Consider the following 112,953-nt stretch of genomic DNA (forward strand, 5'->3'; position numbering starts at 1 on the left):
GCACTGTTCTCGACGTCCGCTATGATGCTCAGCGCGGCCGCCGCTTCGGGCTGGCGGTGCATCGGGCGGCTCTGTTCGGCGTGCTCTTTCGTGCTGTGCAGCGCGAAGCGATCGCCATCGAGACAGGTGTCGAGATCGAGACTCTGGAGACCGGCGAACGGGCAACGCTGGTTTGTGGCAACGGCCGCAGGGAAGGGCCGTTCGACTTCGTCGTCGACGCCAGCGGCTCACGCTCGAAGCTGCGGCAGTGCGCAGGCAGTGCAGGCGCGCCACGCCCACTCACCTACGGTGCGTTCTGGGCCTCGCTGCGCTGGCGCGACGAAGGTTTCGACGAGCACGCGCTGCTGCAGCGCTACGACAAGGCCAGCGTGATGATCGGGGTGCTCCCGATCGGCCGGCCGGGGCCGGGCGCCGAAAGCATGGCGGCCTTCTTCTGGAGCCTGAAGCCGGCGGACGCCGATGAGGTGCGCACCAGGGGCCTCGACGCCTGGAAGGAGACGGTGGTTCGGCTGTGGCCCGAGAGCGAGGCATACACCAGCCAGATCGAGGATTTCGACCAGCTCTCGCTAGCGCGCTACGGCCACCACACGATGAGGTGGCCGGCCGGCCGGGGGCTGGCCGTCATCGGCGACGCGGCGCATTCGACCAGTCCGCAACTGGGGCAAGGGGCGAACATGGCGCTGCTCGACGCGGCGGCGCTCAGCCATGCGCTGGCGCGGACGCCAAACGTCGAGGCGGCACTTGAAGCCTATGCGAAGGCACGGCGGTGGCACGTGCGTGTCTTCCAGGCGCTGTCGCTGGCGTTCACGCCCTTCTACCAGTCGGACTCCATGGCGCTGCCCTTCATCCGCGACAGGCTGGTGGCGACGGTGGCAAGAATCCCGCCGGCGCCACAGTTCCTTGCCTCGATGGTGGCCGGCACGGTGGTCGATCCGTTCAGGCGTATCGGGCTCAAGGAAGCGCGATGGCCAGATCGTTCCGCTGAATAATCGTCGAGAGTTGCGACTTCTTCGCCTGCAGAAAGGCATACAGGCGCTGCGGGTAGTCCGGCGCGACGGCGTGCCTGATCGACGGGCGCTCACTCAACGCCTGGCGCCAGGCCCGGACGAACGGCTTGCCGTCCAGAATGCCGAAATCGCCGATCCGGTCGAAGACGTCGAGATATCTGAAAACAGGGCCGTGGACGGCGTCGACAAGCGAGAAGTGCTCGCCGGCGAACCATGGTCCGTTCCGTTCGGTGTCCGCCAGCTCGGCTTCGAGACGATCGAACATCGCCGACAGCGCGCTGGTTTCGGCGAGGAAGCCGGCCTCCGTCGAGGCCGAATAGAACCGGCCGATGGCGTTGAGGATTGCCGAGCCGAACTCGATCCAGGCACGATGCCGGGCGCGGGCATAGGGGTCGGCGGGGTGGAGGGGATTGGCTTGTGTCTCTTCGAGGAATTCGAGAATGACAGCGGATTCGAAGATCACCGTTTCCTCGCCATTTCGCTGCACGCGCAGCAGCGGCACCTTGCCGAGCGGCGAGTTCGCTCTGAACCAGGCCGGCTTGTTGGCGAGGTCGATATCGACGCGCTCGAACGGCACGCCCTTTTCGGCCAGTGAAATCGCCGCTCGCTGCACATAGGGGCAGAGAGGATGGCTGACGAGAATGAGCTTGTCGGTCATCTCACTCTCCCCAGACATAGTTCAACGCGCCGTCCTCGACGCGCGTCGACAGGAACATCAGGCGGGAATCCTTTGTCGCCGGACCATCGACGCGGTCACCACTGGCCATATCGAACGAGGCGCCGTGCCATTGGCAGACCAGTCTGCCGTCCTTGCAGTCGAGCGGGCCACCAAAGTGCAGACAGACATTGGCGGCGGCGCGGATACGCTCGCCGCTGCGGTAGACATGGACCTCGCGGCCGAAGAACGGGGCGATCAGGCTGCCCGTCTGCGGAATGTCGGCGACCTTGCAGATTTCGTGTTTCATGACGCGTCCTCCACATTGATGCAATTGCATCTATATAGATGCATCTGCATTGACTGTCAAGCTTGATGCAGTTGCATCTATCGCCTATGGTGGGCCATGACTGAGAAAGCCATGCCTTCGCCCGAAGCCATCACGGCCTGGGCCCGCCTGATGCGCGTTTCGCGCCAGCTCGTGGAAAGTGCTGAAGACGCTTTGAAGGCGGGCGGCCTGCCACCGCTTGCCTGGTACGACGTGCTGCACGAACTCGCCGAGGCGGGTGAGGGCGGCTTGCGGCCGTTTCAGCTGATCGAGCGCACTTTGTTTGCGCAATACAACGTCTCGCGGCTGCTGGCGCGGCTCGAGATAGACGGGGTGGTCGAGAAACTGCCGGTGGCCGATGACGGCCGCGGCCAGACCATCCGTATCACGGCCAGGGGCCGCGAGATGCGTCGCCAGATGTGGGCTGTCTATGGGCGGTCAATCACCGAACTGGTCGGTGCCAAACTCTCCGCTGATGAGCTGAACATAGTGTCGGCACTCCTCGGGCGATTGCGCCATCCGACCGTTATCGACTGATGATTTAGCGTCGGTCAGGCCGAATGACTGCCCCAGAGAAACGCCAGAGTCGCCAGCACGCCAAGGGCTACGCGAACCCGGTGCAGATCGCCCCATTTGACGATCAGGGACCTGGTCTGCGGATTGCCGGCGCCTGCGTCCATCGCCTCCAGCACCCTGTTGGTCGGCATCATGGCGATCAGCGTCCACGGCCAGGGCAGGATGATCAGCACCGCGCCGACCAGAAAGGCGAAACCGCCAGCCTGCCACCAGGCAATAAGACCGAGAACACAGGCGACGATGGCAATCGACGCCTGCATTGCGGCGCCCCGCTTGTAGGAAGGCTGCCATTCCTGCAGCAGCGCCTTGTCGTCGAGACGAAGCCGCGCCGGTTGCTCGGCGACACCGACGTAGATCGCGGCGCCAGAGAATACGGCGGCAACCATCAAGGCCAACAATCCGATCAGCATCTTCGTTCCCCGCGCAGGCGTCCGGCACGACGCCATGTGGATAGAAATAGGACTTGCATGGATCGGGACAATACGCCATAGAAGTGCCGAACCGTAACGTACGGTACGGCTTGCCGGAAATAACCGGCCGGCCTTGCCTGCCGAGACCGGCCTTTGCCTGCCGAGAGAAGAGCGTGTTGGACATCGTGCCCGAGATCGACACCAGCGAAGCGCTGACGGAGCGGCAAAAAGCCGTGCTCGACGCAGCGCTGCGGCTGCTCGTCGAGGAGGGCGATCAGCTGACCATGACCGCCGTGGCGCGTCGGGCAAGCTGCTCCAAGGAAACGCTCTACAAATGGTTCGGCGACCGTGACGGGCTGCTGACGGCGACGGTGCAGTGGCAGGCGTCCAAGGTGCGGGTGGCGCAAGTCGATGGCAAAGGGCTCGATCTTGTGTCGCTGATAGCAAGCCTCGAACGCTTCGCTTCCGACTGGCTGAAGGTTATTTCGAGCGACACCTCGATCGCGCTCAACCGCGTAGCGGTCAGTCATGCTGGTTCCGGCAAGGATAACCTTGGCGCCGTGGTGCTGGAGAATGGCCGCTTCGCTTTGGCCAAGCGGCTGAAGCCGCTGCTTGAGGCCGGACGACAGGCTGGACTGCTCGACTTTGCGGATGCCGAGACGGCGTTCCGCACCTTTTTCGGGCTGGTCGCCCGCGACGTGCAGATCCGTCTGCTGCTCGGCGACCGGCTGGAATTGACTGATGCGGCGATCGGCGGCGATGCCGCGCGGGCGACGCAGCAGTTTCTCGCTCTTTTCAAGAGCAACAACCGGCCGCAAGGCCTCTGATTCATAAACCGGGAAGGGAGACAAAATGCGTGTCTATTACGATCGCGATGCCGATCTCAATCTGATCAAGGGCAAGAAGGTCGCTATCATCGGCTATGGCAGCCAAGGCAGGGCGCACGCGCTCAACCTCAAGGATTCGGGCGCCAAGGACATCGCCATCGGCCTCAAGGCCGGCTCGGCGACCGCCAAGAAGGTCGAGGCCGACGGTCTCAAGGTGATGAGCGTGGCGGACGCCGCCAAATGGGCCGACCTGATGATGATGGCGACGCCTGACGAACTGCAGGCCGACATCTATCGCAACGAGATCGCGCCGAACATTCGTGACGGCGCTGCAATTGCCTTCGCGCACGGCCTCAATGTGCATTTCGGCCTGATCGAGCCGAAGGCCTCGGTCGACGTCGTCATGATCGCGCCGAAGGGCCCTGGCCACACGGTGCGCGGCGAATACCAGAAGGGCGGCGGCGTGCCGTGCCTGGTCGCGGTCAACCAGGACGCCTCGGGCAATGCGCTTGACCTGGCGCTGTCCTATGCTTGCGGCGTCGGCGGCGGCCGTTCGGGCATCATCGAGACCAATTTCCGCGAGGAGTGCGAGACCGACTTGTTCGGCGAGCAGGTCGTGCTGTGCGGCGGCCTGGTCGAGTTGATCCGCGCCGGCTTCGAGACGCTGGTGGAAGCCGGTTATGCGCCGGAAATGGCCTATTTCGAGTGCCTGCACGAGGTCAAGTTGATCGTCGACCTTATCTATGAAGGCGGCATTGCCAACATGAACTATTCGATCTCGAACACCGCCGAATGGGGCGAATATGTCTCCGGCCCGCGCATCATCACCGCCGAGACCAAGGCCGAGATGAAGCGCGTGCTGAAGGACATCCAGACCGGCAAGTTCACCTCGGAATGGATGCAGGAATATCGCGCCGGCATGTCGCGCTTCAAGGGCATCCGCCGCAACAATGACAGCCACCAAATCGAGGAAGTCGGCGCCAAGCTGCGCGCGATGATGCCGTGGATTTCCAAGAACAAGCTGGTCGACAAGGCCAAGAACTAAGTTAAATCCACGTTCTTGCCTTTGCGCGTCCTCGGGGTTCGCCCTGCGGGCGCGCTGGGGATTTCCAAGAACAAGCTGGTCGACAAGGCCAAGAACTGAACCTTACGCTCGAAGTCCTTGGGTTCGACGAGCTGAAATGAAAAACGGCGCCACATGGCGCCGTCAGACTGCTGACAAACCCCGTCTATTTTAGGCGGGGTTTTGTTTTATGCGACTGAACGGGTTAGCGATTTCGTTGTCAGGACAATTTGACAGGAGGTTGCAGGACGGGGACCCGTGGTTCGCTGGCCTCAGGCGATGCCTGGTTTTGGCTTTGGCCACAGGCAAAGGGCGATTTTCTTGATGTTCTGGGCGGCGGCTGCAATCAGGCACTGGCAGGCGACGCGAACGTGACTTCGGAAGCGGGCGTAGCGGTGGCCATGCAGTTGCTTGGCGTCCGCGAAGGAGCGCTCGACGGTCTCCTTGCGGCGGCGGTAGATAAGCTTGCCCCAGCCGGTGAGGCGATTGGCGTCGATGCGCTCTCGCGCATCTTGCCAGACATGGCGGGTGATGGTGCGTGTCGCGGCGGCGTTGGTCGTGCAGGAGGCCAGCAGCGGGCAGGTTTGGCAAATGGCCGGGTCGCTCTTGTATTGGCGGTAGCCGTTGCGATCGGTGGTGGCGTAGCTGAGAAGCTGGCCCTGTGGGCAGCGATAGCCATCCAGATCCGGCTCATAAGCGAAGGCGGTTTTCCTCATCATGCCGGGCTTGGGTGGTGTTGGATTGCGATAGCCGGTGACGCCGAGGATGTCGCGGTCCTCCAATCCCTTGGCGATGCCAGCGGTTGCGTATCCCGCATCGAGCCCAACCGCCCCCACTTGGAAGCCGAAGCGTTGGCGCTGTCGGTCGAGGCGTGAGAGATAGACGATCGAGTCATGCACGTTGGCCGGCGTGGCATGGGTGTCGGTGATGATGGCATGGGCGGCGTCCACCGTGCGGTGGTCGAGATAGAAGAAGCCCTTCGGCTTGCCGTCGCGCACCATGTAGCCGCTGTCGGGGTCGGTACGCGACACCTTGGTCTGCTTCTCGGCGGGCTGGCGTTCCTTCTCCTTCAACGGCTTCTTGCCATGTTGGACCCGGTCCTCCTCGATCGCGGCGTCCAGCGCTTCCCAGTAGTCGGCGCGCGACTTGGCCACCACCGCAAGGTCGAAGCGGTTCTTGTTGGCGCTGGCCTTCAGATGCGTACTGTCGGTGTAGAGCACTGTGCCGTCGACAAGCCCATGCCGGATCGCCTGCTCGACGATCCTGTCGAAGATACCCTGCGCGATGGTCTCATCCTGATAGCGCCGGCGTCGGTTCTGCGACAGCGTCGAGGCGTCGAACACCTTGTCCGTCAGCTTCAGCCGCAGGAACCAGCGATAGGCGACGTTGACCTCGATCTCGCGCACCAACTGGCGTTCCGAGCGAACCCCAAACAGGTAGCCGATGAACAGCGCCTTGAACATCAAGGTCGGGTCGAGCGGCGGCCGGCCATTGTCGGCGCAGTACAGCGGCGCGGTCAGATCGTGGATGAACGAAAAGTCGATCGCGCGCTCGATCTTGCGCAACAGATGATCAGCCGGAACAAGCTGATCCAACGTTACCATCTCAAGCGCGGTCTGTTCGGGGGCGGGTCGCTTCAACATGACCCAGTGAATCAAAAACCCCCAGCAAAAGCCAGGGGTTTGTCAGCAGTCTGACGGCGCCACATGGCGCCGTCTTTCATTTCTGGGCTCCGCTACAGACTAGCTCGTCAATAGGGCGAATAGCACTGCTGGCGCGGACCGCCGTAGGGCTGGAACGTGTTGTCCCAGGCGCGATACGACCGGTAGCGGTTATAGCACCATTGGACGTGGGCGCTCGAAACCCGCGCCCGGTAGGTGCGGTAGTAGCGGCGCGGCGGCGCGTCGTAATAGTTGTAGTTGTTGTACATGCTGCCAATGCCGAGCCCAAGGCCGAGGCCCAGAAGGGCAGCCGCGCCGTCATCGTAGTAGCCGCCGCCGTGATAATAATGGTGACCATGGCGCCAACGCCAGTTGTCTCCATTGTTCCAGTTTCCGCCGCCGCCGTTCCAGTGCCCGTGGCCACCGTTCCAGTGTCCGTTGCCGCCATTCCAGTTGCCATTCCAATTGCCGGATCGGCGCCAATTCCAATTGCCGCCATTGTTGCCGCCCGCCCAGCCTTCGCGAACCACCATCGGCGCCGCAGTGCTGGCGGGGATCGACACGTCGGGCTGCACCATCGGCCCTGCAGCGGACGGCGCCGTGACGCCGGACAGGATACCGAGGGCTATCAGCCCGGATTTGACCGAGGAAGAAAAGAGCGAGTTCATTGCACTCTCCAAGAGAAACAGGCCCCACGCCTACCCTAGGGGGCCTATTGTGGATGTTTGCATCTGAACGGCGGATGAACGGAAAGGTTCCGTCAACCATGGCGCGAGAGGCATCAGGATCGGTCGATCTCCGCTGGTGGTCCTGCGACCTTGTTTTCCGCCGCGCTTGCGGGCAAAGGTCATGACATGTCGCTGCGCCTCGCCACCTTCAATGTCGAGAACCTGATGAACAGGTTCGATTTTTCCGGCTATCGCAACCAGCTAAACGAGGATCGAACGCTGGCGCTGTTCGATATCCAGAGCGAAGCGGAATACAAGATGCTGGAGCAGGCGCGCGCCATAGCCCAGTCCGACGATACGCGCCAGCTGACGGCGCTGGCGATCGCGGCCACCCGCGCCGACATCATCTGCATGCAGGAGGTCGACAACATCGAGGCGCTGAAGGCCTTCGAATATGGCTATCTGTTCAAGATGGTGGGGCAGGGCTACCGGCAGAAGTACACCACATCGGGCAATGATTCTCGTGGCATCGACGTTGCCGTGATGATGCGCAACGAGACCGCGCAGGGCCAGTTGATCGAATTCGTGCGCATGACCAGCCATGCCTACGTCACCTACGAACAGTTCGGGCTGCACACGCCGGAGCTCGAGGCACTCGGCAACCAGGCCAATGAGCGCATCTTCCGGCGCGACTGCCTGGAAGTCGACGTGACCGTGGGCGGCGTGCCGCTGACGCTTTATCTGGTGCACTTCAAGTCGATGGGCTCGCCGCGCAACGGGCTCGACGGACGCGAAGCGACGATGCCGGTGCGCATCGCCGAGGCTCAAGCCGTGCGCCGGATCATCGAGGAGCGCTTCGGCAAGGACCACGCCGCCGACAAGCGATGGGCGGTCTGCGGTGACATGAATGATTACCGGCAACGCGTGAAGATCGCCGGCGACGCGATCGACGGCCACCGCTTCGAGGTGGTCAACGAGAACCAGTCCTGCATCAACGTGCTGACAGAAGGCGGCTTCTGCGAAAACGTCGTCGAGCGGCGGCCGGAGATGAACCGCTGGAGTTTCTACCACACGCGCGGACCGGAAGAACGGCATCTGTGCCAGCTCGACTACATCCTGTTGTCGAAAGGGCTCGCCGCCAGCAATGCGACGGCTGTTCCAGACATCATCCGCAACGGCCAGCCCTGGCGCACGATTTTCCCGCCCGGCCAGGAGGTCGACCGGTTTCCGCGCGCCGGCTGGGACCGGCCGAAGGCATCCGATCACTGTCCCGTGGCGATCACCTTGGACATGACTTGAGACGCCGATGAGTTTCGACCTGCCGCGCAATGTGATCCTGCCGGTCGATGCCGTCGACGTGCGGCTCGATCCCAGCCCGCACCCGTTCGCACTGGATAATGCGGAGGCAATCGTCGAGAACTGGCAGCGCGAGCTGGCAGCCAAGCCGGCGCTGTTCGACGGCACGGTGGTGCTGCTGTCGCAACTCACCTATCGCGACAACCGTCTTGTCGGCCGCTGCCATGCGGTCAACTACTCCACCTTCATGCTTTGGCGTAAGCGGCGCGAGAATTCGGGCGCCGAACATGCCTATGCCCATGCCGTGCTGGTGGCCGGCGACAATGCGCTGGTGGCGATCCGCATGGGCTCGCACACGGTCAATGCCGGGCGCGTCTATTTCGCCGCCGGCTCGTTCGAGCCCATCGACTTTCGCGACGGCCAGGTCGACGTCGATTTCAACATGATCCGCGAGGTGCGCGAGGAGACCGGTCTGGATCTGTCGGACGCGCCACGTGGCAAGCGCTACCACGTCCTGTCGACGGCCAGCGGTACGGTGATCTTCCGCCGCTATCGCGAGACTGCTCCGGCTGACGAACTTGCCCGGCGAATCTCAGCCTTCGTCGCCACCGAGACCGAGCCGGAAATCGAGGGGCCGGTCATCATCCGCCACGCCGCCGACCTGCCGGACGGGTTGGCGGCGCATATGAAGCCGCTGGTCGAGTGGCATTTTGCGGGTGTGGACTAGCGACGCGTCTTGTCCTGCGCCGCCTTGCGATCGTTGCGGGCGGCGACGAAGAACAAGATAAAGCCGAGACCCAGCAAGCCGCCCATCGCCATGCCCATGGTCTGTCCGATGACTGCCTGGAAATCGGCGGTGACGCGATCGGGATTGGCCATGCCGAAGCGAGCGAGATACCACCAGATGCCTGCAAGGACTGCTTCGATGATGACCATCGCCAGGATCAGTCGTGCCTTCTTGCTCATGTGCTGTTCGCCCCCGACCAGAGATATCTTGCCTTAGGGCCTGGAGATCGCCGAGTCGATCGAAACTGCATCGAAATGAGGTCGATTTGGAAGCGATGGCGGCGGGGCACGCTGCACGCGCCGGGTCTCCTGTTGCATGCCGCCAATCTGTCTGCTAAATACTGAACCACATGGTTCAGTATTTTCGCCCCCCTCTCGATGCCTCGTTCGCCGCGCTCTCGGACACCACCCGACGCGGCGTCCTGGAGCAGCTCAGTCGTTCCGATGCTTCGATCACGGAGCTCGCCGAGAAGTTCCACATGACCCTCACGGGCATGAAGAAGCATGTCGGCGTCTTGGAGCAGGCGGGGCTCGTCACCACGGAGAAGGTCGGGCGCGTGCGGACCTGCAAGCTCGGCCTGCGCCGACTGGAGGAAGAGGCGGCATGGATCGAGAGATACCGCCAGCTCTGGGACGCACGCTTCAACGAGTTGGACCAGATTGTCGAGGAATTGAAACGGAAGGAGAAAGCCGATGGACAAAAGAAGCGAGAGTGAGCCCATGAACAACCGCACGACGGTCGAACGGAAGTCCGACCGAGAGCTGGTCGTTACGCGAACCGTCAACGGCCCGGCGCGCATCGTGTTCGAGGCGTGGACCAAGCCCGAACTGTTCAAGCAGTGGTGGGCGCCGAAGTCGATGGGCATGTTCCTGCGTTCCTGCGAGATGGATGTTCGTACCGGTGGCACCTACCGTCTGGTGTTCGGCCACGATGCCTCAAACCCTGACGAGTTCTTCGGCAGGTATATCGAAGTGATACCGCACTCGCGCATCGTCTGGACCAATGACGAAGGTGGTGACGTTGGACCCGTCACCACGGTGACCTTCGAGGAAAAGGATGGCAAGACGCTGCTGGTTCTGCACGAACTCTATCCCTCGAAGGAAGCTCTCGACGCTGCCGGGACCGGGGCGGCGGATGCGATGGGCGAGCAGTTCGAGCAACTGGACGAGCTTCTCGTCACGCTGGGCGCGAACTTGAGAGGGTCATGAAGCCGTTGATCTCGCGGTCGGTCGCATGGGAATTCACGACACGGAAGAGCCCCCCGGCGAGATCGCCGTGGGGAGCTGGCCTGGGCTTACTCGTGCCTCAGCGCGTCGATCGGGTCGAGCCTGGCGCCACGCAGGGCCGGGAAGAAGCCGAACACCATACCGATCAGTGCCGAGAAACCGACGGCGAGGAGGATGACCGCCGGGCTTGGCGCGAAGGGTATCGTCAGCGTCACCGCGGCAAGGCCGGCCAGCGCCAGGCCAATCAGGATGCCGATGATGCCGCCGAGCAGCGACAGCACCGTCGCCTCGACCAGGAACTGGATGAGGATGTGCTTTTCATGCGCGCCGATGGCGAGCCGGATGCCGATCTCGCGCGTCCGCTCGGTGACCGAGACCAGCATGATGTTCATGATGCCGATGCCGCCGACCAGCAGGCTGACGCCGGCGACAGCACCCAGCATGCCGGTCATGGTGGTGGTGGCGCTGGCCATGGCGTCGGCGATCTGGGTCATGTCGCGGATGGCGAAATCGCTCTCGCGGTCGGGGGTGACGCGCCTGATATCGCGCAAGATATCCTCGACGCGCGGCTGCAGTTCGCTGGTCGGCGTCCTATCATCGGCAGCGATGTAGATGTTGTCGATGTCGCGGTTGCCGGCGATGCGGCGCTGATAGGCATGCAGCGGCATCAGCACCACATTGTCCTGGTCCTGGCCGAAGCCGGTATAGCCCTTGGGCTCGAGCAGCCCGATGATCTTGCAGGAGGTGCGGTTGACGCGGATGAACTCACCTTCCGGGTCACCGGCGCCGAAGAATTGCTGGCGCACCGTCTCGCCGATCAGGCAGACGCCGGTGCCGGAGCGGGTTTCGGAATCACTGAACGGACGGCCGGAAACCAGCTTCCAGTCGCGCGCATCGAGATATGCGCTGTCGGTGCCGGTGACCCCCGAGGTCAGGCTTTCGGTGCCGAAGATGACGCGGACCTGCTTTTGCGAGGCCGGCGAAATGGCGCGCGCGCCGGTCAGATGCGCGACGAGTGCCGCGAGGTCCTTTTCGGCCAGCGGACGGACCACCTGGTCGAGCCCGCCCGGACCGCCTGGCCCGGCCGGGCGGCCGGAGCGGACGACCAGCAGGTTGCTGCCGAGCTTGGAGATGTCGGCCTTGACCTTTTCGGTGGTGCCGGAGCCGATGGTGAGCATGGCAATGACGGCGGCAACGCCAATGACGATGCCGAGCAATGTCAGGAACGAACGCAGCACGTTGCGCCGGATCGAGCGCAAGGAGAGGCGGACAGTTTCCCAGATCATGGTTACGCCGTCTCCAGCTTCATGGAATCGGAAGCGACGTGGCCGTCGAGGAAGCGAATGGTGCGCTCGGCATAACCGGCGACGTCCGCCTCGTGCGTGACCATGGCGATGGTCAGGCCAAGTTCGGTGTTGAGCTGCGTCAACAATTCCATGATCTCGTGCGTGCGTGCAGTGTCGAGATTGCCGGTCGGCTCGTCGGCGACGAGCAGCGTGGGCCTTGTGACGATGGCGCGCGCGATCGCCACGCGCTGCTGCTGGCCGCCGGACAGTTCGGCCGGCGTGTGGTGCTCGCGGCCGACAAGGCCGACCTGGGACAGCGCCTGCATGGCAAGATCGCGGCGGTCGCGAGCGGCAACGCCGCGATAGATCAGCGGCAGTTCGACATTTTCCGCTGCCGTGGTGCGGGCCAACAGATTGTAGCCCTGGAAGACGAAGCCGACATAGAGGTTGCGCAGCATGGCGCGGCGGTTGCGGTCGAGCCGGCCGGCGTCGATGCCCATGAAGGAATAGGTGCCGGCCGTCGGGGTGTCGAGGCAGCCGATGATGTTCATCGCCGTCGACTTGCCGGAGCCGGATGGGCCCATGATGGCGACGAATTCGCCGCGCCGGATGGCAAGATCGACGCCGGCCAGCGCATGGACCTTGGCTTCGCCCTGGCCATAGCTCTTCCAGACCTTGTCGAAGGTGATGAGGGCAGCACCGGCAGCCACGGCCTCAGCTCCGCTGTTGCGATGCGGTGATGACCTCAGCGCCTTCCTTGAGGCCCGAGGTGATCTCGGTCAGTTCGCCATCGGTTGAGCCGATCCTGACGTTGACCGGATGCGGCCGCCCATTCTCCAGCACATAGAGCGTGCGCGAGCCGTCGGTGGGCGTCGTCGCGGCTTGGCGCTGGCGGTTGCCGCCGGGGCGACCCATGCGGCCAGTGAACAGGTCGCTGAGGCTCCAGCCACGGGCCGCCTGCTGGGCCGGGCGATAACGGAAGGCGGTGGCGGGTACGGTGAGCACGTCCTTGGCCTGCCGTGTGACGACCGAAACGGTTGCGGTCATGCCGGGCCGCAGCAACAGCTCGTTGTTGTCGACCTCAAGCCGTGCATTGTAGGTGACGACGCCGTCGGTGGTGACCGAGGCATAGGAAATGTCGCGGATCTCGGCATCGAACGGCCGGTCCGGGAAGGCATCGACGGTGAAACGGGCATGCTGGCCGGTCTTGACCGCGCCGATGTCGGCCTCGTCGACCGCCGCCACCAGCTCCATGTTTCTGAGATCGGCGGCGATGATGAACAGCACCGGCGCCTGCAGCGAGGAGGCGACCGTCTGGCCGGGGTCGACCGAGCGCGTCAGCACGATGCCGTCGATCGGCGCATAGATGGTGCTGTTGGCGAGGTCGGTCTGCTGTGATTTCAGATCGGCATTGGCGATGGCGAGATTGGCCTCAGCGCTGTCGAGTGCCGCCTTGGAGCGGTCGCGCGTCGCGGTCGCCGCCTCGAGCGACTGATCGGTCGCCATGCCACGATTGGTCAGCGAGGCCGCGCGGACAAGCGCCTTCTCATTCTCGGCGAGCGTCACCGAGGCGTCCTCGACATTGGCGGCCGCTCCCTTGGCGGATGCCTCAGCCCGCTCGATCTGGACCTGCAGCTTGGCGGTGTCGAGGGCGGCCAGCACATCGCCCTTCTTGACCTGCTGGTTTTCCTCGACGGACACCGAGCGGATGATGCCGGACAACTGGCTGGAAATGTCGACCTGGGTGAGCGGCTGCAGCGTGCCGGTCGCCGATACGGCGACGGTGAGATCGGCCTTGGCGGCCGGCACGGTGGTGTAGTCGATCTTGGCCGGCGAGCCGGCATACCACTGATAAAGGCCAAGCCCGGCGGCAAGCACGATCAGTGTCAGCAGCGCATAGAGCCAGCCACGCCGGCGCGTCTTGCGCAGACCTCGCGTGTCGAGCCCGAGCGCCGTCTCGATGGCGGAATCCGATTCCGTCTTTGGCAGATTGACAATCTGGTCCACGTCGGACCCCTATGATGCGCAATGTCCCTATCTGTGCACAGATCAGGCTGACTGGTTCAAATATCAAATTAAATTTCGCCCATGTTGGGATTGAGGCAGGCATGCAAACCCGGAATTACTTACTTTACGACGTGTTTACGACCGAGCGACTGGCCGGCAACCCGCTGGCCGTGGTGTTGGATTGCAAAGGTCTGGACACGGCCGCGATGCAGGCCATCGCGCGCGAGTTCAACCTGTCCGAAACGGTCTTCGTGCTGCCGCCGGACAATCCCAAGCACAAAAACCGCATCCGGATCTTCACCCCCGACTATGAAATGCCGTTCGCCGGCCATCCGACAGTGGGTTCGGCGATCGCGCTGGCCGAACTGGCGGGAGATGGCGGCGCTGGCATCTTCGTGCTGGAAGAGAACATCGGTCCGGTGCGTTGCGCCGTCAGCAAGCATGATGGCGACACCTTCGCCGAATTCGACCTGGCGAAGCTGCCGGAGCCGCTGGGGCTCGAAGCCGATCCGGAGGCGATCGGTGCGGCCCTTGGGCTGGCGCCGCACGAGATCGGCTTCGAGAATCACCGCGTCTCGTTCTGGTCGGCGGGTGTGCCCTATGTCACCATCCCGGTCGCCAATCTCGAGGCAGCGGGCCGAATCCGGCTGGACAACCAGGCGTGGTCGGAACTGGCACCGCGTAAGAGCGAGTGGGCCTTCGCCAGCCCCTATGTGTATTGCCGCGAGACGGTGAACCACGACGGCGCGTTCCATGTCCGCATGATCGTGCCGGGCACGCCGTCCTATGAGGATCCGGCGACCGGCTCGGCGGCGGCCGCCTTCGCCGGCGCCATCATGCATTTCGACGCGCCGACCGACGGTGTTTCGCAACTGTGGATCGAGCAGGGGCTGGAGATGCATCGGCCGTCGCGCATCCGCCTCGAACTGACCGTGCAAGGCGGAAAACTGGCCTCGGCACGCATCGGCGGCAACGCGGTCAAGGTCGCCGAAGGCAGACTGTTCGTCTAACCGCAGACGGGCACTTCGAGCCTGTTCCATCCCGATAAAATCGGGATGGGGCTCGGTCTTTTTGTATGAGCATGATCTCTTCTGAAAACCGGATTCCACTTTTCGGGATCATGCTCCAGGCGATTTGTCGGGAAATGATTCCGGCAGGGCTGGACAGGACCGATGGTGGCGGCTATATGCCCGCCAACGCCGGTTTTTGCCGGCCGAGTGGGTGCGTAGCTCAGTTGGTAGAGCAGCTGACTCTTAATCAGCGGGTCCACAGTTCAATCCTGTGCGCACCCACCAAATTCTTCAAAGACTTGGTGGAAAGACCCTAAAAGCGGGATGTTTCGTCGCCGTCCGGCGGCAGCATTCAGTCGGCGCTATTGGATAGTTGGCCGCAGATAGCTGAGGATCGCCCTCGTTATGGCGAGGACGCCGTCGACGTCTTCGAAATTCGTCTTGCTTTTGCCGACGATCCACTCAAGTTCGGCTTCTTCGGGTAAACGAAGGTCCTTACATACAAACTTGCCCGAAAGCGTAAAGAGGTCCAGTGACCTCGGTTCGCCATCCGAATAATAAGGAAATTGAATAAACAGCCTTATTGGGCCGCCATATCCAAGCTTGAAGGTCATTGAGAATCTAACATCGTGACCAAATCTGTCTTCGAAAATTCCGCTAAAACTAAGGTCCTTGGCATCGTAGCTATGCCATTGCTTCGCCAATCCCAAATAACTCCAAGCCTTTAGAGTATGGGCTTTCAGTTCTTTGCGATTGGGGAATCTTGCCTTTTCAGGATCAAAATGAAATGGCTGATCGACGTAAGCTGTTTCGGTTCTCCACTCCTCGGCAGCATTGCGAAGATCTTCGAAAATCTGAATGATTTTTGGATTTTTCTGCGCACCGGAATAGATTGAAATCCGCCACTGAGAAATCATCTCGCGCAGTTCTTCGACCGTATGGCCCGATCGCTCTGCCCAGTCCTCCGTCGCCAGTATCCACGGCGAATTGTATTTCAGCCCTGCAAAAGCTCCGCTCTTGCTGTCGAAATCTCCGATAATCCGAGCAAGAATATCGCGAAGCCCCTGTTTGGGGTCTCCGAAAATCTGTGAGGGCTCGTTCATCAAACGCAGTCCGGGCGTTGGGGCCTACTTCTCCGATACTCCAGCCTCGGCAAAACTTGCCATGCGGGTGTGGCACTCCAGCGCCGAGCGGACGATGTTGACGGCGAGGCAAGCGCCGGAGCCTTCGCCGAGCCGCATGCCGAGATCGAGCAACGGCGGTAGGCCGAGCGCTTCGAGCAAGCCGCGATGGCCCGATTCGGCCGAGACGTGTGCTGCGATCGTATGGGCGAGCCCTGCCGGGTGCAGCCTTGCCAGCGGGGCGGCGGCGGCTGTGCAGACGAAGCCGTCGAGCAGCACGGGTATGCCCAAATGGCGGGCGGCGAGCGTGGCGCCGAAGATGGCGGCGAGTTCGCGCCCGCCGAGTGCAGCGGCAACCCCCAGCGGATCGGAAAGGGCGGCGGCATGGCGCTTCAGGCCGGCCTCGATGGCGACCACCTTGCGCTTGAGGCCAGCGTCGTCGACGCCGGTGCCGCGGCCTGTCCATTTTTCCGCACCGCCGCCGAACAGCGCTGCCGAAATAGCAGCGGCCGGCGTGGTGTTGCCGATGCCCATTTCGCCGAAGCAGACCAGATCGAGGTCTTTCGTCACCGCGTCATAGCCAGCTGACACGGCTGCGAGAAACGCCTTGTCGTCCATCGCCGGCCCTTGCGTAAAATCGCCCGTGGGATGGTCGAGATCGAGCGGAATGACGTCGAGTTCGGCGCCGGCGATGCGGGCGAGCTGGTTGATGGCGGCACCACCGCCGGCGAAATTCGCCACCATCTGCACCGTGACTTCGGAAGGATAGGCCGACACGCCTTGCGCGGTGACACCGTGGTTGCCGGCGAAGACAAAGACCTTCACCCGGTCGAGTTTTGGCATATCGCGGCCCTGCCAGCGTGCCAGCCATGCTGCGATTGTTTCCAACCTGCCGAGGCTGCCTTGCGGCTTGGTCAGTGTGTCCTGGCGGCGGGCGACAGCATTTGCGGCGGCATCGCTGCCGGCGGGTAGATCGACGCAAGCGGTGCGCAGTTCATCGAGCGATTTGAAGGGCATGGGGGCAAAGTCTCCGAAGGGAATCAGGCCAAGGGGGAATCAGGAGAGAGCTACGGAAGCGACGAGCAGCACGGCGATCTCGCTCAGCTGCTGCAAAGCGCCGATCGTGTCGCCGGTCTGGCCATCGATCTGGTTGAGGCAAAGGGCGCGGAAGGCGGCAAACAGCAGGCCAAGCAGGACAAGCGCGACAATGGCGCCGCCGAGCCCAAGCAACAGCAGCGGTATCGCGCCGAGCACGGCACCGGCGATGGCGGTTTCGAACGAGACGGTACCGGCATCCGCCGAGAGACCATCGGACCGGGCCGGGGGCAAAAGATGCATGAAGGCGCCCAGCACGCCGCGCGAGGCGGCATGTGCGGCCACGAGAGCGAAGAGGGCCTGCGTGGGTTCGACGAATTCCTGCAGCGCGCTCCAGCGGATCAGCAGCGACAGAACGAGTGCTGCGGCACCGTAGGCGCCAATGCGGCTGTCGCGCATGATGTCGAGTTTGCGGCCGCGCGATTTGCCGCCACCAAAGCCATCGGCGACGTCGGACAGCCCATCCTCATGCAGGCAGCCGGTGGTGAGCACGGTTGCCACAAGGGCAAGGGCCGCCGCCGGGCCCATGGCGAGGCCAAACCGTTCCGCCGTGGCAAAGACGATGGCGCCGATCAGGCCGACGACAAGGCCGGCGACCGGGGCGGCCCAGATCGCGGCTGCAAGGCTGCGGCCGCGAAAGTCGAAGACGGGCAGCGGCAGCCGGGTGAAGAAGACCAGGCAAAGCGCGATATCGCTAGGGATTTGCCGGGGCGAACGGCTGAAGTTCTGGAATTTGAGCCGGATTTCTTCCCAAAACCGGCTGCCATTTTTCGGGATCATGCTCTAGCCCCTCGCAATGGCGTGGAAGAAGGTGCCGCTGACATGGCCGCGCCGGTAACCCGAGGCGCCAATGGGGTTGCCCTGGCCGTCGGCGAGGTCGGCCAGCGGCTCGTCATAGCCCGTCGCGATCATCTGCGCATAATGGAATTCGTGCCCGCGGATCAGTGCACCTTGCGCGCCCAACGGACAATCGGTGCGAAGCCGTGCCTCGCGGTAACCGAGATTCATCTTGCGTTTGGCAAAGCTGGTGGAGTGACCGAGCAAGCCGAGCATTCCGTGCGTTTCGCCCGACGCGTCCTCCAGGGCTTCGCCAAGCACCATGAAGCCACCGCACTCGCCATGGATGGGCTTCGTCGCGGCGAATCTCGTCATTCCGGCGCGGAAATTTGTCGCTGCGGCGAGCTTACCGGCATGGAGTTCGGGATAGCCGCCGGGCAGCCAGCAGACATCGCAGCCTTCGTCGGGTCCGTCGTCGGCGAGCGGCGAGAACGGGACGATCTCGGCGCCGGCCTTGCGCCAGGAGGCCGCCACATGCGGATAGAGGAAGGTGAAAGCGGCATCTTCAGCCAGTGCAATGCGCTGGCCGGGCGGCGATAGCGCGTCGTCAAAGCCGCCCGGCGCCGGGGTGAGGGGGGTCGCCAAGGCCATGATGACATCGAGATCGAGCGACTTTTCCGCCATGTCGGCCAGCCGGTCGAGATGCGCCATCAGGTCGTCGTATTCGCCGGCCTGGACGAGGCCGAGATGGCGCTCGGGCAGGTTCAGCGTCGGATCGCGCAGGATGGCGCCGACGACGGGCAGGCCGAGCGCCTCGATGGCATCGCCGGAGAGCCGGCGGTGGCGCTCGCTGCCCAGCCGGTTGAGCACTACGCCAGCCATGCGCACATGAGGATCGTAGGTGGCAAACCCCTTGGCGACAGCGGCCGCAGTGGTCGACTGGCCGGAAACGTCGAGGACCAGCAGCACCGGCAGGCCATAGAGGCGGGCGAGGTCGGCTGCGGAGCCGGTGCGGCCGGGAGCCGCCGGAATGCCGTCGAACAGCCCCATGGCGCTTTCGAGGATGACGAAGTCGGTGTCGTCAGCCGCTTGCGCGGCCAGTGCGTTGAGCAGCGATGGCGGCATCGCCCAGCTGTCGAGATTGACGCCGGACAGCCCCGTGGCGGCGGTGTGGAAGCCGGGATCGATATAGTCGGGGCCTGACTTGGCGCCGCGTACTTTCAAGCCCCGCCGGGTCAGCGCGCGCAGGATGCCGATGGTGACGCTGGTCTTGCCCGAGCCGGAACGCGGCGCGCCGATGATGATGGCGCGGGCGCTCACGGGTTGCCCGCCAGTGCCGCGCGCATGGCAACGATGCCGCCAACGACGATCAGCGCCGGCGAGGTCAGCCCGGCGGCGGCGGCTTCCTCGGCAATGGTGGCCAGCGTGGCGACGACGGTCTGTTCCTGCGGCGTCGTCGCGGCAACGATGACTGCCGCCGGCGTCGACGGCGCCAGCCCACCGTCGAGCAGTGCGGCGGCGATGAGGGGCAGATTGGCCATGCCCATATAGACCACGACCGGCTGGCCGGTGCGGGCGATTGCGCCCCAGTCGATATCGTCATCGGAACCGGCGGCGTGGCCGGTGGCCAGGATCACCGCCTTGTTGATGCCGCGCATGGTGGCGGGGATGCCGGTCGCGGCCAGCGCGCTCAGCCCCGATGTCAGGCCGGGCAGTACGCGGAACGGGATCTGTTCCCGCGCCAGTGCCAAGGCTTCTTCACCGCCACGGCCGAAAATATAGGGATCGCCGCCCTTCAGCCTGACGACGCGGCGACCTTCGCGCGCCAGCCGGACCAGCAGGGCGGTGATGTCGTCCTGCTTCATCGAGGGTTTTCCGCCGCGCTTGCCGGCGAAGAAAAGCTCGGCGTTTGCGGCAACAGCGACGACATCGGAAGAGACCAGCGCGTCGTAGACCAGCGCATCCGCCTCGGCCAAAGCCGCCAGCACTTCCAGGGTCAGGCAGCCGGGGTCGCCCGGGCCGGCGCCGGCCAGCCAGACATGGCCGGGCTCAAGGCGGCGCGGCTTGAAATTCAGCCGGGACAACGCCTGCTCGAGCGTGGCGTTCTCGCCCTTGTTCCTGGTGCTGCCGCTCACAATCCGTCCCGTCCGCGAAAGCGCCGCTGGTAATGGGCGTCGTATAATGAACTCTCGCCAAAGCCTTCCGCCGCCAGCGAACGGCCGACGAAGATGATCGCCGTGCGCTCCATCGGATCGGCGGCGAGTTGTGCCTCGATTGTTTCCAGCGTGCCAGTCAGCACGCGCTCGTCCGGCCAGGAGGCGCGGAAGACGATCGCCACCGGGCAATCCCCGCCATAGTACGGCGTCAGCTCGGCGACGACGCGGTCGATGGCGTGGATGGCAAGGTGAATGGCGAGCGTGGCGCCGGTGCGGCCGAAACCGGCCAGCGTTTCTCCAGGCGGCATCTTTGAGGCGCGGCCGGAGATGCGGGTCAGCACCAGGCTTTGCGCGACTTCGGGAATGGTCAGCTCGCGGCGAAGTGCTGCGGCCGCGGCGGCGAAGGAGGGGACGCCCGGCGTCAGCGTGTAGGGAATGCCGTGCTTTTCCAGCCGCCGGATCTGCTCGGCGACCGCGCTCCACACCGACAGGTCGCCGGAATGCAGACGGGCGACATCATGGCCGGCCTTGTGGGCCTCCAGATACGCGGCCTCGATCTCGTCGAGCGACATCGGCGCGGTGTCGATCAGTTCTGTCCCAGGCGCACAGTGCTTCAGCAATTCGGGCGCGACGATCGAACCGGCATGCAGGCAGACCGGGCAGCTTGCCAGCAACCTGGCGCCACGCAGCGTGATGAGATCGGCGGCACCTGGACCCGCACCGATGAAATGCACGGTCATGGCGCATCTCCGCTGATGGCGATGGCGCAGGTGACCGGGCCAAGCACTGTACGGGCTCCAAGCAGCCTCGCGCCCCTGCCGGCGACGGCAAGCGCGGATGCTTCGGAAACCGATGGCGTGCCGGCGAGATCCTGCGAGAGAACGGAATGGCTGAGCGTGGCCGATGAGACTGCGTCGATCGCGGCCTCGTCGGCGACGATGACCGGAAGATTGAGCTGATGTCCGGCGGTGAAAATAGCCTTTTCGTCCTGCTTCAGGGGAGCGGTCGCCAAGGCGGACAACGCTGTCATGGTCAGCCCGTGCGTTTCCAGCGCGGTTTCTATCGCCGCGAGTACGTCTTCGACTGTCACGCCTTTTCGGCTGCCGATGCCTGCGACCATCATGGCTTCACCCAATTCCATTGGGTAACCGGCATGGCAGGCCGCCAGGCCTGCATCGAGCCCACCGGTGATGCGCGGGATATGTTTATGCGGGTAAGGTCGCCGCCAAGCGAGACGTGACGGGCGAGAAGCAGGGTTTCCATCTCCAGCGTCACCGCGTTGGCGACGAGACGGCCGCTGGCGGGCAGGGCTTTGATGGCGGCGTTCAAGACGCCGGCATCACTGCCGCCACCACCAATGAAAACCGCGTCCGGTGTGTCCAGCCTGGCAAGCGCCTTGGGCGCCCTGCCTTGCACCACGATCAGGCCTGGAACGCCACAGGCGGCAGCGTTGCGGCCAATGCGGGCGGCGCGGATCGGGTCCGCCTCGATGGCGATGGCACGCATTGAAGGATGGGCGAGCATCCATTCGATGCCGATGGAGCCGGAGCCGGCGCCGATGTCCCACAGCAACTCGCCGCGGCGTGGCGCCAGCGCCGACAGGGTGATAGCGCGGATTTCGCGCTTGGTGATCTGGCCGTCATGGTCGAACAGATGATCGGCAAGGCCAACCGTGAGCGGCAGGACGCGCGCTTCAGGACCCGATTCAACGTCGATCGCCAAAACATTGAGCGGATTGATGTTTTCGAGGTCGAAGGCATCGGCGCGGGCCGAGCGTAGGTTTTCGTTCAGACCGCCCAGGGCCTCAAGAACCGTCAGCCGCGATGCGCCAAAGTCGAGTTCGGTCAGCAGGCGCGCGATTGCAGCAGGCGCGGCGGCGTCCGACGTCAGCGCCAAAATGCGCGCGTTCGGCTGCAGCAACGGCCGGATCAGGTCGAGCGGCCGGCCATGCAGCGACACGGTCTCGATGTCCGGCAACGGCCAGCCAAGGCGGGCCGCTGCCAGCGAAACGGCCGATGGTGCCGGGATGACATGCATCTCCTGGGCCTTCACCTTGCGGGCGAGGGTGGCGCCAACCCCATGGAAGAACGGATCGCCGGAGGCGAGCACGCACACGTTTCTGCCGGCAAGCGCCAGCACATCAGCCATCTCGGCATCGAAAGGAACCGGCCATGGTCGCGCCTCGCCCTTGGCGAAGGAGGCGACAAGGGCGAGGTGCCGCTTCCCACCGAAGATGATCTCCGCCTTGGCGATCAGCCGCTTGGCCTCGTCGCCGAGACCCGCTAAACCGTCCTCGCCGATGCCAACGACTGTAAGCCATCTTGAGTTGAGCTTGGCGCCGCGCGGACCCTCAGCAGGCATGATGACCCACCGCATTCTGATCCTCGGCGGAACCACGGAAGCCCGGCAGCTGGCCGGAAAACTGGCGGCGCGTGCCTCGGTCACGCTGTCGCTGGCCGGCCGTACCGAAAGCCCGGTTGCGCAAGGCGTGCCTGTGCGAACCGGAGGGTTCGGCGGCGCCGAGGGGCTGGCTGCCTATCTGCAGGAGACGGGCATCGACCTTCTGATCGACGCCACGCATCCTTATGCGGCGCGAATCTCGGCCAATGCAGCGCAAGCCGCGCGCGTGGCCGGCGTGCCGATCGTCGCCTTGCGGCGACCGGGCTGGGAGCCTGTAGAAGGCGACCGCTGGACGCAGGTCGATATCGTCAGCGACGCCGTGCAAGCGCTGGGTCCGGCGCCTCGTCGCGCCTTTCTGGCGCTGGGCCGGCAAGAGGTTGCCGCTTTCGAAGCAGCGCCCCAGCATCACTATCTCATCCGCAGCGTCGATGCGGTCGAGCCGAAGCTGGCCGTTCCCGATGCTCACTATCTTTTGGCCCGGGGGCCGTTTCGCGAGGCGGAAGAACGCGCGCTGCTCGAAGAGCATCGCATCGACATCGTGGTGTCCAAGAACAGCGGTGGTGACGCAACCTATGGCAAGATCGCTGCGGCGCGAGCACTTGGCATCGAGGTGGTCATGGTCCGCAGGCCGGCCTTGCCGGATGTTCCTTCGGCTGAAACCGTCGAAGCGCTGGCCGCCATTGTCAACCAGTTCGGGGCCGATCATCTTCTCTGACCCGTGGACGAGCGCGGCGTGTAGACCAGCGCGGGTCTGTCGTCGCGCTTGATGATCCTGGTTTCTGGCGAGCCGATGATGATGCAGGTCGCCATGTCGGCTTTTTGTGCGTCGACATCGGCCAGTAGGAACACGTCGATGCGCTCGTCCGGACGGCCGGCGGCACGGCCGAAAATGACCGGCGTGGTGCCGGGCAGGATCGCGGTCAGGCATTCGAAGGCGCGGCCGAGCTGCCAGGGGCGCGCCTTGCTGATCGGATTGTAGAGCGCGATGACGAAGCCGGCGCCGGCCGCCGCCAGCAGGCGCAGCTCGATCAATTCCCAGGGCTTCAGATTGTCGGACAGCGAAATGGCGCAGAAATCATGGCCGAGCGGGGCACCGATGCGGGCGGCAACCGCGAGCATAGCGGTGATGCCGGGCACCACATTGACATCGACTGCACGCCATTCAGCCGGGCCGGCCTCGATCGCCTCGCAGACTGCAGCCGCCATGGCGAAGACGCCGGGGTCGCCACCGGAAACGACGGCGACGTCATGGCCTTCCGCGGCTTTGGTCAAGGCGTCCTTGGAGCGGGCGAGTTCCTCGCGGTTGTCGGAGGCAACGCGAGTCTGGTCCGGGCGCAATTCGAGCCGGTCGAGATAGGGCTTATAGCCATAGAAGAACGCTGCCTGCGCCACCGCGTGGCTGGCCTCAGGCGTCACCTGATCGGCATTGCCGGGCCCGAGCCCGATGACGGTGATACGGCCGCTCATGCCTGCGCTCCCAAGGCGCCGGGCCGGCCGGACCAGCCGGCGACCAGCACGATGGCAAAATAAGGCGCCTTGTCGTCCTGCTTGTCGGCAAGTCGCATCGAGACGCTGCCGGCCATGGTGCCGCGCTCGACATAGACGGCGCGCGCCAGCTTGCCGGTTGCCTCCAGCGCCCGCCTGATCTTGGGCAGGTTGCGGCCGACCTTCATGATGACGGCGGCGTCGGTGTCGGCCAGCCGCCGGGTGAGTTCGAACTCGCTCATCGTGCCGGGCAACACCGTCAGCACATCGTCGCCCTGGACGATCGGCAGGCCGGTCGCCGACCAGCAGCCGGACATGGCGGTGACGCCTGGAATGACCTCGGTCGGAAAGCGATGGGCGAGCCGCACATGCAGGTGCATGTAGGAGCCGTAGAACAGCGGATCGCCCTCGGACAGCACGGCAACCATCCTGCCTGCTTCAAGGTGTTCGGCGACCTTCTCGGCTGACTCCTCGTAGAAACCGGCGATCTGCGAACGGTAGTCGTCGTGATCCTTGTCGATTTCGGTGGTGACGGGATAGAGCAGCGGCAGTTCCGTCATGCCCGGGCGGAATTGGGCTTCGACGATGGCGCGCGCGTTGCTGTTGTTGCCGCGCTTGGCGAAATACGCCACGACATCGGCCTCGGCCAAGGCTCGAGCGGCCTTCAGCGTCAACAGTTCGGGGTCGCCGGGACCGGTGCCGACGCCGACGAGACGGCCTTTGGGGAGCGCGTTCACAGGCCAGGCCTCGCCAAGGCGTTGAGTGCGGCGGCAGTCATGGCGCTGCCGCCAAGCCGGCCGCGCACGATGGCATAGGGCACGCCATAGGAATTCTCGGCCAACGCATCCTTGGATTCGGTCGCGCCGACGAAGCCGACCGGCATGCCGATGATCGCCGCCGGCTTCGGCGCACCGTCGCGCAGTTTTTCCAGCAAATAGAAGAGCGCGGTCGGCGCATTGCCGATGGCGACCACCGAACCGGCCATGCGCTCTCCCCACAGGTCGATGGCGGCCGCGGAGCGGGTGTTGCCGATCTCGCTCGCAATTTCGTGTGTGCCCGGGTCGCGCAAGGTGCAGATCACCTCGTTGCCGGCCGGCAGCCTGGCGCGGGTGACGCCATGCGAAACCATCTCGGCGTCGCAGAAGATCGGCGCACCAGCCGAAAGTGCCGTGCGCGCGGCGGCAACGAAATCCGTCGCAAAGACAAAATGGCTGGCAGCTTCGACCTGACCGCAGGCATGGATCATGCGGATGGCGACATCGGCCTCTGCTTCGGAGAAGCGCGACAGGTCGGCCTCGGCGCGAATGATGGCGAAGGAGCGCTCGTAGATCGCCGTGCCGTCGTGGATGTAGTCGTAGGCGGCCATGCTCATTCCTGTCGGTAAGCCTCGGCGATGCCGGCCGCGCCAAGCCTTGTCAGGCAAGCGGCGGCGGATTCGCCGGGAAGTCGTGCGCTGCGGATCGCTGCCGCGACGCGGCTGATGCCACGCGCGGCGTCATAGCCCGGCCTGTAGCCGGCAGGAAGGCCCTTTGCCGTCGCGTTCACGACAAGTCCGGCTCCGTTTTCGCCGCCGACCAAGGTGAGCGCTGCTTTGCCCGGATGGGCGCAGCCCTTGGCGCAGCCGGAAATGTGCAGGGTGAAGTCGAGGATGTCGGCACTTTCAGCGGCAATCGCCTCGGCAATGTCGCGCGTGGCGATCCGGCCGGAGGCGCAGGCCGGCGTCCCGGGGCAAGCGGCGATGCGTGTGCGCGGATCGGCGGCGTCGGTGACGAATCCGAGGGTGGTTGCTGTGTCCTGAAGGGGCCGGTTGGCGGCTGTCGGCTGGCCGAGGAAGAGCAGGGTACGGCCGGGGGCCAGGCGGATTTCTGACGTGCCGAGGGCGAGGGCGCTTTGGGCAAGGTCGATGATCTTATCCGCTGGCATGCTGCCATAGGGCAGGGCAATGGCGACGGCGGTATTGGGGGCGGCCAGGTTGAAAATGCCAATGGGTAAGGGAGTCGGTGGCGCAGGAAGGCGATCCTGCCCACCCCCCTCTGTCCTGCCGGACATCTCCCCCGCAAGGGGGGAGATCGGCAGTTCTGCCGCCGGCTCTCCTTTTGGACGCTGAGTGATTGCTGCAACGCCTGCGACTAGCGAAAGCGGAGATGAGAGCGCAACCTCCCCCCTGTCGGAGGAGATGTCCGGCAGGACAGAGGGGGGTGGGACGGAGTGCCAACTTGCAAGAGAAGCTAGCTGCCTCTCCGTCAAATCCCTTGCATGGGCTTCGCGGCCCTTCTCAGCAGTCATCCTGAGCACGGCAATGGCAATGTCGCATGCAGCATCGTCTTCCACCGTGGCCAGCGGCTTCGCATTCCGCCCATCACCCGCGACAGACACCTGCCACCGAACTCCCGCATCGCTGCGCGTTGCGGCAAGCCGCACATCGGCCGTCACCGCATCCAGTCGAAGCTGTCCGCCGCCGTCGACAACGATCGAAACCTTCGGGCCGAGCCGTTGCGCGAGCCCGGCTTCCTCGACCGCTGCCCTGATCCGTTCAGCCAGCGGCCGGGAATTGGCAATCTCCTGCGGATCGATGCCCGCCAGCGGCCCGGTCTCGACCGGCACGCCGGTCCGCACCGCGATATCAAGCGCATCGACCTCCGTCGCCAGCAGCGGGGCGCTTTCCGATGTCAGGCCGCGTATCTGCAGACTGCCGCGCGCGGTGACTTCCATGATGCCGTTGCCGTGCCGCAGGGCCGATTCGGCGAGTGCGATCAAAAGCTTTGGCGACAATCCTCCAGAAGATGGACCCCCAGCAACGGGGTTGAGCCGCACCAGCAGGCCATCGCCGGTCTGCATGGGGGCTGCCAGAGCCGGGCAGGCGCCGCGACGCAAGAAGGCGTTCATGCCGCAACCCCAAGCGCTTCAGCCTCGGCAATCAGGGCGGCGAGATCGTCGTCGATGGAATTGCGCAAGGGATGCCAGAGCCCGCGCCGCCGCGCCGACTGGAAGCGCTCGGCGATGACTTTGGCGGCGGCAGGGTTCTCGCGCAGGATGAAGGCGCGCACCAGGGGATCGCCGAGATAGGCATCATGCACCGCCTCGATCAGCGTGCCTGATATTGCGAGGGTGGTTTCGGCAAAGCCGACCAGCCGGTCAACGGTTTCGGCGAATTCGGAGGCGCCGCGCGGGCCGTGGCGCATCTGCCCTGATATGAAGCGGGCATTGACGGCGCGGGCCCGTACGACGCGAGCCACCGCCTCGCCCACCGAACGCGGCTTCGGCTTTTGCGGATCGGTGGTGTCGAGCACGATGACATCGGCATTCCTGCCAAGCGCCGCAAGCGCTGCCGAAAAGCCGCCGATGAAGGCGACGTCAGCGGAACCCTCTAGGATATCGCGGCCGGGATCATCGCCGGTGTGGACGAGAAGATCGGCTTCGGCGATGCGGCCCTCGAAGGCGCCGGTTGCCAAGACGCCTTCGCCCCCTGCGCCGCCATAGGCATGCGAGGTGGCGTCGAGATAGGCGCGGCCGATTTCTTCGCGCGCCGCCCAGTCGCCGCTCGACAGCAAGTCCTCGACGCCGGCGCCGTAGGTGCCGGGCGAAGTGCCGAAGATGCGCGGGCTGATCTTGCCATCCGCGCGGGTCTTGGCCGCCAGCGGGTTTTCCGAATCCTCCTCGTCGCGGGCGGCAACGGCGTTGGCCGCGGTATCGATCAGCGCGATCTGGGTTGGGAACATGTCTCGGAACAGGCCCGAAATGCGCCAGGTGACGTCGACGCGTGGTCGGCCGACGGTTGCCGGCGGTAGCACCTCGATGCCGGTGATGCGGCCGGTCGCGGCATCCCATTGCGGCCGGCAGCCCATCAGCGCCAGGCCCTGTGCGATCTCCTCGCCGCCGGTGCGCAGCGAGGCTGAGCCCCAGAGGTCGATGACCAGCGAACGCGGCCAGTCGCCATGCGACTGCATATAGCCACGCACCACTTCTTCCGCCGCCGCCTTGCCGAGGTCATAGGCGGTCGGCGTCGGCATGGTGCGCGGGTCCGACGTGAACAGGTTGCGGCCGGTGGGCAATACATCGGCGCGGCCGCGCGCCGGCGCTCCTGCCGGGCCGGCCTTGACGTGGCGGCCATCGAGTGCCGCCAGGAATGCCATCGTCTCGGCAGCCGCGCTTTGACGTCGCATAGTGTCAGGCTCGACCTCGGAGGCGCGGCCGTAGATATGCAGCCCGTCCTTGATGGCGAAATCCTTGAGGTCGCAGAGCCAGGCGTCGATGCGGCGCAGCGCCTCGTCGGGCGCGTCGGTTTTGGCGACGCCGGCTTCTGAGGCGAGGCCGGTCTTTTGCGCGGTGTCGACGATCAGCTTTGCCAGACGGTCGCGGCGGCGGCGGTCGAGCCCATCGGCCTGGGCATATTCGTCGACCAGGCGTTCGAGCTTGTGCTGGTCCTCATCGAGGCCGGCGCCGGTCAACGGCGGCGGCAGATGGCCAAGGGTGACGGCGGCGATGCGCCGCTTGGCCTGCGCGGCTTCGCCGGGGTTGGAGACGATGAAGGGATAGATCACGGGCAAGGGACCGGTGACGATCTCGGGAAAGCAGTCTTGGCTGAGCGCAACCGTCTTGCCGGGCAGCCATTCCAGCGTGCCGTGGGCGCCGACATGGACAAGCGCATGAGCGCCGACCGACTTGCGCAGCCACAGGCCGAAGGCGATCAGCGCATGCCGCGGCGGCAGTGTCGGGTCGTGATAATCGGCGCGCCGATCCATTGACCGGCCGCGGTCGGGAGCAAGCGCCACGGTGACGTTGCCGAAGGTGGCGGCGCGGAAGGGGAATTTTGCGGAGGTTAGCGCCTCGCGCAAACCTGTTTCATCTTTCGCCTTACCCCAGGCGCCTTCTACGGCAGCTATCGCCGCCCTCGGCAGTTCGGTTGAGAAGCACAGATAGTCGTCAAGCTTCAGCCCGTGGTTTGAACTTTCCAGCAACTCCAGCAGCGCACGCGGCGTTTGCGGAATCCCGTCAACGGCATAGCCCTCTCCCTTGAGGTCCTGCAGCATCGCCAGCACGCTGGCCGGCACGTCGAGGCCGACGGCATAGCCGGTGCGGCCCGGGGCACTCGGGTAATCCGGGATCAGGATGGCAAGCTTGCGCTCGGCGCGGGGCGTTTCTTGCAGCTTGATGAAGGCCGCGACGCGGTCCGCGACTTGCGCCACACGATCCGGCTCCGGCCGGTTGGCGAAGGCGCGGTGACCAAGTGCTGGATCGACCTCGCTTTCGCCCTTGAAGGAAATCGCGCCGGCCAGGATGCGGCCGTCGAGTTCGGGCAGCACGACATGCATTGCGAGGTCGGCGGGCGCCAGCCCACGCTGGTTGTTTTCCCAGATGTCGCGGCGGGTGGTGGCGACGATGACCTGGAAGACTGGCACGCCGGCACGATCGAACAGGGTTTCGACGCCGGGTTCGGCGCCGGACGCGAAGGCGGTCGCGGTGACGATGGCGGCAGGTTTCAACGAGGCCAGCGCGGTTTCGACGAACGCCAGCGATACCGGGTCCTTGAGGCTCGAGACGAAGATGGGGACCGGCGTCATACCGCGCTGCCGCAGCGCCCCAAAAAGGGCGTCGATCGGTGCGACATCGGCGGCGAGCAGCATCGAGCGGTAGAACAGGATGGGGATGACAGGCTCGGTGTTTCCTTGCCCCTCGAAAGGAAGGGGGACGACCCCGCGACCCGGCTCATAGTAGCCGGCCTTCGGTACCGCGACAGGCGCCGAAATTGTTGCTTCAGACCCTGCCAGCCGCGCCAGCTTCTGCACCAGCGCGCTCATATTGGCCGGACCGCCCTCGCGAAAATAGTCGAGCAGGCCGTCCAGTTCCTCGCGCGGCAGTGTCGAGGCTTCGATCAAGCGCAGATCCTCGTCGCGGCATTCGCCGGGCAGCAGCGCCAGTTTTATACCGCGCGCGCGGGCGGTCGAGGCAAGCTGGTCGCAGCCGTAGCGCCAACAGTCGTAGCCGCCGAGAATGCGCACGAGGATGACTTTGGCATGGCGGGCGACACTGTCGACCCAGAGGTCGACGGACATCGGATGGCGCAGGTCACGCAAAGCCGCCAGCCGCATCGAGGGCAGGCGCTCGGCATCGACCTTCCATGCCGCCGCCAGTCCGGCGAGATCGCTGTCGGTGAAGGACAGGGCCACGATATCCGCCGGCGTCTGCCGCAGATCGACCGGCTCGGCGAGATCGTCGAGCGAGGCGGAGGTCGTGGTGAGGATGTGCATCGCGGCCCGTGGTTTGCGTCAGCCGGCGAGTATACGCTCGATCGCCGGGCGGTTCAGCCCCTTCAGGCCGATGACGACGAGACGCGAGCGGCGGTCATCCCCGGCCGTCCAGGCGCGGTCGTAGTAGTGATTGACGCGCGGTCCTACGGCCTGCAGCAACAGCCGCATCGGCTTGCCGCCGACCTCGACGAAGCCTTTCACGCGCAGCACGTTTTCTTCCTCGGCGGCGGTGGCGACGCGCTTTGCCAGCTCGTCCGGATTGGCGATCGAGGCAATGTCGATGACGAAAGAGTCGAAGTCGTCGTGCTCGTGGTCGAGTTCGTCGTCGTGATGGGTCTTGCGGTTTTCGATGTCGTCCTCGACGGCAAGACCAAGACCGAGCAGCACCGAGGGATCGACCTTGCCCTGCGATGTCGGCACGATCTTCACGGCGCGAGCGATGTGCTCGTTGATGATGGCGTTGGCGCGGGCGGAGCCGGCGGTGTCCATCAGGTCGCTCTTCGACAGGATGATCAAGTCGGCGCAGGCGATCTGGTCCTCGAACACCTCCTCGACCGGATCGTCGTGATCGAGCGTCTCATCCTGGGCGCGCTGTGCCTGAAGTGCGTCCATGTCATTGGCGACGCGGCCTTCGGCGAGTGCGGGACCGTCGACGACTGCGATGACACCATCGACCGTCACGCGGCTCTTCACCGTCGGCCACTGAAAGGCCTGGACCAGTGGCTTGGGCAGAGCCAGGCCCGAGGTCTCGATCAGGATGTGGTCGACCTTCGGCGACAGCGACAGGATCTGGTCGAGCGCCGGCACGAAATCGTCGGCAACGGTGCAGCAGATGCAGCCATTGGCCAGTTCGACGATGTTTTCCTCCGGGCACGTGTCGATGCCGCAGCCCTTCAGGATATCGCCGTCGATGCCGATGTCGCCGAACTCATTGACGATGATGGCGATCCGCTTGCCGCCGGCATTTTCCAGGAGATGGCGGATCAGCGTCGTCTTGCCGGCGCCGAGGAAGCCGGTGACGACGGTGCAGGGGACGCGGGAGACGGAGGCAGTCATGATCAGTCCTTCAGCAGGTCGAGGGGAGGGATGCGGGCCACGAGGCCGCGCTTGAGGCTATCGGGACGGCCGCGCCACGGGATCAGGCCGTCGGTCGAGGTGGCGAAGAGTTTGGCGCCGGTGACGAGATCGGCACCGCTGGCTGTGGTCAGGTCGCCGAAGACGTAGCTCCAGCAGCCATCGCGCAGGATGGCGGCACTGAGCCGGCGCTTGCAATTGCCGAGGCATTCGACGCTGCGGACGCGGATGTCTTCGCCAGATGCAGCGCGGCGTGTATCATCCGCAAGCAGTTCGCCGGCGCGGGGATGGGCGTCAGAACCGGTTTCATCACGACAGGAGGCACAGACGATGACGGTCACGCCGGCAAGGGCATCGCTCTCGCCGGACGAATTGTCCGCTGTGCCAGCCGAAAAACTGCTGTCGTGGTCCAAAAATCGGGCTCCTTGCCCGGAAACCCGCCGGGCGATCGGATTCTATAGTCGCAGACGGCAGGTCTCCTGGCTCGCGGGTCATCGCCTTGGGTAGCCGCCTTCCCGGGAATCCCCAGTGGCTTTCGGCCTTGGCTCTTCGCTTACAGTTGCGGGGACAGCCGCGGATTTGAAATCGGAATTTCGCACCGCATTCCCTCTTGGCTCCTCTCGTTGAAGAGAAGAGACCGTCTGCGGCGGATTTAGGCTTTTGCGGGCAGTGGTGTCAACGTGGGCTTACGACACGGTCAGGTCGGCCAGCGCCGGACCCAAATCACCGGCTGATGTCACCTCTATACGTTTAAGTCCGAGCCAGCCCTGCATCTGCTTCAATTCTTCGAAGAGTTCTGCAGCGGTTTCAGGCGGCGCGCCGGGCTCTGCGTAAGCAGCATGGACCCGCAGGACACCGGCTGGCCGGTCGGCCTTGAGGTCGACGCGGCCGACGATCCGGTCGCCGAGCAGGAACGGCAGGACGTAGTAGCCATACTGGCGTTTATCGGCCGGGGTGTAGATCTCGATGCGGTAGTGGAAATCGAACAGCCGCTCGGTGCGCGACCGTTCGAAGACGACCGGATCGAACGGCGCCAGCAAAGCGCGGGCCTTGATTTTTCGTGGCAAACGCGCGTCTTTATGAAGATAGGCCGGCTTGTCCCAGCCTTCGACACGCACAGGCAGCAGTTCGCCTGTTTCAACCAGTTCCTCCAGTCGGCCCTTCATGTCGGCGGGCGACAGGCGGAAATAGTCGCGCAGGTCGCCTGATGTCGCGATGCCGTGGGCTCGGGCGGAAATGCGCAGCAATTCGCGGTGCGCGTCCTCGGCGGCGGGCACCGGCAGGTCGAGGATCGCCTGCGGCAGCACGCGTTCCGGCAGATCGTAGAACCGCTCGAAACCGCGACGGTGCGCCGTTGTGATGCGCCCGGCCCAGAACAGCCATTCGAAGGCGTGCTTGGCATGGCTCCAGCCCCACCAGCCGCCCGAGCCTTTCTGGCCTTCGAGCGCGGAAGCGGCGATCGGCCCGCGCTCGGCGACCTCGCGATAGATCTGTTCGATGTAGCCAGCGTGTTCGCGGCCCCATTTGGCGAGGCCGAGATACATTTCGTCGCCGCGCTCGGCCCGCTGCATGCGCCAGCGCATCAGCGGGTAGGTCTCGACCGGCAGGAAGGAGGCTTCGTGTGCCCAGTATTCGAACACCGTGCGTTTGCGCGTCACGGCGGCGTTGTCGAGCAGAGCGAGCGGGTAGGGGCCAAGGCGCGAATAGAGCGGCATATAGTGGGCGCGCACCACCGCACTGACGGAATCGATCTGCAGCAGGCCGGTGCGGGAGAGAACGCGGGCGAAATGGCGGCGGTCGGGCGTACCGGCGGGGCGGGGATCGAGAAACCCCTGGGCTGCGAGCGCGATGCGCCGGGCCATGGCAAGCGAGAACTTTTCCTTCATGCAGGCATCACTCTGAGGGTGGTTGGCCGAAGTTCTGATGGGTGATTCCGGCCCATGCTAGCAGGATTTTGGCGGCAACCATGTCAGGAGACAAAAGTGGAGTAAAAAGCGAAGGAAATCAAACAGGAGCGGATCGGACCAGTTTCCTCGGATATGCCGTCCAGCACCGCGTTTTGAACAAGGTTTGACTTGCTTCGCTGGAAGTGCTGCGCTAACCCTCGCCGCGTTGCAGCATAGGCCCTTAAAACGGTTCAGCGGTTAAACTGTCACGCTTCCGCATTAGGGTCCGGTGCTGTAATCAACGTGGATTGGCGCCAACGGAAAGCCGAGCATGAACGCACTTCTAGGTTCATACCTGCCCATCGTCCTGTTCATCGGCGTGGCCCTGGTCGTCGGGCTGGCGCTGCTGGCCGCCCCCTTCCTGGTCGCCTACCGCAATCCCGATCCCGAAAAGCTTTCCGCCTACGAGTGCGGTTTCAACTCGTTCGACGACGCCCGCATGAAATTCGACATCCGTTTCTACCTGGTGTCGATCCTGTTCATCATCTTCGACCTGGAAGTGGCTTTCCTGTTTCCGTGGGCGGTGTCGTTCTCGAAGATCGGCATGCTCGGCTTCTGGTCGATGATGGTCTTCCTGGCGGTGTTGACCATCGGCTTTGCCTATGAATGGAAAAAAGGAGCGCTGGAATGGGATTGAACGACAGTTCCGGCACGCTCGTCGCGCCGAAGCCGAAGGGCCTGATCGATCCCAACACCGGCAGGCCGGTGGGGTCCGACGATCCTTTCTTCCTCGAGATCAACAACGAACTGGCCGACAAGGGCTTTCTCGTCACCTCGACTGAGGCGCTGATCACCTGGGCGCGCAGCGGTTCGCTGATGTTCATGACGTTCGGCCTCGCCTGCTGCGCGGTCGAGATGATCCATACTTCGATGCCGCGCTACGATTCGGAGCGGTTCGGCGTTGCGCCGCGCGCGTCTCCGCGCCAGTCCGACATCATGATCGTCGCCGGCACGTTGACCAACAAGATGGCGCCGGCGCTGCGCAAGGTCTATGACCAGATGCCGGAGCCGCGCTACGTCATCTCGATGGGCTCCTGCGCCAATGGCGGCGGCTACTATCACTATTCCTATTCGGTGGTGCGCGGCTGCGATCGCGTCGTGCCGGTCGACATCTATGTGCCCGGCTGCCCGCCGAGCGCCGAAGCGCTGCTTTACGGCATTCTTCTGTTGCAGAAGAAGATCCGCCGCACCGGCACGATCGAACGGTAAATCCATGACCGCATCCCTGAGCGAACTGTCGACCTATCTCGGCGAGAAGCTGATCGGCCGCGTGAATGACGCGGTGATCGCCTACGGCGAACTCACCGTCCATGTCGAGCCGCGCAACCTGGTCGAGGTGATGACTTTCCTGCGCGACGATGCACGCTGCCAGTTCATCTCGATCATCGATGTCTGCGGCGCCGACTATCCGTCGCGGGCCAAGCGCTTCGACGTCGTCTATCACCTGTTGTCGCCGAAGCAGAACGTGCGCATCCGCGTCAAGGTGCAGGCCGACGAGGAGACGATGGTGCCGTCGATCACCGGCGTCTATCCCGGCGCCGACTGGTTCGAGCGCGAGACCTACGATCTTTATGGCGTGCTGTTCTCCGGCCACCCCGATCTGCGGCGCCTGTTGACCGACTATGGGTTCGAAGGCCATCCGCTGCGCAAGGATTTCCCGCTGACCGGCTTCGTCGAGGTGCGCTACGACGACGAGGCCAAGCGCGTCATCTATGAGCCGGTCGAGCTCAAGCAGGAATTTCGCAATTTCGATTTTCTCTCCCCTTGGGAAGGCACGGACTACGTGCTGCCTGGGGATGAAAAAGCCAAGACGAATTGAGGCGCCAGAATGGCTGAAACCTCCGTCCGCAACTTCAACATCAATTTCGGCCCGCAACACCCTGCGGCGCACGGCGTTTTGCGCCTCGTTCTGGAGCTGGACGGCGAAGTCGTCGATCGCGTCGATCCGCATATCGGGCTGCTGCATCGCGGCACCGAAAAGCTGATCGAGGCCAAAACCTACCTGCAGGCGGTGCCTTATCTCGACCGGCTCGACTATTGCGCGCCGATGAACCAGGAGCATGCTTTCGCGCTGGCCGCCGAGCGCCTGCTCGGCATCGAAGTGCCGAAGCGTGGCCAGCTGATCCGCGTGCTCTACTGCGAGATCGGCCGCATCATGTCGCACATCCTCAATGTGACGACGCAAGCGATGGACGTCGGCGCGCTGACGCCGCCGCTGTGGGGCTTCGTCGAGCGCGAAAAGCTGATGGTGTTCTATGAGCGTGCCTCCGGCTCGCGCATGCATGCGGCCTATTTCCGCCCCGGCGGCGTCCATCAGGACCTGCCCCAGAAGCTGGTCGAGGACATCGGCAAGTGGATCGACCCGTTCCTGAAGTCGATCGACGACCTCGATCAGTTGCTCACCGGCAACCGCATCTTCAAGCAGCGCAATGTCGACATCGGCGTCGTCTCGCTGGCCGATGCCTGGGCCTGGGGCTTCTCGGGCGTGATGATACGTGGTTCGGGCGCGCCCTGGGACCTGCGCAAGTCGCAGCCCTATGAATGCTATTCGGAAATGGATTTCGACATTCCGATCGGCAAGAACGGCGACTGTTTCGACCGCTACCTCGTGCGCATGGAAGAAATGCGCCAGTCGGCGAAGATCATGCGCCAGTGCGTTGACCTTTTGCTCGGCAAGGAGAGCACCGGCCCGGTGTCGAACCTCGACGGCAAGGTGGTGCCGCCGAAGCGCCAGGCGATGAAGCGCTCGATGGAAGCGCTGATCCATCACTTCAAGCTCTACACCGAGGGCTACCGCGTGCCGGCCGGCGAGGTCTATGCGGCGGTTGAAGCGCCGAAAGGCGAATTCGGCGTGTATCTCGTCTCGGACGGCTCCAACAAGCCGTACCGCTGCAAGCTGCGCGCCCCCGGTTTCGCGCATCTGCAGGCCATGGATTTCCTCTGCCGCGGCCACATGCTGGCCGACGTCACCGCCGTTCTCGGCTCCCTCGACATCGTGTTTGGTGAGGTCGATCGCTAAATGTCAGTCCGCCGTCTCGCAGAAGCCAGCGTCCAGCCAGCATCCTTCGCCTTCAATCGGGCGAATGCGGCAGCGGCGAAGCAATGGCTCAAGAAATATCCCAAGGGCCGTGAGCAGTCGGCGATCATTCCGCTTTTGATGCTGGCGCAGGAGCAGGAAGGCTGGGTGACGAAGGCTGCCATCGAGACGATTTCGGACATGCTCGGCATGCCTCGTATCCGAGGGCTGGAAGTCGCCACCTTCTACACGCAGTACCAGTTGAGCCCGGTCGGCACCCGCGCCCACATCCAGGTTTGCGGCACCACGCCCTGCATGCTGCGCGGCTCGGAAGCGCTGATGGATGTGTGCCGCTCAAAAATCCATCACGACCAGTTTCACACCAACGACAAGGGCACCTTGTCGTGGGAAGAGGTCGAGTGCCTTGGCGCCTGCGTCAACGCGCCGATGGTGATGATCTTCAAGGATACGTTCGAGGATTTGACGCCTGAGCGGCTGGCCGAAATCATCGATCTCTACGGCGCCGGCAAGGGCGCCTCGGTGACGCCAGGGCCGCAGGACGGCCGCACCGGCTCCGAGCCGGCCTCCGGCCTCACGACCCTGAAGAGCGAAAAGGCGATCCTCAAATCGACCCGCGACAGGGAAGCCAGGGAGGCGGCCAAGGCTGCGAAGGCGGCGCCCGACGCGATAATCGCCACGGTCGCGCCCGCTGCCGCTCCTGTCGCACCATCCAATGCCGGCAAGCCGAAGACCGATGCGCCTGAAACCAGCCCGGCCTTGAAGACGCCTTCAAAGACCAAGGTCGCGCCGGCAGCTGAAAAGGCGGCGAGCGTTTCGGCCCCGCCGCATTCGGCCGCCAATGCCAACAAGGCGGCCCCCGAAGTCGAGCAGGTTTCAAAGCAGCGCAACGGTCCGAAGACCAAGGCCGAGCCAGCAGCCGCCTTCAAGGCGCCAGAGATCAAGGTGCCAGCCGCGAAGGCTGACAAGCCGGCCAAGCCGTCGCTCGAGGACAAGAACCGCCCGGCCGGCATCGACAGGCCAGCGCTGGTCGACGACCTCAAGTTGATCTCCGGTGTCGGCCCGAAGATCGAGGGCGTCCTGCATTCCCTGGGCATTTTCACCTTCGCGCAGGTTGCGTCCTGGAAGAAGGCCGAGCGCGAGTGGGTGGACGGTTATCTCGCTTTCCACGGCCGCATCGATCGCGACGACTGGGTCAAGCAGGCCAAGGCGCTCGCCAAGGGTGGCGTCGCCGAATACATCCGCGTCTTCGGCAAGAAACCGGTCTGAGGGACGAAAAATGCTTCAGGACAAAGACCGCATCTTCAACAACATCTACGGCCTCTTCGACAAGTCGCTGGCCGGCGCGATGGCGCGTGGCGCCTGGGACAACACGCCCGGTATCGTCGCCAAGGGGCGCGAGTGGATCGTCAACGAGATGAAGGCATCAGGCTTGCGCGGACGCGGCGGCGCCGGCTTCCCGACGGGTCTGAAATGGTCGTTCATGCCCAAGCAGAGCGACGGCCGGCCGAGCTACCTCGTCATCAATGCCGACGAATCCGAGCCCGGCACCTGCAAGGATCGCGACATCCTGCGCAATGACCCGCACACGCTGGTCGAAGGCGCGCTGCTCGCCGGCTTCGCCATGGGTGCGATTGCCGCCTACATCTATGTTCGCGGCGAGTTCATCCGCGAGCGCGAGGCGCTGCAGCGGGCGATCGACGAGGCCTACGAAGCCAAGCTGATCGGCAAGAACAACACGTCCGGCTACGACTTCGACATCTACATGCACCATGGTGCCGGCGCCTATATCTGCGGCGAGGAGACGGCGCTGCTCGAAAGCCTCGAAGGCAAGAAGGGCCAGCCGCGGCTGAAGCCGCCATTTCCGGCCAATGTCGGCTTGTATGGTTGCCCGACAACCGTGAACAATGTCGAATCCATCGCCGTTGCGCCGACTATCCTGCGCCGCGGTGCGGCCTGGTTCTCGTCCTTCGGCCGGCCCAACAATGTCGGTACCAAGCTTTTTTGCGTGTCCGGCCACGTCAACAACCCGTGCACGGTCGAAGAGGCGATGTCGATCCCGTTCCGCGAACTGATCGAGACGCATTGCGGCGGCATTCGTGGCGGCTGGGACAATCTCCTGGCGGTCATTCCGGGCGGCGCCTCGGTGCCGCTGGTGCCGGCCGAGCAGATCATTGACACGCCGATGGATTTCGACGCGTTGCGCGACCTCAAATCCGGCCTCGGCACGGCGGCTGTCATCGTCATGGACAAGTCGACCGATATCGTGAAGGCGATCGCGCGGCTTTCCTACTTCTACAAGCACGAGAGCTGCGGCCAGTGCACGCCGTGCCGTGAAGGCACCGGCTGGATGTGGCGGGTGATGGAACGGCTGGTGCGCGGCGAAGCGCAGAAGCGCGAGATCGACATGCTGCTCGACGTCACCAAGCAGGTCGAGGGCCACACGATCTGCGCGCTGGGCGACGCGGCGGCATGGCCGATCCAGGGTCTGATGCGGCATTTCCGCGGCGAGGTGGAACGGCGCATCGACGAGTTTTCGCGCAATGCGCACCGGGCCGAGCCGGTGATGGTGGCGGCGGAATAGAGACTTTGTGAATTCGGGCGAAAGCCCGGAGCGGAATGCGGGCAAGTGCCCGATATGAGACAACCGGGGCGGGCGAACGAAGAAACGACCAGGAGATATCTATGGCGCCGTATTCGACACCCTACCCATTGATGCCCAATTTGGACCAGTTCGAGAAGATGAACCAGGATCTGACCAGGATGATGCCGAAGGAGATGGCGAGCGCCGTCAACCTTCTCGCGCATCCTGTGGCGGGTGCCGCGGCGATGTCGGCGCTCGGCATCGGGCTGGCGAACCACGCCTTCGGCGTCTGGCTGGGCGCACTCTCGGGGGCTGCCGAAGCCTCGCAACGGCTGCTGCAGCCGATCGTCGATGATTTCGAGGCGCGCACCGAGCGCTTCCCGGAGACGGAAAAGAGCGCCTCCAAGGCCGCCCGCGCGGCGACCAAGACCTTGATTGCCGAAGCGCAATCCTTCGCGCAGGACGTGACTGACATGGTTGCCAGGGAGGCAGCCGACGCAGTGCCGGTCGCCGATGGCGGCCCAGCAGCAGGCCCGGCTCCGGCCGGGTTGATGCCGGAGGATTTCAGGCAGCCGAAGGCTATGGACAAGCCGGCGGAGCCGTCGGACCTCAAGGCGATATCGGGCATCGGTCCGAAGCTGGAGAAGGTTCTCAATGGCCTGGGTATCTGGACATATGCCCAGATCGCCGCATGGGTGCCGGAAGAGGTTGCCTGGGTCGAGGATTATTTGTCGCTCACCGGCCGTATCGTCCGTGACGATTGGACTGCCCAGGCGTCGGCACTCGCCGTCGGGAAATGAATGAAATGCCGGGTGCGGTTTCGATCGTGCCCGGGACAAGAGATTGCGGGAAATCCGCAGGGGTTTGAGGCGAATGGCAAAGCTCAAGGTCGACGGGAAAGAGATCACTGTACCCGACCACTACACGCTGCTGCAGGCGGCGGAAGACGCTGGCGCGGAAGTGCCGCGTTTCTGCTTCCATGAGCGGCTGTCGATCGCCGGCAATTGCCGCATGTGCCTGATCGAGGTGAAGGGCGGACCGCCCAAGCCGCAGGCCTCCTGCGCCATGGGCGTGCGCGACCTGCGCCCCGGCCCGAATGGCGAGGCGCCGGAGATCTTCACCAACACGCCGATGGTCAAGAAGGCCCGCGAGGGCGTGATGGAATTCCTGCTGATCAACCATCCGCTGGATTGCCCGATCTGCGACCAGGGCGGCGAATGCGACCTGCAGGACCAGGCGATGGCCTTTGGCGTCGATTCGTCGCGCTATCACGAGAACAAGCGCGCGGTCGAAGACAAGTATATCGGCCCGCTGGTCAAGACGGTGATGAACCGCTGCATCCATTGCACGCGCTGCGTCCGCTTCACCACCGAAGTCGCCGGCATTTCCGAACTCGGCCTGATCGGCCGTGGCGAGGACGCCGAGATCACCACCTATCTCGAACAGGCGATGACCTCGGAGCTGCAGGGCAATGTCATCGACCTTTGCCCGGTCGGCGCGCTGACCTCGAAGCCGTTTGCCTTCCAGGCGCGGCCGTGGGAACTGACCAAGACCGAATCCATCGACGTGATGGACGCCGTCGGCTCGGCGATCCGCGTCGACAGCCGCGGCCGCGAAGTGATGCGCATCCTGCCGCGCGTCAACGAGCAGGTGAACGAGGAGTGGATCTCCGACAAGACTCGCTTCATCTGGGACGGTCTGCGCACGCAGCGGCTCGACCGCCCCTATGTGCGCAAGGATGGCAGACTGGCACCGGCAAGCTGGGCCGAGGCCTTCGCCGCGATCAAGGATGCGGTGTCGAAGACGACACCAGAAAAGATCGGCGCCATTGCAGGCGATCTGGCCGCGGTCGAGGAAATCTACGCGCTGAAGCTGCTGATGGCTTCGCTCGGTTCGAAGAACACCGACTGCCGTCAGGACGGCGCGGCACTCGATCCGGCGCTCGGCCGGGCCAGCTATATCTTCAACCCGACCATCGAGGGCATCGAGCAGGCCGACGCGGTGCTGATCATCGGCGCCAATCCGCGCTATGAAGCCTCGGTGCTCAACGCGCGCATCCGCAAGCGTTGGCGGATCGGCAATCTGCCGGTCGGCGTCATCGGCGATGTCGGCGACACGCGCTACGACTATGAACAACTGGGCGCCGGACCGGATTCGCTGAAGGATCTGGCCGACGGCAATGGCAAGTTCTTCCAGACGCTGAAGAAGGCGACGCATCCGCTGATCATCGTCGGCCAGGGCGCGCTGGCGCGCGCCGATGGGGCGGCCGTGCTCGGCCAAGCGGCAAAGCTCGCCGCCGCCGTCAACGCCGCAAGGGCGGACTGGAACGGCTTTGCAGTGCTGCACAATGCGGCCGGTCGCGTCGGCGGCCTCGATCTCGGCTTCGTGCCGGGCGAGAGCGGCAAGAACGTCGCCGGGATGCTGGGCGAGATGGAACTGCTGTTCCTGCTCGGCGCCGACGAAATCGACATTGCCAAGACCGGCGGCGCTTTCGTCGTCTATATCGGCACGCATGGCGACCAGGGCGCGCACCGTGCCAATGTCATCCTGCCGGCGGCAGCCTACACCGAAAAGTCGGCCACCTATGTCAACACCGAAGGCCGCGTGCAGCAGACCAACCGCGCCGGCTTCGCGCCGGGCGATGCGCGCGAGGACTGGGCGATCCTGCGGGCGCTGTCGGACGTGCTGGGCAAGAAGCTGCCGTTCGATTCGCTGCCGCAGCTGCGTGCGAAGCTCTATGGCGAATTTCCGCATCTGGCCCGCATCGATCAGGTCGCGGCCGGCAATGCCGAGGACATCGCCAAGGTGGCGAAGCTCGGCGGGCGGCTGAACAAGGGCACCTTCACCTCGCCGGTCACGGACTTCTACCTGACCAACCCGATCGCGCGGGCATCGGCCGTGATGGCGGAATGCTCGGCACTGGCCAAGAGCGGCTTCAAGCAGGCGGCGGAATAAGCATGGACACTTTCTTCTCCTTCTACGTGCTGCCGGCGCTGCTGATCCTTCTCAAGTCGGTCGTGCTGATCGTCGTGCTTTTGATCTTCGTCGCCTACATCCTCTACGCCGACCGCAAGATCTGGGCGGCGGTGCAGTTGCGCCGCGGCCCGAACGTCGTCGGCCCGTGGGGCACGCTGCAGGCCTTCGCCGATCTTTTGAAGTTCGTCTTCAAGGAACCTGTCATCCCGTCAGGCGCCAACAAGGGCGTGTTCCTTTTGGCGCCGCTGGTGTCGGCGGTGCTGGCGATCTCGGCCTGGGCGGTCATTCCGGTCAACCAGGGCTGGGCGATCGCCAACGTCAATGTCGGCATCCTCTATGTCTTCGCCATCTCTTCGCTCGAGGTCTATGGCGTGATCATGGGCGGCTGGGCGTCCAACTCGAAATATCCGTTCCTCGGTGCGCTTCGCTCGGCCGCACAGATGGTGTCCTATGAAGTCTCGATCGGCTTCGTCATCGTCACCGTGCTTTTGTGCGCCGGTTCGCTCAACCTGTCCGATATCGTCCTGTCGCAGCAGGATGGGCTGGGCACCAAGCTCGGCCTGCCCAATACCTTCCTCGACTGGCACTGGTTGTCGCTGTTCCCGATGTTCGTCATCTTCTTCATCTCGGCGCTGGCCGAGACGAACCGGCCGCCTTTCGACCTGGTGGAAGCCGAATCGGAACTGGTCGCCGGCCACATGGTCGAATACTCGTCGACGCCGTTCCTGCTGTTCTTCCTCGGTGAGTATGTCGCCATCGTGCTGATGTGCGCGCTGGCCACCATCCTGTTCCTCGGCGGCTGGCTGCCGCCCTTCGACTTCGCGCCGTTCACCTGGGTGCCGGGCGTCATCTGGTTCGTGCTGAAGGTCTGCTTCGTGTTCTTCGGCATCTCCATGGTGAAGGCCTTCGTGCCGCGCTACCGCTACGACCAGCTGATGCGGCTCGGCTGGAAGGTGTTCCTGCCTATCTCGCTGTTCATGGTGGTCGCCACCGCCGCCTTCCTCAAGATCACGGGGTTTGCGTGATGTCCGCTCTGTCCCAAGCCGCAAAATCGCTGCTGCTGCAGGATTTCGTCAGCGCTTTCTTCCTGTCGATGCGCCAGTTCTTCGCACCGAAGGAGACGATCAACTATCCGCACGAGAAGGGGCCGACCAGCCCGCGCTTCCGTGGCGAGCATGCGTTGCGCCGCTATCCCAACGGCGAGGAGCGCTGCATTGCCTGCAAGCTGTGCGAGGCGATCTGCCCGGCGCAGGCGATCACCATCGAGGCCGGTCCGCGCCGCAATGACGGCACGCGCCGCACGGTGCGTTACGACATCGACATGGTGAAATGCATCTATTGCGGCTTCTGCCAGGAAGCCTGCCCGGTCGACGCCATCGTCGAGGGGCCGAATTTCGAATTCGCGACGGAGACGCGCGAAGAGCTCTACTACGACAAGGACAAGCTTTTGGCGAATGGCGACCGGTGGGAGCGCGAACTGGCGCGCAACATCTCGCTGGACTCGCCGTATCGCTGATATTTGACGCATGGACGGGGCGAGGGGCCTCGTCCAGAGGATGATCCCGAAAAGTTGCAGACTTTTCGGACGAGATCATCCTCCGGAATTCAGAGTGTCGCATGTTTCTTTCGATCGGGTCTTTCAACCCGATCGGAACATGCGATAGGAACACGAAACTTGCTTACCGGAGGCGGTGGCATAAATCGAACCTGACGCAAGCGTCATGCTCGAACAGGAACCCGGGGGAACCCCATGCTGAGTGGACTAGAGGCGGCCTTTTTCTACCTCTTCGCCTTTGTCGCGGTGGCGTCGGCGTTCATGGTCATTTCGTCGCGCAACCCCGTGCATTCGGTGCTGTTCCTGATCTTGACCTTCTTCAACGCGGCCGGCCTGTTCATGCTGACCGGCGCCGAGTTCCTGGCGATGATCCTGCTCGTCGTCTATGTCGGCGCGGTCATGGTGCTGTTCCTGTTCGTCGTCATGATGCTCGACGTCGATTTCGCAGAGATGAAGGAAGGCGCGCTGCAGTATGCGCCGATCGGCGCGCTGGTCGGGCTGATCCTGGCGGCGGAGCTGATCGTCGTGCTCGGCGGTTACACATTCGCACCGCAGCTCGCCTCGACGGTGTCCAAGCCAATTCCGGACCTCGCCACGCGCTCGAATACGGCAGCACTCGGCGACATCCTCTATACGGACTACCTCTACTACTTCCAGATTGCCGGCCTCGTGCTGTTGGTCGCCATGATCGGCGCCATCGTCTTGACGCTGCGCCATAAGGAAGGAGTCAAGCGGCAGTCGATCGCAGCCCAGGTCGGCCGCACCGCGGCGACCGGCATGGAAATCCGCAAGGTCAAGTCGGGCGAAGGAGTCTGAGATGGTCGTCGGCATCGCACATTATCTGACCGTATCGGCGATCCTGTTCACGCTCGGCGTGTTCGGCATCTTTTTGAACCGCCGGAACGTCATCGTTATCCTGATGTCGATCGAGCTGATCCTGCTCGCGGTCAACATCAACTTCGTCGCTTTCTCGGCGGCACTCGGCGATCTGGTCGGCCAGGTGTTCGCTCTGTTCGTGCTGACGGTCGCGGCGGCCGAGGCTGCCATCGGACTTGCCATTCTCGTCGTCTTCTTCCGCAACCGCGGCTCGATCGCGGTCGAAGACGTGAACATGATGAAGGGTTGACGGAACCACCATGTACCAGGCCATCGTCTTCCTTCCCCTGCTCGGCTTCCTGATCGTCGGCCTGTTCGGCACGTCGCTCGGCGCCAAGGCGTCCGAATACATCACCTCAGGCTTCCTGGTGATCGCGGCGGTGCTGTCGTGGGTTGCGTTCTTCAGCGTCGGCTTCGGCCATGGCGAGGTGTTCACCGTGCCGGTGCTGCGCTGGATCCAGTCGGGCGGATTGGAAGCGTCCTGGGCACTCCGGATCGACACGCTGACGGTGGTGATGCTGGTGGTGGTCAACACGGTGTCGGCGCTGGTCCACATCTATTCGATCGGCTACATGCACCACGATCCGAACCGGCCGCGCTTCTTCGCCTATCTGTCGCTGTTCACCTTCGCCATGCTGATGCTGGTGACCGCCGACAATCTGGTGCAGATGTTCTTCGGTTGGGAAGGGGTGGGTCTCGCGTCCTACCTGCTGATCGGCTTCTGGTACAAGAAGCCGTCGGCCAACGCCGCCGCGATCAAGGCCTTCGTCGTCAACCGCGTCGGCGATTTCGGCTTCGCGCTCGGCATTTTCGGTCTGTTCGTGCTGTTCGGTTCGGTCAATCTGGGCACCATCTTCGCCAATGCGGCGACGTTCATACCAGCCGAAGGCGCGCCGCAAGGTGCCGCCGTGCTGACCTTCCTCGGGCACGCGCTCGACAAGCAGTCGGCAATGACGATCGTCTGCCTGCTGCTGTTCATGGGCGCCATGGGCAAGTCGGCGCAGGTGCCGCTGCACACCTGGCTGCCGGACGCCATGGAAGGCCCGACGCCGGTCTCCGCACTCATCCACGCCGCCACCATGGTGACGGCGGGCGTGTTCATGCTGGCGCGGTTGTCGCCGCTGTTCGAACTGTCGCATTCGGCGCTGACGGTCGTGACCTTCATCGGCGCCTTCACCGCCTTCTTCGCGGCGACCGTCGGCCTCGTCCAGAACGACATCAAGCGCGTCATCGCCTATTCGACCTGTTCGCAGCTCGGCTACATGTTCGTGGCGCTCGGCGTCGGCGCCTACGGTGCCGCGATCTTCCACCTGTTCACGCATGCCTTCTTCAAGGCGCTGCTGTTCCTCGGCTCGGGCTCGGTCATCCACGCCGTCTCCGACGAGCAGGACATGCGCAACATGGGCGGCCTGCGCAAGCTGATCCCGACCACCTACTGGATGATGGTGATCGGCACGCTGGCGCTGACCGGTGTCGGCATTCCGGTGACGGTCATCGGCACCGCCGGCTTCTTCTCCAAGGACGCCATCATCGAAAGCGCCTTTGCCGGCCACAATTCAGTTGCCGGCCTCGCCTTCGTGCTTTTGGTCATTGCCGCCTGCTTCACCTCCTTCTATTCGTGGCGGCTGATCTTCATGACCTTCCATGGCGAGCCGCGGGCGAGCCATGAGGTGATGCACCACGTCCATGAATCGCCGCCGGTGATGCTGGTGCCGCTGTTCATCCTGGCCGCTGGCGCGCTGTTCGCCGGCATCATCTTCCACGGCGCCTTTATCGGCGAGGGCTATGCCGAGTTCTGGAAGGCATCGCTGTTCACACTGCCGGACAACCACATCCTGCACGAAATCCACGAACTGCCGCTGTGGGTCGAGCTCTCGCCCTTCATCGCCATGCTGATCGGCTTAGCGCTGGCCTGGAAGTTCTACATCCGCTCGCCGGAATTGCCGCGAAGCGTCGCCGCCAACCACCGCTTGCTCTACGCCTTCCTGCTCAACAAGTGGTATTTCGACGAGCTGTACGACTTCCTGTTCGTGCGGCCAGCCAAGCGGCTCGGTCGTTTCCTGTGGAAGACCGGCGACGGCACCATCATCGACGGTCTTGGTCCTGACGGCATCTCGGCGCGCGTCATCGATGTCACCGACCGCGTCGTCAAGCTGCAGACCGGCTACCTCTACCACTATGCCTTCGCCATGCTGATCGGCGTTGCCGCACTCGTCACCTGGATGATGCTCTGATGACCGCCTGGCCAATCCTCTCGCTGGTCACCTTCCTGCCGCTGGTTGGTGTGCTGCTCATCCTGTTCATCAATGATGACAGTGAAAACGCGCGCCGCAACATCCGCGCCATCGCGCTGTTGACGACGACGTTCACGTTCATCATCTCGCTGTTCATCTGGACCGGCTTCGACAATTCGCAAGCGGGCTTCCAGTTCGTCGAGAAGGTTGCCTGGCTCGACTCCGGCATCTCCTACCATATGGGCGTCGACGGCATTTCAATGCTGTTCGTCATCCTGACGACGTTCCTGATGCCGCTCTGCATCCTGGCCTCGTGGGAGGCGATCGAGAAGCGCGTCAAGGCCTACATGATCGCGTTCCTGCTGCTCGAAACGCTGATGATCGGCGTGTTCTGCGCGCTGGACATCGTGCTGTTCTACGTCTTCTTCGAGGCCGGCCTGATCCCGATGTTCATCATCATCGGCGTCTGGGGCGGCAAGCGGCGCGTCTATGCCTCTTTCAAGTTCTTCCTCTACACGCTGGCCGGCTCGGTGCTGATGCTGCTCGCCATCATGGCGATGTTCTATCAGTCCGGCACGACCGACATCCCGACGCTTTTGACGCACAATTTCCCGGCCAACATGCAGACCTGGCTATGGCTCGCCTTCTTCGCCTCCTTCGCGGTGAAGATGCCGATGTGGCCGGTGCACACGTGGCTGCCTGACGCGCATGTCGAAGCGCCCACGGCGGGCTCGGTGATCCTGGCAGCAATCCTGCTCAAGATGGGCGGGTACGGCTTCCTGCGCTTCTCGCTGCCGATGTTCCCGCTGGCGTCAGAAATGTTCGCGCCACTGGTGTTCACACTGTCGGTTGTCGCCATCATCTACACCTCGCTGGTGGCGCTGATGCAGGAGGACATGAAAAAGCTGATCGCCTATTCCTCGGTCGCCCATATGGGCTTCGTGACCATGGGCATCTTCGCCATGAACCAGGAAGGCGTGCAGGGCGCGATCTTCCAGATGCTCAGCCACGGCCTTGTCTCGGGCGCGCTGTTCCTGTGCGTCGGCGTTATCTACGACCGCATGCACACGCGCGAGATCGACGCCTATGGCGGGCTGGTCAACAACATGCCGAAATATGCCACCGTGTTCATGGTCTTCACCATGGCTAATGTCGGCCTGCCCGGCACCAGCGGCTTCGTCGGCGAGTTCCTGACCATGCTCGGCGTCTTCCGGGTCAACACCTGGGTGGCGTTCTTCGCAGCCACCGGCGTCATCCTGTCGGCAGCCTATGCGCTGTGGCTCTATCGCCGGGTGATTTTCGGCGCGCTGACCAAGGACAGCCTGAAGGGCCTGCTCGATCTGTCGCCGCGCGAGAAGGTGATCATCTACCCGCTGGTCGTGCTGGTCATATTCTTCGGCGTCTATCCGGCGCCCGTCTTCGACGCGACGGCGCAATCGGTCAAGTCGCTCGTCACCAATGTCACTGCATCCATCGGCGCCGCGCAGACCGCGGCGGCGAATTAACCCAAGGGTTTTGCGAACCATGACGCCGGACCTTCTCTCCAGCCTGTCGCTGTCGACGCCAGAGCTGATCCTCGCCATCGGCGCGCTGGCGCTGCTGATGGTCGGCGCCTATTCGCGCGCCAACACCGCCAATACGGTGACCGGCCTCGCCGTCGCCGTGCTGGTGATATCAGGCGCCTGGCTGGTCTTCCGCACGGGGCAGGGCAGCGCCTATGGCAATGCCTTCATCCAGGATTCCTTCGCCCACTTCATGAAGGTGCTGGCGCTGATCGGCTCGGCGGTGACGCTGGTGATGTCGATGCGCTTTGCCAAAGCGGAGCATTTCGACAAATTCGAATATCCGGTGCTGATCCTGCTTTGCACGCTCGGCATGATGCTGATGATCTCGGCCAACAGCATGATCGGGCTCTATCTCGGCCTTGAACTGCAGTCGCTGGCGATCTACGTGCTGGCGGCGATCAACCGCGACAATCTGCGTTCGACAGAGGCCGGCCTGAAGTATTTCGTCCTAGGCGCACTGTCGTCGGGCATGCTCCTCTATGGCATCAGCCTGGTCTACGGCTACACCGGCAACACCGGCTTCCAGGAGATCGCCACGGCGTTGGGCAGCGGCGAGCGCCAGCTTGGCCTGGTTTTCGGTCTGGTCTTCGTGTTGGCCGGCCTTGCCTTCAAGATCTCGGCGGTGCCGTTCCACATGTGGACGCCCGACGTCTATGAAGGCGCGCCGACGCCGGTGACGGCCTTCCTGGCGGCTGCTCCCAAGATGGCGGCGATGGCGCTGATGGTGCGCGTCACCATGGGCGCGTTCAAGCCGATCGCCTCGGACTGGCAGCAGATCGTCGTCTTCATCTCGATCGCCTCGATGGCGCTCGGCGCCTTCGCGGCGATCGGCCAGACCAACATCAAGCGACTGATGGCCTATTCCTCGATCGGCCACATGGGCTATGCGCTGGTCGGCCTTGCCGCCAACAGCCAGGCGGGCGTGCGTGGCGTTGCCATCTACATGCTGATCTACCTGGTGATGACGCTCGGCACCTTCGCCTTCATCCTCGCCATGCGGCGCAAGGAAGGCAATGTCGAGCAGATAAGCGACCTGGCCGGCCTGTCGTCGACCAACCCGATCATGGCGACGATCCTGACCATCCTGATGTTCTCGCTGGCCGGCATTCCGCCGCTCGCCGGTTTCTGGGGGAAATGGTACGTCTTCCTCGCCGCCATCAACGCCAACCTCTACGCGCTGGCGATCATCGGCGTGCTGGCCTCGGTGGTGGGTGCTTATTACTATCTGCGCATCATCAAGATCATGTGGTTCGACGAGCCGGTTGGCGGCTTTGTGCCGATGGCGAGTGAACTGCGCCTGGTGCTCGGCGTCAGTGGCGCCTTCGTGCTGTTCTACGTGCTGATCGGCGGGCCGATCGGCACCTATGCCGAAGCCGCCGCCAAGACATTTTTCTAAACGGCATGGCGTTTCGGCTGGCTCCTACCTCGGCGTCGGAAGGGTTCCGGCTCGAGGCACATGACAGCGTCGGCTCCACCAATGCGCTGGCGCTGGACCATGCCCGGGCCGGCGACCCCGGCAGATTGTGGGTCGTTTCCAAGAAGCAGGAAAGCGGGCGCGGGCGGCGCGGCCGTGTCTGGGCGACGCCGGAAGGCAACCTCGCGGCGACGCTGCTTGTCATCACCACTGCCGAACTTCGCCTTGCCGCGACGCTTGGCTTCGTAGCCGGGCTGGCGCTGGCCGATGCACTCGACGCGGTCGTGCCGAAGCGCCGGATCGCCATAGGCCTCGACGGCGCAAGTGCGGGCAAAAACCGTTTCGAGCTGAAATGGCCGAACGACGTGCTTGCCTCGGGCGCCAAGCTGGCCGGCATCCTGCTGGAATCGGCGATCCTGGACGGCGGCCGTTTCGCGGTGGCTGTCGGCATCGGCGTCAATGTTGTGGCATATCCCGAGGATTTGCCTTATCCGGCAACTTCATTGCGCGCGCTGGGCGCGACATGCGATGCGGAAACATTGTTTCTGGCGCTGTCGGATGCCTGGAGCGAGAATGCCCGGTTGTGGGATGAGGGGCGCGGACTTGCCGCCGTCAGGCAACGCTGGCTGGCACGGGCTGCGGGGCTTGGCGGCGAGGTTGCTGTCAGAATTGACGGTAATGTGGTGCGCGGCGTGTTTGAAACCATTGACGAGGACTGCCGTTTCGTGATCCGCGACGATGAAGGTTCTATTCTGACGATCGCCGCCGGCGACGTGCATTTCGGCGCGGTGGCGTCTGCCCGCGTCTAACGGGCTGGCCTGAGGGCCAGGAAGGGAAAAATCATGGCGAATGCGGAAAACGCCGAACTCGTCTTCGTGCCGCTCGGCGGCGTCGGCGAGATCGGCATGAACTTCGCCCTCTACGGCTACGGCCCGCCGAGCGCGCGCGAGTGGATCGTCATCGATGTCGGCGTCACTTTCCCCGACGCCAGCCTGCCCGGCGTCGACCTGGTGCTGCCCGACACGCGCTTCATCGAGGAGAACCTCGCCAATCTGCGCGGCATCATCATCACGCATGCGCATGAAGACCATTACGGCGCGCTGCTCGACACCTGGCCGAAGCTGAAGGCACCGGTCTGGATGACGCCGTTCAGCGCCGGCCTGCTCGAAGCCAAGCGGCAGGGCGAGCAGGGCGCGCCGAAGATCCCGCTGACCATTTACCGGGCGGGCGAGAAATTCACGGTCGGCCCGTTCGAGATCGAAGCCATTCCCGTGGCGCACTCTATTCCCGAGCCGATGTCGCTGGCGATCACGTCGCCGGCCGGCACCGTCATCCACACCGGCGACTGGAAGATCGATCCGGAGCCGACGATCGGCCCGAAGACCGACGAGGCGCGGTTCCGCGCCTATGGCGACAAGGGTGTTCTGGCGCTGATCTGCGATTCGACCAATGCGCTGCGGGAAGGCGAGTCGCCTTCGGAAGTCGCCGTGGGCGAGGGCCTCAAGGGCGTCATCCAAGCTGCCAAGGGCCGCGTCGCCGTCACCACTTTCTCCTCCAATGTTGGCCGCATCATCTCCATTGCCAAGGCGGCGCGGGATGCCGGCCGCCAGTGCCTCGTGCTCGGCCGTTCGTTGAAGCGGGTGATCGATGTCGCCGATGAACTTGGCTACATGGACGGGTTGCCTGAGTTCATCGCCGAAGAGGATTTTGGCTTCATTCCGCGCGAAAACCTGGTGATCATCTGCACCGGCAGCCAGGGCGAGCCTTTGGCGGCGCTGGCCAAGTTGTCACGCGAAGAAATGAAATCGGTGTCGCTGACGGCCGGCGATACAGTGGTGTTTTCCTCGCGCACGATCCCCGGCAATGAAAAGGCGATCCTTGAGATCAAGAACCGCCTGATCGACCTCGGCATCAAGATCATCGAGGACGGCGACGCGCTGGTGCATGTTTCCGGCCACCCGCGGCGCAGCGAATTGCGCAAGATGTACGAATGGGTGCGGCCGCAGATCGGCGTTCCCGTGCATGGCGAGGCGGCGCATCTGGTGGCGCAGGGGTCGCTGATGTCGACCTCCGGCATCGGCCAGGTGGCGCAGGTGCGAGACGGCGACATGCTCAGGCTCGCTCCCGGTCCCGCCACCATCATCGACCAGGTGCCGTTCGGGCGCATCTACAAGGACGGCAGTCTGATCGGCACCGATCAGGCGATGGGCATTCGCGATCGGCGCAAGCTGTCCTTTGCCGGCCATGTCGCGGTCAATGTCGTGCTCGACGACAAATATGAGCTTGCCGGCGATCCCGATCTGGTCGCCATCGGCGTCGCTGAGGCCGATGCAAGCGGTGAGGCGCTCGAAGATCTGATGATCGATGCGGCAGTCGGCGCGGTGGATTCGATCCCCCGCCAGCGGCGAAAGGATCTCGACCTGGTGCAAGAGGCAGTACGGCGCGCTGTGCGCGGCGCTGCCAACGAAGCCTGGGGCAAGAAACCGCTTGTGACGGTGTTTGTCACCCGGTGAGGGTGGCAGCGTTCGCTACACGTTCAGCTGATAGCTGACGGGAAGCCAGCGAAAAGAGCCGTCCACCTGCTCGACATAGCCCAGACCTGGAAATGGCATGTGATAGCCGGCGACCAGCAGACGCTGTTCAGCGGCCATCTTGAGCAGTCGCCTGCGGGTCTCGATCGCCAGGTCTTTGTCATCATCCAGATCGGCACGCCAATCCGGCCGCTGGATGGACACGACATAGTGCAGGAAGGCGTCCGACCAGATGAGCAATTGCTGTCCGTCGCTTTCGACGAGAAACGCCAGCAGCCCGGGAGAATGACCGGCTGCGTCGATGGCGGCAATGCCAGGCGCAACCTTGTCTCCGGGCGCTATGAATGCTGCCTGGTCGGCCAGGTTGCTGCAAATGCGCCTGAATAGATCACGATTTTTCAATCTGGCCTCGCGCACCGCATTTCCCTCGGTCCAGAAGCTGAATTCCGCCGCGCCGAATACATAGCGTGCTCGCCTGAAAACGGGTTCGCCATCCTTCACAAGTCCTCCGATGTGATCCGGGTGCCCGTGGGTGATGATCACCACGTCAATGTCATCAGGCCCGAGCCCAAGGTCCTGCAGACAATCCAAAAGCGAACTGTCCGCATCTCCGCATCCGGTGTCGAACAGGATCTTTTCGGAACCGGTGTCGATCAGCGTCGGGATGAAACAGTGCTCGTGGCGATCGCGGTCGATGAAGTTCGAGACAGCGAGTTCGTGCACTGCGGTTGACGACTGTCCAGGTGCCAGGGCCGATGCAAGGTTGTTGCGAACATCGACGGCATCGAGCAAAGCGGCAACTTTGAATGAGCCAAGACCGAATGTGAAAACGCGTGGGCGGGAAGGGTGGGCGTCGAACATTTGCCGTTTGTACTTCGCAGTTGCCGGTTGGAACAGCCTGGGCGGTGATTTTGAAACTCTCTGTCCGTTCAAGAGCGTTCGAGGACGGCTCGTCAAAGTGCGACAGTGCGCGCCTGGTGAAAGGCTGTTGATATCAGTCGATTTGACGTATGACGCCAGCCATCGGGACCCAGAAGGGAATGCTCGGATATGCTCGGTCGCCTGAACCATGTTGCGCTTGCAGTGCCGGATCTGGCTGTGGCCGTCGCCGCCTATCGCAACACGCTCGGCGCCGAAGTGACGGAGCCGCAGGCACTGCCGGAGCACGGTGTGACCGTGGTGTTCGTCAATGTCGGCAACACCAAGATCGAACTTCTGGAGCCGCTGGGCGAGGGCTCGCCGATCGCCGCCTTCCTGGAGAAGAATCCGTCCGGCGGGATGCACCATCTTTGCTACGAGGTCGACGACATTCTGGCCGCACGCGACCAGCTCAAGGCCGCAGGCGCGCGCGTGCTGGGTGACGGCAATCCGAAGACCGGTGCGCATGGCAAGCCGGTGCTGTTCCTGCATCCGAAGGATTTCTTCGGTACGCTGATCGAACTGGAGCAATCATGAGCTGGGTATCGTTCACCGCACTTTTCTTCGCCACCTGGTGGATCGTGCTGTTCGTCGTGCTGCCGTTCAGCGTCAGGACACAGGACGACGATCACGACGTGACGCTGGGCACGGTTCCAAGTGCGCCGCGCGGCCCGCATATGCTGCGCGCCATCCTGCGAACCACCGTCGCCACGGCGGTTCTCATGGGCATTTTCTACGGCCTGACGAAAGGGTTGGGATACAGCCTCGACGAGGTGCCGCACATCATTCCGGAATTCAGTCAGACGCCAACGAAATAGGCCGTTTTCAGGCCGCGTTTCAGCCGATTCGAGATCGACACGATATCGCCTGGAGGCCATGGCGATTCTGGCCTTGTGCCGGTTGACGCAAGGTCATCCAGTTTATCAATCTCTGCTGCTAACCAGATGTTTGCACAAAAAAAATGCAAGGCACAAGGCCTTGCAATTTAAACGCGTCCGATCTGTTTCCGGTTTCCGGCGGCAGCGAGTTACCGCGCCTAGATCGCATCCTCCCAAGACTTTGACCGCGTAGGAGAGCAGATTTTTCTCTACCCTCTCGGTTATCGGGGCACATTAGCCCAACGCGAATGAAAATGTCACGAAGAATTTTGCCTTGAAACGGGCATTCTCGTGCTGCACTGCACAATAGTGTGGCAGGCTTTGCTTGGGAAACGACCAGTAAGACGCGCGCGGCACTGCAGCATCCCTGGAACGCCGGGTGTCCGAGGTACGCGCGAGGACGCTCAGGCACGTTCGACCCCATGTATCGTGCCTTTCCGAAGCCGATTTCCGATTTTCGGATCGATGCGTCCGGGTTTCCATTCCGCCATGAAATGGCTATGAAGCCGGGGCAAGCAAGCCCGTGTCGCGCCGATTCCCGCGCGGCCATCCTCACTCACGGACCAGTCCATGCGTTTGTCGCGCTATTTCCTGCCTATCCTCAAAGAAAATCCGCGCGAGGCCGAAATCGTCTCGCACCGGCTCATGCTGCGCGCCGGCATGATCCGCCAGCAGGGGCAGGGCAGTTTCTCGTGGCTGCCACTCGGCAAGCGGGTCCTGGACAAGGTTTGCCGGATCATCCGCGAGGAGCAGAATCGCGCCGGTGCGTTGGAAATCCTGATGCCGACCATCCAGTCGGCGGATCTGTGGCGCGAAAGCGGCCGCTACGATGACTACGGCAAGGAGATGCTGCGCATCAAGGACCGGCAGGACCGCGACATGCTCTACGGCCCGACCAATGAGGAAGTGGTCACAGAGATCGTCCGCGCCTACGTGAAGTCCTACAAGGACCTGCCGCTCAATCTCTACCACATCCAGTGGAAGTTCCGCGACGAAGTGCGGCCGCGCTTCGGTGTCATGCGTTCGCGCGAATTCCTGATGAAGGACGCCTATTCCTTCGACCTCGGCTTCGAGGGCGCCAAGGCGGCCTACAACAGGATGTTCGTGTCCTATCTCAGGACGTTTACGCGCATGGGCCTGCAGGCGATTCCGATGCGGGCCGACACCGGGCCGATCGGTGGCGATCTCAGCCATGAATTCATCATCCTCGCCGACACCGGCGAGAGCCAGGTTTTCTGCCATCGCGACTATCTTTCGCTCGATGTGCCCGGAGAGAAGACCGACTTCGCCAACGACGCCGAGATCGGCGACATCGTCAAGACATGGACGACGCCCTACGCCGCCACCGACGAGATGCATGACGAGGCGGCCTGGGAAAAGATCGGCGAAGGCGACAAGGTTTCGGCGCGCGGCATCGAGGTTGGCCATATCTTCCATTTCGGCGACAAATACTCCAAGCCGATGGGCGCCAAGGTGACCGGGCCCGACGGCAAGGATCATTTCGTCTCCGGCGGCTCCTACGGCATCGGTCCGTCGCGCCTGGTCGCGGCGATCATCGAAGCCAGTCATGACGACAACGGCATCATCTGGCCGGAAGCGGTGGCGCCATTCGACATCGGATTGATCAACATGAAGGCGGGCGATGCCGAGTGCGACCGCGTCTGTGACGAGCTGCATGCCGCCTTCGTCGCCGCCGGCAACGATGTGCTCTACGACGACACCGACCAGCGGCCGGGCGGCAAGTTCGCCACCGCCGACCTGATCGGCCTGCCTTGGCAAGTCATCGTCGGTCCACGCGGCGTTGCCGCAGGTGAGATCGAGATCAAGAATCGCAGGACCGGCGAGCGCGAGACGCTGCCGATCGCCGACGCGAAAAAGCGCTTTGGCAGCGCCGCATGAGCGACGTGGCGGTGGCAAGATCGGCGGGCGCCGGACCTTTTTCCACCTTCGAGCGCATGGTTGCCTGGCGCTACCTGCGTTCGCGGCGCAAGGAGACGGTGATCTCGGTGATCGCCTCGATCTCCTTCCTCGGCATCATGCTGGGGGTTGCCACGCTGATCGTGGTGATGGCGGTGATGAACGGCTTCCGGGCGGAGCTGTTGACGCGCATCCTCGGCGTCAACGGCCATCTGATCGCGCAGCCGCTCGATTCGCCGCTTGAGGACTACGCACAGGTAGCCGGCCGCATCAACGGCGTGCCCGGCGTCAAATACGCCATCCCGCTGATCGACGGCCAGGTGCTGGCGCAAGGCAATGTCGGCGGCGGGACCGGCGCGCTGGTGCGCGGCATACGTGGCGAGGATCTGAGCAAGATCGCCATCGTCGCGGCCAACGTCAAGCAGGGTTCGATCGCCGGTTTCGACACCGGCGAGGGCGTCGCCATAGGCAAGCGCATGGCCGAGAATCTCGGCTTGGCGCTCGGCGACACGATCACCTTGATCTCGCCCGACGGCGACGTGACGCCGCTTGGCACGACGCCACGCATGAAGGGCTATCCGATCACCGCGATCTTCGAAGTCGGCATGTCGGAATATGACAGTTCCATCGTCTACATGCCGTTCTCGGAGGCACAGCTCTATTTCAACATGGACGGCCGGGCCCAGACGATCGAGATCTATGTCGACAATCCCGATGATGTCGACGCGCTGAAACCGAAGGTGGAGGAGGCGGCGCAGCGGCCAATCGACCTCGTCGACTGGCGCCAGCGCAACGAGACCTTCTTTTCCGCCCTGCAGGTCGAGCGCAACGTCATGTTCATGATCCTGACGCTGATCGTGCTGGTGGCGGCGCTCAACATCATTTCCGGCCTGATCATGCTGGTGAAGGACAAGGGGCATGACATCGCCATCCTGCGCACCATGGGGGCGTCGCGCGGCGCCATCCTGCGCATCTTCCTGATGACGGGGGCGGCGATCGGCGTGACCGGGACGATCGCCGGCGTGCTGCTCGGCGTGCTGATCTGCACCAACATCGAATCCATCCGCCAGTTCTTCTCCTGGATGACCGGCAAGGTGCTGTTCAACCCGGAGCTCTATTTCCTCAGCCAGCTGCCGGCAAAAATGGATCCGCGCGAGACGACCTATGTCATCCTGATGGCACTCGGGCTGTCCTTCCTGGCAACGGTGTTTCCAGCGTGGCGGGCCGCCCGGCTCGATCCCGTCGAAGCCTTGAGGTATGAATGATGGCCGAGGCCATTATCGAGCTGAAGAGCGTCGAGCGGCACTACGTCCAGGGGCCGCGCAAGCTCACCATTCTCAACGGCGCCGATTTCTCGCTGAAGCGCGGCGAGATGGTGGCGCTGGTGGCGCCGTCGGGCACCGGCAAGTCGACGCTGCTGCACACTGCCGGCCTGCTGGAGCGGCCTGATGCCGGCGACGTCATCCTGGCCGGCCGTGCCTGCGGCCGGCTCTCAGATGACGAGCGCACGGCGATCCGCCGCAACGATGTCGGCTTCGTCTATCAGTTCCATCACCTGCTGCCGGAATTCTCGGCGCTGGAAAACATCATGATGCCGCAGCTCATCAAGGGGCTGAGCCGCAAGGAGGCGTCGGAGCGCGCGGCGCAACTGCTCGACTACATGCAGATCGGCAAGCGCGCGTCGCACCGTCCGTCCGAGCTTTCCGGCGGCGAGCAGCAGCGCGTCGCCATTGCCCGCGCGGTTGCCAATGCACCTCTGGTGCTGTTGGCCGACGAGCCGACCGGCAATCTCGACCCGGTCACCGCCTCCTATGTGTTCGAGGCGCTGGCGGCGCTGGTCAAGCAATCGGGCCTCGCGGCGCTGATCGCCACCCACAATCACGAACTGGCCTCGCGCATGGACCGGCGCGTCACGCTGGCCGACGGCAAAGTGGTGCCGCTCGGCTCGAGCTGATCTCAGTCTCGACAGACCTGGCGCGCTCGCGAACAGCCCGCCCTCAGTGCGCATTGCGGCTCCATTGATGGTTGTCGCACGCCCGTCAACCTTTCCTTAACCCTGCCGATTTGATCGCCCGGAAGTTCCGGACGCGGCCGGATTCCGACCGTTGACAATAGAACAAAATTAGAACAAATTAAAAACATATCAACAACAGGAGAGAGTTATGACCGATCTGGTTCAGGATGTCATCTCACTGGTTTGCATGAGCACCTTTCTCATTTCCATGGCGATCTGGATCGGCGCCATGTGATCTGGAGTTGAGGACGTGGCGCGAACGCAAGCGTCCCTCGGGCGCGAAACTCCTCACACTTACCCTCTCCCCGTTCAAGACGGGGAGAGGGGGGCATCAACGCTGGCGGCGTGCCTTTCACTGAGACGCCGACGCGAATGGCATGTGACCGGGAACCGAGCTTTCCTGTTAAGCCTTTCTTGCTGCCGCGACGTTTAGGGTAGTCCCTCCAAGACAGGGAGTAACGTCGCGTGTCGCCCATCGTCACGGCCATCCTCGTGGCCAGCAATCTCGGGCTGATCTTTCTCTTGATGAGCGTGCCGCTTGGTTTGCGCACGATCAGGCTCAGCCGTGTCGTGGCTATGGACCAGCAGCGCCTCTGGCAGGCGCTGTGGCCGCTTGGCAGCGATGCCAGCTGGTCCGGCGAGATCCTTTCGGCCGAGCCGCTGGACGGCGAGGGCATGGCGCGCATCATGCTGTCTTGGGAAGGCCGCGACGGCAAGCCGATCGAGCGCAAGTCGCGGTTTGAAGACGTGGTCGAGGGCAGCCGTTTCTCGATGCGGGTCATCGAGGATACCGCGCTCGACGCCTCGTTCTGGAAGGATTTTCGCGAGACCACTGAGCTCGTTTCCGAAGGCAGCGGCACGCGGATCACGCTTGGCCAGACCGATCGCTATCGCGGCTTTGCCTTCCTGGTGTTCCGCTATTTCGCCATGCGCCGAGAACTCTCCAAGCTGCAGCGCTGGGCGAGGACCGGGCGATATCGCAAGGGCGGCTGGTTCGAGCATCCGCTCAGCCAGGTCGGCTTCGCCGCCCTGTCGGCATTGATCCTGTGGCCGTTCTTCGGGCTTCATCTCGGCGGACTGGCGCTGGCCGCGATCCTCACGTCGGTGGTGGCCCTGCATGAGCTCGGCCACATGGCCGCGTTTCGCCTGATGGGTCACAACAAGGCGCGCATGATCTTCATTCCGCTGCTCGGTGGCATCGCCATTGGCGGGCGTCCATATGACAGCCGTTTCGAAGTCGCCTTCGTGGCGTTGATGGGCGCTGGCTTCTCCGCCTTCCTGGTGCCGGTCGTCATCGCCGCCAGCACCTTTGCCGGCGCGGAAGGATATCGACTGGCAGCAATGCTGCTGGCGACGCTGGCGGGCTTTGCTGCCCTGTTCAACATTGCCAATCTGGTGCCGGTGTGGAAGTTCGATGGCGGCCAGGTGCTGCGCCAGATCTGCCCGGGGCCGATCGTGCTGGCGCTGGCCTCGTTCTCCCTGCTTTCAGCCTTCCTGGCGCTTGGCCGACAGGCTGGCTTTTCCCCGGGCTTTCTGCTCGCCGCGGGAGCGGTCTTCTCAATCCTCAGCCTGCTGACGATGCGCAGCGGGGTCAAGCCGCGCCACGAGCTGAAGCCGATCCGCACGGTCGACCGCTTCGTCATCGCCGGCGCGCTGCTGGCGGTCTTCGCCATCCATGGCTATGGCGTCCTGTGGGCGTCCGCGCAGCTCATCTGAAGGTGTTGATATTCAGATGATGCCGGCCTGAGATCTCAACACCACCTTGAGCCGTTTCCAGACGGGTGGGTCAGCCGGCCTTGCGGGCGGCTTCGACAGGCAAAGCCGTGGCGGGACCGAAGACGTCGTCGAAGGCAGATTTCAGGGCCAGGTCGAGGTCCGCCATTGTTATAGGCAAGCCGAGGTCGACAAGGCTGGTGACGCCGTGGTCCTGCACGCCGCACGGCACGATGCCGCTGAAATGGTCTAGGTCCGGTTCGACATTGATGGCGATGCCGTGAAAGCTCACCCAACGCCGCAGCCTGATGCCGATGGCGGCGATCTTGTCCTCGGCCGGCGAGCCGTCCGGGAGGGCAGGGCGATCCGGTCGCACCACCCAAACGCCGACCCGGTCCTCACGGCGTTCGCCGTGCACGTTGAAGGCGGCGAGCGTGCCGATGATCCACTGTTCGAGCGCGGCGACAAAGGCTCGGACATCCTCGCGCCGCCGCTTCAGGTCGAGCATCACATAGCCGACCCGCTGGCCCGGCCCATGATAGGTGTACTCACCGCCCCGCCCAGCCGCGAACACTGGAAAACGGTTCGCGTCGATCAGGTCCTCGCTGCGGGCACTGGTGCCGGCGGTGTAAAGCGGCGGATGTTCGACAAGCCAGACCATTTCGCCGGCGGCACCGCTTCGGATCGCCTCGGCACGCGCCTCCATGAAGGCCAGCGCATCGGGATAGGCGGTGAGGCCAGGCTCGATGCGCCATTCGACCGGTGCTGAACCGGGGAGCGGCAGGAACGACGTGGCGATCTGGCTGCGTTCTGGCATGGCTTTTCGTTTCGTTATGCACGCCATGATCCCAAAAACCGCATTGCGCTTTCGGGCGGGATGCATTTGCCTCCCATATGGCGCTATCGGGCCGAAACGTCCAGTTCCGGCTATGCATTCCAATTCTGTGGAACGTTATGCCAATCGCTGGCGATTATTGCTTGTCGCGCACTTGTTTCGCCGGAAACGATTTGCTACACGCCGCGAGCCGGTCGGTTCCGGCTCCTACCACGTGCGGTCGTGGCGGAATTGGTAGACGCGCAGCGTTGAGGTCGCTGTGGGGCAACCCGTGGAAGTTCGAGTCTTCTCGACCGCACCAAAATTTCCCTGACAGATTGCTTCTGGCGAGCTCTGACGGCAGGCGGTGACACGTCGCGGCCAGAGGGGTTTCCGGGGATCGAAACCGCGGCGGCGGCGCGTCATTCAGACCAGGCCGCCGCGCTTTTAGTTGATCGTGGAAATCAGGAGGATTTCGGCCTTTTCCTGCCCCGACTCGTAGGTCGCTCGGCAAAACCGGACCTATCCCGTCCACCCAAGGCCAGCCGAGATACAATTGATCGATACAAGCAGAGCGTCGGTCGCCCGCTTTTGATCCGCCGTGCCGGTATTTGCCCGAACTTCACGCAGCAGATCGACCTGCAGCCGGTGAATGTCATCCATCTGTCGACGCAGACTGTCGAAACGCCGCTTGAACATCGGAAAGCGCGCGGAAAGATCGCCTCCCGTGAGGTCGCCGATCAGGCGTCGCGTCAACTCGTATTCGGCGGCGATGCGGGCGTAGATTCGCTGGGCCGCATCGCCGTCGGACACCAGGCGGGCGTAGAGCCCCGCGATCTCCATGTCGGACTGGTAGAGCGTCTTCTCTGCCTCGTCGACGATCAAGCGGAAGAAGCGCGAGTGCTCGAACATGCAAGCCAGAAGTTCGCGCCCGGCCTCGCCGCGCACGGCGACGAAAGAGCTAAGCGCACTGCCGATGCCATACCAGCCGGTCAGCAGATGACGGTTCTGGCTCCATGCGAACACCCATGGAATGGCGCGCAGGTCAGCAATGCCGCTGGCGCCGAAACGGCGCTCCGGCCGTGACCCCATTTTCAGGAGCGCCAGCTCCGCGACCGGGCTCGCCTGGTTGAAATAATCGAGGAAACCGCGCTCGGCCATCAACCCGGCGTAGGATGCCTGCGACATGCCTGCCAGCGCTTCCAGCGCTTCGTCGAACTCCGGCGTTTCCTTCGGCTCGACATCACCTGGCGATACGACACCGTGGGCCAGCACGCCAGCGGCGAGAACCTCGAGCTGGTTGAGGCCGGTGCCGCGATTGGCGAATTTCGACGATACGACCTCGCCCTGCTCCGTCACCCGCATGGTTCTGGCGACAGTGCCTTCCGGTTGTGCCGCGATCGCCCGCCCGGTCGGCGCGCCGCCACGGCTGACAGAGCCGCCGCGACCGTGAAAGAAACTGATCCTGACGTTGTGCTTGCGCCCGATTGCAGCAAGGCGCTTTTGCGCTTTTGCCAGTTCCCAATTGGAAGCCAGGAAACCGCCGTCCTTGTTGGAATCTGAATAACCAAGCATGATTTCCTGGCGCGCGCCGAAATCTCGCACCGTCCGCCTCACCAGCGAAACGCCGAGCAATCCATTCAGGATGCCCGGTGCCGCTTGTAGATCGGCAATAGTTTCGAACAATGGCACGATCCGCAGCCTGATCGTGCCGCCGCCACCGGGCGCGGTTGAAAGTCCGCAATATTGCGCCAGCAGATAGACAGCGAGCAGATCGTCGGCCGAGCGGGTCATGCTGAGAACGAAGGAGCCGACAGCGTCGGCGTCCGAGCCGGAGATGTGCTCGCGGATAACGGAGAATGTCGAAAGCAGTTCGCCTGCTTCAGGCGAGAGCCGGCCTGCGTCGATCTCCATCCGCTCGCCCTGGCTGACGGCCGCGCGAATGCGCGCCGACCATTGCGGCGTGCCGGCTACGACCGGATCGGCGGGATTTGCCAGCGCAAACAGCTCGGCCAGCACCCGGTTGACGACGGTGGAGTTCTGCCGGATGTCGAGCGAGACCGTACGGAAGCCGAAGCTTCCGACTTGCCAAAGCAGAGGCTGGATGAAACGCTTGGCTACCGCGCGACCTCCGATCGCTTCGAGAACGGAAGACAGCCCGTTCAGATCAGCACGAAACGCCTCTGCCGAGAGATATGCCGCCGGACCGCCGTCTCGCGTGGCCTCCAGCCGGGCAAGCAAGGCCGAGGCGAACTGGCGAAGCGGTTCGTCAGGGTTGCGGGCGGCGATCACGTGCGCCAGTCCGCTTTTATCAAGCGCCGTTTGCAGCACCGGCTTGAAGCTGGTCGGCAGGTCGATGACGTTCGAGCTGGCGCTGAGCACCGTCACCAGCCGCTGCACCTGCGTCAGATACCAGCCTATTGCGGTGTTGCGGTATTCGGCCATGGCATGGGCGGTGACCGCGGCAGTCACATTTGGATTGCCATCGCGGTCGCCGCCGATCCACGAGGCATAGCGCATGAATGAGGGAATTCTGATCGGCTCTCCCGGATAGTGACGCTCGAAGGCGCCCTGAAGCTTGCCATAGAGCTGCGGCGTTGCCTCGAAGATGACTTCGCGAAAGAAATGCAGGCCCCAGGCGATTTCGCGTTCGACCGTCGGACGCTCCAGGCGCAGCTCACCCGTCATCCACAGAAGCTCGATCTCGCTTTCCAGATCGGCGACCAACAAGGAGCGTTCGCGCGGCGCCCAGCGTGGCTGGTCGAGCTCGGTCAGCTTGCGATAGATACGTCGGTGGATCTCCAGCACCGTGACCCGTTTGGCTTCCGTCGGGTGCGCGGTCATGGTCGGGCCGACGCGAAGCTCATCGAGCTTTGCCTGGACTTCCTCGGCGGAGTGGCCGTTCGCTGCCATCTGCGCGATCACGCTGGCAAAGGATCCGGGCACTTCGTCGACACCCGCGCCTTGTTCGAGTTCGCGGCGCGCCCGCATGGCAAGCAACTCGTCTGCTATCGCCAGCAACTGGAACCATACGCCGCTCGCCTGGAGCGCCGGGATGCGCTGCTCCGCGGCGAGGGAGACAAGGGACCGACGTCCGGCCAGAACGGCGGCGATCTCGGGCTCACGCGCGCTTGCGACCTGAAGCAGCAAGCGCAACAAAAGGCTGCGCTCGTCCTCACGAAAGTTGATGCGTCTGCTCTGTTCCAAACCGGTTTCCTGCTTCGTCCGCACCGATGCCGCTGTAGCCCTGAACCGAGGGCGGCGCCTGCTGTCAGGCGACCCGGTCGGGGACCGGGCGACCCTCGAAAAAGGCGGTCAGGTTCTCCACTACCTTCATGCCCATTGCCACCCGCGTTTCCTCGGTCGCACTCCCGAGATGCGGCAACAGCACCACGTTCTCCAACCGCTTCAGCGCCTCCGGAACGGCCGGCTCGTCGGCAAAGACGTCGAGACCCGCCCCAGCGATCTCGCGCCTTTCCAGTGCACCGATCAGGGCATCCTGGTCGACAACGTCGCCGCGCGCCGTGTTGATCAGGAACGCGTCGCTTTTCATGGACCGCAAGCTTCGGGCATTGATGAGATGTCGGTTTTCCGCGCCGCCCGGACAGTGCAGCGACACGAAATCGGATGCAGTGAGCACATCTTCCAGGGTTGGCATCTGCGCCGCGCCCATGGCGCGCGTCTCGTCATCATCGACCGGGGACCGATTGAAGAACACGATGTTCATACCGAAGCCGAAATGCGCGCGCCTGGCTGTCGCCTTGCCGATGCGCCCCATGCCGACAATACCCAAGGTTTTGCCAGACACCTTCGCTCCGGCCATATGGGTTGGCGACCAGCCGCGCCACTCTCCGGCCCGCAACTGCCGCTCGCCCTCACCAGTTCGGCGCGCGACAGCCAACAGCAAGCTGAGGGCGAGGTCGGCGGTGCAATCGGTCAGCACGCCCGGAGTGTTGGTCACGACGATGTCGCGGTCGCGGGCTGCCGCGACATCGATATGGCTGAAGCCGACGCCGAAATTGGCAATGATCCGGGTGCGGGCCGTGTTCTCGGGAAACACCGCACCAGGCAAGCGGTCGCTGACCGTTGCCAGGATCGCGTCAAAATTCGCGAATGCCGATGTCATTGCGGCAGGGCTCAGCGGCGTATCGCTGGGGTTGAGCGTCGTGTCGAAGCGCTCGGCGAGGATCGCTTCAACGGGGGCCGGCCATCTCCGGGTGACAATCAAACGCGGTTTCATCGAATTTCCTGCCGATCGATGGGCCGCGATGCATCCGCCGACCCGAAACAGACTTCACATCTTGCGCCATGCGACCGTCAGGCCGCCTTCTTCATCCCGGCCAGGGTATCGGCAACGACCTCCCCGAAGGACGATGGCGTCGGCACGATGACGACGCCGGCCTCTTTGAGGATTTCGACCTTTTCCTGCGCCGACTCGCCGAACGCCGATATGATGGCGCCGGCATGGCCCATGCGTCGGCCCTTCGGCGCGGAAAGCCCGGCGATGTAGGCGATCAGCGGCTTGCGCATGTTGTCGCGCGCCCAGATCGCGGCTTCCGCCTCCTGCGGTCCGCCGATCTCGCCGATCATGACCACGGCATCGGTTTCGTCGTCCTGTTCGAACAGCTTCAGCATGTCCTTGAAGGACGAACCGTTGATCGGATCGCCACCGATGCCGACGCTGGTCGAGACACCGATGCCCAGCGCCTTCATCTGCGAGGCGGCCTCATAGCCGAGCGTGCCCGAGCGCCCGACGATGCCGACGCGGCCGGGAAGATAGATGCTGCCCGGCATGATGCCCATCAGTGCCTGTCCGGGCGTGATCATGCCGGCGCAGTTCGGCCCGATCAGCCGCATGCGGTCCTCGAAACGGTAGCGAAGCATGTAGCGCTTCACCTGCATCATGTCCTGCGAGGGGATGCCGTCGGTGATGCAGACGCATAGCTTTATGCCGGCATCGGCGGCTTCCATGATCGAATCGGCGGCGAAAGGCGGCGGCACGAAGACGATGCTCGCTTCGGCACGGGTTTCGCGAACGGCGCCCTTGACGGTGTTGAAGACCGGCAGGCCGAGATGCTTCTGACCGCCCTTGCCGGGCGTCACGCCGCCGACGAGCTTGGTGCCGTAGCGCTTCATGTCTTCGGCATGGAAGCTGCCGATCTTGCCGGTGAAGCCCTGGACGATGACCCGCGTGCCGCGGTTGAGCAGGATTGCCATATTCTTAGCTCCCTCAGCTTGCTTTTTTGAGCGTTGCCGAACGCCACGCGGCGACGGCTTTTTCGGCGGCTTCCGCCAGCGTTTCGGCGACGATCACCGCCTCGCCGGAATCGGCCAGGATGCGGCGCCCTTCCTCGACCTTGGTGCCGGCAAGCCGCACCACCAGGGGGACGTTGACGCCGACTTCGCGGATCGCCTTGACGACGCCTTCGGCGACCCAGTCGCAACGGTTGATGCCGGCGAAGATGTTGACCAGGATGGTCTCGACATTCTTGTCGCCAAGCACGGCGCGGAACGATTTCGCGACCCGCTCCGGCGAGGCGCCGCCGCCGATGTCGAGGAAGTTCGCCGGCTCGCCGCCGGCGATCTTGATCATGTCCATCGTCGCCATGGCGAGACCGGCGCCGTTGATGATGCAGCCGATATTGCCGTCGAGACCGACATAGGAGAGGCCCCGGTCGCTGGCGAAGGTCTCACGCGGGTCTTCCTGGCTCTTGTCGCGCAGCTCGGAGATCTCCGGCCGCCGGAACAACGCATTCTCGTCGAACGACATCTTGGCGTCGAGCGCGACGAGGTTGCCGTCGCGGGTCACCACCAGCGGATTGATCTCCAGCATCGAGGCGTCGTAGTCGCGGAACACCTGGTAGCAGCTGAAGATGGTTTCGGTCGCCTTGCCGATCAGGTTCTGGTCCAGGCCGAGCCCGAAGGCTATCTCGCGCGCCTGGAAGCGCTGCATGCCGACGCCCGGATCGACCGTGGTCCGGATGATGGAATCCGGCGCCCTCTCGACAATATCCTCGATCTCCATGCCGCCGGCGGCCGACGCCACGATCATGACGCGCTCCTCCTTGCGGTCGAGAACGAAGCCGACATAGAGCTCCTGCGCGATGTCGACGGCCTCCTCGAGATAGAGCCGCGATATCAGCTTGCCTCGCGGGCCGGTCTGCTGGGTCACGAGCTTGCGGCCGAGCATTGCTTCGGCCGCGTTGGAGATCTCCTCGTCATTGGCGCAGAGCTTGATGCCACCGGCCTTGCCGCGGGCACCGGAATGAACCTGCGCCTTGAGAACCCATTTGCCGCCGCCGATCTCGCGCGCCCGATAGGTTGCCTGCTCGGGGCTGTAGGCCAGGCCGCCGCGCGGAACATGAACCCCATGGCGGGCAAGCAGTTCCTTGGCCTGGTATTCGTGAATGTCCATTTTTTGTCCTCCCAAGAGCCTTCAGTGCGTGGCGGCGTGCGCCTGGCCAGCGCGTTCGATTGCTTCGTTGACCACCAGCACATTGCGCGCCATGCGTTCCGACGCCGCGTCGATCATCTTGCCTTCGAGCGCCGCCGCGCCTTTTCCGAGCGCCTCCGCTTCCTTGAGCACTTCCAGGATGCGCCTGGCGCGGACGACCTCCTTTTCAGGCGGCGAGAACACGGTGTTGGCAAGCGCTATCTGCGAGGGGTGGATCGCCCATTTGCCTTCGATGCCAAGTGCCGCCGCGCGCCTTGCCGCAGCCGTGTAGCCCTCGGGGTCCGAGAAGTCGCCGAACGGCCCGTCGATGGCGCGCAGGCCGTAGGCCCTGCAGGCAACGGTCATCCGCGACAGGGCGAAATGCCACTGGTCGCCCGGATAGTCGGGATTGAGGCCGCCGATGTTGACGGTGCGCGCCTTGTTGCTGGCGGCATAGTCGGCGACGCCGAAATGCATCGCCTCCAGGCGGCCGGGCGTGGCGGCGATCGCCTCGACATTGGCCATGCCGAGCGCCGTCTCGATGAGGGCTTCGAGGCCGACGCGGGTCTTGTAGCCCTTGGCCATCTCGATCTGGTTGACCATGGCCTCGACCATATAGAGATCGGCGGGAACGCCGACCTTCGGCACCAGGATGGTGTCCAGCCGGTCGCCGGCCTGTTCCATCACGTCGACCACGTCGCGGTACATGTAGTGCGTGTCGAGGCCGTTGATGCGTACCGAAACGGTCTTGCCCTTGGCGCGCCAGTCGATGTCGTTGAGCGCCTGGATGATGTTCTTGCGGGCGCGTTCCTTGTCCGGCGGGGCGACCGCATCCTCGATGTCGAGGAAGACGAAATCGGCGGCGCTGTTGGCCGCCTTTTCGATCATCTCCGGGCTGGAGCCGGGAACCGCGAGTTCGCTGCGCTGCAGCCTGAGTTTTTTGAGATGGTTGATCGTGTGGCTCATGGTCGCGTTCCTCTCACGCCGCTTCGGCGACGGGTACCTCGGCCGAGGCACGGAAGTGCTGGATGGCGGCGCCGACGCCCGAACCTGGCGCCAGCCGGACGCCGCAATCGAGCAGCGCCATTTCCGCCGCCGACAGCGAGGCAAGCACCATCACCTCGTTCAGCCAGCCGAGATGGCCGATGCGGAAGACCTTGCCGAGCACCTTGTTGAGACCGCCTCCGAGCGAGGTCCGGTAGCTCTGGTAGGCGCGCTTGACGACGTCGCCGCTGTCGATGCCTTCCGGCACCAGGATGGCGCTGACGGTGTCGGAGTGCCATTTCGGCGCCTTGGCGCAAAGCTTCAGGCCCCAGGCGTCGACCGCCTTGCGCACGCCTTCGGCCAGGCGATGATGGCGGGCGAAGATGTTGTCGAGCCCTTCCTCGGCGATCAGGTCGAGCGAGGCGCGCAGTCCGCGCAGCAGTTGCGTCGCCGGCGTGTAGGGGAAATAGCCGGCGTCGTTGGTGCGGATCATGTCCTCGAACGAGAAGAAGCAGCGGCGGTGAGTCGCGACCCTGGAAGCGGCCAGCGCTTTCTTGCTGACCGAGAGGAAGCCGAGGCCGGCGGGCAGCATGAAGCCTTTCTGCGAGCCGCTGACGGCGCAGTCGACACCCCATTCTTCCTGACGGAAGTCGATCGAGCCAATCGACGACACACCGTCGACAAAGAGCAGCGCTGGGTGGTTCGCCGCGTCGAGTATGGCTCGGCAGCCTGCGACATCGCTGGTGACGCCAGTGGCGGTCTCGTTCTGCGTGCAGAAGATTGCCTTGATGCGGTGTGCCTTGTCGGCCTTCAGTCTTTCTGCGTAGAGGTCGAGCGGCACGCCGGTTCCCCACTCGCAGTCGATCACGTCGACCTCGAGGCCGAGGCGCTCGGCCATGTCGACCCACAGATGCGAGAACTGTCCGAAGCGCGACATCAGCACGCGATCACCGGGGCTGAGCACATTGGTCATCGCCGCCTCCCAGGCGCCGGTGCCCGACGACGGGTAGATGAAGACGCGGCCGGTTTCGTTCTTGAAGACTTTTTTGATGTCCTCGAACAGCGGCAGCGTGAAATCAGGAAACGATCCGGCGCGCATGTCCTCCATCGGGAGGTTCATCGCTTGCCGGACCTGCTCCGGAATGTTGGTGGGTCCTGGAATAAAAAGGTGGGTGAACCCAGCCATGCGTGAACTCCTCCGAAGTTAAAGATTTGTGGAGGGAGTGTCGTTTGGAAGGCGAGGGGCAACAACACCTTGGTGGGTAAGTTCTCGCCGCGCGCGGGTGGGGCGAGCCTACCCGCTCGGCCTACCCGGTCGCCTTACCCGACAGGCTGCTTGGGACTGCGACGCTTCTCGCTCGAATAGAGCGCGACGGCCATTGCCCGATTGCGGACGTCAAGCTTGTCATAGAGATTCTTGAGGTGATACTTCACCGTATTCTCGGAAATTCCCGTGCGCGTTGCGATCTGAAGGTTGGTCCAGCCGTCGGAAAGCACCGCCAGCAGTTCGCGCTCGCGAACCGTTAGCTGGGCCAAAGGCGTATCGTTGACCTTGTTGATGTCGATGTAGGGGATGCAGATGCGGCCGTGCGCGACGGCCAGGATCGTCTCGAAGATGATATGCGGATCGTCGAACTGGAAGCAGTAGCCTTGAGCACCGAGTCGCACGCACTGCTTCAAGATGCCGATGTCGTGGTCGTTGGAGAACACCGTGATGCGCACATCGAGCTTGCGGCTCTGGACCTCGGCCAGCACATCCGCGCCGTCCATGTCGGCGAGCCTCCAGCCGATGACAGCGACATCGAACGTGGTCTTTCCTGCCAGGTCCAGGAGTTGCCTGCCGCTCTGCACGGCGCTCAGCAATTCGAAACGTCCGTCGCATTCCAGCATTTCGCGGAGCGCCGATATGACAAGCGGATTGCGCTCGGCGACAACGACGCGAATGCGTTGCTGTCCTGATGTGGCCTCGTTCGTTCTCGCCGACCTTGCGTTCAAGGGCTTCCGTTCTGGACCGGTTGCGGGCATGGGCGGATCCGGCTGGTATCCGGACCCTATGCCATGACAATCGCCGCAACCGCGCAGGAGTGCTCTTTCCCCAGCGACATGCGCTGTCGCGCCATCTGAACCGGTATCCTGTTGGTTTTGACGCGATCGGCATTGTCAGCCCAGGGCTCGGCGATGTCCGCCTCTCGCGAAGTCAGGCCGGTAGGAGAAGCGCGCATTTCGTTTGATATTCCGTGCGTTAGGACCATAGGTTCCCAAATCGAATCGTGTTGCCGCGCGATCCCTGGATTGAGCGGCGAATTCTCCCCAAAAGCGGTTTCCACTTTTGGGTCCGATGCTCTAGACCTGAGACGCACCTTTTCCGGATTGCGATGGCGGGAGGCGCTGATGGAAGGCCAGGACGAACGGACGACCGGCGCCAGGGCCGCTGAAGACGCCCACGCCGATATTTATGGCGAGGATGGCGCCGTCCTTTCGTCCTTCCTTGCCCAGATCGGCGCGGCGATCGCCGACCGCGACACGCTCACGCTCAAGCATGAAGTCAACCACCTGCACCAGTCGGAGCTCGGCGACCTGCTCGAGGCTCTGCATCCCGAACAGCGCCGCGCGCTGGTGGACTTGTTGGGCGCCGATTTCGACTTCTCCGCGCTGACCGAGGTCGACGAGGCGATCCGTATGGAGATCGTCGACAATCTGCCCAATGCGCAGATCGCCCAGGCGGTGCAGGAGCTCGATTCCGACGACGCGGTCTACATTCTCGAAGACCTCGAAAAGGAAGACCAGGACGAGATCCTGTCGCAACTGCCGTTCACCGAACGGATCAGGCTGCGCCGCTCGCTCGACTATCCGGAAGAGACGGCCGGCCGCCGCATGCAGACCGAGTTCGTGGCGGTGCCGCCGTTCTGGACGATCGGCCAGACCATCGACTACATGCGCGAGGACAAGAACCTGCCTGAGCGCTTCAGCCAGATCTTCGTCATCGATCCGACCTTCAAGCTGCTCGGCGCCATCGACCTCGACCAGATCCTGCGCACCAAGCGCGCGGTCAAGGTCGAGGAGGTCATGCATGAGACGCGGCACGCCATTCCCGCCACCATGGACCAGGAAGAGGCGGCGCGGGAATTCGAACAGTATGACCTTCTGTCTGCCGCCGTTGTCGACGAGAACGAACGGCTGGTCGGCGTGCTGACCATCGACGACGTCGTCGACGTCATACAGCAGGAAGCGGAAGAAGATCTCCTGCGCATGGGCGGCGTCGGTGACGAAGAGCTCTCCGACAGCATCCTTTCGACCTCGCGCTCGCGCGTTCCGTGGCTGCTGGTCAACCTCTTGACCGCATTCCTGGCGGCTTCGGTGATTGGCCTGTTCGACCGCACGATCGAGCATATCGTGGCGCTGGCGGTGCTGATGCCGATCGTCGCCGGCATGGGTGGCAATGCCGGCTCGCAGACCATGACCGTCACCGTGCGCGCGCTGGCGACCAAGGATATCGATATCTACAATGCCGGCCGCATCATCCGCCGCGAGATGGGTGTCGGCTTCATCAACGGCATCGTCTTTGCCATCCTGATCGGCATTGTCGCCGCGACTTGGTTCCACGACAACAATCTGGGCGGCATCATCGCGGCGGCGATGATCATCAACATGTTCGCGGCCGCCTTGGCCGGCATCCTGATCCCGCTGCTGCTCGACCGTTTCAAGATCGATCCGGCGGTCGCTTCGGCGGTTTTCGTCACCACGGTCACCGATGTCGTCGGCTTCTTTGCCTTTCTCGGCATTGCCACGTGGTGGTTTGCGGTGCCTTGAAGGCGCATCGTGCCCTCAATTGACTTTTACGTAAATGCCGTGCGAGGCTTGCGCGGGGTGCCATGTCGATTCCAGCATGGCATGGGTTTGGTTCGGGACAGAGGGGGTGCCGCATGGCGATCCCCGGGTTCCGGGGTGTGGGAGTGACAATGCGGGAATATTATTCGATCACCGAACTGACCCGCGAATTCGACGTGTCGACGCGGACGCTGCGCTTCTATGAGGACGAGGGGCTGGTGCAGCCGGTGCGGCGCGGCCGCACGCGGCTGTTTCGCCCGTCCGACCGCCACCTCATTCGCCAGATCATGCGGGGAAAACGGCTCGGCTTCTCGATCAACGAGATCCGCGAAATCATCCAGATGTACAAGGAGCCGCCCGGCGAGGTCGGTCAACTCAAGCTGATGATCAAGCGCATCGAGGAGAAGCGCGAGGACCTGCGGCAGAAGCGCCGGGACCTCGAGGAGACGCTGGCCGAACTCGACCAGGCTGAGGAATCCTGCGTCGAGCGGCTCGTCGAACTCGGCGTCAACACGTAGCGCTGTTCAAATCCAGCGCCGCACTCTTTTGGCGTAGTCCCGGTATTTCTTGCCGAATTTCGCCGCCAGCACCTTTTCCTCGCCCTCGATCGCGATCTTTTGCGTGGCATAGGCCGCGATGAAGGCGAGCGGCAGGAACCATACGATCCCCGAGACAAAGGCGACGCCGATCAACAGCAGCGTGTTGGCCAGATACATCGGATTGCGGGTGATGCCGAAGGGGCCCGTGGTAACCAGGTGATCGGGCACCGCGTTGGGATTGAGTGTGGTCTTGGCCCGAATCATAGTGCGGATCGCGGTGAACCAGAGTGCCGCGACGCCGAACAGGGCCACCCAGCCGGCGGCGAACAGGATATCGCCCAAAAGATCGCCAATCCAGGGCAGGGGATAGAGCAGGCCGAGTGCGATGCTGATGGCGATGGCAGCAACGTAGATCACCGGCGGCCACGGTATGAGCCCTGCCTTCGGCTGGTTCTCGGTCATTTGACCCCTCCCTCCGTCATCTTGTCTTCGGTCTTGGCGGTGCACATACCGGCGAGATCGGATATATGCGTCTTCCATTCGGCAGTCTGGTCGTTGTTGTAGAGCCGATCAAGTGAGGCTTCGCTCTCGAGCGTGTCGAGCATGCAGACACAGTAGCTCGAACAGAATTCGGTGTCGCGCGACTGCTCGCAAGACAGCTGGCAGGTCTTCAGGAAGTTCACCTGCGGGGTTTCGACCTTCGCCGGCATGACTTGCGCGAACAGCCACACAGAGCCGATCAAAAGCGGCTGGTGGATCAGGTAGAAGGCCAGGCTGTGACGGCCGATGAAGACCAGCGGGTTGGCCCAGCGGCCGGGTGCCAATTCGGCAAGCCGGGCAAGCAGGCCCGAAGCGGAGGCGAGTTTCGTCACCGCGATGCCTGCAAGTACCGCGCCGAACCACGGAAACAGCGGAACGTAATCGTTGGAACGCGGATTGATCGCCGACAGGCCGATCCACCACAGCCATGGATGGTCGAAGGCCTCCAAGCGCAGATAGACGGGCGCTGCGATGACCAGCGCTGCAACAAGCAGCGTCAGCAGCGCCGGCAGCCGCAGGAAGGCGAGGCCGAGCAGGCTGGCCAGCGCGATCTCGTGCAGGATGCCGAAGAAGATAAAACCGTCCGGGGTGGCAATGCGGGTGACAACCGAGATGGCGATCGCCGCTCCGGCGACCATGGCGAAGCGCCTCCAGAAGCCGTTCCAGCGGATTTGCCGGCCATGGGCGAGGTACAGGCTGACGCCGACCAGGAACAGGAAGGTCGAGGCGATGCAGCGTGCGTAGATCTTCCACCAGCCGAAGGCGGTGAGGCCGGGGTCGGTATAGCCGAAGAATTCCAGATCCCAGGTGAAATGATAGCTCGCCATGGCGATGAGCGCGATGCCGCGCACGATGTCGATGGCGACGATGCGGTTCGGTCGATCCTGAACGGGTGCGGTCGGCGTGTGGATGCTCATGGTCTCGTATTTTTGATTCAGCCCCGCAAGACGACTATCACGGTTGCCCCGGACAAAAGAAGACCGGCAGCTTCGGGCAAAGGCTGCGCTGCAGACGCTGGGTCAGGCGCCGCCTTAGGCCAGTGCCGGAAAGCCTTTGGCCGACTTCGCTTTTGCCGGATAGGCGTCGGTTTCCTGTTATCCGCGCAGGAATCACCACGGCAGATTTGACCCGCTGATTCTGCTTTGGGGAAGCAATGTCCACCCATGTGCGCCACCCGGTCTGGCTGCCGGCCTTGCGGCCGGCCGACGCGCGCACCTTCGCCTCGCTCTATGCGGTCGAATCCTTCGCCCGCGCCACGGTGTCGAGCGTCATCCCGATCCAGGCCTACGAGATCCTGCATAACGAGCAGATCGTCTCGATCCTCTACACCATCGTGGCGATGCTCGGCCTGTCGGTAACGCTGTTCATGCCGATGCTGATCCGCCGCTTCGCTCGGCGCTGGGTCTACACGGCCGGCGCCTGCCTGCTGGCCATCGGCTCGCTGTTCTTCGTGGCCCATACGCTTGCCGGCCAATGGCCGGCATGCTGTGCCGCGTGATGGGCGCCAGCGCGCTGTCGATCACGCTCAACCTCTACATCATGGACCACATCCGCAAGACCGATTTCATGCAGGCCGAATCACTGCGCATGGCGTGGTCGATGTTGGCCTGGACCGGCGGGCCGACGCTCGGCATCTTCCTCTACACGCGCTTCGGCATCTATGCCGCGCACGGTGCGGTGGCGGTGTTCGCGCTGGCCTTGCTGGCGCTGTTCTGGACCTACCGCCTGGGCGACAACCCATCGATCCGCCCTGGCAAGACGCGGCCGGCCAATCCGCTCGCCAATATCGGCCGCTTCGTCGCCCAGCCCAGGTTGCGGCTGGCCTGGCTGATCGCCTTCGGCCGCTCCTGTTTCTGGACGACGTTCTTCGTCTACGGGCCGCTGTTCATGGTCATCACCGGCGAGGGCAAGCTGGCCGGCGGTCTTTTGGTTTCGGCCGGCAATGCGCTGCTGTTCATGGCCATCTTCTGGGGCAAGGCGGGCAAGCGCTTCGGTGGCCGCCGAACCATGACATTTGCCTACTTCGCCATGTCGGCCATGCTGCTGGCGGCGGGTGCGGTCGGCCAAACCGTGCCGCTGCTCACCGGCGCCTTGCTGCTCTGCGGCGCTTTCTTCACCATCGCGCTCGATGCACTGGGCTCGACCGCCTTCATGCGCTCGGTGCGATCCTATGAAAGGTCGCAGATGGCGGCGGTCTATCGCACCTATCTCGACTTTTCCGAACTGACGCCGCCGCTGGTCTATTCGGTGGTGCTGGCGTTCTTCGGGCTGGGCTCGGTGTTCGTCACGCTCGGCCTGCTGGCGGCGGTCTGCGGCTTCGTGACCTGGCGATACCTGCCGAAATCGCTGTGATCTTCACGGCTTGGGGGTAGCTGCTGCGTGCCGTTCGCGGATCCAATTGTGGAAGCGGTGCAGGTCGTACTCCTCGGGCATCAGTACGCCGGCCGCATGGCGCATCGAGCGCAGACCTTTCTGATTGACCTCGCAGATCCCTGTATCCTCCTCCAGCACCTGTTTGCCGAAGGCGACGATGTTGTCGATGTCGGTTGCACCAAGCGCCTCGGGCGCAAACAGCCATTCGGCGACAAGCTCGGTCTGCTCGGGGCCAAGCGGCACCAGCCGCACGGTCCTGATATAGTCGACGTGCCCGACGATGAACATCGACGGCAGGTTGGTGGCGTAGGTCTGGCCGGCGGCGCGTTCGGCTGATGTGAGGCCGGTGAAGACCGGCCCATGCGCTTGGCCATCGCGCGACCATGTCTGCGCGCCGGCGCGCAGACCGCCGGAAAACTCCGGCGCGTCATTGTCGGCGTGGCGGGACCATTCGGGATCGTCATGGCGACCCATCAGGCCGCGGCCATAGATCGGCACCAGCCGCGACAGGTCCTTGTGGACGCCCGGACAATGCAGGCACTCGTTGAAGTTTTCCCAAAAGATCTTCCAGTTGCAGTTCATCACCTTGCGCAGCACATGGCCGGTAACAAGCGTTTCCAGCGGCCAGTTGGCGAGACTGCCGGACGCTGGATCGAAGGATGTTTCCGCCGAGCCGGCGGCGTCCTCCTGCAGATTGACGAAGACAAAACCGCGCCATACGGAGAGCGCCACGCGATAGAGCGGATGATTTGCCTTGTCGAAGCCTTCCGGCAGCGACTTCGACGGCACGCGAACGAGGTCGCCGCGCAGCGAATAGGACCAGGCATGGTAGGGGCAGGTGATGAGCCGCGCCTTCAGCCGGCCTTCGCTTTCCTGGCAAAGCTGCGAGCCGCGATGGCGGCACGTGTTGTGGAAGGCGCGCAGTTCGCCGGTTTCGTCGCGGAGCACGACGATTTCCTGCGTGCCGACGCGGAAGGTGCGGAATGAAAGCGGCTGCGCAAGGTCGGCCTGGCGGCAGACGAGCAACCAGCTTTTGTACCAGATGGCGTCGAGATCGCGCTGATAACTGTCCGCATCCCAATAGGCCGACGATGGCAGCGTCGGTTCGGCCCGGGTCAGGCCGTTGTAGGGATCGCGCTCGCTGGCAATGGGCTGCATGGCTGGCTTCCTGTGGATTTGTCAGCCGACACCCGACCACGGGAATTGTCAATTGTTGTGCCGGAGACCCGATTTATCTGGATGGCGCAATCGCGCTGGTTGTCGGCGGAATTTGGTTTGCCGGTCGCGGCGATTTTCCCTATAGTCGCGCTTGTCGTCGGTTCCGTTTGGAGCCAAGAGGGAATGCGGTGCGGGCGGACTTGTTGCCCCATGCCGTGGCTGCCCCCGCAACTGTGTGCGGTAGTCCTCTCCATATGCCACTGAAGGTTTCTCTTCGGGAAGGTGGGGAAGGGCGCTGATCCGCGAGCCAGGAGACCTGCCGGCGACAGGAAACTGACTTCGATGCCCTCGGGTGGAGGGTGAAAGGACAAAACATGACTACCGCTTCCGTCTCCCTCGGCGCCTCCGTCTCCTCGCAGTCGCGCTTCATGCAGCTTGCACTGGTGGCGCTGCTCGGCATCTTCGTCGTCGGCTTTGTCGGCTTCTCGCATATCGATGCGGTCCACAATGCGGCTCACGACTATCGCCATTCGATGGCGTTTCCCTGCCACTGACGAGGATTTGACATCATGAACCTGTTTCGCAACGTCGTGTTCATCGCGGCGATCGCAGGGCTCGTGGCCGGCGTCGTTCTCGCCTGCCTGCAGGCCTATGCCACCGTGCCGCTGATCCTCAAGGCGGAAGTCTACGAACAGGCCGGCGGGGGCCATCACCATGACCATGCCGCTCCGGCCGCAACCGATTCCAGCGCAATGAGCACAGCCGCTCCGGCGGGGAATGCGATGAGCTCTGCCGCCCCGGCGCCGGCGGAAGCAGCCGCTCCGGCGGCGGAAGACGAAGGCTGGGCGCCGGCCGACGGTTTCGAGCGTTTCGCCTTCAGCGTGGTTGCCAATATCGTCACCGGAATCGGTTTCGCGCTGATCCTGGTCGCGGTTTCCGAATTCGCCGGCGGCATCGGCAATTGGCGCCAGGGCGTGTTCTGGGGTCTGGCAGGCTTTGCCGTGTTCACGCTGGCACCGGGCCTCGGCCTGCCACCGGAATTGCCCGCGATGCCGGCGGCCGATCTCACGCAGCGCCAGATCTGGTGGTGGGCGACGGTGGTGGCGACCGCGGCTGGTCTCGGCCTGATCGCGTTCCGCAAGTCGCTGCCGCTTGCGATCCTTGCCGTCCTGCTGATCGTCGCGCCGCATATTGTCGGCGCACCGCAGCCCGACAGTTTCGAGACGCCGATCCCGGAAGGCCTGCACCACCAGTTCGTGGTGGCGGTTACGGTGACCAACCTGGTGTTCTGGCTGGTGCTCGGCGCCGTCGTCGGCGTGGTGCGCGGCCGCTTCACCGGCACCGCGACCAGCCTGCGCGACAGCTTTGCCTGATCGCAGCAAGCTGACCTTCATCATCGGCGGTGCGCGCTCCGGCAAGAGCGCGCATGCCGAAACCCTGGCGACGGTTCTACCCTCGCCATGGACCTATATCGCCACGGCGCAAGCCTATGATGACGAAATGCGTGAGCGTATCGCGTTGCACCGCTCGCGGCGCGGCGAGGGCTGGGCGACCATCGACGCACCGCTCGATCTCGCCGGCACGCTTGAGGCCCTGCCGGACGACCGGCCGGTGCTTGTCGACTGCCTGACACTGTGGCTGACCAATCATATGCTGGCCGAACACGACCTCGACCTTGAGTGCCGTCGGCTGGCGGACGTGCTGTCGCGGCCGCGCGGGCCCTGGTTCGTCGTGTCCAATGAAGTCGGCCAAGGGATCGTGCCTGACAACGCGCTGGCGCGCCGTTTTCGCGATGCCGCCGGCCGGCTCAACCAGCAGGTGGCCGCTGTCGCCGATACGGTGCTGCTGATGGTGGCGGGGCTGCCGCTCAAGGTGAAATGAAATGACCGATATCGACAACAAGACCGACCGGGATGAAGAACGCCACCGCGCCAAGATGGCCAAGCGCAAGGCGGTGCAGGATGCCGAGGTGGCGGCCAAGACGATCGAGAAGGGGCTGCTGATCGTCAACACCGGGCCGGGCAAGGGCAAGACCACCGCTGCTTTTGGTCTGGCTTTGCGGATGCTCGGCTACGGCAAGCGTGTCGGCGTCGTCCAGTTCATCAAGGGCAAATGGCACACCGGCGAGAAGGATGCCTTCGCCGCCTTTGGCGACCGCGTCGTCTGGCACGCCATGGGCGAGGGGTTCACCTGGGAGACCCAGGATTTGAAGCGCGACATCGCGGCGGCCGAAGCCGCATGGGCCAAAGTGCTCGAACTGATGGCCGATCCATCGATCAGCCTGCTGGTGCTCGACGAACTGAACATCGCGCTGCGCTACGATTATCTCGATCTCGACAAAGTGGTTGCGGCGCTGAAGGCGCGGCGCGAGGGCCTGCATGTCGTCGTCACCGGCCGCAACGCCAAGCCGGCAATGGTCGAGGCGGCCGATCTCGTCACCGAAATGGGTGTAACCAAGCACCATTTCTCGGCGGGCGTGAAGGCGCAGCAAGGCATCGAGTTCTGATAGCCTTAACCAGCAGGCCCGATTACGCGACGATGACGATTGCCGAGACCAAACCAAACAGCGCGATCAGCAGATAATCGGCGACACGATAGAGTTTCAGCGCCTGCCTGATGTCGATGCTGTCGGCTTCGCGGCGGCCGCCTTCGCCCATGAAGACGTCATCGACCAGCACGCCGCCGTAGCTGCGCGGCCCGGCGAGGGCCAGGCCGAGCGCGCCGGCCATCGCCGCTTCGGGCCAGCCGGCATTGGGCGAGCGGTGTTTTTTCGCGTCGCGCCACACGGCATGCCAGGCGTTTTTCGCATCAGCACCCCTGACGAGGAATGCGGCCAGCACGATCAACAGCGCCGTCAGCCGCGATGCCGGCAAGTTGATCCAATCGTCGAAGCGCGCCGCCGCCCAGCCGAACGCTTCGTGGCGCGGGGTGCGGTGGCCGATCATCGAATCGGCGGTGTTGGCTGCCTTGTAGGCAGCGCCTCCTGCCAGCCCGCCGACGCCGGTCCAGAAGGCGGGAGCAACGATGCCGTCGGAAAAATTCTCGGCCAGGCTCTCGATCGCCGCGCGGCTGACACCGGCCCGGTCCAGCGATTCGGGATCGCGGCCGACGATGCGCGAGACGGCGATGCGTCCAAGAGCAAGGCCACCTGTGTCGAGCGCGTCGGCCACGGCCTCGACATGCTCGTAGAGGCTCTTCTGCGACAGAAGCGATGTCGCCAGAAGGGCGGCAATGATCAATCCCATGGGAACAAACCAGAGCAGGATCTGCACGCCGAGCCCGATCGCCGCCGGCACCAGCACGATGACCAACAGTGCCAGGACACCACGCTTGCGACGCAGCGCGTCGGGATCAGTGGCGCGGTTGAGCCGGCCGTCGAGAAAGGATATCAGCCTGCCGAACCACGTCACCGGATGGCCGATGGCGCGAAACAGCCAGTCCGGGTAACCCAGGACGAATTCAGCGGCCAATGACAGGAAAGCGATCAGGATTGACATGAAGCTTCTTGATGGGGCGGCGGTGGACCATGGTGGAAGTCTCGGCCGGGCGAGGGCGCTTTTCCCCAACGCGCCGCTGCCTTTCGTCGACCTCTCGACCGGTATCAATCCGCACTCCTACCCGCTTTTCGAGCTGCCCGCCACCATCCTGTCGCGGCTGCCGGAGGCCGGACGTGGCCGCGAGCTGGTCGAGATCGCGGCGAGCGCCTATGGCGCGCCTTCGCCAGCCAACCTTGTCGGGGCACCCGGCACGCAGATCCTGTTGCCGCGAGTCGCATCGCTGATAGCGCCCGGCAAGGCGCTGGTGCTGGGTCCGACCTATGCCGAACATGCGCGGGCAGCGGCGATCGCCGGGCACGCGGTGACGGAGGTTGGCGATTTCGAAGTGTTGGCGGAAGCCGACCTTGCCATCATCGTCAATCCCAACAATCCGGATGGGCGCATCATCGCGCGCGACAGGCTGCTGGCACTCGCCGCAGGGCTGCGCGCCAAGGGCGGGCTGCTGGTGGTCGACGAGGCGTTCATGGATGTCGGCCCGCGCGAGCACAGCCTCGCAGGCGATGTCAGCCAGGGCGGCATCGTGGTGCTGCGCTCGTTCGGCAAGTTCTTTGGCCTGGCCGGGTTGCGGCTCGGTTTTGCGCTTTCCGATGCGGCGGCGGTCGGCCGGCTGGACAACCAATTTGGACCATGGGCCGTCGCCGGCTCGGCGCTGGAATACGGCATTCGCGCGCTTGCCGATATCGACTGGCAGGACGCGATGCGGGCATCCCTTGCGGACTCATCGGCACGACTCGATAAGCTGTTCGGCCGCTTCGGCGCTGCTGTCGCGGGCGGCACCACATTGTTCCGCTATCTGCGCTTGCCGGATGCCGCCGACCTGTTCGCCACACTTGGCGAGCGCGGCATCCTGCTGCGCCATTTTGCAGACCGTCCTGGCGTCTTGCGCGCCGGCCTGCCAGGGAGCGAGGTGGAATGGCAGCGGCTCGAATCCGCTCTTGCCGAATGGGCGTCCCGGCGCGAGGATCGATCGAAGGGTTCGAACCAATGATCCATGTCTGTTCGCTGGCGAAGGTCGAGGAAACGGTGGCAAGGACTGGCGCCGACCGCATGCTGTCGCTGCTCGCCGCTGGAACCGACGTTGTGCGGCCGGCCTCGATCGCCCGGGAGAATCATCTGCATCTGGTCATGCACGACATTGCGGTGGCGCAGGACGGCATGACCATGCCGGGCGAGGAGCACGTCCGCAACCTGCTTGATTTCGCGCGCCGATGGGACCGGGCAAAGCCGATGGTCGTGCATTGCTATGCCGGCATCAGCCGCTCGACCGCCTCGGCCTACATCATCGCCGCGGCATTGGCACCGAAGCGCGACGAAGCCGAACTGGCTCAGACGCTGCGGACGCTGTCTCCCTCGGCGACGCCCAACCCGCGGCTGATTGCGGTGGCCGACCTCCTGCTCGACCGCAACGGCCGCATGATCGAGGCGATCCAGGCGATCGGGCGCGGCGCCGACGCTTTTGAAGGAGCGCCCTTTGCGCTGAAGATCGACATCTAGGACATGTTGATATTCAGGTGACCTGCCCTGAGACGGGAGTGCTATTTCAGCCAGTCGGCTAGCTTCGCCTTGCGTACATCGCGCAGCAGGCTGATGAAACCATCGGCCTGATGTTCTGATGTCAGCCGGCCTTTCTCGGCCGTGGCGATGCTGGCATCGCCGACCACGCCATTCGGGTTGAGATCGCTGGCGATCCAGGCAAAGGCATGGGTGCCGGTGTGGCGCAGCAGCGAAAATTCCTTTTCAGCCTTTGCGACATTGGAAACGAAATTGTCGGCCTTGCCCATGTCGACGAGATCCGGCCGGAAATGCAGCATCAGCGACGTCTCGACATCGCCGCCATGGATGCCGTGACGGTCCTCGATTTCGGTGTACATGCCCGCCGGGCGGCCAAAGCGCTGCCAGCTGGTCTTCACCGCCAGCATGTTTTCGCGCACGCGCAGTTCGCGCGTGACGATGCCCATGATCTCTTCATTGCCGCCATGCGAATTGACGACGATCAGCTTGCGCACGCCGGCCCGTGCGATCGACAGGCCAAGTTCGGTCCAGGCGTCGACCAGCGTCGTTGCCGGCAGGGTGAGGGTGCCCGGTGCGTGAAGATGCTCGTTCGACTTGCCCACCGCCTGCACCGGCAGGATGCGGATGTCGAGATCGTCGGGCAGGCGGGCAATCACCGTGTCGAGCATGCCGTTCATGATCGAGGTGTCGGTCGAGACCGGCAGATGCGGACCATGCTGCTCGATCGCCGCCAGCGGCAGCACGGCGATCGTCGCCTCCGGGTCGATCGAGGCGTATTCGGTCGTGCGGTAGTCGCCCCACCACACGCGTCTTTTTGTTTCGTTCATAGCGGGCCCTCGAAGGAACTGTTTGGCGTTTGTGCTGCCCCTCACCCTTACCCTCTCCCCGTGAAGAACGGGGAGAGGGGGTCGCCAGCGTTGGAGCGCTTCCCTTCTCCCCGTCACAATGTGGGGAGAAGGTGCCGGCAGGCGGATGAGGGGCAGCGCAGACTTTGGTGTGGTGTAGCTTCAGATTGCGGACCTGTCGATTCGTAGCGTCTCGCCGACGTCTCACCCAGCCGCGATGGCCTCGACCTCGACCTTGAATTCGGGCCGGGCGAAACCGGAGACGATCATCAGCGTCGAGGCCGGCGCCGGGCTGGAAAACAGCCGGTCGCGGACATCCATATAGGGTCGCAGGTGCGCGCGGTCGGTGACGAAGGCGTTGATGCGGACGATATCCTGCAGCCCCAGACCGGCCTCTCCGAGCACTGCCGCGATGTTGCGGAAGCAGAGTTCGGCCTGTGCGCCGGCATCTTCCGGTATCTGGTCGTCCGCCGTGATGGCGACCTGGCCCGAGCACAGCACCAGCCGCTTGCCGGCGGGCACCTCGACGCCGTGGCTGTAGCGGGCAAAGGGTGGCTTTATCGACTTCGGGGTGAGGAACTTGAACATGGCAGTCTCCGGTTCGCCGGTAGCCTAAGACCGGATGCACCATACCTTCAAGATGGCGGTGCATGTCGCTGGGGCGATTGTGGACAGGCGTTCAAAAAATAGGCACGATGCCTCCGGTGCAGCACGACCCGTCCGGCTTCGCAGATGGCTGTGGTGCAAGCGGGCGGTCCCGGCGCAAGACGCCGGTGGCATGTGTCTTGCTTCTTGAATCTCTGGTGTCGAGCCTGGCGCGTGGCGTGCCGGAGCAAACAAAGGGTGATGTTGATGTACGGAAAACAGAAGATCTCGGTGGCGGTGGTGGCCCTGCTTGCGGCCAGCACGCTCGGTGCCGCGGCGAATGAAAAAGTCACCTTCGGCACCAACTGGTTGGCCGAGCCGGAGCATGGCGGATATTATCAGGCGGTGGCTGACGGCACCTACGCCGCCTGCGGCCTCGACGTCACCATCATGCAGGGCGGTCCGCAGGTCAGCGGCCGGCCGATGCTGCTTGCCGGCAAGATCGATTTCTACATGGGCGGCAATCTGCTGTCGGCTTTCGATGCCGTCCAGCAAGGCATTCCGATGCGCGTGGTGGCGGCGGATTTCCAGAAGGACCCGCAGGTCATCATGTCCCACCCCGGTGAGGGGCTCGACAAGTGGGAAGATTTGAAGAACGCCGACCAGTACATATTGGGCGACGAAGGCGTGCAGACCTTCTTCCAGTGGATGGTCATCGAGCTCGGCTTCGACGCCGCCAAGCGCGCGCCCTACACCTACAACACCGCTCCCTTCCTCGCCAACAAGAAGTCGATCCAGCAGGGCTACGTCACCTCCGAGCCGTTCGCGGTCAAGAAGGAAGGCGGCTTCGTACCGAACCAGTTCCTGCTTGCCGACTATGGCTGGGACACCTACTCGACGACGATCGAGGTGATGCAGGACACGATCGACAAGAAGCCGGAGGTGGTCCAGTGCTTCGTCGATGGCTCGGCCAAGGGCTGGTACAAATATCTCTACGGCGACAACAAGGCCGCCAACGACATGATCAAGAAAGACAATCCTGACATGAGCGACGAGCAGATCGCTTTCTCGATCGAGCAGATGAAAAAGTTCGGCCTTGCCGATTCAGGCGACACCGAAAAGCTCGGCATCGGCGCCATGACCGACGCGCGCATCCAGAGCTTCTACGACAAGATGGTCAAGGCCAAGGTCACGCCAGCCGGCATCGACATCAAGAAGGCCTACACGCTGACCTTCGTCAACAAGGGCGTCGGGCTCGAGCTGAAGAAGTAGGCCGTTCCGGCATGATGCAGGAGAATGTGGCGCAAGCGCCGGCGAGCGCGTCGGATGTCGCTCCGACATTGCTGGCGCTGCGTGGCGTCGGCAAGGTCTTTTCCAACGGCGTGACGGCGCTCAGCGATGTCGATCTGACGATCCGGGAAGGCGATTTCCTCAGCCTGCTCGGACCGTCCGGCTGCGGCAAGTCGACGGCGCTGCGGCTGATCGCCGGCCTGTCGACGCCGACCTCCGGCGTGCTCGACTGGCGCGGCGGCGGCTCGCTTGACCGCTCGAACATCGGCTTCGTCTTCCAGGAGCCGACGCTGCTGCCTTGGGCCAGCGTCTTCGACAATGTCTGGCTGCCGCTCAGGCTGAAAGGCGTTTCCCGCGCCAAGGCGGCGCCGGCGGTGACGCAAATGCTGGCGCGGGTCCACCTGACCGGCTTCGAAGACGCGGTGCCGCGCGAACTGTCCGGCGGCATGAAGATGCGCGTCTCGATCGCGCGCGCGATGGTGACGAAACCGCGTGTGCTGTTGATGGACGAGCCGTTCGCCGCGCTCGACGAGATCACCCGCTTCAAGCTCAACAACGATCTCCTGGAGCTGTGGCAGGACGAGCGCTTCACCGTCGTCTTCGTCACCCACAGCGTCTTCGAAAGCGTGTTTCTCTCCAACCGCGTCGTCGTCATGGCGGCGCGGCCGGGCAGGGTGTTCGACGAACTCGCCATCGAGGCAGCCTATCCGCGCGACGAGGCGTTCCGGACCTCGCCCGACTATGCGGCGTTGTGCCGGCAGGCCTCCGACGTGTTGGTCAAGGCCATCAATTCAACAGCAGGCGCGCACCATGACGGCCATTGACGAGGGCGTGCTTAAGCTCGATCCCGAGGAAGCGCGCCGCGTGCGCCAGGAGCGGCTCGAACGGATTGGTCGCTGGGTGTTGCCGCTGGCGATCATGATCCTGGCGATCTGGCTATGGGATCGCATCTGCGTGTGGAATGAGATCCCGCAATACATCCTGCCGCGCCCCGGCGTGGTGCTGTGGACGCTCTACAACGATGCCGGCCTGCTGTTTTCCGCGCTGCTGGTGACCTTGCGCATCACCTTCCTCAGCCTGGCCTTGGCCGTCATCGGCGGTGTCGGGCTGGCGGTGCTGTTCGCGCAATCGAAATGGGTCGAGATGTCGTTCTTCCCGTTCGCCATCGTGCTGCAGGTGACGCCGATCGTGGCGATCTTTCCGCTGATCAATATCTATGTCGACAACCAGACGACCAAGCTCCTGCTCTGCGCCTGGATCGTTGCCTTCTTTCCGATCCTGTCCAACACCACGCTCGGCCTCAATTCGGTCGACCGCAACCTGCGCGACATGTTCAAGCTCAATGGCGCGACGCGCTGGCAGCAGTTGCGCTATCTCAGATTGCCGGCGGCGATGCCGTATTTCCTGGGCGGGTTGAAGATCGCCGGCGGCCTGTCGCTGATCGGTGCCGTGGTGGCCGAGTTCGTCGCCGGCGCCACCGGCCAGTCGTCGGGGCTTGCCTCACGCATCATTGAAGCCGGTTATCGGCTCAACGCGCCGCGGCTGTTTGCGGCGCTGTTCCTGATTTCGCTCACCGGCATCCTGATCTTCCTCGTGCTGTCGCTGATTTCGCATCTCATTCTAAGGCGCTGGCACGAAAGCGCGCTGAAGCAGGAGCGCTAGTTCCTTGGTACCGAACACAGGTTCATACCACCTCGCCAACGCCCGGCTTCACGCGTCCCTGACGCCGGGATTCACAGCTGCTTTCGACAGCGATGGCTTTGCTCTTGCAGACATCGCTATCGCCGACGGCAAGATTTCCAGCATTGCCCCGCATGGCCGTACCGCAGTGCCGTTGGACGCCGTCGACCTTGCCGGCCGGATCATCCTGCCGTGCTTCGTCGACTGCCATACGCATATCGACAAGGGCCATATCTGGCCACGAAAACCCAATCCGGATGGCACCTTCATGAGTGCGCTGAATGCCACCGGCGCCGACCGCACTGCGCGCTGGAACGCCGAGGACGTGGCGCGGCGCATGGATTTCTCGCTACGCTCAGCCTACGCGCATGGCACCAGGGCCCTGCGGACTCATCTCGACAGCGTCGCGCCGCAAGAGGAAATCTCCTGGCCGGTGTTCGAAACGATGCGCGAGACATGGCGCGGCCGCATCGAATTGCAGGGCGCGTGCCTGATCGGTATCGAAGGCGTGCGCGACAGGAAATGGTTCGACAGGCTGGCAAAAAGGGTTGCCGCGGCCAAGGGTGTTCTCGGTGTCGTCACCTACATGGTGCCGGACCTGGAAGAGCTGCTCGATCATGTCTTCGCGCAGGCGATCAAGCATGGCCTCGATCTCGATTTCCATGCCGACGAGACCGACGACATCGCGGCGATCTCGCTGAAGAAGATCGCCGAGGCGGCACTCTGGAACGGCTTCGAGGGCAACATCCTCGTCGGCCATTGCTGCTCGCTGGCGCGCCAGCCGGACCTCGATGTTCTCGACACGCTGGACAAGGTGGCGAAGGCCGGGCTCGCGGTCGTATCGCTGCCGATGTGCAATCTCTATCTGCAGGACCGGCGCGGCGACCACACCACACCGCGCTGGCGCGGCGTGACTCTGCTGCACGAGATGAAGGCGCGTGGCATTCCAGTCGCCGTCGCTTCCGACAACACGCGTGACCCGTTCTATGCCTATGGCGATCTCGACATGCTGGAGGTCTACCGCATGGCGACGCGCATCCTGCATTTCGATCATCCGGTCGCCGACTGGCCGCAAGCGGTCACCGCGACACCTGCCAGGGTGATGCGGCTCGACGGTTTCGGCACGCTCGCTGCCGGCGGTGATGCCGACTTCGTCGTGTTCAAGGGCAGGAGCTGGACGGAATTGCTGTCGCGGCCCGAATCGGATCGCATCGTCGTGCGCAGCGGGCGCGCGATCGACCGGCAACTGCCCGACTATGTCGAACTCGACGAACTGATGGTGGAATGATGGATGTTTCGGCGCTCAAACGCGATCTCGAAGGCCTGAAGTTCGACGACAATCCGGCCATCGTCCAGCAGAAGAGCCGCGACTTCTACTGGTACAGCCCGGTGCTGAAGCAGCAGCTCGACCATGTCACCGGCGACCTGATCGTGACGCCGAAGAACGAGGCCGAGCTGATCCGCGTGCTTGCGGCCTGCCACAGGCACGGCGTGCCGGTTACGCCGCGCGGCAGCGGCACGGGCAATTACGGGCAGGCCATGCCGCTCTCCGGCGGCGTGGTGCTCAACCTTGCCGAAATGAACGAGATCAAGTCGATCGCGCCGGGGCGCGTGGTGACCGGACCGGGTGCGGTTCTGGCCGACATCGACAAGGCAACGCGGGCCCATTCCGGCCAGGAACTCCGGCTGTCGCCCTCCACCTACAACACGGCTTCGATCGGCGGCTTCATCGCCGGTGGCTCGGGCGGCGTCGGCTCGATCAATTTCGGCGGCCTGCGCGATTTCGGCAATGTGCTTCGCCTACGCGTGGTGACCATGGAGGCCGAGCCGAAGGCGCTCGAACTCACCGGCGAGGATTTGCACAAGGTGACCCACGCCTATGGCACCAACGGCATCATCACCGAAGTCGAGATGCCGCTGACATCAGCCTATGACTGGGTCGATGTCATCGTCGGCTTCGACAGCTTCATGGAAGCGGCCCGCTATGGCAATGCGCTGGCTTGCCAAGACGGCATCCTGACCAAGCTGATCACGCCGATCGCGTCACCCGTGCCGCAGCTCTACTTCAAGCGGCACCAGAAATTCCTCAGGGAAGGGCAGAGCATCTGCGTCGTCATGGTGGCGCAGCATGGGCTCGACGCCTTCCTGGCCTTCACCCGCCGTGCCGGCGGCGAGGTGATTTTCAATGCCGTCACAGCGACACCGGAGGACAAGAAGGGCCTGCCGCCCGCCTATGAGCTGGCCTGGAACCACACCACGCTCAGGGCGCTGCGCGTCGACCCCTCGATCACCTATCTGCAATCGCTCTATCCCTTTCCCAACCAGCTGGCGCTGGTCGAGAAGATGGACGCGATGTTTCCCGGCGAGGTGTTCTCACATCTGGAATTCGTGCGGCTGGACGGCAACATCACCTGCTTCGGCCTGCCACTGGTCAAGTTCACCACCGAAGCGCGGCTCGACGAGATCGTGCGCCTGCATGAGGAGAATGGCTGCCCGATCTTCAACCCGCACCGCTACACGCTGGAAGAGGGCGGCATGAAGCAGACAGATGCGGTGCAGCTTGCCTTCAAGCGCGAGACCGATCCGCAGGGCTTGCTCAACCCCGGCAAGATGATCGCCTGGGAGAACCCGGACTACGACTACCGTTCGGGCCGCACATTCCTGTTCAAGGGGCTGCAAAAGGCAGGCTGATGAACATTCTCGTCCTCCACGCCCATCCGGTCGAGACCAGCTTCAATGCCGGCCTGCACCGGATGATCGTCGAGAGGCTGACGGCAGCGGGCCACAAGGTCGACGATTGCGATCTCTACGCCGAGGATTTCGATCCGCGGCTGACGCGCCAGGAGCGGCTGGACTACCACAATGCGCGCGGACCGGCCGACCCTGCGGCGCCCTATGTCGAGCGCCTGCTGCGGGCCGAAGCGCTGGTGCTGTCCTACCCGGTCTGGAACTATGGCTTTCCGGCGGTCCTGAAAGGCTTCTTCGATCGCGTCTTCCTGCCCGGCGTGTCGTTCAAGCTGGTCAATGGCAAGGTGCAGCCCTCGCTGCACAACATCATCAAGGTCGCGGCGGTCACCACCTATGGCGGCAGCCGGTTCCGCGCCATGCTGATGGGCGACCCGCCGCGCAAGCTGATCAAGCGCATGCTGCGCGCCACTGTAAAGCCCGGCGCGCCGGTGAGCTATCTCGCGCATTATGCGATGAACTTGTCGACAGCTGAAACGCGCAAGGCATTCATGACCAAGGTCGCGGCCAGTATGGACGCCTTCTGATGCGCGCACTGGTGGTCTACTGCCATCCCGTGCCGGAGAGCTTTTGCGCGGCGATCCGCGACACTGCCGTCGAGGTGCTGAAGGCGCGGGGCTGGGAGGTGCGGCTGCTCGACCTCTATGCCGAGAAATTCGACCCGGTGATGGGTTGCGACGAACGGCGCTCCTACAACGACCAGGCGCCGCAGGATCCGGCGCTGAAGCCGCATTTCGAGCTGCTCAACTGGGCCGAAGCGATACTGTTCGTCTATCCGACCTGGTGGTACGGGCTGCCGGCGATGCTGAAGGGCTGGCTCGATCGGGTGTGGGCGACGGACGTCGCGTTCAAGCTGCCAGCGGGCAAGGGGCGGATCAAGTCGCTGATGACGCATGTGACCAAGGTCGGTGTCATCACCACCTGCGGTGCGCCGACCTGGTGGAGCGTCGTCGTCGGCCAGCCCGGACGCAAGACCCTGCTGCGCGGCATGCGGGCGCTGTGCGCGAGGCGCTGCCGGACCTTCTTCCTGGCGCACTATCTGATGGATGCCTCGACGCCACAGACACGGGCTGCGTTTCTGGCGAAGGTGCGATGGAAGCTGGAGCGGTTCTGAGGGGCTTGACCCTCCCCCTTGTGGGGAGGGTCACACAGCAAATGCCGCAAAGCGGCTTTTGCGAAGTGGGGTGGGGGTCTCGTAGGGCGTACCCCCCACCCCGTCTCGCAATCTTCGCTTCGCTACGTCTGCGAGCCGACCTTCCCCACAAGGGGGAGGGTGAAACAACTACATCCTCGTCCGCACCGACGTCGGGTCATACATCGGCTTCAGCGATGCTTCCGCAGCAAAACGCTCGCCGGCGATCTCGATCTCGTAGGACGATGCCAGAACATCCGCCTCGCTCTCGCCCTGGCACGGCACATAGCCCAGCCCAATGGCGCCGCCGAGATGATGGCCGTAATTGCCCGAGGTGATCGGGCCGACGATCTTGCCGTCGCGCAGGATCGCCTCGTTGTGGAAGAGCAGGGGCTGCGGCTCCTTCAACCGGAACTGCACCAGCCGGCGTGACAGGCCGGCCTCCTTCTTCCGCAGCACCGCATCGCGACCGATGAAGTCGCCCTTGGCCGTCTTGACGACAAAGCCGAGGCCGGCTTCCAGCACATTGTCCTCATCGGTGATGTCGTGGCCGAAATGCCGGAAGGCCTTTTCGATGCGGCAGGAATCCAGCGTGTGCAGGCCGCAGAGCTTCAGGCCGACATCAGCACCCGCCTCGTCGATCGCCTCGAAGACATGAGCTGCCTGGTCGGTCGAGACGTAGAGTTCCCAGCCGAGTTCGCCGACATAGGTGACGCGATGGGCGCGGGCCAGGCCCATGCCGATCTCGATCTCCTGGAACGTCCCAAACGGGTTGGCTTCGTTGGAGAAATCATTCGGGCTGACCTTCTGGATCAGCCTTCGCGAGTCCGGCCCCATCAGGCAGAGCACGGCTTCAGCCGCAGTGACGTCGGTGACGACCACGAACTCGTCGGTCAGATGCTTGCGCAGCCAGGCGAGGTCTCGCTGCAGCGTCGCGCCGGGAACGACAAGGAAGAAAGCCGTTTCCGACAGCCGCGAGACGGTGAGGTCGCTTTCGATGCCGCCGCGCTGGTTGAGCATCTGTGTGTAGACGATCTTGCCCGGCGCCACGTCCATGTCGTTGGCGCAGAGCCGTTGCAGGAAGGCGCAGGCATCGCGGCCCTCGACGCGGATCTTGCCGAACGAGGTCATGTCGAACAGGCCGACCTTGTTCCTGACCGCCAGATGCTCCTCGCGCTGGTTGTCGAACCAGTTCTGCCGCTTCCAGGAATAGCGGTATTCGCGCTCCTGGCCCTCGCGGACGAACCAGTTGGCGCGCTCCCAGCCGGCGACCTCACCGAAGACGGCGCCTCGCGCCTTGAGATGTTCATGCAGGGGCGAGCGACGGACATTGCGCGAGGTCGCCATCTGCCGATAGGGGAAATGATCGGCATAGAGCAGGCCGAGCGTTTCGGAGACGCGCTCCTTCAAATAGCGGCGGTTCTTCTGGAATGGCTGGGCGCGGCGAATGTCGACTTCCCAGAGATCAAAGGGTGCTTCGCCATCATTGATCCACTGCGCCAGCGCCATGCCGGCGCCACCGGAGGAGACGATGCCGATCGAGTTGTAGCCGGTCGCCATCCAGTAGCCGGACAGCTCCGGCGCCTCGCCGAGATAATAGCGGTCGTCGGGGGTGAAGCTCTCGGGACCGTTGAAGAAAGTATGGATGCCGGCGGTCGCCAGCATCGGCATCCGGTTGACGCCCATTTCGAGGATCGGCTCGAAATGGTCCATGTCCTCAGGCAATTGGTCGAAGCAGAAATCCTCGCGGATGCCATCCATGCCCCAGGGTTTTGCCACCGGCTCGAAGGCGCCCAGCATCATCTTGCCAGCGTCTTCCTTGTAGTAGGCGCATTCGTCCGGCACGCGCAGCACCGGCAGGCGGGTAAGGCCCGGGATTGGCTCGGTGACGAGATAAAAGTGCTCGCAGGCGTGCAGCGGGATGGTGACGCCGTTCTGGGCGCCCAGTTCGCGCGCCCACATGCCGGCGCAGTTGACGACAATGTCGGTTTCGACCGTGCCTTGTTCTTCACCTTGCGCCCACGACACGCCGGCGACGCGACCGGCCTTGGTGTGGACCTTGGTGACCTTCACATTCTCGACGATGGTGGCGCCGCGCTGGCGGGCACCCTTGGCCAGCGCCATCGCGATGTTGGCGGGGTCGCATTGGCCGTCGAGCGGCAGATGCACGGCGCCGACGACGTCGGACACATTGAGATGCGGGTACATCTCCTTGACTTCATTCGGTGAAATCTCGCGCACGTCGACATCGAACGCGCGAGCGAGAGACGCCTGCCGGTAGATCTCATGCTTGCGCTCTTCGGTCAGCGCCACGGTGATCGAGCCGACCTGGCGCATGCCCGTACCGACCTCGGTCTCGGCTTCCAGCTTGACGTAAAGGTCGGCCGAATATTTCGCCAACCGGGTCATGTTCTGCGAGCCGCGCAGCTGGCCAATAAGGCCGGCGGCATGCCAGGTTGTGCCCGACGTCAGCTGCTTTCGCTCCAGGAGCACGATATCGGTCCAGCCGAGCTTGGCCAGATGATAGGCGACCGAACAGCCGGAGACGCCGCCGCCGATGATGACAGCTCTTGCCTTGGTGGGGATGGCCTTGGCGGTCATGCGGCCTCCCGGCGATAGCTGGAGGCAAAACGGCGCAGTCGAAGTGCTGCTTCCTGCAGCACGGGCTCCGGCTGGCAAAGGCTGATGCGAATGTGGCCGGCGGCCGCCTCGCCGAAGCTGGAGCCAGGCATCACGCCGACCTTTTCTCTGTCGAGCAAGGCCCAGGCGAATTTCTCGTCGTCGGGTTCGACGGCCGATATGTCGAGCATGACGTACATGCCCCCTTCAGAACCGCGCACCGTGACATCGTTCATGCCACGCACGGCGTCGAGCAGGATGGTGCGGCGCGCGGCGTAGCGTTCGGCAATTTCCTTGACGCCATAACGGTTCTCGAGCGCCTCGGCGCAGGCAATCGAGATGAAGGCCGGCAAGCCATAGGTCGTCACCAGATTGAGATTGACCAGCAGCGAAATCATCTCTTTTGGTCCCGTCAGCCAGCCCATGCGCCAGCCGGTCATGCCATGGCTCTTCGACATGGAATTGATGACCAGAGTGCGCTCGGCCATGCCGGGCAGCGAGCGCGGCGAGACGTGCTCGCCGCCGCCCAGTGTCCAGTAGACCTCGTCCGACAACAGCCAGAGGTCATGCTCCCTGCAGACCTCCGCCAGCTGTTCCAGCCGCTCGCGCGAATAGACCGCACCGGTCGGGTTGTTCGGCGTGTTGATCAGGACGGCGCGGGTGTTGGGCCGAAGTGCTGCGCGGATCATGTCGGCATGCGGCTGGAAGCCATCCTCGGCCGGTGTCTCGACCACGGTGAAACTGGCACCGGCGGCGCTGAACGTGTTGGGATAGGTGGCGTAGTAGGGCGCCACCACGATGGCATGGTCGCCTTGGTCGAGAACAGCCTGCACGGCCGCGTAGAGTGCGGCCTGGCCGCCCGGCGTGGCGATGACCTGATCCGGCGTCGTCTCGACGCCGGTGCAGGCGCTCGAGGCTGCCGCCATAGCCTTGCGCAGGCGCGGCAGGCCGGGAAGCGGGGTGTAGTGGTGATTGCTGCCGCGAACCGCGGTCACACAGGCTTCGATGGTTTCCGAGGGCGTGTCGAAATCATGGTCGCCCACTGACAGCATGATGATGTCTTCGCCGGCCGCCTTGCGGGCCCAAGCGGCCGAATGGACTTCCCAACCGTCCTTGCCCGAAGGCACGATGCCGGAAATGCGCGATGATGGTCTAGGCATGTATATCTCCCGAAATTTCGTAGCCGGCCTGTTCGAGCCGGTCGCGCAGCGCGGCGATGTGTGGCGGTCCAACCTCACAGCAGCCGCCGACAATGCTCGCGCCGGCCTCCACCCAGCCGATCGCCTGTTCTGCATAGGCGTCCGGACCGAGGTCATGGCGAGCGTGCAGGACATCCACCGTGTGAAGCCGTTGGCATAGGCGCCAACCGGGCCGCCGAGATCAATCAGTTCGGGCAGCGCTGCGCTGACTGCCTCGGGCCGGCAACAATTGACCAGCCGCGCTGCCACCGGCAGGCCATCGAGAGCGCTTGCCGCCGCGGCCAATGCCTCGCCACTGCGCAGGCGTGGCTTGCCATGATCGGCCAGCGTCCACGAAACCCATACCGGCTTGCCGCTTTCCGACGCTGCGGTTACCGCCGCATGCGCCTCCTGGGTGGAAGCCATGGTCTCGCACAGGAACAAGTCGACGCCATCAGCCTGCTCGGCAACGATGCGACGGTAGGTGTCGAGCGTATCCTCGAATGAAATGGTCAGCGCATGGGCATAGCTGCCGAAAAGCGGCGACAGGCAGCCGGCGATGGTTGCCTCGCCGGCCTGCTCGCAGGCTTGCCTTGCAAGCTCGATGCCGCGCTTCTGCAATGGCTTGAAGAGGTCTTCCGCGCCCTCGCGCGCCAGGCGTTCGGGTGTTGCCGAATAGGTGTTTATGGTGATGACGCGGGCACCGGCACGGATAAATTCCGCGTGCAGGTCGCGCACGAGATCTGGTTCGTCGATCAGCACCCTGGCCGACCATAGCGGCGTCGGCTCGGATTTGCTGCGGCGGACCAGTTCCTGGCCCATGCCGCCATCCGTGAGGATGATTTTCTTCACGCGCGCAGCCTCTCGTTCATTGGATCCCACAAGGGCTCGTCCTTCTGCACGACCGCCTGAAAACGGTCGCCGAAGATTTCGATCTCGATCGCTGTTCCCGGTTCCGCCAGATCGGCGCGCAGCATGCCGAGCGCGATCGATTTGTCGATCCGATGACCCCAGCCGCCCGATGTCGTTTCACCGACGATCTTGCCGTCGTGCCAGAGTGTGGAAACAGAAGGGGCGTCGCAGTCACCGGGGTTCTTGACGACCAAAGTGACGAAACGCTTCGTCACGCCTTGCTGCTTCTCGTTCAGCAGTGCCGCCTTGCCGCGGAAATCGGGCTTGTCCCATTTGACGAAGCGCTCCAGCCCGCCCTGGAGGATCGAATAGTCGGTCGACAGGTCGCCCTTCCAGGTGCGGTAGCCCTTTTCGAGTCGGAGCGAATCCAGCGCGTACATGCCGAATGGCCTGAGGCCATGCTGTTCTCCGGCCGCGCAGATGGCGTCAAAGATGGCGGCGGTGTCGTCGACCCTGGTGTGGATTTCCCAGCCGAGTTCGCCGGCGAAGGAGACGCGCACCAGCTTCGCCCAGCGTCCGGCGATCTTCGTCTCCTGATGCGTCAGCCACGGCAAAGCAAGGTCGGCGCCGCAGACATCGGCGAGGATTTTTCGCGAGTTCGGGCCGGCCAGGATCTGGGTCGAAAATTCCTCGGTGCGGTCGATCAGCCTGAACGGCGCATCCCTGGGGATCCTCGATTTCAGCCATTCGAAATCATGCCATTGCGCGACCGCCGCGGTGATCAGCGTCATCAGGTTCTCATCATGGCGCACGACCGACATTTCGGTGACGATGCGGCCCTTGTCGTCGGCGAAATAGACGAGGCCGATGCGGCCGATCTTCGGCACCAGCCCGGTGACCTGCAGGCTCAGCCATTCGGCGGCACCTGGCCCGTCGAGGTTGAAGCGCGAGAAGCCCGGCAGGTCGAGGATGCCGGCTGCGTCGCGAACGGCAAGGCATTCCTCGTGGACGCGATGCTGCCACGGTCCTTCGCGACGGAAGGTCAGCGTCGCCTCCTCGGAAACGTCGTCGCCGTCCTTGGCGTACCAGGTGGCGCGTTCCCAGCCATTGTAGGCGTCGAAGCGGGCGCCGAGCGCCTTGATGCGATCGTGGATCGGCGACAGCTTGCGGTCACGGCCTTCCGGCCAGGCATGGCGCGGGAACTGGATGGCGTATTCGTTGCCGTAGATCTCCATGCCCTTGGCGACGCAGTAGTCCGGCGCGGCAGCAAAGGAGGTGAAGCGGCGTGGATCGCACGACCACATGTCCCATTCGGTCTGGCCCTGTGTCACCCATTCGGCCAGCACCTTGCCGGCGCCGCCGCCCTGGGCGATGCCGAAGGTGAAGACGCAGGCCTCGAAGGCGTTGGGAACGCCGGGCATCGGCCCGATCAGCGGATTGCCGTCCGGCGTATACGGGATCGGCCCATTGATGACCTTGGACAGGCCGGCGGTGCCCAGGATCGGCACGCGGGCGACGGCATCGGCCAGATAATGTTCGAGCCGATCGAGGTCGTCGGGGAACAACTGGAAGGAAAAGTCCTCTGGCATCGGATCATTGTGGGTCGCCCAATGCGCGCGGCAGTTGCGCTCATAGGGGCCGAGATTCATGCCGTTCTTTTCCTGGCGCAGATAGTAGGAGGTGTCGACGTCGCGCAGCAGCGGCAGTTTCTTGCCCTGTTCCTTCGACCATGCCGCCAGTTCGGGGATTTCCTCGAACAATATGTACTGATGGCTCATCACCATCATCGGCACCTCGCGGCCGAACATCTTGCCGACTTCGGCGGCGCGGTAGCCGGCGGCATTGACGACGACCTCGCAGCGGATTTCGCCTTGCGTGGTCTCGATCACCCATTCGTCGTTCTCGCGGCGCACGCCGGTGACCGGGCAGAAGCGGATGATCCTGGCGCCCATGTCGCGCGCGCCCTTGGCCAGCGCCTGGGTCAACTGCGCCGGATCGATGTCGCCGTCGCTCGGATCGTAGAGTGCGCCTTTCAGATCATGCGTCTCGATGAAGGGATAGCGGCGCTTGATCTCGTCGACGCCGACGACGTCGATGTCCATGCCCTGATAGCGACCCATGCCCTTGGCGCGCTGGAACTCCTGCATGCGCTCGACCGAGTGGGCGAGGCGCAGCGAACCGGTGACGTGGTAGTTCATGGGATAGTCGACCGCTTCGGCCAGCCCACGGTAAAGCTCGGTCGAATAGCGCTGCATGTTCATCAGCGACCAGGACGATGAGAAGGTCGGCACATTGCCGGCGGCATGCCAAGTCGAGCCGGAGGTCAACTCGTTCTTTTCGAGCAGCACGCAGTCGGTCCAACCCGCCTTGGCGAGATGATAGAGTGCGGACGTGCCGACGGCACCACCTCCGATGATCACCACGCGTGCCGTGCTCGGTAAACCGGCCATGTTCTTCTCCCTGACAAAACCCAAAAGCGCGTTGCGCTTTCCATTTTTTGTTTTTGATACTTGTCGTTATCCCAAGCCGCTGCACGCTTCTGGGCGACATGCATTCAATAGACTGGCGGCGCAACCACCCAGATGACAACCGCCGGCTCGGCACCCGGATTGCGCCAGCGGTAGGGCTTGCCTTCGAAGCGAAAGGAGTCGCCTTCGCCGAGCCGATGCCAGACGCCCGATATCTCGATGTCGAACAGTCCGGACGCGACGTATCCGGCCTCTTCGGTCGGCCGGCGCGCCTCGTTTTTCAGCTCCGCGCCCGGCGCGAAGACCGAACGCACCATTTCGAAGCTACCGCCGAGATCGGGCGACAGAAGCTCCTCCACCAAGCCGGATTCGCTTGTGCCAAGCGTGCGGCGCCTGCCGGCGCGCACAACCACGCCACGCTCGCTTTCGACCGGCACGTCATGGCTGAAGAACAGGCTGATCGGCACGCCGAACAGTTCAGCGAAGGCTCGGAGATCGCTGAGCGATGGCGTCGACAGGCCACGTTCGACCTGGCTGACCCAGCCGACCGAACGGCCAAGCTTCAGGCCGATCTCGGCAAGCGTCAGCCCGCGCGCCTTGCGCAGCGCCCTGATATCGCTGGCCAGCACGCGTTCGTCAGGTCCCTGCAATGTTCGTGCGATAGGTGAAGGCAAAAGGCTCACTTCATGAAAATTTGCATCCGAATTTCATGAGAAATGAAGCTCATGAAAAAATCAAGTGGATTTTCACGCATGCTCAAGATTTGCTTGCAGGATTTTGACGGTTCATGCAAAGGCTCGGGCACGAACGGCGAGTGGGGACGTCTGGTCGAGACGAGGGTTAAAGGACGGCCCATGCTTGAAAAGAACACCCGAATTGCGGACGAGGCCGAGATTGTCGACGAGGCGATCCTGTCGCGCCGCTCGGTGCGCGCATTCCTGCCCGACATGGTCGACGACGACACCATCCGCGCCATTCTGTCGGTTGCGGCGCGGGCTCCATCCGGCACCAACATGCAGCCGTGGAAGGTCTACGTCACCAAGGGCGAGACCAAGCAGCAGATCACCGACGCCATCCTCAATTCGGGCATCCGCGCTGAAAAGGCCGATTGGGATGACTACCGCTACTATCCCACCCAGTTCTTCGAGCCCTATCTGACCCGACGGCGCGCCAACGGCTTTGGGCTCTATGGCGCGCTCGGTATCGGCCGTCGCGAGGTCGACAAGATGCGCGCCCAGCACGACCGCAACTTCGTCTTCTTCGACGCGCCGGTCGGCATGATCTTCACCATCGACCGCCGGCTCAACCAGGGTTCATGGATCGACTACGGCATGTTCCTGCAAAACATCATGGTCGCGGCGCGGGGCAGGGGCTTGCACACGTGCCCACAAGCGGCGTTCGCCCCCTATCACCGGCAGATCCGGCCGGTGCTCAACATTCCCGACGAGGAGATCGTCGTCTGCGGCATGGCGCTTGGCCATGAGGATATTTCCAAACCCGAAAACGCCTTCCGCACCGACCGCGTGCCTCTGGAAGAGTGGGTGACGTTCAGCGAGTAAGCCGGCCGCCCTGGCCAGAACCGGCCAACTGGGCGTCGAGCCCTATTCCGTGTTCATCTGTGCGCCGTGGCCGCTGACATGGGCGCCGTCCTGCGGCGTCAGCTTGAGATAGGCGAATAGCGCACACAGCGTGATGACGCCCTCGATCACGAACAGGATGCGAAAATCGCTTGCCACGGCCGGGCCGCCGCCGGCCAGAAACGACAGTGCAGCGGCGGCTAGGCCGACGCTGATCGCCACCGCGAGCTGCCACAGGATGTAATAGAGCGCGCTGAAGCGGGCGAGCTGCTCGGGTGCGATGTCGGAATAGGCGAGGTTGCCGGTCGACGCCCATTGCGCGGAGCGGAAGACGCCGAAGACGAAGATGTAGGCAAGCACGATCCACACCGGTGTGGTTGCCTGCATCAAGGCAAATCCAGCGACCATGGCGGCGACGATCGGCGTGTTGCAGACCAGCACGCGGCGGAAGCCGAAACGGTTGAGGACACGCGGCATGAAGAAGCGCATGGCCACCGAACCGACCGCGGCAACGAAAGTCAGCGATCCCGCCTGCACCGCGCTCATGCCGAAGCCGAGCTGGAACATCAGAGGCAGCAGGAAGACGACCGAGCTGAGGCCGATCGTATCCAGGCCACCGCCGGTCAGGAAGGAAATGCGGAAGGTGCGGATGCGCAGGAGCTTGAGATCGAGCAGCGGGTTGCGCACGCGCAGGCAGTAGAACGAGGCAATGGTTAGGATGACGAGCGCGAGCGCCAGTTCACCGGCGATGACTCCGCCGGCCGCATCCTTGGCGGCAAGCGAATCCATGCCGAAGACCAGCAGCACCATGCCGCTGCCGACCAGCAGAAAGCCCGGAAAATCGAACGGCGTGCGCACCGGCTTGGTCACTGTCGGAAACAGCGAGGCTGCAAGCAAAGCCGCCGCCAGTGCGAACGGCACGTTGATGAAGAAGATCCAGCGCCAGGAAATGTAGGTGGTCAGCGCGCCGCCGACGAGCGGGCCGACCAGCGGCCCGGACTGGCCGGCCAGCGAGATGTACATGTTGATCTTCAGCGTGCGGCTGCGCGGAAAGGTCTGCAGGATGACGACCTGGCCGAGCGTGCCCATCAACGCGCCGCCGAACCCTTGCAGCGCGCGGGCACCGACCAGCATCCAGATGTTGTCGGACAACCCGCACAGGGCCGACGCGGTGGCGAACACCAGCAAGGCAAAGCAATAAACGTTGCGCAGGCCGAAGCGGTCGGCGGCCCAGCCGCCAAGCGGCATCGAGATGATCAGGCTGGCGACATAGACGGTGATCAGGAGGCCGAGCTGGCTGGGCGGGCGGCCGAGACTTTCGCCGATGCCGGGCAGGGCCGTCACCACGACATTCTGGTCGAGGCTGGTCATGAAGACGCCGCAGGCGACCGTCAGCGGCAGCAGGAGCAAGGCTCTGGCCGACACATCGGCGCGATCGGTGGCGCCGGCGGATATTTCTGCGGTCATGGGGATGTTCGAACCAAACGACTATGCCGAGCCTGAGACGGGGTTTGATGCCCCTTGGGCCGGTCTTGGCGGCCACGTTTCCCATCATGGCCGCCCGCGGCGCGATTCTCTAGCGGCAGAACCGGCTGGCGTTGATGCCAGAAGCCGCGGCGATGCGGCCATCCGGCCGGCGCTGCCTATTGCACCTCGTAGCCGATTTCCTCGCTGGCATGGCAGAGCGCCTTCCAGAACGAGCGTGCGAACGAGCGGAAGACATAGATGTCGAACTGGTCGGAGCCGGTACGCTGGATCTGGGCGAAGACATCGTGATGGGTGGTCGAGCGGCCGGCGCCAACCGGAAAGGCCGGCAGCGCGAAGTCGATGGCGAAGAACTTCGCCAGCACCCATTCGGCCTTTGGCCCGGCGATGCGAATGGCGGTGCGACCATGCGAAAGGTCGGTCACCGTGCCGATGGCCGGGGTGACCGCCTTGGCAAAGGCGCCGGCCAGGCCTTCGGCTTCATCGGCAACGGTGAATTTTCCCGGCGCGAAGCCGAACACCGACTTCACGCCGTCGCTCAGGCCGCCGCCGGCGCCATCGGGTAGCGCAAGCCCGGCGACGGTACGGATGGCGGCAATCAACTTCTTCTCCTCACCCGGCCAGGCTGCCAGCTGCACGATCGAGCCGGGCCCGGTCTCGGTCAGGATGATCTCGACGCCGTGTTCGAAATTGCCATGCGAGCCAATGTGAAACTCCGGCTCGAGCGGTGATTGGCGCTCAACCATGCATGCGGCTCCCGTCCGGATCGAAGAAGTGGTTGGAGACGATCTCGACCGGCCCGAACCGGTTGCGCAGGGGATCGGAGACATTGGCGCGCGTGCCGTGTCGTGCCTTGCCGCCCTTGACCAGCGCCAGCGCAATGTGCTTGCCGAGCGCCGGCGAATAACAGCAGGCGGTGATGTGGCCGATCGAGCCGTGGGGATTGGCTTCGTCGAGTTGCTCGACGATGTGCGCGCCGCCATTGAGTGGCCGGTTGTCCAGCGCGATCAGGCCGACGAGCTCCAGACGGTCAGACGCGATCAGGCCCTCGCGGTCCATCATCGCCGAGCCGATGAACGGCTTTTTCTTCGACAGCATCCAGTCGAGATGCAAGTCGCGCGCCGTGGTGCGGCCGTCGATCTCGGCGCCGGTGACATGGCCTTTCTCGATGCGCATCGTGCCCAGCGCCTCGAGCCCGTAGGTGACCAGCCCGAACGGCTTGCCGGCCTCGATCAGCGCCTCCCAGACATGGGTGCCATGGCCCGCACCGGAATAGACCTCGAAGGCCATTTCACCGGAGAAGGAGAGCCGGCAAATCATCACCGGGACACCCGATATCTCGCCGTGCACGATGCCCATGAAGGGCAAGGTGGCGTTGTCGACCGATGTGCCGGTGACGCAGGAGGCGAGAATCTGCCTGGCCTTCGGTCCGCCGATCGCCGCGCCCGCCCATTCGTCGGTCACCGAGGTGACGTGCACCTTGAGCTCCGGCCAGATCACGTCGAGGAAATATTCCAGATGCTGCATCACCTTGCCGGCGTTGGCCGTGGTGGTGGTCATCAGGAAATCCTGCTCGCCCAACCGCCAGGTGGTGCCGTCGTCGAAGGCGAGGCCGTCCTCGCGCAGCATCAGCCCGTAGCGGGCCTTGCCGACGGCCAGTGTCGAAAACATGTTGGTGTAGACGCGGTCGAGGAATGCAGCGGCGTCGGGCCCTTGCACCGCGATCTTGCCCAGTGTCGAGACATCGACGATGCCGGCGCTTTCGCGCGTCGCCTTGGCTTCGCGCACATAGGCCTGCTCGACCGTCTCTCCGGCATGGCCGTAGATCATCGGACGGTACCACAGGCCGGCCGAATACATCGTCGCGCCATTGGCGAGATGCCAGTCATGCATCGGCGTCAGCCGCTCGGGTTTCAGGTCACCGAGGCGCTCGGCCGCCAGCGAGCCGATCGATACCGGCGCAAAGGGCGGGCGGAAGCGCGTCGTGCCGACCTCGGGGATCGGCTTGCCCAGCGCCTCGGCCATGATGGCAAGGCCCGGAACATTGGAGCTCTTGCCCTGGTCTGTCGCCATGCCAAGCGTGGTGTAGCGCTTCAGGTGCTCGACCGAGACAAAGCCTTCGCGGTGCGCCAGCCGCACATCCTCCGCAGTCACGTCATGCTGGAAATCGACAAAGCTCTTGCCCTTGGCCCTGATCTCGAACACAGGCGCCGGATCGGGATCCCCAGGAACGGCTTCGACGGTGGGCAACGCCGCCGGCGTGCTGGTTCCACCGGCCGCAGCAAGGCCGGCGGCGCGGCCTTCGGCAATGGCTTCGGTGGTGGAAAAGCTGCCGGTGAAGGCGCCGGCGCCAATCCAGTGCTGCGTTGGCCATTGCTGGGTCGGCTTCGGCGGCAGGAAAGCCTGCCGCGCGGCGTTCCACTCGGCCTTGGCACCGGCCTGGCTGGCCAGGTGAATGGTCGGCGACCAGCCGCCCGACATCAGCAGGCAATCGGCATGGATGCTGCGGGCGTCGCCGGTGAGCGAGCCGTTGGCCATGTCGAAGCGCTGCAGCTTGAGGCCGGTCAGCGCATTGCCGCCCTCTGTGGCGACGACGGCATGACCGGCGAAGATCTCGGCCTCGGCTTCGGCGGCCAGCTTGAGCATCTCGGCTGAAGGCTCTGGCCGGACGTCGGCAATGGCGACGACCGCGGCACCCGCCTTCTTCAAGGCGACGGCCGCTCTGTAGGCGCTGTCATTGTTGGTGAACACCGCGATCCGTTCGCCCGGCAGCACGCCGAATTCGTTGGCGTAGCGCTCGGCGGCATGCGCCAGCATCACGCCTGGCCTGTCATTGCCCGGAAACACCAGCGGCCGTTCGAAGGCGCCGGTGGCGAGCACCACGGAGCGGGCGCGGATCGCCCAATAGCGATGGCGCGGCTCGCCCTTGCCGGGCTGCTCCTTGTGGTCGCTGACCCGTTCGAGCGCGGCAAGCGTGTTGTTGTCGTAATAGCCCCAGACCGTGGTGCGCGGCAAAAGCCGGACATTGTCGCGGCCTTCGAGCTGGGCGACGGCGCGGCGGGCCCAGTCGGCGGCCGGTGCGCCATCGATGGTTTCGCCCGACCAGTTGGCAGAGCCGCCGAAACGCGGCTCGAGATCAGCCAGCATGACCCGGGCGCCCTGATCGGCAGCGGCCTTGGCGGCCATCAGCCCGGCCGGGCCAGAGCCGACCACCAGCACGTCGCAAAAGGCGTTCATGCGTTCGTAGCGGGCCGGGTCCTTCGCCGATCCGGCGCTGCCGAGACCGGCGGCGCGGCGGATGAAATGCTCGCAGAACATCCAGAAACGCGTGCCTTTGAGCGGACCGATCACCGGCCCCATGAAGGTCTTGTAGTAGAAGCCGGCCGATAGGATCTTGCCGCCGAGCTGGTTGACGGCGTTGATGTCCCAGGCAAGCGAGGGAAAGCGGTTCTGGCTGATGGCGACCAGTCCGTCATGGATCTCGACCATGGTCGCCGGAATGTTGGGCTCGCGAACCTCGCCCTTCAGCACCGTCACCAGCGCGTTGGGCTCCTCGACGCCTGCGGTGAGCAGGCCGCGCGGGCGGTGATATTTGAATGAACGCCCGTAAAGGGTGACGCCCTTGGCCAACAGCGCCGACGCCAGGGTGTCGCCGGCATGGCCGGTATAGGCGGCTCCGTCGAAGGTGAAGCGGATGGTTTTCAGCCGGTCGATACGGCCGCCAGTGTCGGCGCGGCGCGGGCTCATGACTTGTCCTCCGCCTTACGGCGTGCGGTCGAGGTGTGGGTGCTGCGCATGAAGGCGACGCTCAAAATCTCATGCGTCAGCGTGTTGCGTACGACCCTGAGATGCGCGCGGCACCCGCCGGAATGCTGCCAGATCTCGTTGTGGTCGCCGGCCGGGTTCAGCCGGTCGTAGACATAGGCGTTCCATGCCTCGAAATTCTGCGAGGCGGGGTCGGGACGCTCGCGGTTGCCGTCACCTTGATAGGTAAATTCGACGACGTCGCGCGGGCCGCAATATGGACAGGTGATCAACATGGGACTTTACCTAATGCAGCCGCGGGTTTGCACCCTGGCCCTTGTCGTCGATCACCAGGCCGCGGTGGAAGCGGTCGAGCGTGAAGGGGGCGTTGAACTCGTGCGGCTGATCCTTGGCGATGGTCCAGGCAAAGCACCAGCCCGAGGCCGGCGTCGCCTTGAAGCCGCCATAGCACCAGCCGCAGTTGAGATACATGCCGGGCAGGGGGCCGGTGGTGATGATCGGCGAGCCGTCCATCGACATATCGCAGACGCCGCCCCAGGAGCGCAGCATGCGCACGCGGGCAAGGCCCGGAAACAGCGCCAGCATCTCGCTCATCACCTCGTCGACGATGGGCAGGTTGCCGCGCTGGGCGTAGCTGTTGTAGCCGTCAATGTCGCCGCCATAGATGAGGCCGCCCTTGTCCGACTGCGACATGTAGAAATGCCCCATGCCGAAGGTGACGACGGTGTCGATGAAAGGCTTTAGCGATTCGGTGACGAAGGCCTGCAGCACGTGGCTCTCGATCGGCATCGTCTCGACGCCGGCCAGTTGCACGACGCGCCCGGTGCTGCCGGCGACCGTCACGGCCACTTTTTTGGCGCGGATGTCGCCGCGCGACGTGGTGACGCCGGTGACGCGGTCGCCGTCGCGCAGGAAGCCGGTGACCTCGCAATTCTCGATGATGTCGACGCCGCGCCGGTCGGCGCCGCGCGCATAGCCCCAGGCGACGGCATCGTGACGGGCGGTGCCGGCGCGCCGCTGCATCAGGCCGCCGACCACCGGGAAGCGTGCGCTGTCGGAGATATCGAGCGCCGGGATCAGGCGTTTGATCTGCGCTGGCGTCATCAATTCAGCATCGACGCCGAGATGGCGCATGGCGTTGCCGCGCCGTGCATAATCGTCGAACTGAGCCGGCGTGTGCGCCAGGTTCAGGCAGCCGCGCTGCGAGAACATGACATTGTAATTGAGTTCGTGCGACAGGTTCTCCCACATCTTCATCGAATGCTCGTAGAAGCGGGTGTTGGCGGGCAGCAGATAGTTCGAGCGCACGGCCGTCGTGTTGCGGCCGACATTGCCGGAGCCAAGCCAGCCCTTTTCCAGCACCGCGACATTGGTGATACCGTGCTCCTTGGCGAGATAGTAGGCGGTTGCCAGCCCGTGACCGCCGCCACCGATGATGATGACATCATAGGACGCCTTCGGATCCGGCTTGCGCCAGGCCGGTTTCCAGTCCTTGTTTCCCTTGAGCGCGTTCGCGAGCAGCGAAAAGGCCGAGTACTCTGCCATCATTGTCATCCGGTTCGGGCGATGCGGCAGACTATAGAGCAGGCCGCATCCGCAAAGCTAATATTGCGCCATCGCCTTTCGACTGGCCGACGCCCGCGATCGGATCAGTGGAGCGATCGGATGCGACGGCTTGCCCCATGATATGGCCGTCTTTATCAATGACAGGCTTTTTAGATGCCTTTGCCGCTCGTGAGTCGCCAACAAATCATGCTTTTCCGGTTGCTTCGCCTCATTTTGATCCTCGCGCTTGTCGTCTCGGCGCCGCCTTCGTTTGACGCGATGGCGCAAGCGCTCGGTCAGGGCGCTGCCGGATTGATCACCGATCAGCAGAAAGTCATCCAGGGTCTGACGGCCAAGACCGACGACCTCGAGAAGAAAATACAGCAGGACGGTGAGGACGATGCCGCACTCGTCGATATCCGTCTGCAACTGGAGGACCTGTCGCGGGCGGCACTTACCAGTGCGCTGGCGTTTCGTTCGCGCCTCACCGACATCAACAATCGGATCGAGGTGCTGGGCCCGCCACCCGCGGCGGGGCAGCCACAGGAGCCCGACATAGTGACAGGCGAACGCCAGGCGTTGGCGTCGGAAAAGGCCGAGATCAACGCAGTCGTCGCCAGCGCGCAGAACCTGTCGATCCGCATCAGCGGGCTGGTCGACAAGATCGGCAACATGCGCAGCGCGCTGTTCCGCAACCTTTTGACCAAGCGCTACGTGCTGTCCGATGCCCTGAGCCCTGAGGTCTTCTCCGACGCCCATGACGAATACGCCAACCTGTACAAGGCGGTGTCGTCCTGGCTGATCTTCGCTTTCAAGTTCAAGTTTAAGGCCATCCTGGCAGCGACCTTCGTGGCGCTCGGACTGGCGCTGGTGCTGCTGGTCGGGGGCAGGCGGCTGTTCGGGCGGGTCTTCGAAGCCGACCCGACGGTCGAGCAACCGTCCTATCTCAGCCGTCTATCGGTGGCGTTCTGGTCGACTTTGCTGCCGTCACTGGCTGTCAGTGTATTCTTGGCCTCCACGGTGTTCTTATTCAACTATTACAATGTGTTGCGTGGCGACATCGGGGTCTTCCTGAACGCGCTGGCGGCTGTCATCGCTGTGGTGTTCGGCGTCAACCGGCTGACCAATGCGGCGCTCGAGCCGCGGCTGCCGAACTGGCGGCTCATTCCCGTCGAAACCGGCCCGGCGCGCTGGCTGGTGCGGCTGACGACCGCCATGGCAGTGGTCATCGGCGTCAACTATTTCCTGTCGATCGTCAACGACAAGATGGGCTCGCCGCTGTCGCTGACCATTGCCCGCAGTTTCGGCGCCACGATCATCTTTGGCGTGATCCTGATCCTGATGGCGATGCTGCGGCCGTTCAGGGCGCGTGACGGAAGCTGGCGGCCGTGGCCGGCATGGCTGCGCTACATGGCGCTCGCGCTCGGTTTGTTCACCATCGCTGCGGCCTTGCTAGGCTATATTGGCCTTGCCATCTTTGTCTCGGTGCAAGTGTTGGTCACCGGCACCATCCTGATCACTTCCTATATCGGCTTCCTGTCGGCCCGGGCGATCGGCGAGGAGGGCGCTTTCGCCGACACGTCCGTTGGGCGCTGGCTGTCGGCCAATTCGAGTTACGATGACGCCGCCCTCGATCAACTCGGCCTCGCCGTCAGCGTCGCCATCAACTTGATGATCGTACTGGTCTTCCTGCCGCTGATCCTGTTGATGTGGGGTTTCCAGCCCGGCGACATCGAGGCCTGGGCCTACAGGCTGGCAACCGGGATCACCGTCGGTTCGGTGACGATTTCGGTCACCGGCATCCTTTCCGGCATCATCGTCTTCATCATCGGCTATTTCCTGACGCGCTGGTTCCAGGGCTGGCTCGATGGTTCGGTGATGGCGCGCGGCAAGGTCGATACCGGAGTGCGCAACTCGATCCGGCTGGCGGTCGGCTACTCCGGTGTTGCGCTGGCGGCACTGGTCGGCATCTCGGCTGCGGGCATCGACCTGTCCAATCTAGCGCTGGTCGCCGGTGCCCTCTCTCTCGGCATCGGCTTTGGCCTGCAGAATGTGGTGTCCAATTTCGTCTCCGGCCTGATTCTTTTGGCCGAGCGGCCATTCAAGGTCGGCGACTGGATCGTCGCCGGCGATGTCAGCGGCACCGTCAAGAAGATCAGCGTGCGCGCCACCGAGATCGAGACGTTCCAGCGGCAGTCGGTGATCCTGCCCAATTCGAACCTGATCAACAACGCCGTCGGCAACTGGACGCATCGCAACAAGCTTGGCCGCGTCGACATCAAGGTCGGCGTCGCCTATGGCAGCGACGTCAAAAAGGTTCACGCCATCCTGACGGAGATCGCACGCGGCCACCCGATGGTGCTGAAGAATCCGGAACCTTTCGTGCTGTTTTCCAATTTCGGCGCGGCAGCACTGGAATTTGAGATCCGCGTGTTCCTGGCCGATGTGATGAACGGCAATATCGCGCAGAACGACATCCGTTTTGCCGTGCTCGAGAAATTCAACGGCGAGCATATTGAGATTCCCTCGATGCCACGCGCTGTCGTCGAGGTCCGCAAGCCAGAGGCCTGGCCGACCGACGACGACAAGATCGAGGCCGACTTCGTCGAACAGGAGCAGGCCAAGGTGGAAGCCGCGGCCGAAGCAAAAAAGCTCGCCAAGACGGGACGCAAGGCGCGCAAGCCCGATCCGGACTAGGCGTGTAGTCAGTCAACTGCCCCTTTAACGCGTGCGCTCGCAACCGAGCAAAGCCAATTGCGGCATGAATGCGGCATTCAGTTGCGGTTCAGCTTCCATCTCATATAAGCTCCCATGCAAAGGCGAAAATGCCTTGCGAAATGCAACAGAGGCGGTGGGAACACCGATACTGCAACATGTGGAAGTCTCTCGTCGCTGCCGTCGCTTTGGCCGCCGCCATCGGCTCGACCCATGCCGCCAGCGCGGTCAACAAGGACGCCGAGACCCGCACGCTGATCGTGACGGAGGGCGGCAGCAAATCAGACCTTGCGCTGGCCGCTGGCGAAACCGTTGAATTCTGCCCGAACGGTTGCTTCGTCACCTTGCCCAATGGCGATCTCGAAGCCCTGACCGGCTCGGAAACGGTCGAGATCTCGGGCGGCGTTGCCCGCATCAAGTAATCCCCGACGGCATGACAGGAAAGGCCGGGCATTTGCTCGGCCTTTTATTGTTTTCGGTAGCGTTTGCTTAACAATGACGCCGGAAATACCGCCGCAACAACCGCCTGCATCCGGGCGTTTTAACGTTCGCTATGCCGTTCCCGGCTATACCAGCTTCAAGACGCCGAAACGCGGCGCGCAACGAGGCTCCGGTTTTCCGGATCATACGATGGCAGGGCAGGACGGGTTATGGATGCGAGGTCGGACAGGAACGCAATACCATTTGCGGTCGATCTCGACGGCACGCTGATTGCTACCGACCTGTTGTGGGAAGGACTGTTCATCCTTCTCAAGAAGAACCCGCTCTATATCTTCCTCGTGCCTTTCTGGGCCGCCCGTGGGCCGGCCCGGTTGAAGCAGGCGATTGCCCAGCGCATCGACATCGATCCGGCATCGCTGCCCTATCGCGAGGCGTTACTCTGCCGCCTGCGGACCGAGCACGCCGAAGGCCGCAAGATCGTGCTGGCGACCGGCACGCCGCGCAAGTTCGCCGATGCCATCGCTGCCCATCTCGGCATTTTCGACCTGGTGCTGGCTACCGACGGTTTCGACAATCTCACCTCCGGCAGGAAGCGCGCCTCACTGATCGCGGCCTATGGCGACGGCGGCTTCGATTACGCCGGCAACAGCCGCCACGACCTCCAGGTCTTCGACGCCGCGCGCACGGCGATCGTCGTGGCGCCCGACCGTCATGCCGCGCGCTGGCAGGCAGCCCACGGCGCCGAAACGATGCCGACGCCCAAGCCGACACTGCGGACGGTCGTCAAGATGCTGCGCGTGCATCAGTGGCTCAAGAACTCGCTGATCGCGGTGCCAATGGTGCTGTCGCATGAATATTTCAACACCGCGATGATCTGGGAATGCCTGCTGGCGTTCGTCTCGTTCAGCGCGGTGGCGTCGGCCATCTACATCCTCAACGATTTCTTCGACCTCGCGCTCGACCGCAAGCATGCCACCAAGTGCAACCGGCCGTTCGCCAGCGGCGCGCTGTCGATCCCGTTCGGCCTTGGCGCGATCGCGGTGCTGCTGGCGATCGGCATCGCCACCGGGTTGCTGTTGTCGCCCGAATTCCTGACCGTGCTTGGCGGCTACATGGTGGTCACGACAGCCTATTCGTTGTCGTTCAAGCGCATGCTGCTTGTCGACGTGCTGACGCTTGCAGGCCTCTACACAATCCGCGTCCTGGCGGGTGCGGCCGCGACCGGTGTCGACGTCTCGTTCTGGCTGCTCGCCTTCTCGATCTTCTTCTTCCTGTCGCTGGCACTGGTGAAGCGCTTCGTCGAACTGCGCACCACAGCCATTCCGCCCGGCGAGCGCATTGCCGGCCGTGGCTATCGCACCGAAGACCAGGAGATCGTCGCCCAGGCCGGAATGGCTTCGGCCTTCTCCTCGGCGCTGGTGCTGGCGCTCTACATGGACAGCGTCGCCGTGCGCGAGCTTTATCCGCATCCGTGGCTGATCTGGCCGCTGGCGCCAATCGTGCTTTATCTCACCATGCGCGTCTGGATCCTGGCGCGCCGCGACGAGATGCATGACGACCCGGTCGTCTTCATCATCCGCGACTGGCGCAGCCAGATCGTCGTGCTGATCGGCGCGGTAATGCTGGTCATCGGAGGCTGGTAAAGGATGGCCGACCGCTTCCAGAGCTTTGGCCTTGCCACGCCGCCGGCACCACGCGCGATCGGTGCCGACGATGGCATTGCGCTGCTGAAGGGCGGCCAGGCCAAGCCGGCGTCGCTGCTCGCCTATGGCAACGGCCGTTCCTACGGCGATTCCTGCCAGAACGAGGCCGGCACGGTCGTCGACATGCGGTCTTTGAACAGCATCCGCGCCTTCAATGCCGAGACAGGCCTTCTTGAAGCCGATGCCGGCGTGCTGTTATCCGACATCATCGCAAACGCTGCCCCTTACGGCTTCTTCCCGGCGGTTGTTCCAGGCACCCAATTCGTCACGCTCGGCGGCGCCATCGCCAATGATGTGCATGGCAAGAACCATCATCGGCGCGGCACTTTCGGCTGCCATGTCGAGGCCTTGACGCTGCTCAGGTCCGACGGAAAGACCCGTCGCTGTTCGGCGACCGACAATGCGCGGCTGTTTCGGGCGACGATCGGCGGAATGGGGCTGACCGGCCTCATCCTGTCGGCCTCGATCCGGCTGATGCGAGTGCCTTCGCTCGACATCGTCGAGACGGCGACGCCGTTTCGCGATCTCGGCGAATTTTTCGGTTTGGCCGAAGCGGCCGACCAGGCCAATGAGTACGCGGTCGCCTGGATCGACCAACTGGCCGGTGGCCGCAACAGTGGTCGCGGCCTGCTGTTTACCGGCAATCACGCCGAGCACGGCTCGCATGCCGCCGCGCGCGCCGGCGGCACGCTATCGGTGCCGGTCCAGCCGCCTTTCAATGTCCTTAACCGGCCGTTCCTGACCGCCTTCAATGGCGCATACAGGTGGAAGAAGGGCCGGTCCGCGGCGCCGCGCCAGGTCGGATACCAGGGCTTCTTCTTTCCGCTTGATGGCGTGCGCGACTGGAACCGGCTTTACGGACCGAAAGGGCTTTTCCAGCACCAGAGCGTGGTCCCTGAAGAGACGGCGCACGAGGCGGTGCCGGCGCTGCTGGCGGCTGCAAGGCTGGCCGGGCAGGGTTCGTTCCTCACCGTGCTGAAGCGGTTCGGCTCGATCCGCTCGCCAGCGCTGCTGTCGTTCCCGCGTCCCGGCTATACGATGACGCTGGATTTCCCCAACAGAGGGGCGGCAACGCTTGCGCTGCTAAGGCAACTCGACCGCATCACCGTCGAGGCCGGCGGCGCGGTCAACCCCTATAAGGATGCCCGCATGGGCGCCGACATCTTCGCTTCGTCCTTTCCCGAATGGCAGCGGCTGGAGGCGTTGCGCGATCCCGCCTTCATGTCGTCATTCTGGGCTCGGACGGCAAGGAAACTCGATGCGCGACGCGGCACGGTCGAGGCGGCGGAATAGACTTGAGTAATTCTTGGTTATCGAATCATTAAATTGACGATTCACTCAAAACATTCTCGTGGCTTCACGAAATGTTTGCGGGTTTGTAATAGGAAGCGTGAAGGGGTGGTTGGGAACACATGAAATACATCGTCTTCATTCTCTTTACGGTCATGACCAATGCCGCTGCGCAGCTGATGCTGAAGCAAGGCATGATGTCGCTCGGGCCGATCTCGTTCGAGGGCGTCAATCCCCTGGTCAAGCTGTTGCAGATCGTCTTCAGCCCCTGGGTGTTCCTGGGCCTGTGCACCTTCGTCATCTCGATGGCCTCGCACCTCTATGTGCTGTCCAAGGTCGAGCTTTCCTTCGCCTATCCGTTCCTCAGCCTCGCCTATGTCGCCGTCGCCATCTTCGCGTATTTCGTCTTCCGCGAGGATCTCAATGGCTGGCGCATCGCCGGCATCGCCTGCATCTGCGTCGGCACGGTGCTGATCGCGCAAAGCGGGCGCGGGCATGAGGCGCAAACGGCTTCGCTTTCTTCCGACAAGATTCACAGCGAGACTATCCAATGAGACATGTGATTTTCGGTGGCGACGGTTTCGTCGGTCGCCATCTTGCCCCGAAGCTTGTCGCCGATGGTGAAGAGGTTGTCGTCGCCGACATCGTCAGGAGCGACCTGCCGCATTACCGCAATGTCCGCTTTATCAAGTGCGATGTCACCGATCCGGCCTCGGTCGCCGCGGTTGGGCTGAAGGCCGACGACATGGTCTACAATTTGTCGGCCAAGATGCTGTCGCCGATCCAGGTTCGCGCCAAGCGGCATGATTTCTTCTTCCCGGTCAATTTCCATGGCACCGAGCACATCATGCAGGCGATGGACAAGGCCGGCGCAGCCAAGCTCGTCCACTACACGACCGACATGATCTATGGCCACACGGTCACCCAGCCGATGACGGAGGAGCATCCGGTCGCGCCGCTTGGCGAATATGGCTGGTCGAAACAGAGGACCGAGGAACTGGCCGCCGAATGGCGCAAGCGTGGCATGTCGATCTCGCTGTTCCGCCCGCGCCTGATCATCGGCCCCGGCCGTCTCGGCATTCTGGAAAAACTGTTCAAGCTGATCGACTGGAGCTTTCCGGTGCCGATGATCGGTTCGGGCAGAAACCCCTATCAGTTCATCTCGGTGTTCGACTGCGCCGAGGCGGCGCGCGCCGCCTGGAAGGCCGGGGTGCCTGATGAGGCCTATAATCTGGGCTCGCTCAACCCGCCGCCGGTGAAGAAACTGCTCGGCGACCTGATCAGACATGCCGGTTCGAAATCGATCCTGATCCCGACGCCGGGTTGGGCGGTCAAGCGCACGCTCGACCTGCTCGACCTGATGAACATGCCGATCATGGATCCGGAGCAATATCTGATCGCCGACGAAGAGTGCGTGCTCGATGTCTCCAAGGCGGAACGCCAGCTCGGCTGGGTGCCGCAATATCGCGATGAGGACATGCTGATCGCCGCCTACAGCGAGTACCGCGCCAAGAAGGCCGGTCACGCTGTCGCCACCAAACATGTGCCGGCCGAATAGCGGCTCGCAAAACAGTTTTCGTTGCGCACGATCCCGGTCATGCGCGCAGACAGGAGATTGAAATGACCGTCATGGCCAAGCCCGAACAGACGAGCGCGCGCACCATGGTCAGCGCGCCGGCGCTGTCGCCCGCCACGATCGCCAAGCCCGACCTGATCAGCGTCGAGCAGGCCAAGGCGATGGACGTCGCTGTGATGACCGACCTGTTCAAGGCGCATCTCAATCCCGGCCAGCTGCATTTCATGAAGCTGCTCGGCTTCCACAAGATCAAGATCGAGCGCGCCGAGGGCATGTTCTACATCGACCAGAACGGCCGCAAGATCCTCGATTTCTTCGGCGGCTTTGGTTCGCTGGCCTTTGGCCACAACCATCCGCGTATTCTGGAAGCGCGGAAAAAATTCCAGGAGGAGAAGCGCCAGGAGAT

General features: G+C 63.8%; 106 protein-coding genes, 2 tRNA genes, 2 pseudogenes and 2 riboswitches (2 of these 112 only partly in view). Of the genes and pseudogenes, 59 read left to right on the forward strand and 51 right to left on the reverse strand.

The window, feature by feature from the left end:
* Nucleotides 1–989 carry the 3' portion of an FAD-dependent oxidoreductase gene (locus CGZ66_RS20040; protein ID WP_245331174.1) on the forward strand. The gene continues 196 nt to the left of window position 1, outside the view, so 989 of the gene's 1,185 nt are visible here — the last part of the coding sequence; its start codon lies beyond the left edge, outside the window; its stop codon occupies nt 987–989.
* Here CGZ66_RS20040 and CGZ66_RS20045 read toward each other — a convergent pair.
* Together CGZ66_RS20045 and CGZ66_RS20050 are read right to left on the reverse strand one after the other, a co-directional pair.
* Nucleotides 952–1,665, reverse strand: coding sequence for a glutathione S-transferase family protein (locus CGZ66_RS20045; RefSeq protein ID WP_167392183.1), 714 nt, complete (start codon nt 1,663–1,665; stop codon nt 952–954). The two genes, CGZ66_RS20040 and CGZ66_RS20045, sit on opposite strands and share 38 nt — an antisense overlap.
* 1 nt (nt 1,666) lies before the next feature.
* Nucleotides 1,667–1,972 carry a Rieske (2Fe-2S) protein gene (locus tag CGZ66_RS20050; RefSeq protein ID WP_095087164.1) on the reverse strand — a complete coding sequence of 102 codons (306 nt, stop codon included), beginning with the start codon at nt 1,970–1,972 and terminating at the stop codon, nt 1,667–1,669.
* 96 nt (nt 1,973–2,068) lie between these two features.
* On the opposite strand from CGZ66_RS20050, the gene CGZ66_RS20055 reads away from it, so the two are divergent.
* Nucleotides 2,069–2,527, forward strand: a complete 459-nt coding sequence (locus tag CGZ66_RS20055; RefSeq protein ID WP_095087165.1) for a MarR family winged helix-turn-helix transcriptional regulator — start codon at nt 2,069–2,071, stop codon at nt 2,525–2,527.
* Nucleotides 2,528–2,541: 14 nt separating this feature from the next.
* Here CGZ66_RS20055 and CGZ66_RS20060 read toward each other — a convergent pair whose 3' ends face one another.
* Nucleotides 2,542–2,976, reverse strand: a complete 435-nt coding sequence (locus CGZ66_RS20060) for an anthrone oxygenase family protein (protein ID WP_095087166.1) — start codon at nt 2,974–2,976, stop codon at nt 2,542–2,544.
* A gap of 173 nt (nt 2,977–3,149) precedes the next feature.
* On the opposite strand from CGZ66_RS20060, the gene CGZ66_RS20065 reads away from it, so the two are divergent.
* Complete coding sequence (locus tag CGZ66_RS20065; protein ID WP_167392184.1) at nt 3,150–3,803, forward strand: TetR/AcrR family transcriptional regulator; 654 nt, start codon at nt 3,150–3,152, stop codon at nt 3,801–3,803.
* 25 nt (nt 3,804–3,828) lie between these two features.
* On the forward strand, nt 3,829–4,848 hold the full coding sequence (ilvC, locus tag CGZ66_RS20070; RefSeq protein ID WP_095087167.1) for a ketol-acid reductoisomerase: 1,020 nt from the start codon (nt 3,829–3,831) through the stop codon (nt 4,846–4,848).
* 290 nt (nt 4,849–5,138) lie between these two features.
* Here the strand turns inward: ilvC and CGZ66_RS20075 are convergent, their stop codons facing one another.
* On the reverse strand, nt 5,139–6,509 hold the full coding sequence (locus CGZ66_RS20075) for an IS1182 family transposase (protein WP_095081263.1): 1,371 nt from the start codon (nt 6,507–6,509) through the stop codon (nt 5,139–5,141).
* Nucleotides 6,510–6,616: 107 nt separating this feature from the next.
* Entirely contained in the window at nt 6,617–7,195 is a 579-nt protein-coding gene (locus CGZ66_RS20080; RefSeq protein ID WP_095087168.1) for a BA14K family protein, read from the reverse strand.
* A gap of 186 nt (nt 7,196–7,381) precedes the next feature.
* Between CGZ66_RS20080 and CGZ66_RS20085 the strand changes: the two genes are divergently transcribed.
* Entirely contained in the window at nt 7,382–8,494 is a 1,113-nt protein-coding gene (locus CGZ66_RS20085) for an endonuclease/exonuclease/phosphatase family protein (protein ID WP_095087963.1), read from the forward strand.
* A gap of 7 nt (nt 8,495–8,501) precedes the next feature.
* Nucleotides 8,502–9,218 carry a hypothetical protein gene (locus CGZ66_RS20090; protein WP_095087170.1) on the forward strand — a complete coding sequence of 239 codons (717 nt, stop codon included), beginning with the start codon at nt 8,502–8,504 and terminating at the stop codon, nt 9,216–9,218.
* Here the strand turns inward: CGZ66_RS20090 and CGZ66_RS20095 are convergent.
* Complete coding sequence (locus tag CGZ66_RS20095; RefSeq protein ID WP_095087172.1) at nt 9,215–9,457, reverse strand: hypothetical protein; 243 nt, start codon at nt 9,455–9,457, stop codon at nt 9,215–9,217. The genes CGZ66_RS20090 and CGZ66_RS20095 overlap by 4 nt on opposite strands.
* Nucleotides 9,458–9,627: 170 nt before the next feature.
* On the opposite strand from CGZ66_RS20095, the gene CGZ66_RS20100 reads away from it, so the two are divergent.
* Both CGZ66_RS20100 and CGZ66_RS20105 read left to right on the forward strand, forming a co-directional pair.
* Nucleotides 9,628–9,993, forward strand: a complete 366-nt coding sequence (locus tag CGZ66_RS20100; RefSeq protein WP_095087174.1) for an ArsR/SmtB family transcription factor — start codon at nt 9,628–9,630, stop codon at nt 9,991–9,993.
* On the forward strand, nt 9,971–10,486 hold the full coding sequence (locus CGZ66_RS20105) for an SRPBCC domain-containing protein (protein ID WP_095087176.1): 516 nt from the start codon (nt 9,971–9,973) through the stop codon (nt 10,484–10,486). The genes CGZ66_RS20100 and CGZ66_RS20105 overlap by 23 nt, the downstream gene beginning before the upstream one ends.
* 86 nt (nt 10,487–10,572) lie before the next feature.
* On the opposite strand, the gene CGZ66_RS20110 is transcribed toward CGZ66_RS20105, so the two are convergent.
* The 3 genes from CGZ66_RS20110 to CGZ66_RS20120 are packed head-to-tail and all read right to left on the reverse strand — an operon-like array spanning nt 10,573 to nt 13,797.
* Entirely contained in the window at nt 10,573–11,790 is a 1,218-nt protein-coding gene (locus CGZ66_RS20110) for an ABC transporter permease (protein ID WP_095087177.1), read from the reverse strand.
* Between the two features lie 2 nt (nt 11,791–11,792).
* A complete protein-coding gene (locus CGZ66_RS20115) occupies nt 11,793–12,500 on the reverse strand; it encodes an ABC transporter ATP-binding protein (protein ID WP_095087179.1) in 708 nt (235 codons plus the stop codon).
* 4 nt (nt 12,501–12,504) lie between these two features.
* A complete protein-coding gene (locus tag CGZ66_RS20120) occupies nt 12,505–13,797 on the reverse strand; it encodes an efflux RND transporter periplasmic adaptor subunit (RefSeq protein ID WP_095087181.1) in 1,293 nt (430 codons plus the stop codon).
* Nucleotides 13,798–13,898: 101 nt separating this feature from the next.
* Between CGZ66_RS20120 and CGZ66_RS20125 the strand changes: the two genes are divergently transcribed.
* Both CGZ66_RS20125 and CGZ66_RS20130 read left to right on the forward strand, forming a co-directional pair.
* Nucleotides 13,899–14,807 carry a PhzF family phenazine biosynthesis protein gene (locus CGZ66_RS20125; protein WP_095087183.1) on the forward strand — a complete coding sequence of 303 codons (909 nt, stop codon included), beginning with the start codon at nt 13,899–13,901 and terminating at the stop codon, nt 14,805–14,807.
* Between the two features lie 209 nt (nt 14,808–15,016).
* A tRNA-Lys gene (locus CGZ66_RS20130) sits at nt 15,017–15,092 on the forward strand.
* 77 nt (nt 15,093–15,169) lie between these two features.
* Here the strand turns inward: CGZ66_RS20130 and CGZ66_RS20135 are convergent.
* Genes CGZ66_RS20135 through cbiE form a run of 8 tightly spaced genes read right to left on the reverse strand, consistent with a single transcriptional unit; the run spans nt 15,170 to nt 22,317 of the window.
* Nucleotides 15,170–15,910 (reverse strand): hypothetical protein, encoded by a 741-nt coding sequence (locus CGZ66_RS20135; RefSeq protein WP_095087185.1) that lies wholly within the window; start codon nt 15,908–15,910, stop codon nt 15,170–15,172.
* 24 nt (nt 15,911–15,934) lie between these two features.
* Nucleotides 15,935–16,945 (reverse strand): nicotinate-nucleotide--dimethylbenzimidazole phosphoribosyltransferase, encoded by a 1,011-nt coding sequence (gene cobT / locus CGZ66_RS20140; RefSeq protein ID WP_095087187.1) that lies wholly within the window; start codon nt 16,943–16,945, stop codon nt 15,935–15,937.
* Nucleotides 16,946–16,984: 39 nt separating this feature from the next.
* Entirely contained in the window at nt 16,985–17,803 is an 819-nt protein-coding gene (locus tag CGZ66_RS20145) for an adenosylcobinamide-GDP ribazoletransferase (protein ID WP_095087189.1), read from the reverse strand.
* A 3-nt stretch (nt 17,804–17,806) separates the two neighbouring features.
* Nucleotides 17,807–19,120: a cobyrinic acid a,c-diamide synthase CobB gene (locus tag CGZ66_RS20150; RefSeq protein ID WP_095087192.1), complete on the reverse strand. Its 1,314-nt coding sequence runs from the start codon at nt 19,118–19,120 to the stop codon at nt 17,807–17,809.
* Nucleotides 19,117–19,935 carry a uroporphyrinogen-III C-methyltransferase gene (gene cobA / locus CGZ66_RS20155; protein WP_095087194.1) on the reverse strand — a complete coding sequence of 273 codons (819 nt, stop codon included), beginning with the start codon at nt 19,933–19,935 and terminating at the stop codon, nt 19,117–19,119. The genes CGZ66_RS20150 and cobA overlap by 4 nt, the downstream gene beginning before the upstream one ends.
* Nucleotides 19,932–20,696: a precorrin-4 C(11)-methyltransferase gene (gene cobM, locus CGZ66_RS20160; RefSeq protein WP_095087196.1), complete on the reverse strand. Its 765-nt coding sequence runs from the start codon at nt 20,694–20,696 to the stop codon at nt 19,932–19,934. Before cobM ends, cobA begins: the two co-directional genes overlap by 4 nt.
* Nucleotides 20,693–21,079: a cobalamin biosynthesis protein gene (locus tag CGZ66_RS20165; protein WP_095087198.1), complete on the reverse strand. Its 387-nt coding sequence runs from the start codon at nt 21,077–21,079 to the stop codon at nt 20,693–20,695. The genes cobM and CGZ66_RS20165 overlap by 4 nt, the downstream gene beginning before the upstream one ends.
* On the reverse strand, nt 21,076–22,317 hold the full coding sequence (gene cbiE / locus CGZ66_RS20170) for a precorrin-6y C5,15-methyltransferase (decarboxylating) subunit CbiE (RefSeq protein ID WP_095087965.1): 1,242 nt from the start codon (nt 22,315–22,317) through the stop codon (nt 21,076–21,078). Before cbiE ends, CGZ66_RS20165 begins: the two co-directional genes overlap by 4 nt.
* 1 nt (nt 22,318) lies before the next feature.
* Here cbiE and CGZ66_RS20175 point away from each other — a divergent pair, with 1 nt between their 5' ends.
* The gene (locus CGZ66_RS20175) at nt 22,319–23,071 is read left to right on the forward strand and encodes a cobalt-precorrin-6A reductase (protein WP_095087967.1); all 753 of its coding nucleotides are present in this window, start codon (nt 22,319–22,321) and stop codon (nt 23,069–23,071) included.
* Here CGZ66_RS20175 and CGZ66_RS20180 read toward each other — a convergent pair.
* The 8 genes from CGZ66_RS20180 to CGZ66_RS20215 all read right to left on the reverse strand — a co-directional run bounded on the left by CGZ66_RS20180 (nt 23,059) and on the right by CGZ66_RS20215 (nt 33,049).
* On the reverse strand, nt 23,059–23,823 hold the full coding sequence (locus CGZ66_RS20180) for a precorrin-3B C(17)-methyltransferase (RefSeq protein ID WP_095087200.1): 765 nt from the start codon (nt 23,821–23,823) through the stop codon (nt 23,059–23,061). The two genes, CGZ66_RS20175 and CGZ66_RS20180, sit on opposite strands and share 13 nt — an antisense overlap.
* Nucleotides 23,820–24,578 (reverse strand): precorrin-2 C(20)-methyltransferase, encoded by a 759-nt coding sequence (locus CGZ66_RS20185; protein ID WP_095087202.1) that lies wholly within the window; start codon nt 24,576–24,578, stop codon nt 23,820–23,822. The genes CGZ66_RS20180 and CGZ66_RS20185 overlap by 4 nt, the downstream gene beginning before the upstream one ends.
* Nucleotides 24,575–25,207, reverse strand: coding sequence for a precorrin-8X methylmutase (locus CGZ66_RS20190; RefSeq protein ID WP_095087969.1), 633 nt, complete (start codon nt 25,205–25,207; stop codon nt 24,575–24,577). The genes CGZ66_RS20185 and CGZ66_RS20190 overlap by 4 nt, the downstream gene beginning before the upstream one ends.
* Before the next feature lie 2 nt (nt 25,208–25,209).
* On the reverse strand, nt 25,210–26,727 hold the full coding sequence (gene cobG, locus CGZ66_RS20195) for a precorrin-3B synthase (RefSeq protein WP_095087204.1): 1,518 nt from the start codon (nt 26,725–26,727) through the stop codon (nt 25,210–25,212).
* Nucleotides 26,724–30,089: a cobaltochelatase subunit CobN gene (gene cobN / locus CGZ66_RS20200; RefSeq protein ID WP_095087206.1), complete on the reverse strand. Its 3,366-nt coding sequence runs from the start codon at nt 30,087–30,089 to the stop codon at nt 26,724–26,726. The genes cobG and cobN overlap by 4 nt, the downstream gene beginning before the upstream one ends.
* An 18-nt stretch (nt 30,090–30,107) precedes the next feature.
* Nucleotides 30,108–31,145 (reverse strand): cobalamin biosynthesis protein CobW, encoded by a 1,038-nt coding sequence (gene cobW, locus CGZ66_RS20205; RefSeq protein ID WP_095087208.1) that lies wholly within the window; start codon nt 31,143–31,145, stop codon nt 30,108–30,110.
* Nucleotides 31,146–31,147: 2 nt separating this feature from the next.
* Nucleotides 31,148–31,576 (reverse strand): DUF1636 family protein, encoded by a 429-nt coding sequence (locus tag CGZ66_RS20210; protein WP_095087210.1) that lies wholly within the window; start codon nt 31,574–31,576, stop codon nt 31,148–31,150.
* A gap of 39 nt (nt 31,577–31,615) precedes the next feature.
* A riboswitch (cobalamin riboswitch) is annotated at nt 31,616–31,820 on the reverse strand.
* Between the two features lie 29 nt (nt 31,821–31,849).
* Complete coding sequence (locus CGZ66_RS20215) at nt 31,850–33,049, reverse strand: winged helix-turn-helix domain-containing protein (RefSeq protein WP_095087212.1); 1,200 nt, start codon at nt 33,047–33,049, stop codon at nt 31,850–31,852.
* Nucleotides 33,050–33,380: 331 nt separating this feature from the next.
* Here CGZ66_RS20215 and CGZ66_RS20220 point away from each other — a divergent pair, with 331 nt between their 5' ends.
* The 17 genes from CGZ66_RS20220 (at nt 33,381) to CGZ66_RS20300 (ending at nt 51,860) form a co-directional block, all read left to right on the forward strand.
* The gene (locus tag CGZ66_RS20220) at nt 33,381–33,746 is read left to right on the forward strand and encodes an NADH-quinone oxidoreductase subunit A (protein WP_095087214.1); all 366 of its coding nucleotides are present in this window, start codon (nt 33,381–33,383) and stop codon (nt 33,744–33,746) included.
* A complete protein-coding gene (locus tag CGZ66_RS20225; RefSeq protein WP_095087216.1) occupies nt 33,737–34,318 on the forward strand; it encodes a NuoB/complex I 20 kDa subunit family protein in 582 nt (193 codons plus the stop codon). The genes CGZ66_RS20220 and CGZ66_RS20225 overlap by 10 nt, the downstream gene beginning before the upstream one ends.
* A gap of 4 nt (nt 34,319–34,322) precedes the next feature.
* Entirely contained in the window at nt 34,323–34,928 is a 606-nt protein-coding gene (locus CGZ66_RS20230; protein ID WP_095087218.1) for an NADH-quinone oxidoreductase subunit C, read from the forward strand.
* Between the two features lie 9 nt (nt 34,929–34,937).
* Entirely contained in the window at nt 34,938–36,128 is a 1,191-nt protein-coding gene (locus CGZ66_RS20235; protein ID WP_095087220.1) for an NADH-quinone oxidoreductase subunit D, read from the forward strand.
* On the forward strand, nt 36,129–37,412 hold the full coding sequence (locus CGZ66_RS20240; protein WP_095087222.1) for an NADH-quinone oxidoreductase subunit E: 1,284 nt from the start codon (nt 36,129–36,131) through the stop codon (nt 37,410–37,412).
* 10 nt (nt 37,413–37,422) lie between these two features.
* Nucleotides 37,423–38,727 (forward strand): NADH-quinone oxidoreductase subunit NuoF, encoded by a 1,305-nt coding sequence (nuoF, locus tag CGZ66_RS20245; RefSeq protein ID WP_095087224.1) that lies wholly within the window; start codon nt 37,423–37,425, stop codon nt 38,725–38,727.
* 101 nt (nt 38,728–38,828) lie between these two features.
* Nucleotides 38,829–39,527, forward strand: coding sequence for an NADH-ubiquinone dehydrogenase (locus CGZ66_RS20250; protein WP_095087227.1), 699 nt, complete (start codon nt 38,829–38,831; stop codon nt 39,525–39,527).
* A gap of 73 nt (nt 39,528–39,600) precedes the next feature.
* The gene (gene nuoG, locus CGZ66_RS20255; RefSeq protein ID WP_095087229.1) at nt 39,601–41,682 is read left to right on the forward strand and encodes an NADH-quinone oxidoreductase subunit NuoG; all 2,082 of its coding nucleotides are present in this window, start codon (nt 39,601–39,603) and stop codon (nt 41,680–41,682) included.
* 2 nt (nt 41,683–41,684) lie between these two features.
* Nucleotides 41,685–42,728: an NADH-quinone oxidoreductase subunit NuoH gene (gene nuoH / locus CGZ66_RS20260; protein ID WP_095087231.1), complete on the forward strand. Its 1,044-nt coding sequence runs from the start codon at nt 41,685–41,687 to the stop codon at nt 42,726–42,728.
* On the forward strand, nt 42,728–43,219 hold the full coding sequence (gene nuoI / locus CGZ66_RS20265; protein WP_023812382.1) for an NADH-quinone oxidoreductase subunit NuoI: 492 nt from the start codon (nt 42,728–42,730) through the stop codon (nt 43,217–43,219). The genes nuoH and nuoI overlap by 1 nt, the downstream gene beginning before the upstream one ends.
* Before the next feature lie 234 nt (nt 43,220–43,453).
* Nucleotides 43,454–44,074, forward strand: coding sequence for an NADH-quinone oxidoreductase subunit J (locus tag CGZ66_RS20270; RefSeq protein ID WP_095087233.1), 621 nt, complete (start codon nt 43,454–43,456; stop codon nt 44,072–44,074).
* A gap of 1 nt (nt 44,075) precedes the next feature.
* On the forward strand, nt 44,076–44,384 hold the full coding sequence (nuoK, locus tag CGZ66_RS20275; RefSeq protein WP_023676620.1) for an NADH-quinone oxidoreductase subunit NuoK: 309 nt from the start codon (nt 44,076–44,078) through the stop codon (nt 44,382–44,384).
* A 10-nt stretch (nt 44,385–44,394) separates the two neighbouring features.
* Nucleotides 44,395–46,368, forward strand: a complete 1,974-nt coding sequence (gene nuoL / locus CGZ66_RS20280; RefSeq protein ID WP_095087235.1) for an NADH-quinone oxidoreductase subunit L — start codon at nt 44,395–44,397, stop codon at nt 46,366–46,368.
* Nucleotides 46,368–47,873: an NADH-quinone oxidoreductase subunit M gene (locus tag CGZ66_RS20285; RefSeq protein ID WP_095087237.1), complete on the forward strand. Its 1,506-nt coding sequence runs from the start codon at nt 46,368–46,370 to the stop codon at nt 47,871–47,873. The genes nuoL and CGZ66_RS20285 overlap by 1 nt, the downstream gene beginning before the upstream one ends.
* Before the next feature lie 19 nt (nt 47,874–47,892).
* Nucleotides 47,893–49,329 carry an NADH-quinone oxidoreductase subunit NuoN gene (gene nuoN, locus CGZ66_RS20290; protein WP_095087239.1) on the forward strand — a complete coding sequence of 479 codons (1,437 nt, stop codon included), beginning with the start codon at nt 47,893–47,895 and terminating at the stop codon, nt 49,327–49,329.
* Nucleotides 49,330–49,334: 5 nt separating this feature from the next.
* Nucleotides 49,335–50,156: a biotin--[acetyl-CoA-carboxylase] ligase gene (locus tag CGZ66_RS20295; RefSeq protein WP_095087241.1), complete on the forward strand. Its 822-nt coding sequence runs from the start codon at nt 49,335–49,337 to the stop codon at nt 50,154–50,156.
* Between the two features lie 33 nt (nt 50,157–50,189).
* Entirely contained in the window at nt 50,190–51,860 is a 1,671-nt protein-coding gene (locus CGZ66_RS20300; protein WP_095087246.1) for a ribonuclease J, read from the forward strand.
* Between the two features lie 15 nt (nt 51,861–51,875).
* On the opposite strand, the gene CGZ66_RS20305 is transcribed toward CGZ66_RS20300, so the two are convergent.
* On the reverse strand, nt 51,876–52,739 hold the full coding sequence (locus CGZ66_RS20305) for an MBL fold metallo-hydrolase (RefSeq protein WP_095087248.1): 864 nt from the start codon (nt 52,737–52,739) through the stop codon (nt 51,876–51,878).
* 189 nt (nt 52,740–52,928) lie between these two features.
* Here CGZ66_RS20305 and mce point away from each other — a divergent pair, with 189 nt between their 5' ends.
* The 6 genes from mce (at nt 52,929) to CGZ66_RS20335 (ending at nt 59,321) form a co-directional block, all read left to right on the forward strand.
* Nucleotides 52,929–53,333 carry a methylmalonyl-CoA epimerase gene (mce, locus tag CGZ66_RS20310; RefSeq protein ID WP_095087251.1) on the forward strand — a complete coding sequence of 135 codons (405 nt, stop codon included), beginning with the start codon at nt 52,929–52,931 and terminating at the stop codon, nt 53,331–53,333.
* Nucleotides 53,330–53,614, forward strand: coding sequence for a DUF1467 family protein (locus CGZ66_RS20315; RefSeq protein WP_095087253.1), 285 nt, complete (start codon nt 53,330–53,332; stop codon nt 53,612–53,614). The genes mce and CGZ66_RS20315 overlap by 4 nt, the downstream gene beginning before the upstream one ends.
* 630 nt (nt 53,615–54,244) lie before the next feature.
* Nucleotides 54,245–55,573 carry a proline--tRNA ligase gene (gene proS / locus CGZ66_RS20320; protein WP_095087255.1) on the forward strand — a complete coding sequence of 443 codons (1,329 nt, stop codon included), beginning with the start codon at nt 54,245–54,247 and terminating at the stop codon, nt 55,571–55,573.
* Nucleotides 55,570–56,856 carry a lipoprotein-releasing ABC transporter permease subunit gene (locus tag CGZ66_RS20325; protein WP_095087257.1) on the forward strand — a complete coding sequence of 429 codons (1,287 nt, stop codon included), beginning with the start codon at nt 55,570–55,572 and terminating at the stop codon, nt 56,854–56,856. The genes proS and CGZ66_RS20325 overlap by 4 nt, the downstream gene beginning before the upstream one ends.
* Entirely contained in the window at nt 56,853–57,545 is a 693-nt protein-coding gene (locus tag CGZ66_RS20330) for an ABC transporter ATP-binding protein (protein ID WP_206073731.1), read from the forward strand. Before CGZ66_RS20325 ends, CGZ66_RS20330 begins: the two co-directional genes overlap by 4 nt.
* 525 nt (nt 57,546–58,070) lie before the next feature.
* Entirely contained in the window at nt 58,071–59,321 is a 1,251-nt protein-coding gene (locus CGZ66_RS20335) for a site-2 protease family protein (protein ID WP_095087259.1), read from the forward strand.
* Nucleotides 59,322–59,391: 70 nt separating this feature from the next.
* Here the strand turns inward: CGZ66_RS20335 and lipB are convergent, their stop codons facing one another.
* Nucleotides 59,392–60,135, reverse strand: coding sequence for a lipoyl(octanoyl) transferase LipB (gene lipB / locus CGZ66_RS20340; protein ID WP_095087260.1), 744 nt, complete (start codon nt 60,133–60,135; stop codon nt 59,392–59,394).
* Nucleotides 60,136–60,369: 234 nt separating this feature from the next.
* Between lipB and CGZ66_RS20345 the strand changes: the two genes are divergently transcribed.
* Nucleotides 60,370–60,454: transfer RNA gene (locus CGZ66_RS20345), tRNA-Leu, on the forward strand.
* A gap of 200 nt (nt 60,455–60,654) precedes the next feature.
* On the opposite strand, the gene CGZ66_RS20350 is transcribed toward CGZ66_RS20345, so the two are convergent.
* The 8 genes from CGZ66_RS20350 to CGZ66_RS20385 all read right to left on the reverse strand — a co-directional run bounded on the left by CGZ66_RS20350 (nt 60,655) and on the right by CGZ66_RS20385 (nt 69,876).
* Nucleotides 60,655–63,339, reverse strand: a complete 2,685-nt coding sequence (locus tag CGZ66_RS20350; RefSeq protein ID WP_095087973.1) for a phosphoenolpyruvate carboxylase — start codon at nt 63,337–63,339, stop codon at nt 60,655–60,657.
* Nucleotides 63,340–63,403: 64 nt separating this feature from the next.
* Complete coding sequence (locus CGZ66_RS20355) at nt 63,404–64,372, reverse strand: 2-hydroxyacid dehydrogenase (RefSeq protein ID WP_095087262.1); 969 nt, start codon at nt 64,370–64,372, stop codon at nt 63,404–63,406.
* A gap of 77 nt (nt 64,373–64,449) precedes the next feature.
* A complete protein-coding gene (gene sucD, locus CGZ66_RS20360) occupies nt 64,450–65,349 on the reverse strand; it encodes a succinate--CoA ligase subunit alpha (RefSeq protein WP_095087264.1) in 900 nt (299 codons plus the stop codon).
* A gap of 13 nt (nt 65,350–65,362) precedes the next feature.
* Complete coding sequence (locus CGZ66_RS20365; protein ID WP_095087266.1) at nt 65,363–66,547, reverse strand: malate--CoA ligase subunit beta; 1,185 nt, start codon at nt 66,545–66,547, stop codon at nt 65,363–65,365.
* 21 nt (nt 66,548–66,568) lie between these two features.
* Nucleotides 66,569–67,531, reverse strand: a complete 963-nt coding sequence (locus CGZ66_RS20370) for an HpcH/HpaI aldolase/citrate lyase family protein (RefSeq protein ID WP_095087268.1) — start codon at nt 67,529–67,531, stop codon at nt 66,569–66,571.
* Between the two features lie 13 nt (nt 67,532–67,544).
* Nucleotides 67,545–68,735, reverse strand: coding sequence for an aminotransferase class V-fold PLP-dependent enzyme (locus CGZ66_RS20375; RefSeq protein WP_095087270.1), 1,191 nt, complete (start codon nt 68,733–68,735; stop codon nt 67,545–67,547).
* Between the two features lie 134 nt (nt 68,736–68,869).
* Entirely contained in the window at nt 68,870–69,493 is a 624-nt protein-coding gene (locus CGZ66_RS20380; RefSeq protein ID WP_095087975.1) for a response regulator transcription factor, read from the reverse strand.
* A gap of 107 nt (nt 69,494–69,600) precedes the next feature.
* On the reverse strand, nt 69,601–69,876 hold the full coding sequence (locus CGZ66_RS20385; RefSeq protein ID WP_143748793.1) for a hypothetical protein: 276 nt from the start codon (nt 69,874–69,876) through the stop codon (nt 69,601–69,603).
* A gap of 64 nt (nt 69,877–69,940) precedes the next feature.
* On the opposite strand from CGZ66_RS20385, the gene mgtE reads away from it, so the two are divergent.
* Nucleotides 69,941–71,359, forward strand: coding sequence for a magnesium transporter (mgtE, locus tag CGZ66_RS20390; RefSeq protein ID WP_095087273.1), 1,419 nt, complete (start codon nt 69,941–69,943; stop codon nt 71,357–71,359).
* A 149-nt stretch (nt 71,360–71,508) separates the two neighbouring features.
* Nucleotides 71,509–71,895 (forward strand): MerR family transcriptional regulator, encoded by a 387-nt coding sequence (locus CGZ66_RS20395; protein ID WP_006203215.1) that lies wholly within the window; start codon nt 71,509–71,511, stop codon nt 71,893–71,895.
* A gap of 6 nt (nt 71,896–71,901) precedes the next feature.
* Here CGZ66_RS20395 and CGZ66_RS20400 read toward each other — a convergent pair whose 3' ends face one another.
* Nucleotides 71,902–72,378, reverse strand: coding sequence for a methyltransferase family protein (locus CGZ66_RS20400; protein ID WP_095087275.1), 477 nt, complete (start codon nt 72,376–72,378; stop codon nt 71,902–71,904).
* A complete protein-coding gene (locus CGZ66_RS20405) occupies nt 72,375–73,373 on the reverse strand; it encodes a heparan-alpha-glucosaminide N-acetyltransferase (RefSeq protein ID WP_095087276.1) in 999 nt (332 codons plus the stop codon). Before CGZ66_RS20405 ends, CGZ66_RS20400 begins: the two co-directional genes overlap by 4 nt.
* Before the next feature lie 236 nt (nt 73,374–73,609).
* On the opposite strand from CGZ66_RS20405, the pseudogene CGZ66_RS20410 reads away from it, so the two are divergent.
* A pseudogene (locus CGZ66_RS20410) lies at nt 73,610–74,808 on the forward strand (MFS transporter).
* 3 nt (nt 74,809–74,811) lie between these two features.
* On the opposite strand, the gene CGZ66_RS20415 reads toward CGZ66_RS20410, so the two are convergent.
* Entirely contained in the window at nt 74,812–75,987 is a 1,176-nt protein-coding gene (locus CGZ66_RS20415) for an aromatic ring-hydroxylating oxygenase subunit alpha (protein ID WP_095087278.1), read from the reverse strand.
* 141 nt (nt 75,988–76,128) lie between these two features.
* A riboswitch (cobalamin riboswitch) is annotated at nt 76,129–76,325 on the forward strand.
* A gap of 36 nt (nt 76,326–76,361) precedes the next feature.
* On the opposite strand from CGZ66_RS20415, the gene CGZ66_RS20420 reads away from it, so the two are divergent.
* Genes CGZ66_RS20420 through cobO form a run of 4 tightly spaced genes read left to right on the forward strand, consistent with a single transcriptional unit; the run spans nt 76,362 to nt 78,493 of the window.
* Nucleotides 76,362–76,541, forward strand: a complete 180-nt coding sequence (locus CGZ66_RS20420; RefSeq protein ID WP_095087280.1) for a CbtB domain-containing protein — start codon at nt 76,362–76,364, stop codon at nt 76,539–76,541.
* A 15-nt stretch (nt 76,542–76,556) separates the two neighbouring features.
* Nucleotides 76,557–77,360, forward strand: coding sequence for a CbtA family protein (locus CGZ66_RS20425; protein WP_095087281.1), 804 nt, complete (start codon nt 76,557–76,559; stop codon nt 77,358–77,360).
* Complete coding sequence (cobU, locus tag CGZ66_RS20430; protein WP_095087283.1) at nt 77,353–77,868, forward strand: bifunctional adenosylcobinamide kinase/adenosylcobinamide-phosphate guanylyltransferase; 516 nt, start codon at nt 77,353–77,355, stop codon at nt 77,866–77,868. Before CGZ66_RS20425 ends, cobU begins: the two co-directional genes overlap by 8 nt.
* Before the next feature lies 1 nt (nt 77,869).
* Nucleotides 77,870–78,493 (forward strand): cob(I)yrinic acid a,c-diamide adenosyltransferase, encoded by a 624-nt coding sequence (gene cobO, locus CGZ66_RS20435; protein WP_095087285.1) that lies wholly within the window; start codon nt 77,870–77,872, stop codon nt 78,491–78,493.
* Nucleotides 78,494–78,515: 22 nt separating this feature from the next.
* Here cobO and cbiB read toward each other — a convergent pair whose 3' ends face one another.
* Nucleotides 78,516–79,484 carry an adenosylcobinamide-phosphate synthase CbiB gene (gene cbiB, locus CGZ66_RS20440; protein WP_095087287.1) on the reverse strand — a complete coding sequence of 323 codons (969 nt, stop codon included), beginning with the start codon at nt 79,482–79,484 and terminating at the stop codon, nt 78,516–78,518.
* Here cbiB and cobD point away from each other — a divergent pair.
* Both cobD and CGZ66_RS20450 read left to right on the forward strand, forming a co-directional pair.
* A complete protein-coding gene (cobD, locus tag CGZ66_RS20445; RefSeq protein WP_095087289.1) occupies nt 79,483–80,532 on the forward strand; it encodes a threonine-phosphate decarboxylase CobD in 1,050 nt (349 codons plus the stop codon). The genes cbiB and cobD overlap by 2 nt on opposite strands.
* Complete coding sequence (locus tag CGZ66_RS20450) at nt 80,529–81,038, forward strand: tyrosine phosphatase family protein (RefSeq protein ID WP_095087977.1); 510 nt, start codon at nt 80,529–80,531, stop codon at nt 81,036–81,038. The genes cobD and CGZ66_RS20450 overlap by 4 nt, the downstream gene beginning before the upstream one ends.
* Nucleotides 81,039–81,079: 41 nt before the next feature.
* Here the strand turns inward: CGZ66_RS20450 and CGZ66_RS20455 are convergent, their stop codons facing one another.
* Both CGZ66_RS20455 and CGZ66_RS20460 read right to left on the reverse strand, forming a co-directional pair.
* Complete coding sequence (locus tag CGZ66_RS20455; RefSeq protein ID WP_095087291.1) at nt 81,080–81,883, reverse strand: creatininase family protein; 804 nt, start codon at nt 81,881–81,883, stop codon at nt 81,080–81,082.
* Nucleotides 81,884–82,105: 222 nt separating this feature from the next.
* Complete coding sequence (locus CGZ66_RS20460) at nt 82,106–82,489, reverse strand: RidA family protein (protein ID WP_095087293.1); 384 nt, start codon at nt 82,487–82,489, stop codon at nt 82,106–82,108.
* Nucleotides 82,490–82,753: 264 nt separating this feature from the next.
* On the opposite strand from CGZ66_RS20460, the gene CGZ66_RS20465 reads away from it, so the two are divergent.
* Genes CGZ66_RS20465 through CGZ66_RS20495 form a run of 7 tightly spaced genes read left to right on the forward strand, consistent with a single transcriptional unit; the run spans nt 82,754 to nt 89,315 of the window.
* Nucleotides 82,754–83,758 carry an ABC transporter substrate-binding protein gene (locus tag CGZ66_RS20465; protein ID WP_095087295.1) on the forward strand — a complete coding sequence of 335 codons (1,005 nt, stop codon included), beginning with the start codon at nt 82,754–82,756 and terminating at the stop codon, nt 83,756–83,758.
* 11 nt (nt 83,759–83,769) lie between these two features.
* Complete coding sequence (locus CGZ66_RS20470) at nt 83,770–84,600, forward strand: ABC transporter ATP-binding protein (protein ID WP_095087297.1); 831 nt, start codon at nt 83,770–83,772, stop codon at nt 84,598–84,600.
* The gene (locus CGZ66_RS20475; protein WP_095087299.1) at nt 84,587–85,438 is read left to right on the forward strand and encodes an ABC transporter permease; all 852 of its coding nucleotides are present in this window, start codon (nt 84,587–84,589) and stop codon (nt 85,436–85,438) included. The genes CGZ66_RS20470 and CGZ66_RS20475 overlap by 14 nt, the downstream gene beginning before the upstream one ends.
* 4 nt (nt 85,439–85,442) lie before the next feature.
* Complete coding sequence (locus tag CGZ66_RS20480; protein ID WP_095087301.1) at nt 85,443–86,744, forward strand: cytosine deaminase; 1,302 nt, start codon at nt 85,443–85,445, stop codon at nt 86,742–86,744.
* A complete protein-coding gene (locus CGZ66_RS20485; protein ID WP_095087302.1) occupies nt 86,744–88,147 on the forward strand; it encodes an FAD-binding oxidoreductase in 1,404 nt (467 codons plus the stop codon). The genes CGZ66_RS20480 and CGZ66_RS20485 overlap by 1 nt, the downstream gene beginning before the upstream one ends.
* Nucleotides 88,147–88,728, forward strand: coding sequence for an NAD(P)H-dependent oxidoreductase (locus CGZ66_RS20490; protein ID WP_167392185.1), 582 nt, complete (start codon nt 88,147–88,149; stop codon nt 88,726–88,728). The genes CGZ66_RS20485 and CGZ66_RS20490 overlap by 1 nt, the downstream gene beginning before the upstream one ends.
* Nucleotides 88,728–89,315, forward strand: coding sequence for an NAD(P)H-dependent oxidoreductase (locus tag CGZ66_RS20495; RefSeq protein ID WP_095087305.1), 588 nt, complete (start codon nt 88,728–88,730; stop codon nt 89,313–89,315). The genes CGZ66_RS20490 and CGZ66_RS20495 overlap by 1 nt, the downstream gene beginning before the upstream one ends.
* Before the next feature lie 168 nt (nt 89,316–89,483).
* Here CGZ66_RS20495 and CGZ66_RS20500 read toward each other — a convergent pair whose 3' ends face one another.
* The 5 genes and pseudogenes from CGZ66_RS20500 to CGZ66_RS20520 form a co-directional block, all read right to left on the reverse strand.
* Nucleotides 89,484–91,934, reverse strand: coding sequence for a GcvT family protein (locus CGZ66_RS20500; protein ID WP_095087306.1), 2,451 nt, complete (start codon nt 91,932–91,934; stop codon nt 89,484–89,486).
* Complete coding sequence (locus tag CGZ66_RS20505; protein ID WP_095087308.1) at nt 91,931–93,112, reverse strand: pyridoxal phosphate-dependent aminotransferase; 1,182 nt, start codon at nt 93,110–93,112, stop codon at nt 91,931–91,933. Before CGZ66_RS20505 ends, CGZ66_RS20500 begins: the two co-directional genes overlap by 4 nt.
* Nucleotides 93,105–93,982, reverse strand: a pseudogene (locus tag CGZ66_RS20510) (homocysteine S-methyltransferase family protein). Before CGZ66_RS20510 ends, CGZ66_RS20505 begins: the two are co-directional and overlap by 8 nt.
* Nucleotides 93,979–96,432 carry a GcvT family protein gene (locus CGZ66_RS20515; RefSeq protein ID WP_095087309.1) on the reverse strand — a complete coding sequence of 818 codons (2,454 nt, stop codon included), beginning with the start codon at nt 96,430–96,432 and terminating at the stop codon, nt 93,979–93,981. Before CGZ66_RS20515 ends, CGZ66_RS20510 begins: the two are co-directional and overlap by 4 nt.
* A gap of 104 nt (nt 96,433–96,536) precedes the next feature.
* Entirely contained in the window at nt 96,537–97,079 is a 543-nt protein-coding gene (locus CGZ66_RS20520; protein ID WP_167392214.1) for a helix-turn-helix domain-containing protein, read from the reverse strand.
* 225 nt (nt 97,080–97,304) lie between these two features.
* Between CGZ66_RS20520 and CGZ66_RS20525 the strand changes: the two genes are divergently transcribed.
* On the forward strand, nt 97,305–98,009 hold the full coding sequence (locus CGZ66_RS20525; protein ID WP_167392186.1) for a nitroreductase: 705 nt from the start codon (nt 97,305–97,307) through the stop codon (nt 98,007–98,009).
* 42 nt (nt 98,010–98,051) lie between these two features.
* Here the strand turns inward: CGZ66_RS20525 and CGZ66_RS20530 are convergent, their stop codons facing one another.
* From CGZ66_RS20530 to CGZ66_RS20550, 5 genes are all read right to left on the reverse strand, one after another.
* Complete coding sequence (locus CGZ66_RS20530; protein ID WP_095087312.1) at nt 98,052–99,494, reverse strand: MFS transporter; 1,443 nt, start codon at nt 99,492–99,494, stop codon at nt 98,052–98,054.
* Between the two features lie 176 nt (nt 99,495–99,670).
* Nucleotides 99,671–100,258 carry a sarcosine oxidase subunit gamma gene (locus tag CGZ66_RS20535; RefSeq protein ID WP_095087313.1) on the reverse strand — a complete coding sequence of 196 codons (588 nt, stop codon included), beginning with the start codon at nt 100,256–100,258 and terminating at the stop codon, nt 99,671–99,673.
* Nucleotides 100,251–103,259: a sarcosine oxidase subunit alpha gene (locus tag CGZ66_RS20540; RefSeq protein WP_095087314.1), complete on the reverse strand. Its 3,009-nt coding sequence runs from the start codon at nt 103,257–103,259 to the stop codon at nt 100,251–100,253. The genes CGZ66_RS20535 and CGZ66_RS20540 overlap by 8 nt, the downstream gene beginning before the upstream one ends.
* Complete coding sequence (locus CGZ66_RS20545; protein WP_095087315.1) at nt 103,256–103,552, reverse strand: sarcosine oxidase subunit delta; 297 nt, start codon at nt 103,550–103,552, stop codon at nt 103,256–103,258. Before CGZ66_RS20545 ends, CGZ66_RS20540 begins: the two co-directional genes overlap by 4 nt.
* 10 nt (nt 103,553–103,562) lie before the next feature.
* Entirely contained in the window at nt 103,563–104,822 is a 1,260-nt protein-coding gene (locus tag CGZ66_RS20550) for a sarcosine oxidase subunit beta (RefSeq protein ID WP_095087981.1), read from the reverse strand.
* Nucleotides 104,823–105,029: 207 nt separating this feature from the next.
* On the opposite strand from CGZ66_RS20550, the gene CGZ66_RS20555 reads away from it, so the two are divergent.
* The 7 genes from CGZ66_RS20555 to CGZ66_RS20585 form a co-directional block, all read left to right on the forward strand.
* Nucleotides 105,030–107,519 carry a mechanosensitive ion channel family protein gene (locus CGZ66_RS20555; RefSeq protein ID WP_095087317.1) on the forward strand — a complete coding sequence of 830 codons (2,490 nt, stop codon included), beginning with the start codon at nt 105,030–105,032 and terminating at the stop codon, nt 107,517–107,519.
* Between the two features lie 176 nt (nt 107,520–107,695).
* The gene (locus CGZ66_RS20560; protein ID WP_167392187.1) at nt 107,696–107,959 is read left to right on the forward strand and encodes a hypothetical protein; all 264 of its coding nucleotides are present in this window, start codon (nt 107,696–107,698) and stop codon (nt 107,957–107,959) included.
* Nucleotides 107,960–108,187: 228 nt separating this feature from the next.
* On the forward strand, nt 108,188–109,621 hold the full coding sequence (locus tag CGZ66_RS20565; RefSeq protein ID WP_095087319.1) for a UbiA family prenyltransferase: 1,434 nt from the start codon (nt 108,188–108,190) through the stop codon (nt 109,619–109,621).
* 3 nt (nt 109,622–109,624) lie between these two features.
* Nucleotides 109,625–110,974, forward strand: a complete 1,350-nt coding sequence (locus CGZ66_RS20570; RefSeq protein ID WP_095087321.1) for an FAD-binding oxidoreductase — start codon at nt 109,625–109,627, stop codon at nt 110,972–110,974.
* Nucleotides 110,975–111,093: 119 nt separating this feature from the next.
* Entirely contained in the window at nt 111,094–111,525 is a 432-nt protein-coding gene (locus CGZ66_RS20575) for an EamA family transporter (protein WP_095087322.1), read from the forward strand.
* Nucleotides 111,522–112,529, forward strand: coding sequence for an NAD-dependent epimerase/dehydratase family protein (locus CGZ66_RS20580; RefSeq protein WP_095087323.1), 1,008 nt, complete (start codon nt 111,522–111,524; stop codon nt 112,527–112,529). Before CGZ66_RS20575 ends, CGZ66_RS20580 begins: the two co-directional genes overlap by 4 nt.
* A 104-nt stretch (nt 112,530–112,633) precedes the next feature.
* A protein-coding gene (locus CGZ66_RS20585) for an aspartate aminotransferase family protein (protein WP_206073741.1) crosses the window boundary here: on the forward strand, nt 112,634–112,953 show its beginning. Its footprint extends 1,111 nt past the window's final position; only the first 320 of its 1,431 coding nucleotides appear in the window; its start codon is at nt 112,634–112,636; its stop codon lies off the right edge, out of view.

This window comes from Mesorhizobium sophorae, from assembly GCF_002270415.1.
Classification (GTDB): Bacteria; Pseudomonadota; Alphaproteobacteria; order Rhizobiales; family Rhizobiaceae; genus Mesorhizobium; species Mesorhizobium sophorae.

Coding starts and splice junctions, on each gene's coding strand:
- CGZ66_RS20045 (WP_167392183.1), bottom strand. CDS start 1,665: ATGACCGACAAGCTCATTCTCGTCAGCCATCCTCTCTGCCCCTATGTG.
- CGZ66_RS20050 (WP_095087164.1), bottom strand. CDS start 1,972: ATGAAACACGAAATCTGCAAGGTCGCCGACATTCCGCAGACGGGCAGC.
- CGZ66_RS20055 (WP_095087165.1), top strand. CDS start 2,069: ATGACTGAGAAAGCCATGCCTTCGCCCGAAGCCATCACGGCCTGGGCC.
- CGZ66_RS20060 (WP_095087166.1), bottom strand. CDS start 2,976: ATGCTGATCGGATTGTTGGCCTTGATGGTTGCCGCCGTATTCTCTGGC.
- ilvC (WP_095087167.1), top strand. CDS start 3,829: ATGCGTGTCTATTACGATCGCGATGCCGATCTCAATCTGATCAAGGGC.
- CGZ66_RS20075 (WP_095081263.1), bottom strand. CDS start 6,509: ATGTTGAAGCGACCCGCCCCCGAACAGACCGCGCTTGAGATGGTAACG.
- CGZ66_RS20080 (WP_095087168.1), bottom strand. CDS start 7,195: ATGAACTCGCTCTTTTCTTCCTCGGTCAAATCCGGGCTGATAGCCCTC.
- CGZ66_RS20085 (WP_095087963.1), top strand. CDS start 7,382: ATGTCGCTGCGCCTCGCCACCTTCAATGTCGAGAACCTGATGAACAGG.
- CGZ66_RS20090 (WP_095087170.1), top strand. CDS start 8,502: ATGAGTTTCGACCTGCCGCGCAATGTGATCCTGCCGGTCGATGCCGTC.
- CGZ66_RS20095 (WP_095087172.1), bottom strand. CDS start 9,457: ATGAGCAAGAAGGCACGACTGATCCTGGCGATGGTCATCATCGAAGCA.
- CGZ66_RS20100 (WP_095087174.1), top strand. CDS start 9,628: ATGGTTCAGTATTTTCGCCCCCCTCTCGATGCCTCGTTCGCCGCGCTC.
- CGZ66_RS20105 (WP_095087176.1), top strand. CDS start 9,971: ATGGACAAAAGAAGCGAGAGTGAGCCCATGAACAACCGCACGACGGTC.
- CGZ66_RS20110 (WP_095087177.1), bottom strand. CDS start 11,790: ATGATCTGGGAAACTGTCCGCCTCTCCTTGCGCTCGATCCGGCGCAAC.
- CGZ66_RS20125 (WP_095087183.1), top strand. CDS start 13,899: ATGCAAACCCGGAATTACTTACTTTACGACGTGTTTACGACCGAGCGA.
- CGZ66_RS20135 (WP_095087185.1), bottom strand. CDS start 15,910: ATGAACGAGCCCTCACAGATTTTCGGAGACCCCAAACAGGGGCTTCGC.
- cobT (WP_095087187.1), bottom strand. CDS start 16,945: ATGCCCTTCAAATCGCTCGATGAACTGCGCACCGCTTGCGTCGATCTA.
- CGZ66_RS20145 (WP_095087189.1), bottom strand. CDS start 17,803: ATGATCCCGAAAAATGGCAGCCGGTTTTGGGAAGAAATCCGGCTCAAA.
- cobM (WP_095087196.1), bottom strand. CDS start 20,696: ATGACCGTGCATTTCATCGGTGCGGGTCCAGGTGCCGCCGATCTCATC.
- CGZ66_RS20165 (WP_095087198.1), bottom strand. CDS start 21,079: ATGATGGTCGCAGGCATCGGCAGCCGAAAAGGCGTGACAGTCGAAGAC.
- cbiE (WP_095087965.1), bottom strand. CDS start 22,317: ATGCCTGCTGAGGGTCCGCGCGGCGCCAAGCTCAACTCAAGATGGCTT.
- CGZ66_RS20175 (WP_095087967.1), top strand. CDS start 22,319: ATGACCCACCGCATTCTGATCCTCGGCGGAACCACGGAAGCCCGGCAG.
- CGZ66_RS20180 (WP_095087200.1), bottom strand. CDS start 23,823: ATGAGCGGCCGTATCACCGTCATCGGGCTCGGGCCCGGCAATGCCGAT.
- CGZ66_RS20190 (WP_095087969.1), bottom strand. CDS start 25,207: ATGGCCGCCTACGACTACATCCACGACGGCACGGCGATCTACGAGCGC.
- cobG (WP_095087204.1), bottom strand. CDS start 26,727: ATGAACGCCTTCTTGCGTCGCGGCGCCTGCCCGGCTCTGGCAGCCCCC.
- cobN (WP_095087206.1), bottom strand. CDS start 30,089: ATGCACATCCTCACCACGACCTCCGCCTCGCTCGACGATCTCGCCGAG.
- cobW (WP_095087208.1), bottom strand. CDS start 31,145: ATGACTGCCTCCGTCTCCCGCGTCCCCTGCACCGTCGTCACCGGCTTC.
- CGZ66_RS20215 (WP_095087212.1), bottom strand. CDS start 33,049: ATGAAGGAAAAGTTCTCGCTTGCCATGGCCCGGCGCATCGCGCTCGCA.
- CGZ66_RS20220 (WP_095087214.1), top strand. CDS start 33,381: ATGAACGCACTTCTAGGTTCATACCTGCCCATCGTCCTGTTCATCGGC.
- CGZ66_RS20225 (WP_095087216.1), top strand. CDS start 33,737: ATGGGATTGAACGACAGTTCCGGCACGCTCGTCGCGCCGAAGCCGAAG.
- CGZ66_RS20230 (WP_095087218.1), top strand. CDS start 34,323: ATGACCGCATCCCTGAGCGAACTGTCGACCTATCTCGGCGAGAAGCTG.
- CGZ66_RS20235 (WP_095087220.1), top strand. CDS start 34,938: ATGGCTGAAACCTCCGTCCGCAACTTCAACATCAATTTCGGCCCGCAA.
- CGZ66_RS20240 (WP_095087222.1), top strand. CDS start 36,129: ATGTCAGTCCGCCGTCTCGCAGAAGCCAGCGTCCAGCCAGCATCCTTC.
- nuoF (WP_095087224.1), top strand. CDS start 37,423: ATGCTTCAGGACAAAGACCGCATCTTCAACAACATCTACGGCCTCTTC.
- CGZ66_RS20250 (WP_095087227.1), top strand. CDS start 38,829: ATGGCGCCGTATTCGACACCCTACCCATTGATGCCCAATTTGGACCAG.
- nuoG (WP_095087229.1), top strand. CDS start 39,601: ATGGCAAAGCTCAAGGTCGACGGGAAAGAGATCACTGTACCCGACCAC.
- nuoH (WP_095087231.1), top strand. CDS start 41,685: ATGGACACTTTCTTCTCCTTCTACGTGCTGCCGGCGCTGCTGATCCTT.
- nuoI (WP_023812382.1), top strand. CDS start 42,728: ATGTCCGCTCTGTCCCAAGCCGCAAAATCGCTGCTGCTGCAGGATTTC.
- CGZ66_RS20270 (WP_095087233.1), top strand. CDS start 43,454: ATGCTGAGTGGACTAGAGGCGGCCTTTTTCTACCTCTTCGCCTTTGTC.
- nuoK (WP_023676620.1), top strand. CDS start 44,076: ATGGTCGTCGGCATCGCACATTATCTGACCGTATCGGCGATCCTGTTC.
- nuoL (WP_095087235.1), top strand. CDS start 44,395: ATGTACCAGGCCATCGTCTTCCTTCCCCTGCTCGGCTTCCTGATCGTC.
- CGZ66_RS20285 (WP_095087237.1), top strand. CDS start 46,368: ATGACCGCCTGGCCAATCCTCTCGCTGGTCACCTTCCTGCCGCTGGTT.
- nuoN (WP_095087239.1), top strand. CDS start 47,893: ATGACGCCGGACCTTCTCTCCAGCCTGTCGCTGTCGACGCCAGAGCTG.
- CGZ66_RS20295 (WP_095087241.1), top strand. CDS start 49,335: ATGGCGTTTCGGCTGGCTCCTACCTCGGCGTCGGAAGGGTTCCGGCTC.
- CGZ66_RS20300 (WP_095087246.1), top strand. CDS start 50,190: ATGGCGAATGCGGAAAACGCCGAACTCGTCTTCGTGCCGCTCGGCGGC.
- CGZ66_RS20305 (WP_095087248.1), bottom strand. CDS start 52,739: ATGTTCGACGCCCACCCTTCCCGCCCACGCGTTTTCACATTCGGTCTT.
- mce (WP_095087251.1), top strand. CDS start 52,929: ATGCTCGGTCGCCTGAACCATGTTGCGCTTGCAGTGCCGGATCTGGCT.
- CGZ66_RS20315 (WP_095087253.1), top strand. CDS start 53,330: ATGAGCTGGGTATCGTTCACCGCACTTTTCTTCGCCACCTGGTGGATC.
- proS (WP_095087255.1), top strand. CDS start 54,245: ATGCGTTTGTCGCGCTATTTCCTGCCTATCCTCAAAGAAAATCCGCGC.
- CGZ66_RS20325 (WP_095087257.1), top strand. CDS start 55,570: ATGAGCGACGTGGCGGTGGCAAGATCGGCGGGCGCCGGACCTTTTTCC.
- CGZ66_RS20330 (WP_206073731.1), top strand. CDS start 56,853: ATGATGGCCGAGGCCATTATCGAGCTGAAGAGCGTCGAGCGGCACTAC.
- lipB (WP_095087260.1), bottom strand. CDS start 60,135: ATGCCAGAACGCAGCCAGATCGCCACGTCGTTCCTGCCGCTCCCCGGT.
- CGZ66_RS20355 (WP_095087262.1), bottom strand. CDS start 64,372: ATGAAACCGCGTTTGATTGTCACCCGGAGATGGCCGGCCCCCGTTGAA.
- sucD (WP_095087264.1), bottom strand. CDS start 65,349: ATGGCAATCCTGCTCAACCGCGGCACGCGGGTCATCGTCCAGGGCTTC.
- CGZ66_RS20365 (WP_095087266.1), bottom strand. CDS start 66,547: ATGGACATTCACGAATACCAGGCCAAGGAACTGCTTGCCCGCCATGGG.
- CGZ66_RS20370 (WP_095087268.1), bottom strand. CDS start 67,531: ATGAGCCACACGATCAACCATCTCAAAAAACTCAGGCTGCAGCGCAGC.
- CGZ66_RS20375 (WP_095087270.1), bottom strand. CDS start 68,735: ATGGCTGGGTTCACCCACCTTTTTATTCCAGGACCCACCAACATTCCG.
- mgtE (WP_095087273.1), top strand. CDS start 69,941: ATGGAAGGCCAGGACGAACGGACGACCGGCGCCAGGGCCGCTGAAGAC.
- CGZ66_RS20395 (WP_006203215.1), top strand. CDS start 71,509: ATGCGGGAATATTATTCGATCACCGAACTGACCCGCGAATTCGACGTG.
- CGZ66_RS20400 (WP_095087275.1), bottom strand. CDS start 72,378: ATGACCGAGAACCAGCCGAAGGCAGGGCTCATACCGTGGCCGCCGGTG.
- CGZ66_RS20405 (WP_095087276.1), bottom strand. CDS start 73,373: ATGAGCATCCACACGCCGACCGCACCCGTTCAGGATCGACCGAACCGC.
- CGZ66_RS20415 (WP_095087278.1), bottom strand. CDS start 75,987: ATGCAGCCCATTGCCAGCGAGCGCGATCCCTACAACGGCCTGACCCGG.
- CGZ66_RS20420 (WP_095087280.1), top strand. CDS start 76,362: ATGACTACCGCTTCCGTCTCCCTCGGCGCCTCCGTCTCCTCGCAGTCG.
- CGZ66_RS20425 (WP_095087281.1), top strand. CDS start 76,557: ATGAACCTGTTTCGCAACGTCGTGTTCATCGCGGCGATCGCAGGGCTC.
- cobO (WP_095087285.1), top strand. CDS start 77,870: ATGACCGATATCGACAACAAGACCGACCGGGATGAAGAACGCCACCGC.
- cobD (WP_095087289.1), top strand. CDS start 79,483: ATGAAGCTTCTTGATGGGGCGGCGGTGGACCATGGTGGAAGTCTCGGC.
- cbiB (WP_095087287.1), bottom strand. CDS start 79,484: ATGTCAATCCTGATCGCTTTCCTGTCATTGGCCGCTGAATTCGTCCTG.
- CGZ66_RS20450 (WP_095087977.1), top strand. CDS start 80,529: ATGATCCATGTCTGTTCGCTGGCGAAGGTCGAGGAAACGGTGGCAAGG.
- CGZ66_RS20455 (WP_095087291.1), bottom strand. CDS start 81,883: ATGAACGAAACAAAAAGACGCGTGTGGTGGGGCGACTACCGCACGACC.
- CGZ66_RS20460 (WP_095087293.1), bottom strand. CDS start 82,489: ATGTTCAAGTTCCTCACCCCGAAGTCGATAAAGCCACCCTTTGCCCGC.
- CGZ66_RS20465 (WP_095087295.1), top strand. CDS start 82,754: ATGTACGGAAAACAGAAGATCTCGGTGGCGGTGGTGGCCCTGCTTGCG.
- CGZ66_RS20470 (WP_095087297.1), top strand. CDS start 83,770: ATGATGCAGGAGAATGTGGCGCAAGCGCCGGCGAGCGCGTCGGATGTC.
- CGZ66_RS20475 (WP_095087299.1), top strand. CDS start 84,587: ATGACGGCCATTGACGAGGGCGTGCTTAAGCTCGATCCCGAGGAAGCG.
- CGZ66_RS20485 (WP_095087302.1), top strand. CDS start 86,744: ATGGATGTTTCGGCGCTCAAACGCGATCTCGAAGGCCTGAAGTTCGAC.
- CGZ66_RS20490 (WP_167392185.1), top strand. CDS start 88,147: ATGAACATTCTCGTCCTCCACGCCCATCCGGTCGAGACCAGCTTCAAT.
- CGZ66_RS20495 (WP_095087305.1), top strand. CDS start 88,728: ATGCGCGCACTGGTGGTCTACTGCCATCCCGTGCCGGAGAGCTTTTGC.
- CGZ66_RS20500 (WP_095087306.1), bottom strand. CDS start 91,934: ATGACCGCCAAGGCCATCCCCACCAAGGCAAGAGCTGTCATCATCGGC.
- CGZ66_RS20505 (WP_095087308.1), bottom strand. CDS start 93,112: ATGCCTAGACCATCATCGCGCATTTCCGGCATCGTGCCTTCGGGCAAG.
- CGZ66_RS20515 (WP_095087309.1), bottom strand. CDS start 96,432: ATGGCCGGTTTACCGAGCACGGCACGCGTGGTGATCATCGGAGGTGGT.
- CGZ66_RS20525 (WP_167392186.1), top strand. CDS start 97,305: ATGCTTGAAAAGAACACCCGAATTGCGGACGAGGCCGAGATTGTCGAC.
- CGZ66_RS20530 (WP_095087312.1), bottom strand. CDS start 99,494: ATGACCGCAGAAATATCCGCCGGCGCCACCGATCGCGCCGATGTGTCG.
- CGZ66_RS20535 (WP_095087313.1), bottom strand. CDS start 100,258: ATGGTTGAGCGCCAATCACCGCTCGAGCCGGAGTTTCACATTGGCTCG.
- CGZ66_RS20540 (WP_095087314.1), bottom strand. CDS start 103,259: ATGAGCCCGCGCCGCGCCGACACTGGCGGCCGTATCGACCGGCTGAAA.
- CGZ66_RS20545 (WP_095087315.1), bottom strand. CDS start 103,552: ATGTTGATCACCTGTCCATATTGCGGCCCGCGCGACGTCGTCGAATTT.
- CGZ66_RS20550 (WP_095087981.1), bottom strand. CDS start 104,822: ATGGCAGAGTACTCGGCCTTTTCGCTGCTCGCGAACGCGCTCAAGGGA.
- CGZ66_RS20555 (WP_095087317.1), top strand. CDS start 105,030: ATGCTTTTCCGGTTGCTTCGCCTCATTTTGATCCTCGCGCTTGTCGTC.
- CGZ66_RS20560 (WP_167392187.1), top strand. CDS start 107,696: ATGTGGAAGTCTCTCGTCGCTGCCGTCGCTTTGGCCGCCGCCATCGGC.
- CGZ66_RS20565 (WP_095087319.1), top strand. CDS start 108,188: ATGGATGCGAGGTCGGACAGGAACGCAATACCATTTGCGGTCGATCTC.
- CGZ66_RS20570 (WP_095087321.1), top strand. CDS start 109,625: ATGGCCGACCGCTTCCAGAGCTTTGGCCTTGCCACGCCGCCGGCACCA.
- CGZ66_RS20575 (WP_095087322.1), top strand. CDS start 111,094: ATGAAATACATCGTCTTCATTCTCTTTACGGTCATGACCAATGCCGCT.
- CGZ66_RS20580 (WP_095087323.1), top strand. CDS start 111,522: ATGAGACATGTGATTTTCGGTGGCGACGGTTTCGTCGGTCGCCATCTT.